Source organism: Burkholderia pseudomultivorans (assembly GCF_902499075.1).
Classification (GTDB): domain Bacteria; phylum Pseudomonadota; class Gammaproteobacteria; order Burkholderiales; family Burkholderiaceae; genus Burkholderia; species Burkholderia pseudomultivorans.
The window spans coordinates 1-97,438 of the sequence record NZ_CABVPP010000020.1; the positions used below are offsets into that span (position 1 = coordinate 1).

Sequence of the window (97,438 nt, forward strand, 5' to 3'; positions counted from 1 at the left end):
CCGCCGATGATCGCGCCGGTGCGCTCGCGACGGTTCGACGTCACGGCGCCGCCTGCGCCGCCGCCGATCGCGCCGCCGATCACCGAGCCGGTGCTGCCGCCGACCGCGCCGCCGACGGCTGCGCCGGCTACCCCGCCGAGCGCGCCGCCAAGCGCGTTGTTCAAATCGCTAGCTGCTGCCGGCAGCGAAGTCGCGCCGACGAAAGCGGCGACGACGAGAGTGGGGGCGATCTTCTTCCACATGCCCGTATTCTTCCTGGTTGGTTATCGAAGGTGCGCTCGGTACGGTGATTTGAACCGATCGACGCCGATTCAGGCATTGTGCCGAACCCCGGACCAATTCATTTCAATGAGCTTGCGGCGAAGAATAGCACCGGTCCCGCGCTCTTGACCCCGGGATTCTGGTAACAAGTTGTTTACGGAAAACGCGGGTATACACGGAGCCGGACACGCCGGCTGAAACCCGCGTCGGCGCGGGCTTCGATACGGGTTCCGTCCCTCCGAAGCAGGATGCCGACCGGGCACGGTGTCGCGCGGTCGCGACACCGGATGCCGCGCATGCCGCACGCGACGACGCCGGCACTCGTCCGTCGCCGGAGGCAGTGAAGAAGTCAGTACAGGCCGGGAATCAGTCGCCAGGTTCGTGCGCAATACGCGTCGTATTCGGCGCCGAACTGCGAGCGCAGCAGCGCCTCCTCGGCACGGATGCGCGCGACGAGCGGCACGAGCATCAGCACGACCAGCAGCACGCCGACGCCCGAGCGGAACGCGAACGCCCAGCCGACCGCATTGACGAGCAGGCCGAGATAGCTCGGATTGCGGATGCGCCGGTAGATGCCGTCCGTCACCAGCGCATGGCCCGGCTGGATCGCGACGAGCCCGCTGAAGCGCTTGCCGAGCACGAACACCGGCCAGATGCGCAGCGCGCCGCCTGCGACATACAGCACGACGCCGATCCATCGCAGCGCATCGCCGCCGAACGTCCAGAAATCGAGCTGGTCCGTCAGCGCGGGCAGATACGCGAGCAGCAATCCGAACAGCGCGAACGCCGCGAGCACCCAGCGGTTGTCGCGGCTTTCGCGCTCGCCGGCGCTCAGGTTGCCTTCGGTGAACATCGCGACGACGGCCATCGCGAGCGTTGCGACGACGATCACGACCAGCGGCGGATGGGAAAAGAATGCGTCGAACCCGCCGATGCCGAGCACGGCGAGCCCGAGGTAGACGAGCGTGGACACGCTCGACAGGATCGCGACCTTGGGCGTGAGTGCCATCGCTGCCTCGCCGGGATGCGTTTTCCTGTGAAGTATAGGATCCCGGGCGAACGATGCGCGTGCGGCGCGTGACGCGCCGCACCGGTCGTCATGCGGGCGACGCCGGACCGGTTCGTCCGGCACACGGGCAAACAGCCGTGCCCGCCGGACGCTCAGCGAATCCGGAAGTTGCCGCCGATGCCGACGCTGATCGGCGGTGCGTAATACGCGGGCGCATAGCCATAGTACGCCGGCGCGGGCGCATATCCGTAAGGCGGCGCGACATAGCAGCCGGACAGGCCGCCGATCAGGGCAAGCGTGAGGAGTAGTCTGGTCATGGCTCGGATCCCGGCGCTAAACAACACGAAAGACGAATGGCATCGTGCGAAGGCCGCGCCGCCGCGGTGCGCGCGGCGGCCGGACGAAGCGGCGATCCGCCCTTCCCGTCGCTCGATGAAGCAATGCGCCGAGTCTAGCGCGCGGCTTTCCGGGCCGCGTTTCGTGCGCGGTTACACGTATTACCTCGCATGACCGCTGAAACAGATGGCAGCGACGCGGCGGCCGGCAAGCGCGCGGCCCCGCCGTCGTGCGCGTTACACGAAGTGCGCGCGGATCCGCTGCGCGATCGATTCGAGCGTCGCCGCATCGGCCATGTCGCGCGCATGCATCCGCAATTCGACGCCTTCCGAGCGCGGAATCACGTGGAAGTGCACGTGCGCGACCGTCTGGCCCGCCGCCGCGCCGTTGAACTGGCCGATGAACAGGCCGTCCGGTTCGAGCGCCGCACGCACCGCCGCCGCGACGCGCTGCGTCATGCGGATGCTCGCCGCGGCCGCGTCGCCGGACAGGTCGAAGATCTGCGCCGCGGGCTCCTTCGGGATCACGAGCACGTGGCCGTCGGCCTGCGGCATCAGGTCCATGATCGCGACGGTCGCGTCGTCTTCGGCGACCTTCACGCACGGCAGTTCGCCGCGCAGGATTTTTGCGAACGGGTTGTTGTTGTCGTAGGACATGGCGTTTTTCCGGTAACGGTTGGCTGGGAGATCGATGTCGGACGATTATCGGCCGATGCGCGGCCCGATTTCAACTCGCGGCGCCGCGCGTCATACAGCCGCGATTGCCACCCGTCGCCCGAACCTGCGACACTGCCGGATCGTTGCCGGCCGGCACGCCATCGAGGACGCTCGCGCATGACGATCCCCGTCAAACCGTTGATTCGACGCGGCCTCGCGGTCGCGCTCGTCGCCGCGCTCGGCTATGCCGGCTACATGCTGTCGCGGCTCGCGCCGATCGCCACCGGCTACGCGGCCAAGGCGCTGTGTTCGGGCGTGTTCGTGTCGGGCCGGCCGGCCGCGTCGGTAATCGACGTCGACATCATGGCCGGCGTGCATCCGCTGCTGAAGCTGGTGCGGCCGTCGATCGATGCCGAGCACCATCGCGCCCGCGCGACCTTCGCCGGCTTCGCCGAACGCGACGCCGAATTCCGCCCCGGGCTCGGCTGCACGCTCGTGCTCGGGCCGTCGCCGGGCGCACTGCCGGCCGCGCTGCCGCCGTTCCCCGATCCGCCGCCCGCCCGACCCGAGCCGCTCGCCGCACTGCCGGCCGGCATCGACGCGCGCAAGCTGCGGACGGCGCTCGACCGCGCATTCGACGAGCCCGACCCGGCGCGGCCGCGCCGCACGCGCGCGGTCGTCGTGATGTGGCGCGGCGAGGTGATCGCCGAGCGCTATGCGCCCGGCTTCACCGCCGACACGCCGCTGCCCGGCTGGTCGATGACGAAGAGCGTGACGGCCGCGCTGGTCGGCACGCTCGTCGCGCAGCACCGGCTGTCGCCGGACGCATCGGCGCTGCTGCCCGAATGGCGCGGCCGCGGCGATCCGCGCGCGGCCATCACGCTCGACGAACTGCTGCGGATGACGAGCGGCCTGCACTTCAACGAGGACTACGACGACCCGCTGTCCGATGTCGCCGTGATGCTGTTCACGCAGCCCGATACCGCGCGGTTCGCATCGACCATGCCGCTCGCCGCGCAGCCCGGCACGCAGTGGTACTACTCGAGCGGCACGACCGAGATCGTCGCGCGCGTGATGCGCGACGCGCTGGGCGGCAGCGGGCAAGACTATTTGTCGTTCCCGCGGCGCGCGCTGTTCGCGCCGCTCGGGATGCGCAGCGCCGTGTTCGAGCCCGATGCGGCCGGCACGCTGGCCGGCGCGTCGTTCATGTATGCGAGCGCGCGCGACTGGGCGCGCTTCGGCCAGCTTCTGCTGCAGGACGGCGTATGGAACGGGCAGCGGCTGCTGCCGGAAGGCTGGGTGCGCTACATGGCGAGCGCGACGCCACTGTCGCCGCGCCAGGAATTCGGCGCGCATCTGTGGGTCAAGGTGCCGGAACCGTTCAACGACCGGGATCCGCATGCGAGCGCGATGCCGGCCGACGCGTTTCATGCGGTCGGCCACGAAGGACAGTTCGTCAGCGTGGTGCCGAGCCGGCAGCTGGTGGTCGTGCGGCTCGGGCTGTCGCGCCCCGAATCCGCGTGGAATCACGAGGCGTTTCTCGCGCGCGTGCTCGACGCGCTGCCGCCGGCCGGCGGATAGCGGGCAACGCGGGTAACGCGTACCCGCGCAGCGTGGGCACGACCGACCGAGGTATCGGCTGGCTCTCGCCCGTGCACCGGCCGCCGATACCGCGGCGCGTCAGGGGTTCGCGCTGCCGCCGTAGGTCTTGAACCCTTCGCGCGTCGCGAGCCGCTCGACATAGCGGCTCACCGCCGGGAAGTCCGGGTGCTCGAACGGCGTGCCGAACCAGCGGTTCACCGACAGCCCGATCGGAATATCGGCCAGCGTGAACCGATCGCCGGCCACGAACGCGCCGGTCGCCTCGAGCTGCGCGTTCAGCACGCGCATGTGCTTCGTCCAGTTCGCGATCGACTGCGCGATCGCGGCCGGATCCTGATGCTCGGGCGCTTTGCGCACGAGGCCGAGAAACGCGGGCGGCCACGCGCGATTCAGGTCCGATCCCTGCCAGTCGATCCATTGGTCGACCCGCGCGCGGGCCTGCGGCTCGACCGGATAAAGCGACGCGTCGCCATGGCGGTTCGCGAGATAGCGGAGGATCGTGTTCGATTCCCACAGCACGAAATCGCCGTCCTTGATGACGGGCACGAGACCGTTCGGATTCAGCGCGAGATAGGCCGGATCGTCGGTCGAGCGAAAGCCCGAGCCCCAGTCTTCGCGTTCGAACGGCAGGTTCAGCTCGGCGCACAGCCACAGCACCTTGCGTACGTTGATGGACGGGATCTTGCCGAGTATCTGCAGCATGCGGGCTCCTTGTGAGGTCGGAATGCGGAGCGCCCGCGACGCGTGAGCACCGCGGACGCCTTACCGTCGAAGTTATACACGACCTCGTCGAAAACCACAGCCCTCGACCGCACACTACCGTCCGGTCAGGTCGCGCAGCGCGTGCTCGGCGGTCGGGAACCGAAACACGAAGCCGTATTGCTGCAGCCGCGCAGGCGTCACGCGCTGCCCGTCCAGCAGCAGTTCGGCCATTTCGCCCATCGCGCAGCGCAGCGGCGCGGCCGGCAGGTGCAGCCATGCGGGACGGCGCAGCACCTTCGCGACGACCTGCACGAATTCGCGCTGGCTCAGCGCCGCGGGCGCGACCGCGTTGTAGACGCCCTGCATGCGCGGATCCGACATCGCGCGCGCGACGATCCGCAGCACATCGTCGCGATGAATCCAGCTCATCACCTGCGCACCGTCGCCGAGACGGCCGCCGAAGCCGACGTAGTGCGGCAGCAGCATCGGCCGCAGCGCGCCGCCGGGACCGAACACGATGCCGAGCCGCAGCACGACAGTACGCACGCCGTGACGCGCCAGCGGCTGCGCAGACGCCTCCCATTGCCGGCACAGCTCGGACATGAACCCGCTGCCGGCACGGCTGTCTTCGTCGACCCGTTCATCGGGCGCGCGCACACCGTAGTAGCCGATCGCGGAAGCCTGTATCCACGTGCGCGGCTTAACTTCGGCGGTCTCGACCCATTGCATCAGCGAGCGCGTGACGCCGGCGCGGCTGGCGAGCAGCAGCGCCTGCCGGCGCTTGCTCCAGCGCGCGCCGAGCACGGGTGCGCCGGCGAGGTTGACGACCGTATCGAACCGCTCGTGCGGACGCAGCTGCGCAGCCGACGTCACGCTGCGCACGCGCCCGTGGAACTGGTACGCGGCGCGCAGCGGATCGCGCGTCAGCAGCGTGATCGTATGACCGGCGTCGAGCAGGCGGTTGACGAGCGCTTCGCCGATGAAACCCGTGCCGCCGGTGACCAGCACGTTGCCGGGCGACAGCCCGTCGAACGGATTGGCGACCGGCGCGCGCCGCGCGATCCGGCACGCGGCGATGCCGTCGCGGATGCCCGACGCGGTCACGCCGATCGCGAACACGGTCAGCAGCGCGCCGCGCCATCCGGCATCGACGACGTGCAGTGCGGTCGGCGCCTGCGCCCAGTCGGCCAGCTGCATCGCATACAGGCCGATCAGCGCGCCGCCGTTGACGGCCAGCAGCGTATGCAGCACGCGCTCGGTCGCCGGCAGCTTGCGGCTGCGGTCCTCGACGACGAAATCCCACAGCGTCAGCAGCACTTCGACGCCGAGCACGGCCGCGATGGCCGCCACCCACGCGCCATGGAACGCGAGCCGCGCGAACGACGCGAACACGAGACCGTAGAGCACGGACCGCACCGCGTGGATCGCGAGTTCCCGCCGCGCATGCGGCCGGTGCGGCAGGTCCTGCGTGAGCTCGTGATGATAGAGCGTGTCGAATGCGCCCATCGCGCCCTGCACGATCAGCAGGTCGATGGCCCAGTCGAAAGCAGGCAAGCCGTTCATGCGGCGTCCCTCCTCCACAGCCAGACGAGCGGCGGCACCAGCGCGGCCAGCGCCGCCACGTCCGCCGCGATATTGATTCCGATACCTGCATGCCACGACATCATCAGGTCCTGCGGCGCCCAGACCAGCAGGCCGGCGAGCAGCCATCCCCATACGGCCCGCCTGCGCAGCCGGTTGCCGAGATGCACGAGCGCCAGCATCCAGATCGACAGGCATTGCAGCGTCGCGCCGAGCAGCGACATCCACCACAGCTGCTGAAGGCGCGCGGGAACCGGCGCCGCGGCCGCCCAGAAGTGGCGTTCGATGCCGATGTGATAGCCGTCGAGCAGCGGCGAACCGGCGATCCACGGCAGCGCCGCACCGACGAGCAGGTGCACGATCGCCGCGCCGACCATCCAGCTCACCGCGACGCGGCGCGCGCGGTCGTGTTCGTGGATCCGGGCACCGGTGCGATCCGCTCCGCACGTGCACCCCGTCGAGTCGCAGGCCTCGGCTGCCCGATACCCGAGCCAGCGCGACAGTACATGTCGATTGCGGGCGACGCACCGATACAGCACCGCCAGCGCGCTTCGCATTCCCGGCACGCGAAGCGGCCACACGAGCCAGCGGCGGCCGGCCAGCGCATAAGCCGTCAGGATGGCGTCCACGCCGGCCACGATGCGTCCATCGGGCAGGCGGCCGTGCAGTTCGCGATTCAGCGCCGCGCGATCGACGCCTGGCGGCGCGGGATCGAAACCGGGCCCGGCGATGTCGACGAACGCCAGCCGGCGCTGCGTGTCCGAGGCGCCGAGACGCCGCACCTGCTCCACGCATAACGGGCACCGGCCATCGAAATACAGCACCAGTTGATCCGCTTTCATGCTTTGCACTCCTTTTTTATTCCGGCAACCGCGACCCGATGCATCGATCGACGGTCACATCGGCTTGAGCACCATCAGGAAATAGACGCCCAGCATCGCGAAGAACGCCGGATAGCCGAGCCGCTCCCAGCGCTTCGCATAGCGCCAGTACCGCTCCGGCAGCGCGGCGTCGCCGTTCGCGTGCGCGAGCTTCGCCATCGCGGCCAGTTCGATCTGCAGCCATACGACCGGCAGCCAGCATGCGCCCGCGATCGTGTACAGCACGAGCGATGCAGCGAGCCACGGCGCATGCCATGGCCAGCCGGCCGTATGCGCGAGCCACAGCCCCGACGCGGGCTGGAAGATCACGGCCGGCGTCGTAAACCACCAGTCGGCGCGCACCACGAGGCGCGACACGGCCGCGATCGCCGGCACCGAGCGCGTGCGGTTCGCGAAGAACAGGTAGAACGCGGTACCGAACCCGGTGCCGACCAGCAGCACCGACGACAGAATGTGCAGCGTCTTGACGACGAGATAGGTATTCACGAGCGTTCTTCTCCGGCAAACAGGATCGACAGGATGGCGAGAATCGGTACGTTCTTGAGCACCGGCCCGAACGGCTCGGCCAGCAGGCCGGGCATCGTGACCGCGATGACGGCCGAATACGCGACGATCAGCGCGCCCTGCGCGAGCCACAGGCGGCGCGACGGCGCGGCGACGGTCGCGACGCCGAACGCGAAATCCAGTGCGCACGCCGCATAAAGCGCGACCTGCGCGGGCAGCCCGGTCAGGTGCGCGAGCGCGAGCCGCGCGAGACTGTCGTTCAACGGATGGACGAACGCGCTAACGACGGCCGTCCAGATCCATACGATCGCGAGCGCGCCCCGCAGCAGCGGGCGCTGCCACATCGCGAACGCGTCGCGCCGCAGCGCGGCCGCGTCCGTGCCGGCGAAGGTGCGCAGCCCGCGCGGCGGCCGCCCGAGCAGCGCGACCGTGGCGGCCGGGTCGCCGGTGTTGCCGGCCCGCAGCATCGTCCACGTGTCGCGCGTCAGCATCGCGCCCGGCATCAGCCCCGACAGCGCGGCCGCCCCACCGACCAGCGCGCCGGGCAGCGTCACGCGCAGCGCGGGCGGCAAGCCCATCGCGGCGCGATAGGCGCTCAGCATCTCGCGATACTCGACTTCGTCGCCGCCGACCACGTCGACGATCGCGTCGCCGCGCGCCGGCGCATCGACGAGCCGCGCGACGCATTCGGCGAGATCGTCGACGTGCACGGGACGCAGCACCTGACGGCCGCCGGCCGGCAGCCCGTGCACGGGCAGGCTCGCCAGCATCCGGAACCACCGCGCCGACGCGCCGTCCGCGCCGTACACGAGTGCGGGACGCACGATCCGGGCATCGAGCGGCAGCGTGCGCAGAAAACGATCGGCGGCCAGCTTGCTCGCGAAATAGCGCGAGTCGCCGCGCTCGACACCGAGCGCCGAGATCTGGATCACGCGCCGCACACCCGCGCGAACGCAGGCCGCGAACAACGCGCAGGGCGCCGCGCGATGCACGGTGTCGAGCGTCGCGTCGCGCCGGTCGCCGAGGATACCCACTGCATTGACCACGACCTCGACGCCGTGCCGCGTCAGCCGGTCGAGCCACGGCTCGACGTCGACGTCCTTCGCGAAATCGATCGCGATGTCGCGCGGGCCGGCCGCTGCGCGCACGCCGCGCAGCACGCGATGACCGCGCGCTTCGAGCTGCGTGCACAGCGCCCGCCCGATAAAGCCGTTCGCGCCGCATACGAGCACGTTCATGCCGCACGCTCCGACGCGGGGAACCGGAACACCAGCGGGACGGACCTGTTCATTTTCATCCTCTATTTACAGTTATTTCTGTACAAACAGAAATATTCATCGCAAAAAAAGCGGGCTGCCGCCCGCGCAGGTTACTTCGACGACTTGCGCCTGACCGTCTGGCTGATCTTCGCGCCGATGCCGAGCGCCTTCATCAGCGTATCGGGCTTGAGCCGCAGCATCTCGTCCGACCAGGTCGTCAGCGTCTCGACGAACTGCAGCGTGTCGCGGATCCGCTGCTCGGTCTCGCGGCTCTCGTCGGCGATCTCCGGGCTCGTCAGGCAATCGCGCAGCACCGTGAGCGTCGGCTCGATCTCGCGCTGGCGCCGCCCTTCGACGATCAGCTTGAACAACTCCCAGATGTCGGTCGACGTCTCGAAATGATCGCGGCGATCGCCCAGCACGTGGACGACCTTCGCGAGCCGCCATGCCTGCAGCTCCTTCAGGCTCGTGCTGACGTTCGAGCGCGCGACGTTCAGCGTCTCCGCGATCTCGTCGGCCGCAATCGGCCGGCCGGCGAGGTAGAGCAGCGCGTGAATCTGCGACACGGTGCGGTTCACGCCCCACCGCGAGCCCATTTCGCCCCAGTGAAGAATGAATCGTTCGGCAATCGGTGTGAGTTCCATGTCGCGAAATTTAGGTTTTTCAGTTATTTCTGTCAAGAGAGAAATAGCCGAAGCCGCCGCCGGATGCGCGCATCCCGTGGTCCGACCCTGGCCGCCGCGACGCGCCGGCACGCGGCGCGGGCGGCCATGCCCGCCCGCGATTCGCCGCTTCCTTTACAATGCGCGGGATTTTTCCGTTTTCAGGCCGTTGCCGCCTTTCAGACAAGAGGTTTCCATGATCATCAAACCGCGCGTGCGTGGCTTTATCTGCGTGACGACTCATCCCGTCGGCTGCGAAGCCAACGTCAAGGAACAGATCGACTACGTGACTTCGCACGGCCCGATCGCCCATGGTCCGAAGAAGGTGCTCGTGATCGGCGCGTCGACCGGCTACGGCCTCGCCGCCCGGATCTCGGCCGCATTCGGTGCGGGCGCGGACACGCTCGGCGTGTTCTTCGAGCGCGCCGGCAGCGACACCAAGCCCGGCACGGCCGGCTGGTACAACAGCGCCGCGTTCGAGAAGTTCGCGGCGGAAAAGGGCCTCTACGCGCGCAGCATCAACGGCGATGCGTTCTCCGACAAGGTCAAGCAGGTCACGATCGACACCATCAAGCAGGATCTCGGCAAGGTCGACCTCGTCGTCTACAGCCTCGCCGCACCGCGCCGCACGCATCCGAAGACCGGCGAAACCATCAGCTCGACGCTGAAGCCGATCGGCAAGTCGGTCAGCTTCCGCGGCATCGACACCGACAAGGAAGTGATCCGCGAAACCGCGCTCGAGGCCGCGACGCAGGAAGAGATCGACGGCACCGTCGCCGTGATGGGCGGCGAGGACTGGCAGATGTGGATCGACGCGCTCGACGAGGCCGGCGTGCTGGCCGACGGCGCGAAGACGACCGCGTTCACGTATCTCGGCGAGCAGATCACGCACGACATCTACTGGAACGGCTCGATCGGCGAAGCGAAGAAGGATCTCGACCGGAAGGTGCTGTCGATCCGCGACAAGCTGGCCGCGCACGGCGGCGACGCCCGCGTGTCGGTGCTGAAAGCCGTCGTCACGCAGGCGAGCTCGGCGATCCCGATGATGCCGCTCTACCTGTCGCTGCTGTTCAAGGTGATGAAGGAGGCCGGCACGCACGAAGGCTGCATCGAGCAGGTCTACGGGCTGCTGAAGGACAGCCTGTACGGCGCGACGCCGCACGTCGACGACGAAGGCCGCCTGCGCGCGGACTACAAGGAACTCGATCTGCAGATTCAGGCGAAGGTCGTCGCGCTGTGGGACCAGGTCACCAACGACAACCTGTACGAGCTGACCGATTTTGCCGGCTACAAGACCGACTTCCTGCGTCTGTTCGGCTTCGAGATCGCCGGCGTCGACTACGACGCGGACGTGAACCCGGACGTGAAGATCCCGGGTCTGATCGACGTCACGGCCTGACCGGCCGGCCTGCCGCGCGCGATCGCGCGGGCGGCAGGCGGGCGGCGAGCGCCGGCGGGCCATCCGCCACGCTCGCCGGTCGCGCCGTCAAAGCGGCGCGCCTTCCTCCAGATAGATCCCCGCCGACAACCCGGCCTTCACCTGCCGCGTAAATTCGTCGGTGGACACTTCCTCCGCGCCCGCCTCGATCGCGTCGTACGCCTGGCGCACGACGTCGGCCGGCGTCGCCTTCGGCACGTCCAGCCCGCGCGTCAGGTCGGTATCGATGAAGCCGGCATGCAGCCCGACGACCTGCGTGTGCTGCTCGCGCAGCGAATAACGCAGGCCGTTGGTCAGCGCCCACGCCGCCGACTTCGACACGCCGTAGCCCGACAGGATCGGCCGGTTCACCCAGCTCGCGACCGACAACACGTTCAGGATCGCGCCGCCGCCGTGGCCGGCCAGCGTGCCCGCGAACGCGCGCACCATCGCGAGCACGCCGAACACGTTGGTTTCGAAGTGATCGCGCAGCGCGACCACCGCACCGTCGTCCGTCAGGCTGCCGAGCCGCGCGATGCCCGCGTTGTTGATCAGCAGCGTGACGTCGCGCGCCGCCTCGGCGGCCTCGGCCACCGACGCCGGATCGGTCACGTCGAGCTTCACCGGCACGACGCCCGGCAGCGTCACGCCGGCCGGATCGCGCGCGCCCGCATACACCTTGCGCGCGCCTCTTTCGAGCGCCTGCTTCGCAAATTCGCGGCCGAGCCCGCGATTCGCGCCCGTCACGAAAACGACTGCCCCTTCGATCTTCATGATCCTTCCTTTCGCGTGATGGATCGCCTGCGCGCCGGCTCGCCGCGCGCGTGGAATCCGGTGGAAACGAGCTTGCCGATGCGTACCGAACCGTTGCGTCGACGCAGGGCCGGCGCTTGCGCCGATCTGCCGCCCCGCCGACGCCCAAGACCGTGCCGATCGCCCTGCGTGCCGCGCAGCCCGCTTCGCGTCGATCGCGAAGTCGGCTACACTCGATATCAATGTCGATCGCCATTGTCTTTGCGGTGCATTGTGCCGATGCGATTCGGGCACGTCAATGGTGACTGCCATTGTGTTTTTCAATCGACGCGATCGGCGAAATCAGGGAGGAATCGATGGGCGTTTCGAGACAGCAGGCCGCCGAAAACCGCAGCGCGATCGTCGCGGCCGCCGAGCGGCTGTTCCGCGCACGCGGCGTCGACGCGGTGGGGCTGACCGAGCTGATGAAGGAAGCCGGCTTCACGCAGGGCGGCTTCTACAACCATTTCAAGTCGAAGGACGCACTGGTCGCGGCGGTGCTGGAAAAGGCGATGGCGGACCGCGCGGATTCGCCGGGTGCCGGCAGCGTCGCGCAGCAGGTCGCGTCGTACCTGTCGGACGCGCATCGCGACAACGTCGAAGCCGGCTGCCCGCTGTCCGGCTTCGCGGGCGACGCGCCGCGCCTGACCGACGCGGCGCGCGCGTGCTATGCGCAGGGCCTCGCCGCGTATCTCGACCGGCTCGCGGCGAAGGTCGCCACCGACGGCGCGACGGCGGAGCAAAGCCGGCGCGACGCGATCGCGATGTTCAGCCAGATGGTCGGCACGCTCGTGCTGTCGCGCGCGGTTGCCGGCGTCGATCCGGCATTCGCCGACGAAATCCTCGACGCGGGACGCCACGCGCTCGTCGATTCGCCCGACGCGCCGTCCGCGCCGGCGTGACGCGCGGCGCGGCAGCCCGCGCACACCCGGCGGCCCGTTATTCGACCGCGCGCGCAGCGTCCCACAGCGGCTGCGCGCCGAGCGTCGCATGCCACGCGTCGAAGCGTGCGCGCCACGCCTCGAACGGTTCCTTCAGCGGACGACGCGGATCGCCGCTGAGCGAATAGGCCATCCCTTCGATCAGCCAGCGCGGTTTGGTCGCGACGGCCACGTTGCCGAGCACCTCGGCCTGGCGGTGGTGAATCAGTTCGTGCGCGACGAAGAAGGTCTGCCAGCCGCGCGGCGCGACGACCACGCCGAAATTCCCGAGCGTCAGCGCCGCCCGCTCGCCGAGGCCGAATTGGTCGGCGCACGCGCGGGTCGAGCAGAACACCACGCGCGGCGCCTGCCGGAACGCGCCGACCGCCGCCGCCGCACGCGCGGAGCCGTCGTCGTACAGGCGCTGCGCGACGTCGAGCTTCGCGGGATCGTCGGTGCAGATGTCCGCACGCGGGCAGGACACGCCGGGAAGCAGCGCGGGCGCGACGACGCGCAACGGCTTGACGAACGCATACGCGGCGATCGGCAGCGCGACGAGCAGGCCGGCGACAGCCAGCGCGACATGGGTACGTTTCATCGAATTCGGCCGGCGACGTGAGGGTTGGCGTGGCATGGGACGACGCACGCCGCCGCTACGCGAGCTGCTTGTGGAAGAAGGTCGTCGCGCACGGCGCGCCATCGGGCATCAACGCGTAGTTCGGCACGACGCCGACGCGCTGCCAGCCGGCCCGCTCGTAGAGCCGCTCGGCGTCGCCGCCCGTCACGGTATCGAGCACCAGCACGGTCTTGCCGGCCTCGCGCGCGGCCGCGTCGGCCGCGGCCATCAGGCGCGCGGCGACACCCTGCCGGCGCGCGTGCCGCGCGACCAGCATCTTCGCGATATCGGCTCGATGCGGCTGGTTCTCCGGCTGCGCGGTCACGACCTGCACGGTGCCGACGATCCGGCCCGCCGCGTCCTCCGCAATCAGCAGGATCCGCTCGCCGTTCGCGACGCCTTCGGCCACGCGCGTCCAGAACGCGACGGCGGTCGGCCGCGCGATCGGCAACATGAAGCTGACCGACGCGCCGCCTTCGACGCAATCGATCAGCACGTCGGCCAGCGCATCGACGCTGGCCATCGCATCGCGCGCCTCGACGCGACGCACGGTAACAGGTTCGGTCATTCGCACTCCGGTAGTCGGGCGGGCGCATGCGCTCGGCAATCGGCACGGCCCGGTTCGGCAAGCAAGCCGGCGACGCGCGACATTGCGCGACAGCGGCAGGCATTCGGCAACGCGCCGCTCGATCCGCGCGTTGCCGCCGCATCATGCTACGCGACGAAAATTCCCGCTGCACCGTCCCGCCGCACCGCCTATACTTAGCCCCATGGCTAACTTTCAACCCGGCATCAGCGACGTATTCCACGCCCTCGCCGATCCGACGCGCTGCGCGATCGTCGGCGCGCTCGGTCACGGCGAGCAGACCGTCTCCGCGCTGGCCGCGCCGTTCGACATGGCGCTGCCGTCGTTCATGAAGCATGTCGCGGTGCTCGAGCGCAGCGGCCTGGTCCGGACCCGCAAAACCGGCCGTTCGCGCACCTGCGAACTGGTCGGCAGCCGGCTGACCGAGGCCGAGCAGTGGCTCGCCGCGCAGCGTGCGCTGTGGGAAGCGCGCTCGGACCGTCTCGTCGAATTCGTCGAACGCCGCCATCAGGAGGAGCAAGCGCATGTCAGCAAGCCACGTCGAACCCGATGAAAGCCGCGACCTCGTGATCACGCGCACGCTGCGCGCGCCGCGCAGCGCGCTGTGGCGCGCATGGACCGATCCTGCACTGCTGAAGGAATGGTGGTGCCCGAAGCCGTGGACGACCGAAGTCCGCGCGTTCGAGCTGTGGCCGGGCGGCGCCTTTTACACCTTCATGCGCGGCCCCGACGGCGGCACGAGCGACAACCCCGGTTGCTTTCTCGAGATCGTGCCCGAATCGCGCATCGCATTCACGTCGATGCTGACCGGCGGCTGGCGGCCGCAGGTGCCGTGGCTCGGCTTCACCGCGATCGTCACGATGGCCGACGACGACGCGGGCTGCCGCTACGAGGCGCGCGTGATGCATCCCGACGCGGCGACGCGCGATCGCCACGAAGCGCTCGGTTTTTTCGAGGGCTGGAACATCTGCATCACGCAACTGGACGACTTCGCCGCCGCGCTGCGCTGAACGTCGGCACGCGCACGGCGCCGCCATTGCATGGCGCCGCGCGCGCGCCTACGATTCGACACAGGACCGCCGCGGACGCGGGCATGCAGCCCGCGCCGCCGCGCGCTCCGGAGGAGGCGGCCATGTTGCATGCGCACTCGACCCGAATCAGCCGGCACGTCAATGCCCCGCGCGAGCGCGTCTACCGCGCGCTGCTCGATCCGCACGCGGTCGAGCAATGGAAGGTGCCCGACGGCATGACCTGCCGCGTGCATGCGTACGACGCGCGCGAAGGCGGCGCGCTGCGGGTCTCGCTGACTTATGAAGCGCCTGCGGCAGGTGATCCTGCGGCAGGCGGTCCTGCGGCAGGCGGCCCTGCGGCGGGCGTCGGCAAGACCACCGCGCACACCGACACCTATCACGGCCGCTTCGTGACGCTCGTGCCGGACGAGCGGATCGTCGAAATCGATGTATTCGAAACCGACGATCCGATGCTGCGCGGCGCAATGACGATCACGATCACGCTGTCGGACGAGGACGGCGGTACACGCGTCGACGCCACGCACGACGGCGTGCCGCCCGGCGTGCCGGCCGCCGACAACGAGACCGGCTGGCGCATGGCGCTCGCGCGGCTCGCGGCGCTGGTGGAAAGCGGCGAGGGGCGGCTGCGGTCTTGACCGGGCCGGCGTGCCGTGCGGGTCGCAGGTGCAGCACGTCGTACGATGCCCGGCGCGCATGCCGCCCCACCGCCACCGCGTCCGGCGTGCCGCGCGACGCGAAGCGCCGGACCATGCGACACTGGCCGTCACCCGCGTGCGTCGACCGCCCCGTCACCCGGCCGGCGCCCCCTGATCCGGACATGCACGAGGAGACCCGCCCGATGAACGCTGCGCGCATCGCAACGTGGTATTTCGATTTCGTTTCGCCGTTCGCCTACCTGCAACAGGAACAGTTCGACCGGCTGCCGCCCGCTGCAACCTTCGAGCCGAAACCGATCGTGCTCGGCGCGCTGCTCGCGCACTGGGGGCAGAAGGCGCCCGCGGAGATCGCGGCGAAGCGCATCTTCACCTACCGCCACGCGCAATATCGCGCGGACAAGCTCGGCATCCCGTTCCGGATGCCGCCCGCCCATCCGTTCAACCCGATCCGGCCGCTGCGCCTCGCGATCGCGATGGGCGGCTCGCGCGACGCAATCCGGCAGATCTTCCGTTATATCTGGCGTGACGGTCACGATGTCGCGTCGCCGGAAGGCTTCGCCGCGCTGTGCGACGCGGTCGGCTTTCCGGAAGGCGTGAGCGCCGTCGACGCGCAGCCGGTGAAGGATGCGCTGCGTGCGAACACCGATCAGGCGATCGCGCACGGCGTGTTCGGCGTGCCGACCTTCGAACTCGACGGCGACCTGTTCTGGGGCGAAGACGCGACCGCGATGTTCGTCGACTGCGCCACGTCGCGCGCGTGGCTCGACTCGCAGGAGGTGCGCCGCATCAGCACGCTGCCCGAAGGCATCCGGCGCGGCTGACCGCACCGGCAACCGCGACCGCAGGCAACGCGGGCAAACCCGACCGGGCTTGCCCGCCTTTTCTTTTTATTTTCGACCGGTGCATTCGCGATCCCGCCCTGCACGACAAGTTCGCGCAGCACGCAAACGCATTCGCTCATCCGATGCAAGATCCGCATCGCGTCGTCGAATCGTCCGGTTCGGTCCGACATTTTTCACGCCGCGTGAAGCGTGCCGGCGCAAACGTCGGACGATTCGCACCCGCCTTGCGGCACGGCCTCGTCCAATCCGGCCCCATCTCGTCGCCGCCGTTTTATCAGGGGATTCCCGGTATTTTTTCGCATTTTCTTCGAAATAACGGGTGACATACTTGCCACCCATTGCGCTCCGCTGCGAGCGCGCTTCCCGATCCTGCCGGCCGCTCGTCATGCGCGGCGCGTCCGTCGGGGTCACAGAACATGAATAATTTCGACACCGCGATCCAGATCTTTCTCACGCACATTACGTTCGGTCCACTGATGAATCACGCGATTCGCGTGATCGCCGGCCTGTACACGTTCAAGGGCTTCGTGCTCGTCCCCGTGTTGTGCTGGCTGTGGTTCCAGCCCGGTCCGCACCGCGAACGGCAACGCGAGCTGGTCGTCGCGACGCTCGCAAGCGGCCTCGTCGCGCTCGCGATCGGCCGGCTGCTCGCCGAGGTGCTGCCGTTCCGCGTGCGGCCGATCTACAACCCCGAGCTGCACCTGCACTTCCCGTCCGCGGGCTTGCGCGCCGCCACGCTGCAGGCCTGGAGTTCGTTCCCGAGCGATCACGCGATGCTGTGGATGGCGATCGCGACGGGCATCTTCATCATCGCGCGCCGCGTCGGCGTGCTCGCACTGCTGTATGCGGTCGTGTTCATCTGCCTGCCGCGCGCGTATCTCGGCTTCCACTACCCGACCGACCTGCTCGCGGGCGCGGCCATCGGCGTCGCGATCACGTGGCTGCTGACGCGCGACGTGATCCGTTCGCGCTTCGCGCCGCAAGTACTGCAGACGATCCGGCGCTTCCCCGCGCCCGCCTATACGCTCGCGTTCCTGCTGTGCTTCGAGCTGATCACGCAGTTCGACGAACTGCTGACGCTCGCACAGTCGGCGACGCATGCGATGTGACGCGCGGGCTTTGCGATGCTGCCGCTGCTGTCGTTCCGCCGACCGGGCCTGCGCTGCCGGCCGCACGCGGCGGCCTCGCGCCGCGCGGCACCCGCGCGCGTCAGTCGCGATCCGGCGCGCCGAGCGGAAAGAACGAACGGAACGGCCGCGCCTCGTCGACGGCCCGCGCGAACGACGGCCGCGCAAGCAAACGCTTGCGATACGCAATCACGTTCGCGAACGACGGATCGATCCGGTGGGTCCAGTCCGCGTAGAACAGGAACGGCGCGGCGCCGCAGTCGGCGAGGCTGAAGCGGTCGCCGGCCGCCCATTCGCGATCGGCCATCTTCGCGTCGAGCCATGCGTACGATTTTTCCAGCATCGCGCGCGCGTCGGCAACGCCCCGCGCATCGCGCTCGGCCTGCGGACGCAGCGCGTCGAATACGACCTTCTGCTGCGGCGTCGCCACGTAGTTGTCGAAGAAACGATCCATCATCCGCACCTCGATCGCGTCGTTCGGATCCTCGGGCAGCAAGCGCACCGGCCCCGGATATTTGAGCCCGAGATACTCGACGATGATGGTCGCCTCGATGATCGTGCGGCCTGCGTCCACCAGCACCGGAAAACGCTTCATCGGCCACAGCGCGGCCAGCTCCTGCATCGGTTTCGGGTCGTCGTGCGGCAGCAGACGGTAATCGAACGGCGTACCGTTCTCGTACAGCGCGGTCAGCACCTTCTGGCAGTAGGACGAAAACGGATGGGCGTAAAGCGTCGGCATCATTGCGCGGCCTCTGTGGAGTTCGGGCGCCGTGTCGTGGCACCGCATGGTCGGATACCGTGACGACGAACGACGGCCGGCCGATTCGACATGCGTGCGGATCTTTCCGCATCATGCAGGCGCTACGACCTGCCGTCCATCGCGACCCGCCCTTCCGCGCGCCAGCGCAGCATCCCGCCACCGAGGTTCGCGACCGCGTCGAAACCGGCCTTGCGCAGCAGCACGGTCGCCTGCGCGGAACGCCCGCCTGCCCGGCATACGGTCACGATCGGCCGGTCGCGGGCGAGCTCGCCGGCGCGCGCGGCCAGTTCGCCGAGCGGAATCGACGTCGCGCCGGGCAGATGGCCGAGCGGGCCCTTGAACTCGTCGGGCTCGCGCACGTCGACGACCTGTACCGCCGGCAGATGATCCTCGAGCCACTGCGGATCGATTTCCCAAAAGCCGGCGAACGTATAGACGAGCGGCGCCCAGTCGGCCTCCGCGTGCGCGTCGGGTGCGCTCGCGGCGACCCCGCACCGCAGGTTCGCGGGCACCGCGACGTCGATCTGCCGCGGATGCGGGAGGCCGAGGTTGTGCATGTAGCCCGCGAAATCGTCTTCGCTGAGATCGCCGCCGAGGCGCGGATTGAAGCGCCGCTCCTCGCCGACGCTCGTCGCCGTCAGCCCGCGATAGTCGTGTGCGGGATACAGCAGGCACGCGGCCGGCAGCGTGAACAGCCGGCCGTGCACCGCGCGATATAACGCGCGCGGATCGCCCTGCTGGAAATCGGTGCGCCCCGTGCCGCGGATCAGCAGGCAGTCGCCGGTGAAGGCCATCGATTCGTCGTCGAGCACGAGGCTGATGCAGCCGTTCGTATGGCCGGGCGTCGCGCGCACGGTCAGGTAGCGCGCGCCGAATGCGCAGCGGTCGCCGTCGCGCAGATAGCGATCCGCGCCCTGCGCGCCGCTCGCGGCCGAGATCGCGATCGCGCTGCCGGTGCGCTGCTTCAGCAGCCACGCGCCTGTCACGTGATCGGCGTGCACGTGCGTGTCGACGGTCGCGACGAGCCGCAAGCCCAGTTCGTCGAGCAGCGCCGAGTCGCGACGCACCTGTTCGAAGACCGGGTCGATCAGCAGCGCCTCGCGCGATGCGTGGTCGGCGAGCAGGTACGTGTAGGTAGACGATTGCGGGTCGAAGAGTTGCCGGAAGATCATCGTGAAGTCGCTCCGTCGCCGGTTCGTGTCGACTTATAGCGTAGGCCAAAATGCACGCTGCCGACGCGCGGTGTACGGTGGATTCCGGTGCGGCGGGACGATTCGCCGCGACCGGCCGACCGTGCGCGCTGCCTTACACTACGGCCTGTTCACGTCTTGCGTTCACAGGAATTCCGTCGCCATGTCGATGACGATCGATCCAAAGCAGGCCGCCGCGCTGCTGGCCGTCGCCGACACCGGCAGCTTCGAGCAGGCGGCCGTGCGGCTGCACGTGACCGCATCCGCGGTCACGCAGCGCGTGCGCGCGCTGGAGGCGAGCCTCGGCACACCGCTCGTGCTGCGCACGCGGCCGTGTCGGCCGACGGTGGCCGGGCAGCGCGTGCTGCAGCATCTGCGCCGCGTCGCGCTGCTGCAGGCCGACCTGCAAAGCATGCTCGCAACCGAGCGCGAATCGCCGATCTCCGTCACGATCGCGCTCAACTCCGACAGCCTCGGCACCTGGTTCCTGCCCGCGCTGACCTCGGTGCTGGCGGGCGAGCGCATCCTGTTCGAGTTGATCGTCGAGGATCAGGACCACACGTTCGCGCTGCTCGAGAGCGGGATGGCGATCGGCTGCGTGACGACCGAGCCGAAGCCGATGCGCGGCTGCGTCGCGACGCCGCTCGGCACGACGCGCTACCGGCTGCTCGCGGCCGCCGCGTTCGCGGTGCGCTGGTTTCCGCGCGGGCTGAACCGCGCGAGCGCGCGGCGCGCGCCGGTGGTCGCGTATTCGCGGCGCGACACGCTGCAGTCGTCGTTCCTGGAAGAAAAATTCGGGCTGCCGGACGGCGCGTATCCGTGCCACTACGTGCCGGGCACACATGCGCACTTCGCGGCGGTGCGGCACGGACTCGGCTACGCGATGGTGCCGGAGCCGCTGATCGGCGGCGCGCCGCTCGACGCGCAGGGGCTCGTCGATCTCGCTCCCGCGCACCCGACCGACGTCGCGCTGTACTGGCACGCGTGGACCGTGCAGTCGCCGACGATGGCGTCTCTGTCCACGCGCGTCGTCGAGGCCGCGCGCCGGCTGCTCGAGCCGCTGCCGAAATGAATCGAGCGGATGATCGGTGCCGCGACGCGGCGGCAGCGCCATCCCGCGTGCCGCGCGGACAGCGGTTGCCGCCGCCCGGCACGCGAGGACTTCAGCCGCGCCGCTGCGCGAAATACGCGCCGACCGCCTCGACGAATGTGTCGATGTCCGCGCGCGACACGTCGCAGTGCGTGACGAAGCGCGACGCGTAGAGCATCTGCGTGAGCATCCCGCGTGCCTTGAGCCACGCTTCGAGCGGCGCGCAATCGGCTTCGGGGAATTGCGCGAACACCATGTTCGTCGCCTGCGACAGCACTTTCACGGGCTCGATGCGCGCAAGGCCCGTCGCGAGATGCGCGGCGTTCGCATGGTCGTCGGCGAGCCGCTCGACGTTGTGGTCGAGCGCATACAGGCACGCCGCCGCGAGAATGCCCGACTGGCGCATCCCGCCGCCGAGCACCTTGCGCCAGCGCTGCGCGCGCTCGATCAGCGGGCGGCTGCCGACCAGCACCGAACCGACCGGCGCGCCGAGCCCCTTCGAGAAGCAGATCGACACGGTGTCGAACGGCGCGCACAGCTCGGCGATCGAGCGGCCCGACGCGACCGCCGCGTTGCACACGCGCGCGCCGTCGAGATGCGCGGCCAGCCCGCGGCTGCGCGCGAACGCGACGGCTTCGTGCACATAGCCTTCCGGCAGCACCTGGCCGCCGATCGTGTTCTCGAGCGCGAGCAGACGCGTGCGCGCGAAATGGTTGTCGATCGGCTTGATCGCGGCGGCGATCTTCGCGATCGGCAGCGTGCCGTCCGGCGCGTTCTCGATCGGTTGCGGCTGGATGCTGCCGAGCACGGCCGCGCCGCCGCCTTCGTACTTGTAGGTGTGGGCAAGCTGGCCGACGATGTATTCGTCGCCGCGCTCGCAGTGCGCCATCAGCGCGGCCAGATTGCTCTGCGTGCCGCTCGGGAAGAACAGGCCGGCTTCCTTGCCCGCGCGCTCGGCCGTGGCGGCCTGCAGGCGCAGCACGGTCGGGTCGTCGCCCCATACGTCGTCGCCGACTTCGGCGGCTGTCATCGCGGCCAGCATCGCCTGGCTCGGACGCGTCACGGTATCGCTGCGTAAATCGATCATTGCTTTGCCCTGAGTGAACGCAGGCCGGAACCGAGGCGCCCGGCCCTGCCGAAACGAGACTCAGAGTGTACGCAATTCGCCGTATGCCTGCCGACGGCGCGGGGCGCGCGCGGCGTGCCCGTACACCGCGTCGCTTCGCGCCGTGCCGCCTGCCGTCAGTAGCGCGGCGGCGGCGGTTGAACGCCGGCCGGCGGCATCGGCGGCGGCGTACGCGGCGCGCCGCCGTATCCGTCGCCGCCATACCCGCCACCGCCGCCGCTCATCCCGCCCGGCACCGGCACACGATTGCCGGACGCATACATGCATTGCAGATAGCCGTAGTCGTAGCGGCGCTGCATGTCGTACGCCGAGCCCTGCGCCGCGCCGGCGCCGACCACGCTGCCCGCGAGCAGGCCCGCTCCCGCACCGACGGCCGCACCGGTGCCGCCGTTGATCGCGGCGCCCGCCGCCGCGCCCAGCGCGGTGCCGACAGCCGCGCTGCCGACCGCGCTCGCGGTCGACGCCTGCCCGGCACTCACGCCGCCGGACTGCTGGAACGCAAACTGGCGGCAGTTCGCGTCGTCTGCGCGGAACTGGTCGAACGACTTGCCGGTGCCCGGCAGCGCCATCACGCTCGGCCCGGTCGGCATGTACACGCACGCGCCGAGCAGCGCGGCCAGCGCCAGCGCGGCCGGCAGGCGCAGATGTCGAATCGCTGGTTTCATCGTCGCGCCTCCGTCATTGCGGTCGCGCCGGCACCGATCGCCAGCCCGACTTGCATTCCTTCACATACGGGTAGTAATGCCGCGACGCGTCGCAGTAGTACCAGACGTTCGCGTCGCCGCTGTCCTGCGGCTGCCCCTTCTCGACGTATTCGGGCGGCGGGCCCGGATCGACGGGCACCGCGACGACGGGCGGCGGGTAGTAGTACGGCGCAGGAACCACGGGGTAGTAGTACGGGTAGCCGGGGCCGACATAGACCCCGACCCGGGCGGCATGCGCGATGCCGCCCGTCGCGATCGCCACCGTCGCGACCGCGCCCAGCGCGAGCTTCAATCCATTCACGTCACGTTCTCCGGCAGGCCGGTTCGTCGATTCGAACCCGGCATATCGAACGCTACGCCGCGCGCGATCCGGCATCCATTACGGGCACCCGCGCCAATGTTGCATGCCGTTACCGTTGTGACAGACCCCATCGGCGGCGGCCCGCTGGCGCGGCCGCGCATATTACGCGCTAACAGGCCGAAACCGGCCGCTCGCGCACGGCGCCGCGCGCGCGGTTCGCCGCGCCCGATAGCGTTCGATGACGCGACGCGCCATATTGACGCACGTGCGGCAGACCGCCACGCCGGGCGGCCGCACGCCGCGAACACCGTTCTTGATACGAATCAACGATTTACCCCGGAATCGTGCGCGACGGGCTGGACATCTGCGACGAGTTGGCACATTTCGCGGCGCAACATCGCGTCCCATACTCCAGCCAACCCCGCCGCCCGCCGGCCGGGGTCCGCCGGCATCCGCCGGCGGGCATCGACAGCTTCGGTCAACTGGTATGGACACCGCTTTCTCGGCCCTCGATCTGGCCCGCCTGCAATTCGCGTTCACCGTCTCCTTTCACATCGTCTTCCCGGCCATGAGCATCGGCCTCGCGAGCTTCATCGCGGTGCTCGAATACCGCTGGCTCAAGACCGGCAAGCCGTACTACAAGACGCTGTGCCTGTTCTGGTCGAAGATCTTCGCCGTCGCGTTCGGGATGGGCGTCGTCTCCGGCGTCGTGATGAGCTATCAGTTCGGCACCAACTGGTCGGGCTTCTCCAGCTTCGCCGGCTCGGTCACGGGCCCGCTGCTGATGTACGAAGTGATGACCGCGTTCTTCCTCGAAGCAGGCTTCCTCGGGATCATGCTGTTCGGCTGGAACCGCGTGAGCCCGCGCGCGCACTTCGGCGCGACGCTGATGGTCGCGATCGGCACGCTGATCTCGACCTTCTGGATCCTCGCATCGAACAGCTGGATGCAGACCCCGCAGGGCTTCGAGATCGTCGACGGCCGCGTCGTGCCGACCGACTGGTTCGCGATCGTCTTCAACCCGTCGTTCCCGTACCGCCTGCTGCACATGGCGATCGCCGCGTTCATCGTCGCCGCGCTGGTCGTGGCCGCGACCGGCGCATACCACCTGCTGAAGGGCCGCCGCGACAAGAGCGTGAAGAAGATGTTCTCGATGGCGCTGTGGCTGCTGCTGGTGCTCGCGCCGGTGCAGGCGGTGATCGGCGACCAGCACGGCCTGAACACGCTGAAGTACCAGCCCGCGAAGATCGCCGCGATCGAGGGGCTGTGGGAAACCGAAAAGGGCGGCACCGCGCTGAACCTGTTCGGCATTCCCGACATGAAGGCCGAGACCACGCACTATGCGCTGAAGGTCCCGCATCTCGGCAGCCTGATCCTCACGCACAGCTGGGACGGCGAGATCCGCGGGCTGAAGGAATTCCCGCCGGAAGACCGGCCGAACTCGACGCTCGTGTTCTGGAGCTTCCGGATCATGGTCGGCCTCGGCTTCGCGATGATCGGCCTCGCCGTGCTCGCGTGGTTCCTGCGCCGCCGCGGCCGCCTGTATGAATCGAAGCTGCTGCAGCGCTTCGCGCTGGCGATGGGCCCGGCCGGCTTCGTGTCGCTGCTCGCCGGCTGGGTGACGACCGAAGCGGGCCGCCAGCCGTGGGTCGTCTATGGCGTGATGCGCACCGCGCACGCGGTGTCGCCGCTGTCGGTGCAGCAGGTCAGCGTGTCGATGATGACGTTCGTGATCGTGTACTTCCTCGTGTTCGGCACCGGCGTGTACTACATGCTGAAGCTGATGAAGGCCGGCCCCGCGCTGCCCGATGCGAAGCACGACGACACGCCCGACACGCGCCGCGACCATACCGCGCGCCGCCCGATGTCGGCCGTCGACGAACCGCTCGAGACCGTCTGAGCCGCCCACCCCATCCGCACACGAGAAAACCTATGGACGTCACCGTAATCTGGGCCGCGATCATCGCATTGGGGCTCTTCATGTACGTCGTGCTCGACGGCTTCGACCTCGGCATCGGCATCGTCTTCCCGTTCTTCCCGGACGAGAACGAACGCGACCTGATGATGAACACCGTCGCGCCCGTGTGGGACGGCAACGAGACCTGGCTCGTGCTCGGCGGCGCGGGCCTGTTCGCGGTGTTCCCGGTCGTCTACTCGACCGTGCTGTCCGCGCTGTACCTGCCGCTGATCTTCATGCTGGTCTGCCTGATCTTCCGCGGCGTATCGTTCGAGATCCGCGCGAAGGCGCGGCGCACCAAGCATCTGTGGGATCTCGCGTTCATCGGCGGCTCGGCCGGCGCGACGTTCTTCCAGGGGATCGCGCTCGGCGCGTTCCTGCAGGGCATCGACGTGAAGAACGGCGTGTTCGCGGGCGACGCGTTCGACTGGCTCACGCCGTTCAGCCTGCTGACCGGCCTCGGCCTGATCGCGACCTATGCGCTGCTCGGCTGCTGCTGGCTGGTCGCGAAGACCGAAGGCGACCTGCAGCGCCGGCTGCATCGCGTGGTGTGGCCGCTGACGGTCGTGCTGCTCGGCTTCATCGCGATCGTCAGCCTGTGGACGCCGCTGCAGGATCCGGCCATTGCGCAGCGCTGGTTCGATACGGGGCTGTTCTGGCGTCTGCTGCCGGTGCCGTTCCTCGTGGCCGGATGCGCGGTGTGGATGCGGCGCGCGGTGCGCGACCGGCACGACATGACGCCGTTCGTGCTCGCGCTGGCGCTGGTGCTGCTCGGCTACGTCGGCCTGCTCGTGTCGCTGTTCCCGTACGCGATTCCGCAGACGCTGACGATCTGGGAAGCCGCCGCACCGCATTCGAGCCAGACCTTCACGCTGGTCGGCGCAGCGGTTATCCTCCCGATCATCATCGCCTACACGACGATGGGTTATTGGGTATTCCGAGGCAAGGTGCGCCATGAAGACCAGCATTACTACCACCACTGAACGGCAACCCGATACGCGCCGGCCGCGCATGCGCGGCTGGATGTGGTTCGTCGTGCTGTGGGCAGGCGGCGTAATCGGCGCCGTCACGCTCGGCTACGCGTTCAAGATCTTCATGAACCTGACGCTGTTTGCCGTGAAATGATTGCGGTGAAGTAAGCTGGGCGCCCGGCGCGAAGTCCGGGCGCAGGATGCCGGTCACGCCCGGCTGCGGCGCATCATCCGCGCCCGCGCAGGGCCGCTTCGATCTTGCGGTCGGTCTTGTACTGGCTCAGTGCATACACCGACCAGATCGCGGCCGGCAGCCAGCCGATGATCGTGAGTTGCAGGATCAGGCAGATGATCCCGGCGATCGGGCGGCCGATCGTGAAGAACTGGAACCACGGCAGCAGCAGGGCAAGCAGAAGGCGCATGAACCGACCTCTCGGTATGTCGTTGAACGGGTGACGCGTCGCGAATATGCCGGCGCATGCGGCGGATTTCAAGCCGCATGCATCGGCCGCATCCGGGGCCGCCCGCATCGCCCGCGTCATGCCGCGGGCGCCTTCCCGTCAGGCGCGGCGATCCGCGCCCGACGCCTCCCTGGATACCCGCCTCAACGGTCGATACCGAGCCCCGGCAGCACGCGCGTGTTCTCGGCCACGACCGCATGCAGCAGTCGCGGGTCCGCACCGAGCAGCCCGAGAATCGTCGGCGCGACCTGCTTCGTGCCGACCAGGTCGGTCACGGTGCGCGCGCGATGCAGGCCCGGATACGACACGAGCAGGCCGAGATGGCTGTCGTCGGGCGCGTTGCCGCCGTGCTCCTCGTCCTTCTTCGTGCTCGACATATAGATCACGCCCGGATTCGGCTGCACGACGATGTCCGGCGTGCGGCCGTTGGCCGGATCGCCGAAGCGGTCGGCCAGCGCCGCGCCGTACAGGATGTAGGCCTGCGAACCGTCCGCGCAGATCCCCGGCGCATTGCAGCCCAGGTTCGCTTTCAGCGTCTGCACGACGGCCGTGCGCTGGTTGCGGTCGCGCAGCCAGATCAGGCCGACGTCGTCGGTCTGCACGAAGCCCGTGCCGACCAGGCCCGAACCGTCGTTCAGGTTGCCCGTCGTCGTGTTGTTCTGGCCGAAGTTGCCGTTCGGGTCGAGATAATTGTTCGCTTCGAGCAGCTTGGTCAGCGTATCGCCGTTCTTCACGAGCTTGGTGTGATCGGTCGGCGACTGGCCGTGCTTCGACGTGACGATCACGGCCGTCGACGAATACAGGTTGGCCTGCTTCAGCGCCGCGACGATATGACCGATCGAGTTGTCGACATACGTGATCGCGTTCGCGACCTGCCCGTTCGGCGTGAAGTTCGCGTCGAGATAGCCGCCGCCCGTCGCGACCGGCGCCTTCTGCGCGACGCTGAGCGTCTGGAAGTCGGCGCCGAACAGCGTCGGCACCGGCGCGCTCTTCGTCCCCGTCGAGTCGCGGCCGCCGATCTGGTTGATCAGCGCCTGCACGTGCAGGTTGTCGAAGCGCGCGGTATGCGAGTAGATGTCGGTGTAGTTCGTGCCCGTCGCCGGATCGATCGAGTTGATCTCGGTGCGCGCGAGATCGTCGACGCCGGTGCCCGACGGCCCGTTCAGCCAGTCGTAGCCCCACGCGTGCTTGTCGGCCCACGCGGTATGCGCGTTCGGGATGCCCGCCTTCACAGCCTCGAACACCGTGTTGGTTTTCACGTAGTTGTGCGGATAAACCGGCACGCACTGGCCGTTGACCTTCGCGTGCGGAATCGCCTGCGGGTTGAATGCGCCGCCGCCGTCGAGGTGGACGAGCGCGCCGCCGTTCTCGGCGTCGATGCCGGTGGTCTCGTCGAACACGACGTTCCAGCCCTGCTTGCCCGAGCAGGTCGTGTCGCTCGGCGCGTACAGGTTGCGGTCGTACGACACGTCGTAGAACAGGCCGGCCGTCTTCGGCGAGCCGCCCGTCACGAGCGCCGCGAGGCCCGGGAACGAGTCCGACAGGCCCGGCGTATACGCGTTCGTGTACGTCACGCCGCTTTGCGCGAGCACCGCGAGATTCGGACACGTGTTCGCGCCGATGCAGCGCGCGAGATCCTGCTCGTGCAGGCCGTCGATGCTGATCAGCAGCACGTGCTTGACGACGCGCCGGCCGTGCGCGGCATCGCTGCCCTGACTGTTGCCGTCCTGCTGCGCGTATGCGCCCATGCTCGCGAGCGCCAGCGCGCCCGCCGCCATCACTGCCGTTTTCCGCTGCTTAACGAAGAAAGACATCATCACCCCACCTCATCGATTGACGTTGAACTGCGTGACCTGCCAACAGCGCGCAAAATATCGCCGCGCCGTGCGGCGGTCGGATGAAGCGGGGCTTTCTGTTTTCTGTCAAACGTAACCAATCGCAAACGACACGCAATCGTCGCAATCGGCGCGGCGCGAATTTTTTTCCGGTTGGCGCGCGACTATTGGCGTGTGATAAAGGGTTTTCCCTGACCCGGAGCACGAGTATGTCGACCCTGGAAGCCCTCCGGTTCGTGCTGGACGATGCACGCACCCCCGAAATCATTCGCCATCATGTCGTCGACGCGCTGCAGTACGCATTGCGCAATTACGGACAGGTCTTTACGGCGAAGGAAGTCGAATGGCTCGCGCAGTGGGACGACGCACGCCTGCCGCTGGCCGCGAGAAAGGAACTGGACAAGCGCGAGCCGGCGATCGCCGCGCGCTGAAGACGCGCGCCGCAGCGCCCCGGTCGAGCGGGCGCCGCGGCGGCAAAGCGCTTACTGCAGGCCGAAATCGACGCGCGTGGTCGCGCCCTTGTCCTCGATGCCCTTCGCATCGAGTTTCGGCGCGACGACGAACACGCGGCTCGCATCGATCTTGCCTTCGAGGTACTGACGCACCGCCTGCGCACGCTGCTGCGCGAGCGCGCGCAACGCGTTGTCGTCGGCCGGCGCGTGCTCGGCCAGCGCCTTCTTCATGTCCGCGTCGGGCAGCGTCTTCTGCAGGCCGATCAGGTTGCGCGGCTTCTTGAAGTCGGCGGCCTTGTATGCACGCGTCAGGTACTTGCCGTACTCGGCCGGCTCGACCTTCACCGACATCGGATCGATGCTCTCGCCCTGGCCGACCACGTCCTTCAGCTTCTGCTGGCGAACCAGGCGTTCGACGTACGCATCGCGCAGCCCCGGCGTGTCCTTGGCCGGGTCGACGCGGCCGATCAGGTCGAGACGGATCGATGGCTTCTCGGTCAGCATCTTCACGATGGTGTCGAGCTTCTTCTGCTGCGCGTCGTCGAGTTCGGACGAACCCGGCGCGAACTCGACATAGCCGAGATCCTCGCCGCCGCCGCCGAACGCGTTCGCGAGCAGCGTGAACGGCGACGTGACGGCCTTCGCGATCAGGTTCAGCACCGCATGCCAGATCAGCCCGCCGATGCTGAACTCCGGATTCGACAGCGAACCCGACACCGGCAGGTTCACGTCGATCTCGCCGCGCGTGTTCTTCAGCAGCGAGATCGCGAGCTTCACCGGCAGCTTCGTCGCCGTGTCGTTCTCGACGTGGTCGCCGAACGTCAGCTGGTCGATGAAGATGTGGTTGTTCGCCTTCAGCTGGTCGTTCGCGAGCTCGTAGTGCAGATCGACGTTGAGCTTGCCCTTCGTGATCGGATAGCCCGCGTACTTCGCCGAGTACGGCGTCAGGTTGGTCAGTTCGATGTCGTGCGCGGTCGCCGTGAGGTCCAGCGCCGGCTTGTCGATCAGCGGGTTCACCGAGCCCTTGATCGAGATCGGCCCGTTGCCCGCGAGGTTCGCAGCGACGTCGACCGGCGCGGAGGTCGTCGAATCGGTGCCGAACGCGCCGACCGTGCCCTTGATCGCGACCAGGTTCGCCGTGTAGTTCGGCTTGATGAAGTTGTCGGTGTAGGTCACGCGGCCGTTCTGCAGCACCAGCTGGCCGAAATGCATCCGCACCGGGTTCTGCGGCGGCGGCGCGGCCTTCACGACCACCGTCGCCGACGCGGCGGCCGGCGCCGACGCCTGCTGCACGGCCGCGGCCGATGCCGCCTGCGCGGCGGCCGGCGGCGTGACGCCCGGCGACAGCGGCACCGGCTCGCCCTTGCTCGCATCGCGCGTGAGCGACTGCGCGGGGCCCGACTCCTTCGCGACGACGTCCTTCAGGTTCAGCCGCCCCTGCGCGTCGAGCAGCACGCGGCCGTAGAAGTCGGAGAACGTCACGCGCGACGCGTCGACATCGGTACCCTTCTCGTCGTAATTCGCCTTCAGGTTCGACAGCGCAAGCGAGCGCCAGCCCGCGAACGGATCGGAGGTCGCCTTGTCGAGCATCCGCACGTCGACGAGCGCGACGTCGCCGCGATACGTCGCGCGCATCGCGTTCTTCACCTGCGCGAACTGCAGGTTGCCCTGCGCGTTGAGCAGCGCGCTCGCGATCGTCGCGTTCAGCGCACTGCCGAAATACGGCTCGAACGCGGCCGCGTCGAGGCGGTTGCCGTTGATCTTCAGGCCGAGCTTCAGCGGCTGCGCGGTCACGTCGCCCGACACGTTCAGCGAACCCTTGCGGTTCAGCGTCGCCTTCAGTTGCACCGGCAGCGGCTTCGTCATGTCGTCGCTGAGCTTCTGCACCGACAGTTCGAGCGGCTTGACCGCCAGTTTCACCGGACGCGGCGTCGACAGGTCCGTGAAGTTCGCGGACGAATCCTTCACGTTCAGCGCATCGATTCGGTAATGCCACGACGGCGCGGCGGCCTCGGCCTTGCGCGCGACCGTGCGCTTCGGCACCGACGCCTGCGCGGGGCCTGCGAGCGCCGCGAGGTCGATCCTGCCGTCCTTCAGCCGCTTCACGTCGAGCGCCAGTCCGCTGGCGTCGACGCTCGCGATCTCCGCGGTGCGCGCGGCGACGTCGACCTTCGCGATCTTCGCGCTCGCATCGGGCAGCACGATCGCGGGCGACTTCGCGTCCGGCGCCGCGATCTTCACCGACTTCAGGCTCACGACGCTGTCGGCAACCTGCGCGTCGAGCGGCGTCTTGCCCCAGTCGGCCTTCGCGTTGAGCGTCGCGCCGAGCGCGCCGTCGAGCACGCGCGCGCGCGTCGCCTCGCCGAGATACGGCTGCAGCGGCGGCAGCGCGAGCGCGTCGACCGTCAGCTTGGTGTCGACCTGCTTCGCCGCCAGGCTGAATGCGCCTTCGGCCTTCAGGTCGCCGCCGCGCGACAGCGACGTCGACAGCGTGTACTTCGCGGGCGTCTTGCCTTGCAGCGAGAAGCCGTCGAGCGTCGCGGCGAGCTTCGTCAGCGACAGCGCGGTCGGCGTGGCCGGCACGCGGTCGTCGACGTTGACCGTGCCGCCGTCGATCGCGAAATGGCGGATCGTCAGGTCGAGCGGCGGCGTCTTCGCGTTCGCTTCGGCCGGCTTCGCGCCGCTCGCGGCGGAGGCGGCAGCAGCGCCCGTGGCACCCGAGGCGGCCGCGGCCGGCTTCGGCGCGGCGGACGGCTGCCCGGCGAGTTTTTCGACGTTCAGCACGCCCTGCTTGTCGCGCGACAGGTCGACCACCGGCTGGTCGATGCGGATCTCGTCGAAATGCAGCACGTTGCGCAGCGGCTCGAGGCTGGCCGCCGCGACGTGCACGCCGCGCGCGGCGAACAGCGGCTCGGACGCGAGGCCCGTCACCTTCGCGTCGGCCAGGTCGACGGTGCCCGACACGCGCAGCGCCGGCGTTTCGCCGTTCATCGCGAAACTGAGCGCGAGGTCGCTGCTCAGCAGGCCGCTCGTGACGGCGACCGGCAGTTTGGTCGGCGCGTACGAGATCAGCTTCGGCACGTCGAGCTTGTCGAACTTCAGCGCGATCTCCGATTCGCGCGACTGCGCAAACGGCTTGGTCTTGCCGTCGATCGCGATCGGGCTGCCGTCGAACCGCATGCGCAGCGTCGGCTGGACGAAGATGTCGGTCTTCGACGGCAGCGTCGCGATGTACGGAATGCCGAGCGTCCACTCGTCGACGACGTGCTTTTCGTTCAGCAGACGGTCGTCGAAATCGATCCGGCCGTTGTTGATCTGGATGTTCGACACGGAGAACAGCGTCGGCTTGCTGTCGGGTTTCGACGGGGTCGAGAATTTCTCGATCAGGTCGGTGAAGTTGAAGCGCTGCGCGTCGTAGCGGACGATGTGAAAGCGCGGCGAGTCGAGGCGCAGCTCGTTGACGATCGGCGCGCCGCGAAACAGCGACGCCCACGACGGCCGCACGACGAGCTTCGCGATGTCGATGAAATCGCCCTGCCCGCCGTGCTCGCCGAGGTGAATGCTGTCGGCTTCGAGATTCAGCGTGTACGGGTTCAGCGCGATGCGCCGGATCGTCGCGGGCCGGTCGAGCTGCTTGCTCAGCTGCTGTTCGGCGATATGGCGGATCAGCGGCGGCGCCGCGAAGAATCCGAGCAGTCCGAATAGAACCAGGAAGATCAGCACGCCGATGCCGATGCGCCGGGTGCGACGCGCGCGTGCGATGCCGCCGAGGGCATGGAGGGTCGAGGGTAGGGTTTCTTTGTCTGCGCTTGCCATGCTGGATTGCCTCGGGAATGGACGCCGGGCCGCACCGGAAAACCGGCTCGCCCGCGCGCGCTATCCCGAAAGTATAGGCTCAGGAGGTGACGGAACGGAGTTCGGGCGCCGCCGCCGCGCCCGCCGGTCGGACCGCGGCGGCGGCCGTCCGTTCATTTCCGGACGACGACGGGCGGCATCCACGAGCCGTCGCTCGCCTGCGGCTTCGGCGCATACAGGCGCAACGCGAGCGCGAAATCGGTGCGCGGCGCCGGCAGCCAGTTCGCGCCGCCGGGCGACGCGGACACGACGATGTCGATCGAGCCGTCGTGATTGCGGCGCAGCCGGTCGCGATCGCCGAGCGAGCGGCGTGCGGACCCGACGTCGGGCAGCGCGCCGTTCGTCGTGTACGGCGTCAGCGTCCAGAACGCGCGCACCGGCGGCAGCGCCCGCGGCGCGAAATGCAGCACGTAGCGGTTCGCGCCGTTCAGCGGATGGCCGTCGCTGTCGACGCGGACGATCGCCAGCGTCTCGTCGTCGCGCGTCGCGGTGCCGAACTGCGTGTAGGCCGCATACGCGCGCAGCGCGTAGTCCTGGCCGTACTTGCCGGCCGTGTCGCCGATCCAGTTCCAGCCGTTCGCGTTCAGCAGGTTCGGCGGCGGCGTCGCGAGCCGCGCGCGCGCCTCCGCGACGCCGGCCGTCGCGGCCGCGAGGCGGTCGCCCGTCCACAGCACCGGGTAGCCGGCCGATACGCCGATGTCGTCGAGCAATTGCTTCGCGTGCGGGTCGTCGTCGGGCGCCGGGTTGTCCTGCAAGGCCTGCGCGAAACGCGTGAAGAACGCCTTCGGATCGAGCGCAGCCACCTGCTCGGCCGGCGTGCCGCCGCTCACCGCCTCGGACGGCGCGCTGCCCGCGTGGACCGCGACCGACGCGCCGCGTGCGGCGCCCGTGTAGACCGACAGCGGCACCACGCGGATCGCGCGCTGCAGTTTCTTCACGTGGGTCAGGTCGCGGCCGCCGCTCGTCTGCAGCCTCACCTCGAGCCAGGCATTGCGCGACGGCACGTCGACGCGCACCGCGCCCTTCGGCAGCGCGCCCTGCCAGCCCTTCGCGGTGAAGGCAATCGTTTGCGATCGTGCACCGCCGCGCGCGCCGTGCGCGGCCACGCTCGACGACGACCACAGCACGTTCGTCCACATGTCGAGCGCGCGGGCGTCCCAGTAGCGGCCGCGGGTGTCGGGCAGCGTGACGATCACGGGTTCGTCCGCCACGTCGAGCCAGCCGGTCGAATCGAGCGTATCGACGCCCGGCAGCGGCGGATTGACCGCGCCGACCGGCGGCAGCGCCTGCGCGTGGCGCAGCGTGTTGAGCGGCGCCTGGCCCGGCTGCGCGCCGTCGCCGCCCGTTGCGACGTCCTTCGCGACGTCCATCAGCACGAGCGGATACGCGTACACATAGGAGTCGGCGACTTCCGTGCGCATCCAGCCGGTTTTCTGCTGGATCGCGTCCGGCTGCGACGCGCATCCCGCCAGCAGCGCCGCCATGGCCAACGGCGCGCACGCGCGCCGCAGAGAAATTGACTCTCGTAGGTTTTCAATCATCGATTACTGGCCGAATATCATTCTTTTCAGTCAACGCCGGGTTCGTCAGCGAACGGCGCATGCCAGACAGCGCAGCAAGCCCCGGATGGCCGCTTCGCGGCGCAGGACGCTGATGTCAGGCCGGTATCATAGCGCCTAAGGGCATCCCCCAATATGCCGAATAACGAACTGGGCGGTAGCGGCGACGGGTGGCGCGTGCGGATGCGTTCGGCCGGGCGGCCAGAAATTGGGGGAAGATCGATGCCCGCGTCCGGAACGTGCTGGATGGCGCTTTTGAAGATCCCTACGCGTGGACGAATGTTGCGCGCGACATCGCCGGAAATGTCGGGAACGTGCCGAACCGGTCTGCGGCAAGACCTACTGCGTCACGTTCGCGGTTCGCCTCCTGCTACAGGCCCACGGCGCTTGCTCGGGACGCGCCTGCGGCACATCGTCGCCGTGCTTGACCTTACCATCATGGGAATGTTGATACTGACACCCATCGCGTCACGAATTGCGCCTGGGGGACATCCGACATGACTGAACCACTTGCTTCCGCCGCCCTGCACACGATCGAGCTGAGCGTCGACGGCATGCATTGCGGCGGCTGCACGGGCCGCGTGCAGCGCGCGCTGGCCGCCGTGCCGGGCGTCGTCGACGCGGCGGTCGATCTCGACCGGCACTCGGCCACCGTGACCGCCCAGGAGACGGTCGAACCGGCGCAGCTGGTCGAAGCGGTCGGCGCGACCGGTTATCGTGCGGCGGTGCGTGAAGCGGGGATCGGAACGGCTGCGGTTGCGGCGACGCATGCGCGCCGCGCCGCTGCGCCGGCAGCATCGGGCGCCGCCGACCGAACGCTTGCAGCCGAGACGACGATCGAACTCGACATCGACGGGATGACTTGCGCGTCCTGCGTGTCGCGCGTCGAAAAGGCGCTCGCGAAGGTGCCCGGCGTCACGCATGCGTCGGTCAATCTCGCGACCGAACGCGCCACCGTCGAGGCGATGGCCGACGTCACCGCTACGCGGCTGGTCGAAGCCGTGAAGCAGGCCGGCTATGGCGCAACGCCGGTCGAGCCGGATACTGGCGGCGCGGCATCCACCGCCGCTTCAACCGCTTCCACCGATATCGAACTCGACATCGGCGGCATGACCTGCGCGTCCTGCGCCGGTCGCGTCGAGAAAGCGCTGGCCGCCGTGCCGGGCGTCGCGCGCGCGTCGGTGAATCTCGCGACCGAGCGCGCGTCGGTGCACGGCGCAGGCCCGCTCGCCGCCGACGCGCTGATCGCGGCCGTCACGACCGCCGGCTATCGCGCCTCGCTGACAGCCGCGCCCGCATCCGCCGCATCCGCCGACGCGCAAACCGCCCGCCCCGCGCCCGACACCGACGCCCGCAAGCGCCGCGAAGCGATCCGCGAGCGCAACCTCGTGATCGGGGCCGCCGTGCTGAGCGCGCCGCTCGTCGCGCCGATGCTGGCCGCGCCGTTCGGCGTCGACGCGATGCTGCCCGGCTGGCTGCAGTTCGTGCTCGCGTCGATCGTCCAGTTCGGCTTCGGTGCGCGCTTCTACCGCGCCGCGTGGCATGCGGTGAAGGCCCGCGCGGGCAACATGGATCTGCTCGTCGCGCTCGGCACGTCGGCGGCATTCGGGCTGAGCCTGTGGATGCTGCTGCGCGATCCCGCGCATCCCGGCCATCTGTACTTCGAGGCGTCGGCCGTCATCGTCACGCTGGTGCGCTTCGGCAAGTGGCTCGAAGCGCGTGCGAAGCGGCAGACGACCGAAGCGATCCGCGCGCTGAACGCGCTGCGCCCCGACCGCGCGCGCGTCGTCGAACACGGCGTCGAGCGCGACGTGCCGCTCGCGCAGGTGCGCGTCGGCACGGCCGTCAGCATCCGGCCGGGCGAACGCGTGCCCGTCGACGGCCGGATCGTATCGGGCCGCTCGCATATCGACGAATCGCTGATCACCGGAGAAAGCCTGCCCGTTCCGAAAGACGCCGGCGACATCGTCACGGCCGGCTCGATCAACGGCGAAGGCGCGCTCGTCGTCGAAACCGCCGCGATCGGCGCGGAAACGACGCTCGCGCGCATCATCCGTCTCGTCGAATCCGCACAAGCGGAGAAAGCGCCGATCCAGCGTCTGGTCGATCGCGTCAGCGCGGTGTTCGTGCCGACGATCCTCGGCATCGCGCTGCTGACGCTGATCGGCTGGCTGCTTGCCGGCGCCGGCGCGGAAACCGCGATCCTCAACGCGGTTGCGGTGCTGGTCATCGCGTGCCCGTGCGCGCTCGGCCTCGCGACGCCCGCCGCGATCATGGCCGGCACCGGTGTCGCGGCCCGGCACGGCGTGCTGATCAAGGACGCGCAGGCGCTCGAACTCGCGCAGCGCACGACCGTGATCGCGTTCGACAAGACCGGCACGCTGACCGAGGGCAAGCCGTCGGTGACGGCCTTCGACGCGGTCGGCATGCCGCGCGGCGAAGCGCTCGCGCTCGCGGCGGCGGTGCAGCGGCACAGCGACCATCCGCTCGCCCGCGCGGTGATCGCCGCGCATGACGCGGCGGCTGCGGCTGACGGCGGTGCGGCATCCGCGCCGGTCGCGACCGACGCGCGCGCGGTGGCCGGGCGCGGCGTCGAAGCGCGCGTCGACGGGCAGTTGCTCGCACTCGGCAGCACGCGCTGGCGCGACGAACTCGGCATCGTCGTGCCGCCCGCGCTCGACGCACATGCCGCCGAACTCGAAAGCGCGGGCAACACGATCTCGTGGCTGATGCGCGCCGACGCGCCGCGTGCGGCGGTCGCGCTGATCGCGTTCGGCGACACCGTGAAACCCGGCGCGCGCGACGCGATCGCGGCGCTCGCCGCACGCGGCGTCGCGAGCGTGCTGGTCACGGGCGACAACCGCGGCAGCGCGGCAGCCGTCGCGGCGTCGCTCGGGATCGACGAGGTCCATGCGCAGGTATTGCCCGACGACAAGGCGCGCGTGGTCGCCGATCTGAAGCGCACGCACGGCGGAATCGTCGCGATGGCCGGCGACGGGATCAACGACGCGCCCGCGCTCGCCGCAGCCGACGTCGGCATCGCGATGGCAACCGGCAGCGACGTCGCGATGCATACGGCCGGCATTACGCTGATGCGCGGCGATCCGGCGCTCGTCGCCGACGCAATCGACATTTCGAAGCGCACCTACCGGAAGATCCAGCAGAACCTGTTCTGGGCGTTCGTCTACAACCTGATCGGCGTGCCGCTCGCGGCGCTCGGCTGGCTGAGCCCCGTGATCGCAGGCGCCGCGATGGCGTTTTCCAGCGTCAGTGTGGTGACGAATGCGCTGCTGCTGCGGCGATGGAAGGGACGCGCGCGCTGAGTGCGCGAGCGACGACCGCGGGCGGTCGATTTCATCGAAAAAGGCGCTATCCGGGAGCGAATTCAGTCGTGAACGACCGGCTTGATCAGCGTCGTCGTGATCGGCACGAAACCGCACGCGCGATACAGCGCGCGCGCCGCCGCGTTGTGGTTGAACACCGAGAGCCCGATCTCGGTCACGCCGTGGCGGCGCGCGTCGTCCTCGAGTGCGTCGAGTGCGCGCGTGGCCCAGCCCTCGCGACGTCGGGACGCGACGATCTCGAGATCGTAGATGAACAAGGTGCGATTCGGCCCCTCGGCGACCAGCGCGTACCAGAGGTCGCCGACGGTGTCGCCGCTGGCGGTGTCGACCAGCGAGACGAGTGTCTGGCCGGGAGTCAGCAGGCCGTCGGGCAGCAGGGTGTCGAAGCAGGCGCGGGCACGGTCGGCCGCGTCTTCGGCGGCGTTTTGCCCGGATGACACGAGATCGCGCGCATAGCCGTCGATGGCGCGCTTGCGGTACGCGTGAAATTCACCGGCCGTCATTGGCCGCATCTGCAGCATGGCCCGGTCGCCGTGGGAGGGATCGAGCTTTCAGTGTAGCGGGACGGTCGCGCCGGCGCACGGGGCGGCGGCGGAAGCGGGCGCTGAACGGCGCGCGCCGGGCTGAATCAGCGACGGTACAGGCAAATCGGCACGAGGTGCGAACGACGCACACGCTCGGCTTCAGCGCGACGGGCAGCGTACGAGTATTCCGCATCGAGCGGCAGGTGCGGCGAAACGAACAAGTCGTCGATCTTTTGCAGCAGCGCGAGGATGAAGCTCATGTGAGACTCCTGACAGATAAGGCTAGGGTTTTCCCTGAGATAAGTGCCATTCTAAGGGTTTTCCCTAGATTCTGCCAGTGCGCTGCATCGGTTTGTCGCACCGCGCTGCCGTGTCGATGCGCCGCGCGACCTTGCGATCCTTGCCGGACGCGGCTTTCCAGACAGGGTCGAAACGATTAGTGCGTGCGACGGGCCCGCTTCGCAGCGGCGGCCTCGCGGGACGCGTTGCGCTGCAGCCGGTCGACCTGGGACAGCAGCACTTCGTGATGCTCCTCGAGCGTCATCAGCGTCGCCTGCTGGGTCGACAGATCGGCCGCCAGACGATCGATCCGCAGTTGCCGGGTGGCAACGTCCTGCTTCAGGTGCGCAATCTGCCGCGTCTGCATCACCAGCGCGACAAGCACGGCCAGCACGACCACGGCCAGTGCGAGCAGCAGCCGGTTGACGCGGCGCATCTCGCGATCGGCCGCGCGCGTCAATCCGGCCACTTCGGTCTGCAGAGCCGTGAGGCGGTCCGACAACGGGCGCAGTTGCGTTTCCGGATCGAAGGCCGGTGCGCCCGCCTGCTCCGCCGAGGGCTTCGTCACGAACGCGGCCGCGGAAGTCACGGGCGGCTGTGCGACCGGCGACGCCGATGCGGCAGCCGGTCGGCCCGCATCGCGCTGGATGGCGCTCGCCGCCGGTGCGACCGGTTGCGGCGCGGCAGGTTGCTCGGCCACCGATGCGGTTTCCGGTGCCGGGCTCGATTCGGTCGATACGGACGCGGCTGCCGGGATCGTCGAAACCGGCCCGGAGCGTGCCGCCGTATCGCGCGGCCGCGTCGTGCGACGCTTTGCGCCCGACGACGATCGGCGCTCCTTCACGTTGTCGGCGGCAGCCCGTGCCGTACCCGACTCGACTGCCGCGGCTTCGTCGATCGGGTCGGCGGCGGCCGCATTATCGGTGTCATCGCCCTTTGTCGCGACATCGGCAGGGTCGAGTGCGCGATCGACGTGCGCCGCCGCGCCGCCATCGACAGCCGGTGCATCACCCGTCGCCGATGCGCTACCGCCCTCGGATGCCGTGCCGTCGGCCGCACGTACTTCAACCGCCGCCACGGACGCCGCATCGCTCACACGCGCATCGGCGGCCTTCGCCGCGATTTCCGCGCCTGCGTGCGCATCGCTCGACGTCGCTGCCATTCCGTCGACTAGCGACGCGCTGCCGACCGTCGCAGCCTCATCGTGCCCGGACGCCGACACATCGCCGGGCGCCGCAGCGTGCTCCGTATCGGCAACATTCGAATCCGCAACACCGCCGACTTCCACGCGCTTCCCCGAAGTTGCCGCTTCAGCCGCCTCAAACCCGTCGAGCGTCGCCTGCCGGCCGGCAGCGGCATCATCGGCAGCACGACTCGCTTCCGCCGAAGCCTGCGCAACCGCATCGTCGCGCACCGCGCCCGACACACGTTCGCCCGGCTCGAGCACCGGATCGCCGAACAGGTCGAGCGTCTGCTCCACAGGCGCCGGATCGCCGCCCGGCGCGCGCGCGGCCTTCACAGCCGTCTTCGCGGCCGCATCCCCTGCGGCGGCGGCCGAGCGCGGCCGGGAGCGGGCCGACGAACGGTTGCTGGAACGGGAACGAGGCGCGGTAACGGATTCGGTCATGAGATCGGATGGCAAGGCCCGCGGGCGCGGAACCGGACGTCGAACGGAATCGGTGGCCGGCCATTGTCGCATGAGCCGCCGCCTATTCGTCGCCCGACAACCCTCTCCCTTCCTCGAAGCGCGTGACGCCGCGCAACGCGCGCAGCTTGTCGCAGATCGCGCGATATTCGAGATCCGACACCCGCGCGAGCGCGATGCGCACCTCGTCGTGCTCGCCCGTGTCGTCGGCGCGCTGCACGACGAATTGCTTTACGCGCGCGCTGTCGGGGCCGAGCGCCGCATGCAGCGAGTCGAACGTCAGCGTGCCGCTCACGACCGTCAGCGCAAGCTGGCGCCGCTGCCGCACCGTGAAGTAGCGCCGTTCGAGCGGCTTGATGCCGGCCAGGATGATCAGGATGATGATCGTCGCCGAAATCGACGCGACATAAAGCCCGCCGCCCACCGCGAGGCCGATCGCGGCCACCGACCACAGGCTCGCGGCCGTCGTCAGCCCGCGCACGATCTCGCCGCGCAGCAGGATCGAGCCCGCGCCGAGGAAGCCGATCCCCGACACGACCTGCGCGGCGATCCGCGACGGATCGAGCACGATGTGGTCGCTGCCGAGCACGTCGGCGAAACCGAACGCCGACACGATCATGATCAGCGCCGAGCCGACGCACACGAGCATGTGCGTGCGCAGCCCGGCCGCCCACGACAGGCGCTCGCGCTCGAAACCGATGACGCTGCCGAGCGCCGCCGCGAGAATGAGCCGCATCACGAGTTCCAGATTGCTGAGCATCCGATTTATCTCCTTTTTTGTGGTGCCGGCCGCGCGGAATGTTTTATCCTTGGGCCCGGCTGCGCCGATCCGGGCCGCGCCGACACGTTCGATCCAAGCGCTCAACCCCGTCATGTCCGTCTCCGACTCCGCTTCCGCCCAGGCCGCCCAATTGCGCCACCATTTCGCGCACGTCGTCTTGCCGATCTGGCGGGGTTCAGGGTTCGACCGCGCATTGCAACTGCCGTTCGAAGCCGTCGATCCGGCCACCCACGCACCGCTGCCGGTAACGCGCTATCGCGCGATGGCGTGCGCGCGGCAGTTGTTCGTATTCGCGCAAGCCGGCGCCGCGGCGCATGCGGCCACGCTGTTCGACTCGCTGCGCGATCGTTTCCGCGATACGCGCCATGGCGGCTGGATCTACAGCGTCGATGCGCAGGGCGCGCCGCTCGACACGACCAAGGATCTCTATACGCACGCGTTCGTCGTGTTCGCCTGCGCCGCGTGGCATGCGGCATCGGGCGAACCGGCCGCGCGCACGATCGCCGAGGAAACCGCCGCGCTGATCCAGGACCGCTTCGCGCCGGCACCGGGCGACGCGCTGCTCGATGCGGCCCGTCACGCCGATTTCTCGTCGTCGGGCAGCGGCGCGCTGCAGAATCCGCTGATGCATCTGACCGAAGCGTGGCTCGCGGCCGCCGACGCGTTCGGCGACCCGGCATTCGACGACGCGCTCGCGCGCACCGCGCAGGCCGTCGAGCGCACCTTCGTCGACACGGCGACCGGCTGCGTCGCCGAGCTGCCGCTCGGCACCGCCGGCAACCGCTTCGAGCCCGGCCACCAGTTCGAATGGTTCTATCTGGTCGACGCGGCCGGCGCGCGGCTCGCGCACACGGCACTCGCCGACGCGCTCGCGCGCGCATTCGAATTCGCGGAACGACACGGCGTCGATGCGCAGACGGGCGGCGTCTGCGCGGCACTCGACGCGCAGGGCGCATGCATCGACGGCACGCAGCGAATCTGGGCCCAGACCGAATATCTGCGCGCGCTCGCGACGCACGGCGGCACGCCGGCCTCCGCGCCGCTCGCGACGCAGATCGAGCGCTTCGCCGCGCGCTTCCTGCATCCGCGCGGCTGGTTCGAATGCAAGACCGCCGACGGGCAGGTGTCGCGCGCCGACATGCCGTCGACGACGCCCTACCACCTCGCGACCGCCTACGCGGCGCTGCCGGCCGGCGCCTGAGCGCCTGCCGGGAAACGACGCCGCCGCCGCGGGGCACGCGCGCCGCACATCGAACAGGCACGCGGTTCGCTCATCCGGCAGCGGCGGCGCCGAAATACACACGATTCCCGCCTTCCGCGCAAAAGTCGCGCCGCATCGCGCGCGCGATGCGGACGAATTTCCTTGCTTATCCGCAGCCCCCTTCCTAGAGTTCAGCGCAAGCGGCCACTCATTGCGAGGGAAGTCGATGACCGACATCGTGGACCACGCGCGCGGCGCATTGCGCGCGCAACCGTTCAGCATGCTGCTGGGCACGGAGCTGATGCATATCGGCGACAACGAAGTGTCGCTGTGTCTGCCCGTGCGCGAAGAACTGCGGCAGCAGCACGGGTTCGTGCACGGCGGCGTCATCAGCTATCTCGCCGACAACGCGCTGACGTTCGCCGGCGCGCTCGCGCTCGGCCCGCGCGTGATCACCGCCGAATACAAGATCAACTATCTGCGGCCGGCCGTGAACGGCACGCTCGTCGCACGCGCGAAGCTCGTCTATGCGGGCCGCAACCACGCGACCTGCCAGTGTCACGTGTTCGTCATCGACGGCGATCACGAGCGGCTCGTCGCGATCGCGCAAGGGACGATCAACCGCGTCGGCGACGGCAAGATGCCGGGCGCGCCGGAGGAAACGGCCTGAGCGCAGCGGCCTGACGCCGCGCCGAGGCCGGAACCGGTGCGTTCGGTCACGCCGTCCCGCCGTCTTCCGTCAGCGGCAGAAAACGCGGCGCCATGCGCGCGCGCACGTTCCCGTTCGCATCGGTTCGATAAATCCCGCGCGCCGCGTTGTGCGGATGCGCTGCCGCTTCGGCCACGCTCAGCACCGGCGCGAAGCACGCATCGCTGCCTTCGAGCAGCGCACGCCAGTGCGCGGCAGGCTGTTGCGCGAACACCTCGGCGAAACGCGCCTTCAGCGCCGGCCAGCGCGCGCGGTCGTACTGCGACGCCGGATCGACGTCGGTCAGCCCGAGCCGTTCGATCAGCAGCGCGTAAAACGGCGGCTCGAGCGCGCCGATCGTCACGCATGCGCCGTCGGCGCAGCGATATACGTCGTAGAACGGCGCGTCGTGAAACAGGCTCGGCTGCGCGCCGTCGAGCTGGCCGTTCGCGCGCGCCCACAGCGCGAGCGTGCCGAGCATCGACACGATGTCGACGATCGCGCCGTCGACCACGCGCCCCGGTCCGCCGCCGCGCACGTCGAACAGCGCGCAGACCATCCCGAACGCGAGCCCGAGCGCGCCGCCCGCGTCGCCGACCACGGTCGGCGGCAGGCCGGGCCGGCCGTCGCGCGGCCCGGACAGCGACAGCAGCCCGGTCAGCGCGACGTAGTTCAGGTCGTGGCCGGCCGCCGCCGCGAGCGGTCCGTGCTGACCCCAGCCCGTCATCCGGCCGTATACGAGCGTCGGGTTGCGGCGTGCACACGCGTCGGGCCCGAGGCCGAGCCGCTCCATCACGCCGGGCCGCAGCCCCTCGATCAGCGCGTCGGCCTGTGCGATCAGCGCAAGCGCCGCGTCGCGGCCGTCCGACGCCTTCAGGTCGAGTTCGACGATGGTCTTGCCGTCGCGCAGCAGGTCGCCGTCGCGCGGCCGCAGCGCATCGGGCGCGCTCGTGCGGCCGGACGGGCGCGCGATCAGCGTGACGCGCGCGCCCATCCCGGCCAGCATCCAGCCCGCGAGCGGGCCGGGGCCGAGACCTTCGAATTCGACGATGTGGACGCCTGCAAGCGGCGCGTTCAGTGACATATCGGCCTCGCGGGAATACCGCCGGACAGGATTGGCGGATGTTTCGATTCTAGGTGAATGCGTGCTGGCTGCTTGCTACCGGCGCTCCGCCCGCCGCCTCAGCCACGACGCACTGCGTCGCTTCCTGCACGGCTGACCGAAGCGACGCGGGCGGCCGAAGCCGCCCGCGTCCTCGCCCATGCAACCGGCAACGATCAGAACGCATCCCCCGGCACGCGCACCCAGCCTTCCATCAGCACACGCGCGCTGCGGCTCATGATCGCCTTCGTGACGGTCCACTCGCCGTTCTCCTGCTTCGCCTCCGCGCCGACGCGCAGCGTGCCCGACGGATGCCCGAAGCGCACCGCGTTGCGTTCGCCGCCGCCCGCCGCGAGATTGACGAGCGTGCCCGGAATCGCCGCGGCCGTGCCGATCGCGACCGCCGCCGTGCCCATCATCGCGTGGTGCAGCTTGCCCATCGACATCGCGCGCACCAGCAGGTCGACGTCGCCCGCGTTCACGCGCTTGCCGCTCGACGCGACATAGTCGGCCGGCTTCGCGACGAACGCGATCTTCGGCGTGTGCTGCCGCGTCGCGATCTCGTCGAGCGTGTCGATCAGGCCCATGCGCAGCGCGCCGTGCGCGCGGATCGTCTCGAACTTCTCGAGCGCCTTCGCGTCGCCGTTGATCGCGTCCTGCAGTTCCGTGCCCGTATAGCCGATCGCTTCCGCATCGACGAAGATCGTCGGAATCCCCGCGTTGATCATCGTCGCCTTCAGCGTGCCGACGCCCGGCACCGCGAGATCGTCGACCAGGTTGCCGGTCGGGAACATCGCGCCGCCCGCGCCCTCTTCCTCGGCGGCCGGGTCCATGAACTCGAGCTGCACTTCGGCAGCCGGGAACGTGACGCCGTCCAGTTCGAAATCGCCGGTCTCCTGCACCGCGCCGTTCGTGATCGGCACGTGCGCCACGATCGTCTTGCCGATGTTCGCCTGCCAGATCCGCACGGTCGCGACGCCGTCGCGCGGCACGCGCGCGGGATCGACGAGGCCGCCGCTGATCGCGAACGGGCCGACCGCCGCCGACAGGTTTCCGCAGTTGCCGCTCCAGTCGACGAACGCCTTGTCGATCGACACCTGCCCGAACAGGTAGTCGACGTCGTGGCCGGCGCGCGTGCTCTTCGACACGATCACCGTCTTGCTGGTCGACGACGTCGCGCCGCCCATCCCGTCGATCTGCTTGCCGTACGGATCGGGGCTGCCGATCACGCGCAGCAGCAGCGCGTCGCGCGCGGCGCCCGGCGCCTGCGCGGCCTCGGGCAGGTCCTGAAGCCGGAAGAACACGCCCTTGCTGGTGCCGCCGCGGATGTAGGTCGCGGGAATCCTGATTTGAGGAATATGAGCCATGTTCGTGTATCCCTTGTTGATCGAAGCCGGCGCGTCAGCGCCTTACGCTGCCGGATGCTTCGCACTCCGATGCCATGCGAAGCAAAATGACGCGGGCCTGTTCACGCGACGCCGCCGGAACAGACCCTTCGCTCCACGCGCCGCCGCGGCGCATGAAGCCGCCGCGCAGGCGATGCCACCGCATCGCCCGCCCGGCGCCCTGCCGCATCACGCGGCCTGCGACGACTCGAGGAAGTCCTGCGCGAAGCGCTGCAGCACGCCGCCCGCGTCGTAGATCGACACTTCCTCGGCCGTATCGAGCCGGCACGTGACGGGCACCTCGACGCGCTCGCCGTTGCGGCGATGAATCACGAGCGTCAGGTCGGCGCGCGGCGTGCGCTCGCCGATCACGTCGAAGGTCTCGGTGCCGTCGATGCCGAGCGTCGTCCGGTTCGTGCCGGGCTTGAACTCGAGCGGCAGCACGCCCATCCCGATCAGGTTCGTGCGGTGGATCCGCTCGAAGCCTTCGGCGACGATCGCCTCGACGCCCGCGAGTCGCACGCCCTTGGCCGCCCAGTCCCGCGACGAGCCCTGGCCGTAGTCGGCCCCGGCGACGACGATCAGCGGCTGCTTGCGATTCATGTACGTCTCGATCGCTTCCCACATCCGCATGACCTTGCCGTCCGGCTCCACGCGCGCGAGCGAGCCCTTCTTCACCGCGCCGTCGACCACCGCCATCTCGTTGACGAGCGTCGGGTTCGCGAAGGTCGCGCGCTGCGCGGTCAGGTGGTCTCCCCGGTGCGTCGCGTACGAGTTGAAGTCTTCTTCCGGCAGGCCCATCTTCGCGAGGTATTCGCCGGCGGCGCTGTTCGCCATGATCGCGTTCGACGGCGACAGATGGTCGGTCGTGATGTTGTCGCCGAGCACCGCGAGCGGACGCATGCCCTTCAGCGTGCGCTCGCCGGCCAGCGCGCCTTCCCAGTACGGCGGACGGCGGATATACGTGCTCTGCGGCCGCCAGTCGTAGAGCGGCGCCGCGCGCTCGCCCGCATCGGCCACGCGCGCGAACATCGGCTCGTAGACGGTGCGGAACTGCTCGGGCTTCACGCTCGACGCGACGATCGCATCGATTTCCTCGTCGGTCGGCCAGATGTCCTTCAGCGTGACGGGCTTGCCGTCCCGGTCGTGGCCGAGCACGTCCTTCTCGATGTCGAAGCGGATCGTGCCGGCAATCGCATAAGCGACGACGAGCGGCGGCGACGCGAGGAACGCCTGCTTCGCATACGGATGGATGCGGCCGTCGAAGTTGCGGTTGCCGGACAGCACGGCCGTCGCATACAGGTCGCGATCGACGATCTCCTGCTGGATCTTCGGATCGAGCGCGCCCGACATCCCGTTGCAGGTCGTGCACGCGAACGCGACGATGCCGAAGCCGAGCTTTTCGAGTTCGGGCAGCAGGTTCGCTTCCTTCAGGTACAGCTCGACCGCCTTCGAGCCCGGCGCGAGCGAGCTCTTCACCCACGGCTTGCGCACGAGGCCGCGCGCGTTCGCGTTGCGCGCGAGCAGGCCGGCCGCGATCACGTTGCGCGGGTTGCTGGTGTTCGTGCAGCTCGTGATCGCCGCGATGATCACCGCGCCGTCGGGCATCTCGCCCGCCTTTTCTTCCCACTGGCCGGCGATCCCGCGCGCGGCGAGATCGGACGTCGGCAACCGCTTGTGCGGATTCGACGGGCCGGCCATGTTGCGCACCACGCTCGACAGGTCGAACGTCAGCGTGCGCTCGTATTGCGCGTCATCCAGCGTGTCGGCCCACAGGCCGGCCGCCTTCGCGTAGGTCTCGACGAGCTTCACCTGTTCGTCGCTGCGGCCCGTCAGGCGCAGGTAGTCGGTGGTCTGGCCGTCGATGAAGAACATCGCGGCGGTCGCGCCGTATTCGGGCGCCATGTTCGAGATCGTCGCGCGATCGCCGAGCGTCAGGCTCGCCGCGCCTTCGCCGCGGAATTCCAGATACGCGCCGACCACCTTTTCCTTGCGCAGGAACTCGGTCAGCGCGAGCACGATGTCGGTCGCGGTGATGCCGGGCTGGCGCTTGCCGGTCAGCTCGACGCCGACGATGTCCGGCAGCCGCATCCACGACGCGCGGCCGAGCATCACGTTCTCCGCCTCCAGCCCGCCGACGCCGATCGCGATCACGCCGAGCGCATCGACGTGCGGCGTGTGGCTGTCGGTGCCGACGCAGGTGTCCGGATACGCGACGCCGTCCTGCACCTGGATCACCGGCGACATCTTCTCCAGGTTGATCTGGTGCATGATGCCGTTGCCCGGCGGGATCACGTCGACGTTCTCGAACGACTGCTTGGTCCACTCGATGAAGTGGAAGCGATCCTCGTTGCGGCGATCCTCGATCGCGCGGTTCTTCGCGAACGCGTCCGGATCGAAGCCGCCGCATTCGACCGCCAGCGAGTGGTCGACGATCAGTTGCACCGGCACGACCGGGTTCACCTTGGCCGGGTCGCCGCCGCGCTCGGCGATCGCATCGCGCAGCCCGGCGAGGTCGACGAGCGCGGTCTGGCCGAGGATGTCGTGACATACCACGCGCGCCGGGAACCACGGAAAGTCGCGCTCGCGCTTGCGCTCGATGATCTGCTTCAGCGAATCGGCAAGGATCGCCGGATCGCAGCGGCGCACGAGGTTCTCGGCGAGCACGCGCGACGTGTACGGCAGCGTGTCGTAGGCGCCGGGCGCGATCGCCTCGACCGCGGCGCGCGTGTCGAAGTAGTCCAGCGACGTGCCGGGCAGGGGTTTGCGGTAGGCGGTATTCATCATGTGGGGGGAAATCGAAGTATGGCGTGCGGCGCACACCGGCCGCCCGCGGAACGGACGCCGGTGCGCGCGGCTGGCGTATCAGCGCTTCTCGATCGGCACGAACTGCAGATCGTCCGGGCCCGTGTAGTTCGCGCTCGGGCGGATGATCTTGTTGTCGACGCGCTGCTCGATGATGTGCGCGGCCCAGCCGGACGTGCGCGAGATCACGAACAGCGGCGTGAACATCGCGGTCGGCACGCCCATCATGTGGTACGACACCGCGCTGAACCAGTCGAGGTTCGGGAACATCTTCTTCGCGTCCCACATCACCGATTCGAGGCGCTCGGCGATGTCGTACAGCTTCAGGTCGCCCGCTTCCTTCGACAGCTTGTGCGCGACGCCCTTGATCACCTTGTTGCGCGGATCGGAGATCGTGTAGACCGGGTGACCGAAGCCGATCACGACTTCCTTGTTCTCGACACGGCGGCGGATGTCGGCTTCCGCTTCGTCCGGCGAGCGGTAGCGGCTCTGGATCTCGTACGCGACCTCGTTCGCGCCGCCGTGCTTCGGCCCGCGCAGCGCGCCGATCGCGCCGGTGATCGCCGAGTAGATGTCCGAGCCCGTGCCTGCGATCACGCGGCCCGTGAACGTCGATGCGTTGAACTCGTGCTCCGCGTACAGGATCAGCGACGTGTGCATCGCGTCGACCCACGACTTCGACGGCGTCTTGCCGTGCAGCAGGTGCAGGAAGTGACCGCCGATCGAGTCGTCGTCGGTTTCCGTTTCGATGCGCTTGCCGTTATGCGAGAAGTGATACCAGTACAGCAGCATCGAGCCGAGCGACGCCATCAGGCGGTCGGCGATGTCGCGCGCGCCCGGCAGGTTGTGGTCGTCCTTCTCCGGCAGCACGGTGCCGAGCACCGACACACCGGTGCGCATCACGTCCATCGGGTGCGCGGACGCCGGGATCTGCTCGAGCGCGGCCTTCAGCGCGCTCGGCAGGCCGCGCAGGCCGCGCAGCTTCGCCTTGTACGCGGCCAGCTCGGTCAGGTTCGGCAGCGTCTCGTGGACGAGCAGGTGCGCGATTTCCTCGAACTCGCACGATTCGGCGACGTCGAGAATGTCGTAGCCGCGATAGTGCAGGTCGTTGCCGGTCTTGCCGACCGTGCAGAGCGCCGTGTTGCCGGCCGTCACGCCCGACAGCGCCACCGACTTCTTCGGCTTGAATGCGCCTGCGGCGGCCGGTGCTGCTGCGTCTTTCGTCTCGCTCATGTTTCGGTTCTCCAGATGCGGGGATGCGGATTCGTATGTCGGGGCGCGCGGCTTACTTCTTGCCCTGCGCGAACAGCTCGTCGAGCTTGCGCTCGTATTCGTGGTAGCCGAGGAAGTCGTACAGCTCGGCGCGGGTCTGCATCGTCGGCACGGCCGCCTTCTGCGTACCGTCGCGGCGCACCGTCTCGTAGAAATTCAGCGCGGCCTTGTTCATCGCGCGATATGCGCCGCAGCAGTACAGCGCGATGTCGACGTTCGCCTCGCGCAGCTCGTCGAGCGTGAACATCGGCGTCGAACCGAACTCGGTCAGGTTCGCGAGAATCGGCACCTTCACGGCCGCCTTGAAGCGGCGGTAGTCGTCGAGCGTCTTCATCGCTTCCGGGAAGATCATGTCCGCGCCCGCCTCGACATAGGCCACCGCGCGCTCGATCGCCGCGTCGATCCCTTCGGCCGCGGCCGCGTCGGTGCGCGCCATGATCACGAACTGGTCGTCGGTGCGCGCGTCGACCGCAGCCTTCACGCGATCGACCATTTCCTCGGTCGGCACGACTTCCTTGCCCGGACGATGGCCGCAGCGCTTCTGGCCGACCTGGTCCTCCATGTGCACGGCGGCGACGCCGGCCTTGATGAACGAGCGGACCGTGCGCGCGATGTTGAACGCGCCGCCCCAGCCGGTATCGATGTCGACCAGCAGCGGCAGGTCGGTCGCGTTGGTGATCCGGTTCGCGTCGATCAGCACGTCTTCCATCGTGCTGATGCCGAGATCGGGGATGCCGAGCGAATTCGCGGCGACGCCGCCGCCCGACAGGTACACGGCCTTGAAGCCGGTGGCCTGCGCCATCTTGGCCGCGTACGCGGTGATCGCGCCGACGACCTGCAGCGGCTGCTCCGCCGCGACTGCCGCGCGGAATTTCGCGCCGGCGCTCTGAAGATGCGTGTTGCTCATGAACGGCCTCCTGAAGGAATGCCTTTTAACAGCAAGGACCGGGCCAGCTTGCATCGCGCGGCTAACCCGCTGATTTTTAAGCAAACGGCCGATGCGCGATCGTGCCCGCTTGTTTCAAATTGGAAATTTCGTGTTCCAAAAATGAAATGCGGCGCGCATAATCGGCTGCATGGACCTCTCCTCGATCAAGCCCGTCGGCGCCGCCGACCGCACGGTGCGTCCGCGCATCTGGGCGATGGGCATCAGCCGCCTGCGCGACCTGTTTCGCGAGATCGCCGGCGAATTCGACGAACGCGCCGACGTGCGCATCGTGTCGCGCGCGTATGAGGATGCGCTGAGCGCGATTGCCGAGGCCGGCGCGACGCGCCCCGACGTGATCGTCGCGGCCGGCTCGAACGGCGGCTTCCTGAAGACGCGCGCGCAGGTGCCGGTCGTGGTCGTGTCGCCGACCGGCTTCGACGTGATGCAGGCGCTCGCGCGCGCGCGGCGCGACGCGACGCGGATCGCGCTCGTCAGCGCCGGCGAAACGCCGCCCGAAGTGCGCCGCTTCGTCGCCGCGTACGGCCTCGACGTGCAGTTTGCGTCATATCAGTCCGCGCAGGAAGCGGAAGCGTGCGTGCACGACCTGCGCGACCGCGGCATCGAGACGATCGTCGGCCCCGGCCTCGTCACCGATCTCGCGGCCAGCGCCGGGATGGGCGCGGTGTTCCTGTATTCGCACACGTCGGTGCGCAAGGCCGTCGATACCGCGCTCGAGGTCGCGTACGCGACGCATGCCGAGGCGTTCCGCCGCCAGCGGCTCGACAACCTGCTCCAGCATCTGCGCGACGGCGTGGTCGCGCTCGACGCGCAGGGCCGCGTCGAGGCGATCAACGAACGCCTCGCGTCGGCGCTCGGCGTCGAGCCCGCGGCGGCCGTCGGCCGCGCGCTGGTCGACCTGCGGCCCGAGCTGCGCACGCTGCGCGGCGAGGACGGCGATGCGCTCGCGACCGTGCGCGGGATCCGCTACGTCGTGCATCGCGGGCCGCTCGTCGATCGCGGCGTCACGTCGGGCAGCGTGCTGACGTTCCAGGAATCGCGCGCGGTCGAACGGCTCGACCGTGCGCTGCGTTCGCAGCCGGGCACGCAGCAGTTCGCCGCGCGCTATGCGCTCGACGACGTGGTCGGCGCGTCCGCGCCGATGACGCGCGTGCGCGACCTCGTGCGCCGCTACGCGAAATCGGATGCGACCGTGCTGGTGCTCGGCGAAAGCGGCACCGGCAAGGAAATGATCGCGCAGAGCCTGCACGGGCTGTCCGCGCGGCGCGGCTATCCGTTCGTCGCGGTCAATTGCGGCGCGTTTCCGGAAGCGCTGCTCGAGAGCGAACTGTTCGGCTACGAAGAAGGCGCGTTCACCGGTGCGCGGCGCGGCGGCAAGACCGGCCTGTTCGAGGCCGCGCACCGCGGCACGCTGTTTCTCGACGAGATCGGCGAGATGCCGCCGTCGCTGCAGAGCCGGCTGCTGCGCGTGCTGCAGGAGCGCGAGGTGATCCGCCTCGGCTCGACCGAGCCGATCCGCATCGACGTGCGCGTGATCGCCGCGACGCACCATCCGCTGCTCGCGGCCGTCGAGGCCGGCACGTTCCGCGCCGATCTCTATTACCGGCTCAACATCCTGAACATCGGCCTGCCGCCGCTGCGCGAACGCGCGGCCGATCTCCCCGCGCTCGCGGCCACGCTGCTCGTGCAGGCCGCGCGGCGCGAGCCGCGTCTGGCGGAGCGTCTGCGCGACACCGACGACGCCGCGCGCGTGCTTGGCGCGACGCAGGCGACGCTCGCGCGCTACCGGTGGCCCGGCAACGTGCGGGAACTGCAGAACGTGATCGAGCGGATTGCGGTGGAACTGGCCGAGGAAGCCGACGAAAGCGATCCGGCCGCCGCGTGCGCCGCGCTCGCGCCCGACGCGCTGCAGACGATCGCGCCCGAGCTGTTCGCGCTGCCGGCCGACGCCGCCGACGCCGCCGACGCCGCCGAAGCCGACGATGCGCAGACGCTGCACGCGCGCCGGCGCCGCGCGGAGGCCGACGAGATCCGCGCGGTGCTCGACGCGTGCGGCGGCGACCGCGACCGCGCGTGCGCGATGCTCGGCATCAGCAAGACGACGCTGTGGCGGAAGCTGTCGGCGAAATAGCGTCGACGCGCGCGGAAGCTTCGCGCAGGCGCGTCAGTCCGCCTTGTGATAGTGGCGATAGGCCTTCGCGCGATTGCCGCACGACGACATCGAGCACCAGCGACGGCTGCCGTTCTTGCTGTCGTCGATGAACAGCCACTGGCACGCGTCGTTCGCGCAGCGCTTGACCTTCGCGAGCCGCGCGCCGCCGAGCAGGTCGGTCGCCGACCACAGCACCGGGCTCAGCAGCCCGGCAAGCGTCGCGTTGCGCGCGTCGATCCGCCACGCATAGCCGCCGTCGACCCGCGCCAGCGCGACGCGCGGCGACGCTTCCCCGAGAAATCCGCCGAGCAGCGCGAGATCGTCGGGATGCGGCTCGCGCTGCTCCGCCTGCGCGTGAAACAGCCGATACAGCGCCTCGCGCAATGCGAGCGCGCGCGCCAGCAGCACCGACCCGAGTTCTTCATCCGCGCTGCGCGCGCGGCACGCTTCGGCCAGCCACGCCGGCACGCCGGCGCGCTCGCGGCACCAGGCCAGCAGGTCGTCGACCGATCCGAACGTTTCCGTCGGCGTGGCGGTGCCTCGCCAGTACAGCGTGTTCGCGAAATCGATGCTCAGGGTTTCGGGCGGCGTCGGAATCAGGCTGTCCGGCGCCGCCCCGGCGCGGGTTTCGTTCATGTCGGGGATCGTACTAACCACCATGCAGGTTGACAAGCGCCGGATCGCTTTCTAGCATAACCAGCATGGTGGTTAAAAACAGTTTGCCGCACCGACGTTCCCCTTCAGTCCAAGGAGCCAGCAGATGATCGATCACCTTTCCTTCGGCGTCGCGCATATCGGGCGCAGCCGCGCGTTCTACGACAGCACGCTCGGCGCGCTCGGCTACAAGCGGCTGTACAGCGACGACAGATCCCTCGGCTACGGCACCGAAGAACCGTCGCTGTGGCTCACGCAGGTGGCGCGGCCGGTCGTCGCCGATGCCGAATCGGGGCTGCACGTCTCGTTCAAGGCCAGTTCGCCGGTCGAAGTCGATGCGTTCTACCGGGCCGCGCTCGAGCACGGCGGGCAGGACAACGGCGGGCCCGGCAAACGCGAGCACTACGGCCCCGGCTATTACGCGGCATTCGTCGTCGATCCCGACGGGTATCGGCTGGAAGCGCACTGCGAACTCGACAACCTCGTGTGACCTGGGCGCGACCGGGCGTCGCGCGGGGTCGCGCCCGGCGGCGGCGAATCATCGGCGCACAAACTGCAAGAGCCCGATTCCACGTGACGCGGAATCGGGCTCTTGTCTTTCGGGTCCGCGCTGCGTGGCGGCGGGAGCACGGCGAGACCGGTTGCGCCCGCAACCGGTTGCGCGTCGCACCGGCGCTTACTGCGCGCCGCGCGTGTGCTGCAGTTGCTCGCCGAGGCCTTCGATGCCGAGGCGCACCGTCTGGCCGGCCTTCAGGAACACCGGCGCCGGCTTGATGCCCATCCCGACGCCCGGCGGCGTGCCGGTCGTGATTACGTCGCCCGGCTGCAGGCTCATGCAGCGCGACAGATACGCGATCAGTTGCGCGACGGTGAACACCATCGTGCGCGTGTTGCCGTTCTGATAGCGATGGCCGTCGACGTCGAGCCACAAATCGAGACGCTGCGGATCGGGCACCTCGTCGCGCGTGACGAGCCACGGGCCGATCGGGCCGAACGTGTCGAAGCCCTTGCCCTTGTCCCACTGGCCGCCGCGCTCGATCTGCCACTCGCGTTCGGACACGTCGTTGACGACGCAGTAGCCGGCGACATAGTCGAGTGCGCGTGCCTCGTCGACGTCCTTGCACGGCGCGCCGATCACGACGCCGAGCTCGACTTCCCAGTCCGTCTTGACCGATCCCTTCGGGATGTCGATGCCGTCGTTCGGGCCGCAGATCGAACTCGTCCATTTGCCGAACACGACCGGCTCCTTCGGCACCGGCATGCCGGCTTCGGCCGCGTGATCGGCATAGTTCAGACCGATGCCGATAAATTTGCCGACGCGCCCGACGCATGCGCCGATACGCGGCTCGCCCGGCACCAGCGGCAGCGTCGCCGGATCGATCGCGCGCAGCCGCGCAAGACCCTCGTCCGACAATACGTCGCCGGCCAGATCCGGCACCTGTGCGGACAAGTCGCGAATCCGTCCGTCCGCGTCGAGAATGCCGGGCTTTTCCTGGCCGGGCGGGCCATAGCGAAGCAGTTTCATCGTGCTCAACCTCTGTAGTCGAATGTGACAGGATACCGGCCGGCGCGGCGGACCGCAGCCGCGCGGCCGGACTGATCGTCGATCGTCGATGGCGCCCGCCGGCACTGCATCCGGCTTGCCGCTCGACGCGCAAGATTCGCGCGGGCGCAGCGATCGCGGCGCCGCACGACAGTGCGGCGCGCGTCGGTCGGGCGGCCGCCGGTCTGCGCATCGGCGACGACGGCGCGCACGCCGCGCCACGCTCCCGCCTGCAACGGCCGGCCTCCGTGCGCGGCCGCGCCGTCGCTGGCCCGCGACTCTTTTTACCATCGGCCGCGCGCCGTGAAATGACGCACGACGCATACCGACTATTGGGGCATCCGGACATAACGGTGAAGCGGCCGGACAGCGCGTCTGCGGCTCACTTTTCACCTTGTCGCATCTTCGACATGCGGAATAACGGATATTCGGGCCGACCCTGTCATCGGGATCGACCCCTGATCCGTTCTTGTCCGGTAACGATCGGTAAAAAGACGCGGCATTGCACACTGCTGGTTTGTTGTTAAGCTCGAACGAATTGCGTTCATTGCCTTCGAGCCGTGGGTGCTGCAGTTCGTCGCGTACGTCGCCACCGATCGATGGTAATTCTCGAACCTCATACCAATATCAATGCAAACGACCAACGACCTGCTTCCCGGTAGCGACGCACGGGAATCGATGGGAACAATCGATCGCTATCGCGCGCCCGCGCTCGACAAGGGGCTCGACATTCTCGAGCTGCTGTCGGAACAGAAGGAAGGACTCACCCGTACCGAAATCACGAAGGAACTCGGCCGCAACGCGAGCGAAATCTACCGGATGCTCGAACGCCTGGTTGCGCGCCGCTACGTGATGCGCTCGCCCGGCGGCGACCGCTATACGCTCAGCCTCAAGCTGTTCACGCTCGCACACCGCCATCCACCGATGAACCGGCTGATCGCCGAAGCGCTGCCGCCGATGCAGCGCTTCGCCGACGCCGCCGAGCAATCGTGCCACCTGACCGTCTACGATCGCGGCAGCCTGCTCGTGATCGCGCAGGTCGACGGGCCCGGCTCGTGGGGCGTGTCGGTCCGGATCGGCGCGCGCGTCGGGCTCGCCGACACGGCGTCGGGGCGCATGATGCTGTCGTTCCAGAGCGCCGAGCAGCGCGCGCACATGCTGGCCGAGCATCGCAAGGTCAAGGGCGAAGCGGCGCTGAACGAGCAGGAACTCGCGCATGCGTGCCAGTCGATCCGGCAGACCGGTTTCCTGCGCCAGGACAGCCGGCAGGCGTACGGCGTCACCGATCTGAGCGTGCCGCTGCTCGGGCCGTCCGGGCATGCGATCGCGGTGCTGACCTGCCCGTACATGCGCCGTATCGACGCGCACGCGGCGCCGTCCATCGATGCGGTCGTCGAGCGCTTGCGCGATACGGCCGGCCATCTGTCGATGTACCGCGCCGAGGCCTGCTGACGCGGCCGTACACGACGCGCCCGCCGGAGCCGGGCGCGACCACGCGAAGCTGCGTCCGGCACCGGCGTATCGCCCGTTCGACGCGCGGCGCCGGATCGTCGCAACCGCGCGCGGCTACGCACGGGCGCGCTACGCTAGAATGACGGCCCTCTCAAAAACTACGGCGGCCCGCGGTTGCGGCCGCCGTATCCGATGGATGTCATGGCCAAACTTCTGAACGATCAAGAATTCCAGCGTTTCTCCGAACTTCAGCAGAAGCAGGCAAGCTTCACGATCACGCCCGAAGAAGCGGACGAACTGCGCGATATCGTCGCGCGCGCGCAGAAAAAGCGTGACGATCGTGCCGCCGCGATGCGGGCGATCGAGGACTACATCGAGCAGTTCGACATCACGCCCGACGAGCTGTTCTCGCCCGAGCAGATCGGCGACGCGGCCCGCACCTACGGGCTCATCACGGCAACCAAGAAGGAACGCACGCTGCCGCCGTCGATCACGTTCAACGGCAAGCCGTACCAGTGGACCAAGACGCTGCCGGACGACGTGCGCGGCGCGCTGTTCGACGCGTTCACGTCCGGCGAGTCGGTCAAACGCTTCATCGCGATGCCGAAGGACACCGCGCGCTGTGCGTTGACGATCGCCCGCCTCGAGCGCGAAACGGGCGCAGTCTATGCCGATGCGCATCTCGACGAACTCGCGATTTCGCGCGACCAGGTGAACGACGCGGCAGCAAAACTCGCTGCCTGAACCCCGCCGCGGGCACGGTTCGTGCCGGGCCCGCGGCGCGCAAAACGCCGGCCACGCCGGCGCCCGCGCTTGCGGGATGCGGACGCCCGCACACTCCCGCAAACACTCACCTTCGCGTTTAGTGAGTGCTCACCTTTGCTCCCGTAAAAGCTCACCGAACGATCCCGGAGACACTCACCGAAGTCTTCCCGGATGTCCTCACCGGCGCCTCCCGCAGACACTCACCGGTGTATCCCGAACAGTCTCACCACGCCCTCCCGCAGGCCCTCACCGACGTGTCCCGGAAAGGCTCACCGGCGGTTCCCGAAGAGGCTCACCGGGCGTTCCCGTATTGGCTCACCTTCGGGCTCCCGTAAGCGCTCACTCGCCGCTCCCGAAAAATCTCACCTTTCCGGTCGCTGCGCGGTATTTCGGTATGGCAGCGGTGGGATGCGATCGCGAACACGCATCGACGGGCTGCGAAACGCGGGCCGAACGTGCACGGCGACCGGCGCAGCCGGAAACCGGTGACTAGCCAATAGCGCCGTATATCCGCGCGACCTGCTCTACGGCTGCAACTTCATCCTGAAGCCGACGACGCCCGGCTCCTCCGTCGCCGACACCTCGAACCCGCACGACTTCGCCAGCGAGATCATCGGCGCGTTCTCGCGCAGCGCCTCGCCGACCATCCATGCGGTGCCGCGCGAGCGCGCGTAGTCGATGATGCGCGTCATCATCAGCCGGCCGAGCCCCTTGCCCTTCTGGTCCGGCCGCACGGCGATCGCGAATTCCGCGGTCTCGTTGTCGGGATCGGAAACCGCACGCGCGACCGCGAGCGTGTGCGACCGGCCCGATGCATCGGTCACCTCGACGATGAAGGCCATTTCGCGGTCGTAGTCGATCTGCGTCATGCGCGCGACCTGCGAATGATCGAAGCTGCGCACCGCGCCGAAGAAGCGCATGCGCAGGTCCTCCGGCGTCATCGCCGCGAGCAGTTCGTTGTGTGCGGCCTCGTCTTCCGGGCGGATCGGACGAATCGTCACCGTCTCGCCGCGCCAGTCGAGCGTCTGTTCGAGATGACGCGGATACGGCATGATCGCGAGCCGGCTGCGCCCCGCGGCGAGCGTGATGCGCGGCGCGATCAGCCGCGCGCGGTCGGGCAACACGCGCAGCGTGACCGACATCGCGACGACCTCGCGCACGTCGCACACGACCTGCGACAACGCGGTCAGCGCATCGAGCGTCGGCTCGACCGGCGCACGGCGCGCATAGGGCGAGCGCGCCATCACCGCACGCGCGAGCACCGTATTCATCGGCGGCAAGCCGTAGACGACGAACGGCGCCGAGACGCCGTCCGCCGACGGCACCGCATAACGAAACACCGGACCGAAATTCGAATCGTCGTACATGTCGACCGTCACGTCGACGATCCTCGCGCCCGCCTGCTCGTCGGCCGTCGCGCCGTGCAGACCGAAATGGGACAGCCATTGCAGCGCGGCGTCGCCGGCGAGTTCGTGCTGCCCGGCTTCGAGCATCCGGCGCGCGTCGGCCTGCGCGGATGCGACGCATGCGGCCGGCTGCGGCGGCGTGCCCTCCGGCGTCTGCATCAGCAGTTGCCGCCCGAGGTTGTAGTCGACCAGACGCGCATAGGCGCGCGCAAGCCGCTGCGGCGTCGTATGCACCGGAATGCCGTTCGCGTGCAGCGCATCGCGCGTCGCCGCATCGACCGCGCCGAAGAAACACGCGAGGATTCCGCGATGCGCATGCTGCCGCGCGTCGATCAGCGTGCGTGCAACCCGTTCGGCCGGCGCGCTGTGCGAAGTCGAATGCACGACGAACAACGTGCCCGTCTGCGGGAACGGCGCCAGCGCCTTGATCGCCGCGGCGAAATGCTCGGGGCGCGCATCGTCGCCGAGCGTCAGCGGATTGCCGGGTGCCTCGAGATGCGGCAACGCGGCCGACACGGCAGCCGTTGCGGCCGGCGGCCACGCGGACAGCACGTCGCGCACTTCGGCGACGGCATCGACAGCGAGTTTCGCAACGCCCGCATCGCTCGTCACGAGCGTCGCCGCGCCGCGCGCCGCGACGCGGCCGACGCCGAGCGTCTCGATCTCGTCGAGCAGATCGTCGAGCGCATCGACGCGCACCATCCCCGCACGCTGGAACGCCGCCGTATAGAGCGCATCGCCGGGATCCGCGCGCCCGGTGCGCAACGCGAGCACCGGCTTGTTACGCGCCGCCGCGCGCGCGGCCGACATGAACTTGCGCGCGGCGCGCACCGAATCGAGTTCGAGCAGGATCGCGCGCGTGCCGGGATCGCTCGCCAGATAGTCGATCACATCGCCCGCATCGACGTCGGCCTCGCTGCCGAGTGCGACGACGTGCGAAAAGCCGAGCCCGCGCGCGCCGGCCCAGCCGAGCACCGCGTTCGTCAGCGCATTCGATTGCGATACCCACGCGACGCCGCCCGAGCGTGCCGTATACGCCGGTGCGCCGAAATGCGCGTGACGCGCAGGCGACAACACGCCGAGGCTGCCCGGCCCGACGATACGGAGCACGAACGGCTTCGCGGCCTTGAGCGTGCGATCGAGCGCGGCGCGATCGGCATCGGTGCGCGCCTCGCCGACGATGATCGCGACACGCGTGCCGAGTTCGCCGAGCTTGCGCACGATGCCGGCCCATGTCGCCGGCCGCGTGCAGATCACGGCAACCGACGGCGGCGCGGGCAGCCGGTCGACGTCGGCCACCACGGTATGTCCGTTCAGCTCGCGGTGCTTCGGATTGACGGGCCAGACGGGCCCCTGGAACGCACCGTCGAGCACGCGCGACCACACCATCGCGCCGATGCTGCCTTCACGCGACGACGCACCGACGACCGCAACGGACCTGGGCTGGAACAACGCATCGAGATGGCGAACGGTCACATCGGCTCCACACGGTTATGAAAGACGATCCGGCCGACACGCGACCATGGGGGCCGCGCGCCGGGCGACGCGAACTCCAAGCATAGGCGAACGGCCTGCGGCTGCCTATATGCCGAACGGCCAGCTATTCGGCGGCCGTCAACACCCGCATCATTCCCGGGCCATCCATGCACGACGCGAGCACGACGATCCGCGCCGTGCAAACCAAAGGTGAGGATTTACAGGAGCAATGGTGAGAATGTTCGGGACCGGCGTGCAACGACACGCCAATCGGCAAGCGGTGATGAAAACTTTCGCCGCGCATGCACCGCGAAATTCGCCGATGCGAATGCGCGGGCCATACGCAATTGCAGGCGTGTTTACCGAAAATCGCCGCGACAAGCAGTCGAATCGCAGCGAATTCGCGAAAGGCGATCCGTTAATTGCGTGCTGTCGCACGACGATTCGCGAAACGGAATCGCATGGCGGCCGCATCAAAACAAAACGGTGCGATGGCCATCTGGCCAATCGCACCGTCTATCCACGCACCAAAGGTGAGGATTTTCGGGAGTCAGTCCTTGATCAGGAAACGCGTTCGGTTCTTGCCGAGCCAGGCCGGCGCGCGCCCGCGGCCGCTCCATGTTTCGCCCGTCTTCGGATTGCGATATTTCGGCGGCAACGGGCGCTTCGGTTTCGCGGCGGCGGCGCCGAGCGGACGGAAACCGAGCTCTTCCGGCGTGATGTCGAATTCCTCGATTTTTGCGCGGATCTCGGCGATTGCGTCGGCAATCGCCTTTTCGCGTTCCTTGTCGATCTTTTGCTGAAGCCTTTCGAGTTGCACGGACAGTTGCCGGTAGGTCGCCATATCGATGGGATTCCGTGAGGGTTATTCAAGAAAAATAGCCAACGCCACGCAAATAGAAAAGCGCTGTCCCTGACGGGCATGTCCCTGACAGGCATGTCCCAAACGGGCACGTCCCCCGTCCGCCACTCACGGATCAATAGCCGCTTTTCTTCCTGCACGCGAACAGCAGACTCCGCACGCCGCCGTCGGTGGACTGCTGAAGCACGTCGTACTCGCCGTTGCAGATCGCGCGGGCGTTGTCCATGCAGTTGCCCCACGAGTCGCCCGTACATTGCACCTGCGTGGTCGGGCGCCCGTCCGAAGTAAACAGCGGCGCACTGCCGCCGCAACCGCCGAGCCCCGCGATCAGGGCCAATAATCCGGCCCGACGCAGCAGCCTTCCGGGCCGCCGACAGACCGACGCAAGCATGTGTTTCATTGTTCTTTCCGTCAACCTTTTTTTAAATGTCGCGAGTATGCCATGCGTCGTCCCCCGATGTTCAGTTCGGCGACCGGTCGGGTTGTCCGCGCGTCTTGTACGGCAAGCTCCGGCGCGGATCGTCGGTGATGCGAATGAACACCTGCTCGACGTCGGGCAGCGCTTCGAATTCCCGTTGCAGGGCCTGTCGGTCGAGCGCCGCATCCGCGCATCCTTCGACATAGATGAAGCGCCGCTGCACGGTGATCCACAGGCTCGTGCCGCGCAGCCGGTCGGAACCGGCGAAATGCGCCTTCGCGGCTTCCGCGATCGGTGCGTCATACATGTAGGAATTCGGCTTCGTGCAGCGGTGCGCGAGCCAGCAGGTGGTCCCGCGTTCGGCGCGGTAATGCGCATCGTCCGACATTTCGGCGCGGGTCATCCACGGGCCGAGCGGCAGCGGGCATTCGGCCACGTCCCGCGACAACGCGACGAACGGATCGTTGTACCAGTTGCGGCGCGCCGTCGGCGCGTCGGCATCGCCCGACTGCGCGAACGCCGAACTCGCCAGCGCGAGCGCCGCGCATGCCGCCATGCCGATTCGCTTCATGTCGTCTCCTGTCGGCCGGCGTTCACGCACGCGCGCTTGCGCCGACCCATGTTGTATGGCCGACCGGACGCCGGACGGCTCGCGTGCCGGCGTCTGGACAGATCCCGTGCAAAACCGGAACGGCTTACCGGTCGATGCCCAGCGCCGCCAGTTTCTTGTAAAGCGTCGCGCGGCCGATACCGATGCGCGCGGCCGCGTCCACCACGCGGCCGTCGCATGCAGCCAGCGCGTCGGTCAGGAACTGGCGCTCCCATGCCGCCAACGCGTCGGCGTACGAGACGCCGCGCGCGCCGCCGTCGGCCGGCGGCGCGGCAGCCGGTCGCACCAGCGACGCACCGTCCTGCTGCATGCGCACCGGACCGAGAAACGGCGCGAGCGCGCGCGCATCGATCACCGAGCGGTCGGACAACATCAGTGCGCGCTCGAGCGTATTGCGCAGCTCGCGCACGTTGCCCGGCCACGGATACGCGCACAGCATGCGCAGTGCATCGTCGGTCAGTTCGCAGTGCGCGGCGCGTCCGTGCTGGGCGGCCAGCTCCTCGAGCGTCGCGTAGACGAGCGCGGCGATGTCGGACGCCCGTTCGCGCAGCGGCGGCGCATGAATCGTCAGCACATTCAGCCGGTAATAGAGATCGGCGCGAAAACGTCCGGCCGCCACGAGCGCCGGCAGATCGGCCGACGTCGCGGCGATGATCCGCACATCCGCGCGCACGATGCGGTTCGAGCCGACCGGCTCGAACTCCTTGTCCTGCAGCACGCGCAGCAGCTTGCCCTGCAGCGGCAGCGGCATGTCGCCGATCTCGTCGAGAAACAGCGTGCCGCGATCGGCCAGTTCGAACTTGCCGACGCGGCCCTTGCGGTCGGCGCCTGTATACGCGCCCGGCGCCGCGCCGAAGAATTCGGTTTCGAGCAGCGTATCGGGAATCGCGGCGACGTTGACGGTCACGAGCGGCTGCAGCGCGCGCGCCGACGCCGCATGGATCGCATGCGCGAGCAGTTCCTTGCCGGTGCCCGTCTCGCCGAGCAGCAGCACCGGCGAATCGACCTGCGCGGCACGGCGCGCCTGACGCTTGGTTTCGAGGCTCGCGGCACTCGTGCCGACGAAACTCGCGAACGTGTATTTCGCGCGGCGCGCCTGCGCGAGCGAACGCTGCGTCGCGATCAGCTGCTGCTGAAGCTGTGCGTAGCGCGAAAAGATCGGCGTGAGCGTCTTCAACTGGTCGAACAGCGCGAAGCCGATCGCGCCGACCGTCTCGCCCGCCTCATTCTTCAGCGGCAGGCGCGTGACGACGAGCGGTTCGCGGCCCGTCTCCATGATGTCGAGCAGGATCGGCTGCCCGGTCGACACGACTTCGCGCATCAGGCTGTTCGGAATCACGGCCTCGCAGTCGAGGCCGACCGCCTGCTGCGGATCGGCGAAGCCGAAGCGCGCCGCATAGCGCTCGTTCATCCACACGACGCGCGCGTCGCGATCGACGACCACGGTGCCCGCGCTCGAATCCTCGAACGTCCGGAACAGCGACTCGGCGGCGCGTCGCAGCACATCGCCGTAGTTGACGGGCAGGCGCACCCAGTCGTTCATCATCGTGTCGTCGTCTCCGCGTATGCTTGGCCGCTTGTCTCCAGAACGGGACGAATTATCTCATTCCGGAGACACGCCGCAACGCCTTGTCCGGGAACACCCTGCCCATTCCGCCGATCGGCCGGACGGTCAGGATCGTCTCCGGATGGAGACATTTTATGTAGAATCCTCAGACATTGGCCGGCGCGGGCCCGCCGGCCGCCGGCGGACCCGCGTCCGGCGGCGCAATGCGGCCGGTGGCACGAAACCTGCAGAACCTGAGCCGGTCCGCGGCGCGCCGCACGACCGAACAACAACCAGAGCCATTAGGAGACTTCCCTTGTCTTTCGTGATCGTCCTCGCCGCGCTGGCGTTCCTGATGTTCGCCGCGTATCGCGGCTACAGCGTGATCCTGTTCGCGCCGATCGCCGCGCTCGGCGCGGTGCTGTTGACCGATCCGGCCGCCGTCGCGCCGGTCTTCTCCGGCATCTTCATGGAGAAGATGGTCGGCTTCGTCAAACTGTATTTCCCGGTGTTCATGCTCGGCGCGGTGTTCGGCAAGGTGATCGAACTGTCCGGCTTCTCCGAGTCGATCGTCCATGCAGCGATCCGCTATATCGGCCGCTCGCGCGCGAATGCGGTGATCGTCGCGGTGTGCGCGCTGCTCACCTATGGCGGCGTGTCGCTGTTCGTCGTCGTGTTCGCGGTCTATCCGTTCGCGGCCGAACTCTATCGCCAGAGCAACATTCCGAAGCGGCTGATGCCCGGCGCGATCGCACTCGGCGCGTTCTCGTTCACGATGGATTCGCTGCCCGGCACGCCGCAGATCCAGAACATCATCCCGACCACGTTCTTCAAGACGACCGCGTGGGCCGCGCCCGCGCTCGGCACGATCGGCTCGCTGTTCATCATCGTTGTCGGTCTGAGCTATCTCGAATGGCGTCGCCGTGCCGCGATGGCGAAGGGCGAAGGCTACGGCTCGTCGCTCGTCAACGAGCCGGAACGCGTCGAAGCGCAATCGCTGCCGAATCCCGCGCTCGCGATCCTGCCGCTGATCCTGGTCGGCGTGTCGAACTTCGCGTTCACGAAGCTGATCCCGCAGTGGTACGGCGCCGCGTCCTATACGGTCGCGCCGGACGTGCTGCCCGGCGTGCACACGCCGGTGACGACGTCGATCAAGACCGTCGTCGCGATCTGGTCGGTCGAGGCCGCGCTGCTGCTCGGCATCGTGCTGGTCGTGCTGACCGCGTTCAGGCGCGTCAGCGAACGCTTCGCGGCCGGCTCGAAGGCGGCCGTCGGCGGCGCGCTGCTCGCCGCGATGAACACCGCGTCGGAATACGGCTTCGGCGGCGTGATCGCTGCACTGCCGGGCTTTCTCGTCGTCGGCGACGCGCTGAAGAGCATCCCGAACCCGCTCGTCAACGCCGCGGTGTCGGTCAGCTCGCTCGCGGGCATCACCGGCTCGGCGTCGGGCGGCATGAGCATCGCGCTCGCCGCGATGTCGGACGTGTTCATCAAGGGCGCGCAGGCGGCCAACATCCCGATGGACGTGCTGCACCGTGTCGTCGCGATGGCGAGCGGCGGCATGGACACGCTGCCGCACAACGGCGCGGTGATCACGCTGCTCGCGGTCACGGGCCTCACGCACCGCGAGTCGTATCGCGACATCTTCGCGGTGACCGTCATCAAGACGCTCGCGGTGTTCTTCGTGATCGCCGTGTATTACATGACGGGGCTCGTGTAAGCGCTCGCGACGGGCGGCGTTTCGCATGCCGCCCGCGCCGCGCCGCCCCGCCCCGCCATTCGACCCCGCTCGCTCCACCGTCATTGTTGTCCGCAGCAAAACACTGCATTGGTCGCCGGCGCATTTTTCAGGCGGCCGGCCCGGCCTACACTGGTTTCAACGTCGCTCGACGCATTCGTCACACGAAGCGCGGCCGATTCACCGGAAACCTGGAGGTCCCGATCATGAAGCGCCTGATACAAGCGGTTGCCCTTGCCCTGGCCGTCACCGGCCCGGTCGTCGCCCATGCGCAGTCGAACCAGCCGCTGACGCGCGCGCAGGTCCGTGCCGAAGTCAAGGCACTGAAGCAAGCCGGCTTCCAGCCGAGCGACTGGTTCTATCCGGCCAGCATCAAGTCGGCCGAAGCGAAGATCGCGCAGCAGAACGGCGCCGGATACGGCAGCGCGCGCGACGCGTCGTCGGAATCGGGCCGCTGATCCTGCGCACGGCCACGCCGGCCGTCACGCCTTCACCGGCTGAATCAGCTTCGCACACGCCGCTGCCTGCGGGTCGCCCGCGGGCAGCTTCCCGCATACCTCGTCGAACTGCCGGACGACCGTCCTGACCGCCGCATCGTGCGCGCCGCCGCTGCGCCAGCGGTTCAGCTGCGCGACGACCTTGGTCAGCGCACGCAGGTTCGCACCGTAGAACGCATCCCGCGTCTTGCCGGCCTGTGCGAGCACGCTCGCGGCAATCCCCTCGATCCGCGCCGAGTCGTCGGGCGCCAGCTGCACCGCGTTCGCGAAATAGGTCGCGCCCCAGCGCAGCTTCGTCGCCGGGCCCGTCGCCGTGTCATACGCCTTCCGGTACCAGTCGAGCGCCGCCGCGTTGTCGCCGCGCGCCTTCGCGTTCGCGGCCAGCCCGGACATGAAGTAGTACGGCGTCGACGAGCGCGGCAGTTCGGCTTTCAGCAGCGCATCCGACTCGTCGAACAGCCCGGCATCGGTCAACGTATCCGCGCCCTCGCTGACGAGCGCCTGCCGCTCGTACGGATTCGCCGCGCCCTGCACCGACGCGGCGATCTGTCGGCGCACGGTATCGACGAGCGCCGGCGCATCGAGCGGCGCGCCGGTGCGCGCCTCGCCGCGCGCGAGCAGCACGCGCCCGTGCAATGCCATCAGACGATCGATCGACGACAGCGTCGCATCGGTCGACAGCCGCGCGAGTGCTGCGTCGTATGCGCCGCGCAGCTTCGCGCGCTGCGCATCGCTGCCGCCGAGATACGCGACGACGCGCGCCGGCGCCACCACCAGCACGTCGGAATCGGCCCGCGACAGCGCACGATCGGCCAACACCGTTCGCCATGCGTCGGCGAGCGCCGACTTGTCGAGCGCGCCGGCCTGAGGCGGATCGTCCGATGCGGCGGCCACGGCCGCCTTCAGCGCGAAGCGCGCCGCCTCGGCCTTCGCGCCGGCTGCCCGCGCACGCTGCGACAGCGTCTGCAAGGTCTGCGCGACGCGATCGGCCGGCACCGGCAGCGCACCGTCGGTATCCCACGAGTAGTCGGCCAGCAGGCGCCATTCGTCTGGCGTCAGCGATGCGCCATCCTTCAGCGCGCTCGCAAGCGTCTGCCGCACCGGATGCGCGGCGGTCATGCCCAGCGACAGCGCCTGCATGTAGCGGTCGAGATCGGCCTCGCCCGGCAGCCGCGTGACCTCGGTGCCGTCGGGACGGAACAGGATCATCGTCGGATAGCCGTGCACCTTGAAGCGCTCGCCGAGCTTCTGCGCGCTCTCGGTGTCGCCGTCGAGATACACGGGCACGAACAACGACGAGCGCGTCTTGAATGCCTGCTGGCTGAAGATCGTCGACTTCACCTGGTTGCACGACGGGCACCACACCGCGCCCCAGTACAGCAGCAACGGCTTGCCGGTGCGCTTCGCGAGCGCGAAGGCGTCGTCGACGTCGCCCTGCTGCCATGCGATGCCGGGCGGCAGATGGGCGCGCTGCGGCGACGGGCTCGCTGCGACGCCTTGCGGCGCGGCGGTGGCAAAAGCCGCACCCGACGCGGCGAACAGGCAGGCGGCGGTCAGATTCCGGAGAACGGTTTTCATCGAAGCGGGTTCCGTTGAAAAGACGATGGCGGGAAGGCGCGCCGCGCGCCTGTCGCGACGGCCGGCAAATCGCTCGACGATACGATGCAGGCGGCCGATTGAAAACGAACGAATTCTCGAATGAATATCAGGCATCGGCCGCGCGTCGTCACGGCCGCGGCCTGAGTCGCGCCATGTGATACACGGACGCATATACGCCGTCGCGCAGCGCATAGTCCGGCGCTTCGCCTTCGATCCGGAAGCCGTGCTTTTCGTAGAGCGCGATCGCCGCGCGGTTGTCGACGAACACGGTCAGCTCGACACGCGTGACGTTCAGCCAGTTCTCGGCAAGGTCGATCGCAGCCGCGAGCAGGCGGCTGCCGATGCCGCGCCCGTGATGCGACGCGTCGACCATCATGCCGAGCCCCGCCGCATGACGGCGGCGCGGATTCGGTTCGGTATGCAGGGCGAGATGGCCGACCACCGCACCGTCGATTTCGGCGACGAGGCTCACGCCCTGTTCGCGAATGCGATCGAGCCGCTGCTGCCATTTCTCGAACGACGGGAACGGATGCTGCAGCGTGTTCATGTAGACCGCGGGCTGCGCGGAGATCTTGCGGATCGCGTCGACGTCGTGCGCGTCGCTGTGTCGGATCGTGATGTCGGTCATGACGGGGTAGCGTCCAGGGTATCGTTTTTTTAAGGGCATGCGGTGCGCGTACCGCATGCCATCGAGCATATCCGGTTTCATGCGAATGCAACACGGTCGTCACGTGTTCGCTCGGCATGTCGATGCCGTCCGGCGTAACAGGACCATCTTCTGCGATTCGGTTGTGCCCGCAACGACGCAATGCAGAATTCCTCTCATGCGGATCGACATTTTTTACCGACCATCTCATGGAGATCGGTAATTCCTCGCCACTTCCACCCGCCATTCACCCGCACGCGATTCGTTGCGCACACAACGTCACGCGAACGACATGCGATGTCATTTCTCCATCACGTCGACGTCACGTCGGCTCCCTAGACTGGGCGCCGCCCTGCCCGGCATGCGCCGGGCCGGCGCGTGCCGACATCCCGTCCCGCGCATCACGAGCGCGCGAGGCACGGACCGGCGACGACGGTCGAAACCGCCACGCGACGCAGCGCGTCGTCCGTGGGGCGCGCACATCCGGCGCGCGGCCGGCGCATCCGCACGCACGCGCATCGCGGACCGTCCCAGGGGGGGACGACGCTTGGGCGCAACCAGACGAAGTCACGAACGCTCCCACCATCACAGGACTCGAACGCCATGACGTCACGCCGCAAATTTCTCCAGAAAACCACCACCGCCGGCCTCTCGGCCGCCGCGCTGTCCGCGTTTCCGCCGAGCATCCGCCGCGCGCTCGCGATCCCCGCGTTTCACGAAACGGGCACCATCAACGACGTGAAGCACGTCGTACTGCTGATGATGGAGAATCGCGCATTCGACAGCTACTTCGGCACGTTCAAGGGCGTGCGCGGCTACGGCGACCGCTTCGCGGTGCCGTCGCCGAACGGCCGCGACGTGTTCTACCAGACCTACACGAAGACGACGCCCGCCACGACCAGCACGCCGTATCACCTCGACGCGAGCCAGGGCAACGCGCAGCGCGCGGGCGGCACGCCGCACACGTGGGCCGACGCGCAGGCCGCCTGGGATCACGGCCGCATGAACCGCTGGCCCGACGCGAAGACGCTGCTGTCGATGGGCTACTACGACGCGGCCGAAGTGCCGTTCCAGCGCGCGCTCGCCGATGCGTTCACGCTGTGCGACCACTACCACTGCGGGATGCACACCGGCACGATCGCGAACCGCCTGTTCTACTGGAGCGGCACCAACGGCCCGAACGGCATCAGCCCGGCCGACGGCAGCCGCGTGAGGGTCGCCGCGCTGAACAACCAGTTCAACGGCGGCAACGACATCGGCCCGTCGAGCCAGGGCTGGACCTGGACGACCTACGCCGACCGGCTGCAGCAGGCCGGCGTGAGCTGGAAGGTCTACCAGAGCCTGATCGACAACTTCGGCTGCAACGAGATGATGAGCTTCCGCCACTGGCGCGCGGCCATCGAGCAGATGCCGGCCGCGCGCCGGCCCGTATATGTCGCGTCGACCGACATCACGCAGCCGGTGACGGCCGCCGGCCCGTTCTACGATCCGGCGATCGACGACCCGCTCAGCCCGCTCGCGAAAGGCTTCGGCAACACGATGCCGTACGGCTTCCTCGAGTCGTTCAGCGACGACATCCGCAACGGCAGGCTGCCGGCCGTGTCGTGGATCGTTCCGCCGTCGGTCTACAGCGAGCACCCGGGACCGTCGAGCCCCGCGCAGGGCGGCTGGTATGTGCAGGCCGTGCTCGATGCGCTGACCGCGAACCCGGAGGTGTGGAGCAAGACAGTGCTGCTGATCAATTACGACGAAAACGACGGTTTCTTCGACCACATGCCGTCGCCGGCCGCGCCGTCGCGCAATGCCGACGGCACGCTCGCGGGCGGCCATACGCTGCGCGACGCCGACGTCGCGGTCGAATACCACGACTTCGCGCCGGCCACGTCGAGCCAGCCCGCAGCCGATGGCCGTCCGTACGGCCCCGGTCCGCGCGTGCCGATGTGGGTCGTGTCGCCGTGGAGCCGCGGCGGCTGGGTCAATTCGCAGGTGTTCGACCATACGTCGACGCTGCGCTTCCTCGAGCAGCGCTTCGGCGTCGCCGAGCCGCAGATCGGTGCGTACCGCCGCGCGGTGTGCGGCGACCTGACGAGCGCATTCAACTTCCGCTCGCCGAACAACGAGCCGCTGCCGACGCTCGCAGGCCGCTCGACGAAGAGCCAGGTCGACGCGCTGAGCGCCGCGCAGCAGGCCGCGCCGAAGATCGCGCCGCCCGCCACGCCGGCCGCGCCCGCGCAGGCCGCCGGCGTGCGCCCGTCGCGCGCGCTGCCGTACGAGCTGCATGCGAGCGCGCGCGCCGATGCCGGCAAGGGCACGATCACGCTGAAGTTCGCGAATACCGGCCGCGCGGCCGCCGTGTTTCACGTCTATGACAAGCTGCATCTCGACCGCCTGCCGCGGCGCTACGCGGTCGAGCCGGGCAAGACGCTGCACGGCAACTGGGCGGCGGGCGCCGACGACAGCGGTAAATATGACCTTTGGGTGCTCGGCCCGAACGGCTATCACCGCCGCTTCACTGGCGACCTGACGCGGCTGGCCGGCGCCCGCGCGCCGAACCCGGAGATCCGCGTCGGCTACGCGGGCGCGAGCGGCAACCTGCATCTGCGGCTGAGCAATCACGGCGCCGGCACGGTGCGCTTCACGGTGAAATCGAACCGGGTCTACGGGCCGCTGACCGCCCGCGGCGCAAACGACGACCATGGCCGCGGCCATGACAACGGCACCGGCACCACGTGGACCGTCACGGTGCGCGCCGGCGAACAGTCCGAGCTGCACTGGAAGCTCGACTCGACCGGCAACTGGTACGACTTCGTCGTGACGGCGGACAGCGACGCGAGCTTCTCGCGCCGCGTGGCAGGCCGCGTCGAAACCGGCCGCCACTCGGTCAGCGACCCGGCGATGGGACTCGCCGACCGCTTCTGACGCGGCCGCGGCGACGCGCGCTGCGCCGCGTGTCGCCGTGCCTGCCGCACCGGCCGCGAACGGCGGCCGGCAGCCCGCGCCATGGCCCGCAACCCGCCCGGAACGCCCGTCCGGCGCGGCACAAACATCTGACGGATCGGTGGTATAACCCTCATTTCCGACCGCACGAAAATGCTCCGTAATGCCGTCCGTTCGCGTTAAACTGCGTCAAGCTGTTTTGCAGTTTTTCTACAACGACATTTCGCCAACACGGCAACCACGACACGAGGATAGGTTCGATGCGCACTACCGGCTCATCCGGGGCAATGACCCTGCTCACCGAACACGACCCGGCCGACGGCCGCGAACTGCGCTCGCTCCGGCTCGAAGCGACCGGCGACGGCAAGAGCGTGCTGCTGATCGAAATCGACGAACGCAAGCCCGGCATTCATCGCGAAGTGCGCTATGAAATCACGCCGGCCGAGCTGATCGCGGCGATTCGCTCGCACGGCGCCGAGCTGCCCGGCGAAAACCACGGCCTCGCGTCGCTCGCCCGCACCCCCTCCTGATCCGCCACGGTGAGCGGCGCGCACGCCGCCCGCTCACCGTCATCACCCTGCTGCCGTCAGGCGCTTTCCGTCATTCCGTCCGCCGACTTGAAAATGGCCGATAATCGGCCCATCTTCAGGTTTTCCGCGCGCGCGTCCATTCCAGTCAGCCGCCATGCTCCGTGACCTCGTCGCCCAGTACGGGCCGCTTCTCGTCTTCGCCAATGTGCTCGCGGCGGCCATCGGGCTGCCGGTGCCGGCGTTGCCGACGCTCGTGCTGTTCGGCGCGATGGCCGCGATGCACCCGGGAATGATCGGCTCGCAACTCGTGACGGTGGTCGCGCTGTCGGTGCTCGGCGCGCTGATCGGCGACACCGTCTGGTATGTCGCCGGCCGGCGCTACGGCGGCACGACGCTGAAGACGATCTGCCGGCTGTCGCTGTCGCGTGACAGCTGCGTGAAAAAGACCGAGCGTTTCTTCGGCCGCTACGGCGTGCGCGTGCTCGCAGTCGCGCGCTTCATCCCGGGGCTGTCGCTCGTGTCGGTGCCGATGGCCGGCGCGCTCGGTACGCGCTACCGCACGTTCGTCGGCTACGACGCGCTCGGCGCCGCGCTGTGGACGATCGTCGGGCTCGTGGCGGGGCTGGTGTTCTACCGGCAGATCGACTGGCTGTTCGCCGGCGCGAGCCGGCTCGGCCGCGCGGTGCTGGTGGTGATCGTCGCGCTGCTGGCCGTTTATGCGGCGATCCGCTGGATGCGGCGCCGCGCGCTGATCCGCCAGCTCGCAAGCGCGCGGATCGGCGTCGACGAACTCGACGCGCTGCTGCGCGACGCGCCCGCGCCGGTGATCCTCGACGTGCGCTCGCCCGAACACCGCAAGCTCGATCCGTTCACGATTCCCGGCGCGCAGTTCGCCGACGAACGCCAGATCGGCGACATCGTCGCGCGTTATCCGCTGACGCAGAAGTTCGTCGTGTACTGCTCGTGCCCGAACGAGGTGACGGCCGCGCTGATGGCGAAGCGCCTGCTCGACGCCGGCTTCACCGATGCGCTCGCGCTGCGCGGCGGCCTCGACGCATGGCGCGACACGGGCCGCCAGCTCGCGTCGCTCGCCGAGGACCTGCCGGCGGCAAACGACGCGATCGCGGGGCTGCACAAGCCGGCCTGAGCGCGGCCGGCCGTGCGACGCGAGGCAGCCCGCGCGTCGATCACGGTCAGAACGCGTGCAGCGGCAGGTTCACCACCAGGCGGTACTCGCGGTTCGTCGCATCCGAGTAGTGAGCCGAACCGTTGTGCCACATCGCGATGAACGTGACCTTCGTGTCCTTCAGCTTGCCGCTCTGGAACGTGTACGACGGGATGAAGCCGAACTCGTGGTGACGGCCCTGCACCGGCGCGCCGTTGCTCCAGTAGATGCTCGACTTGCTCGGGTCGTTCGCCGCGCCCGCGCTCGCATCCGCGCCCCAGCCCGTCACGCCCCACACCATCGCCTTGAAGCCGGGCAGGCCCGCTTCCTTGCCGTAGAACGTGTAGCGCAGCTGCAGCGACTTTTCGTGCGGCGCGTTGTAGTCGACGTCCATCGAGTTGGTCAGGAAGATCCCGTTGGTCTCGGTGATGTAGTCGAAGAACTGGTCGCCGAGGATCTGCTGGTAACCGAGCAGCAGTTCGTGCGGGCCGTGCTGCGCGGCCAGCGACAGGCTGTACGCGTTGTTGTCGATCTTGCCCTGCAGCGCATCGCCCGTGTCGTGCGTCGAGTAGACGTTCGCGAAGCCGGTCCACTTGATCGACTTCGTATCGCCGATGCTGTGCTTCACCGACGCGTAGTACTGGTGCCACACGTCGTCGGCCTGGTCCGCATACAGCGCGAGCTCGCCGTTCGGCGAGTAGTCCCACGTGCCGCCCACGTACGTCAGGCGATTGACGCGCGTGCCGCCGTACTGCGTCGTCAGGTTCGTGAGCGTCGTGTGCCCGCGCGCGTCGGTCTTCGTGAAGCTGCCGGCCTCGAGCATCACGTTCTTGAATTCGTTGCTGACGATCGTCGCGCCGAGGAAGGTCGGCGGCAGCGCGCGGTTGTCGTGCTGCTCCATGAACGGGTTGTCGACGGCCTGCAGACCGTACTTGATCACCGTGTTCGAGATGCGCGCCTTCACGTCGTAGACGCCCGGGTACGCCCACGCGAGCTGGTTCGAGCCGCCGCCGCCCTTCGCGATGTGCACCATGCTGCCCGCGCCCGCGCCGCCGTCGAGCTTCAGCGCCGCATACAGCGATGCGTCGAAGCCGATGCCGATCAGGCCCGTCGTGTAGCCCGATTCGAAGTTCGCCATCACGCCCTGGACCCACGCGTGGCGGTGCGGGCCGCCCTTGTTGTCGAGCATGTCCGAGTAGTTGCGGAACAGGAAGTCGAGATGGCTGTCGGCGATGAAGCCCTTCGACTTCGATTGCGCGGACGGCTCGTCGGGCGGCGTGACGGCCTGGCTGGCCTCGGCGTTGACAATGGCGTTCGGCGTCGTCGCCTGCGCGACGCTCGCACCGGCGGCCGGCGCGGCCGGCGCGGCCTGCGCGACCGTCAGCGGCGCCGGGGCCGCGTCGTCGGCGCGCGCGACGCCCGTCAGCGACACGCCGGCGAGCGCCGGCAGTCCCCATGCAAGCAGCATCTTCGATGCCGTCCCGATCGTCTTCTGCTTTTTCATCGTGGTTCTCTTCTTGTGTTGATGTCGTCCCGCCGGCCGCGATCCGCGCCCGGCCCCCACCCGGCGCGACCGCCTACGGGCGCGCCTGTACCCGCGACGCGAAGATCGTTCGCGCCGCACTTACCCCTGTCGACCTGCCTGTTTATGGTTGTTCGACGCTCATGCCGCGCCCGCGCGGATGCACGCGACGCGCGCCGCCGAGCCGTGCCGCACTTCCGGCAGCGGCACGTCCTGCGCGCATGCGTCGATCGCGACCGGGCAGCGCGTCCGGAATGCGCAGCCCGACGGCGGGTTCAGCGGCGACGGCATTTCGCCCGCCAGCAGCATCGGCCGGCGCGCACGCTCGCGTGCCGGTTCCGGCGTCGGCGCCGCGTCGAGCAGCGCGCGCGTGTACGGGTGCTGCGGCACGCCGTACACGTCGTGCCGCGTGCCGAACTCCATCACGCGGCCGAGATACATCACCAGCACGCGCTGGCTGATCGCCTTCACCACCGCGAGATCGTGCGCGACGAACAGATAGGACAGCGACAGATCGCGCTGCAGGTCGCGCAGCAGGTTCACGATCTGCGCCTGGATCGACACGTCGAGCGCCGACACCGGTTCGTCGCAGATCACGAGCTTCGGCTCGCCGATCAGCGCGCGCGCGATGCCCACACGCTGGCACTGCCCGCCGGAAAATTCATGCGGATAACGGAGCATGTGATGCGCGTTCAGGCCGACCCGCTCGAGCATCGCGACCACGCGGCGCCGCACTTCGGCACGTCCAAGGCCCGGCTGGTGCGTGACGAGCGGCTCGGCGACGACCTGCTCGATCGTCATGCGCGGATCGAGCGACGCGAGCGGATCCTGGAAGATCATCTGCATTTCGCGCCGCATCGCGGTGCCGCGCAGGTGCTCGGGCTCGACCGTCCGGCCGCGCCATTTCACGGTGCCGGCCGTCGCCGGCACGAGGCCGATCAGCGCGCGCGCGAGCGTCGACTTCCCGCAGCCCGATTCGCCGACGAGCCCGACCGTTTCGCCGCGCTTCACGTCGAACGACACGCCGTCGACCGCGCGCAGCGTACCCTTCGGCGACCACGGATAGCCGCCGAGCGGCACGCGGAAATGCACCTTCAGATTCTCGACGGACAGCAGCGTGTCGTCCGTCGCGCCGCTATCGCGGCGTTGATCGACGCTCATCGCAGTCCTCCCGTCAGATCGGCCACCGGCCGGTGGCATGCGCGCACCGCATGCGCGGCGCCATAGGTTTCGAGTGCCGGGCGCGCCGTGTCGCACCGGCCTTCCGCATACGCGCAGCGCTTCGCGAACGCGCAGCCGGCGGCCGCGGTGCCGGGCATCGGCGGATTGCCGGGAATCGCGACGAGCGGCGCGTCGTCGGCGTCGGTCAGGCGCGGCAGCGCGTTCAGCAGCCCGATCGTGTACGGATGCGACGGCGCCGCGAAGATCGACTCGGCCGGCGCGTATTCGACGGTGCGGCCCGCATACATGACCATCACGTCGTCCGCGAGGCCCGCGACCACGCCCATGTCGTGCGTGATCAGCACGATCGCGGTGCCGCGCTCGCGGTTCAGCTCGCGCAGCAGGTCGATGATCTGGGCCTGCACGGTCACGTCGAGCGCGGTGGTCGGCTCGTCGGCGATCAGCACTTCCGGCTCGGACAGCAGCGCCATCGCGATCATCACGCGCTGCCGCATGCCGCCCGAGAACTCGTGCGGATACATGCGGATGCAGCGCGCGGCGTCGGGAATGCGCACCGATTCGAGCGCCTCGATCGCGCGCTGCGTCGCCGCCTTGCGCGACAGCTTGCGGTGCAGCTGCAGCGTCTCGGTCATCTGCCGCTCGATCGTCAGGAACGGATTGAGCGACGTCATCGGATCCTGGAAGATCATCGCGATCCGGTCGCCGCGCACCGCGTTCAGCGCGCGCGTATCCATCTCGAGCAGGTTCTTGCCGCGATAGCGCGCGGCGCCGCTGGTCGTGCCGTTGCCGGCCAGCAGGCCGAGCAGCGCCATCACGGTCTGGCTCTTGCCCGAGCCCGATTCGCCGACGATGCCGAGCGTCTTGCCGGCTTCGAGCGAGAACGACACGCCGCTGACGGCGTCGATCGGCGGTGCATCCTTGCGCGTGAAGCGCACGCCGAGGTTGTCGACTTCAAGTAGTGCGGCCATCTTCAGCGATCCTTCGGGTCGAGCGCATCCCGCAGGCCGTCGCCGACGAAATTCACGCAGTAGAGCGTCACGCACAGCATGACGGCCGGGGCCAGCAGCAGCCACGGCATCGATTCCAGTTTCTGCGCGCCGTCCTGGATCAGCACGCCCCAGCTCGTCATCGGCTCCTGCACGCCGAGACCGAGGAACGACAGCACCGATTCGGTCAGCACGATGTTCGGCACCGACACGGTCGCGTACACGACGACCACGCCGAGCAGGTTCGGCACGACGTGGCGCAGCACGATCGATGCCGGCGACACGCCGATCGCGCGCGCCGCATCGACGAACTCGCGGCTGCGCAGCGACAGCGTCTGGCCGCGCACGACGCGCGCCATGTCGATCCACGAGAACGCGCTGATGGTCAGCACGACGAGCAGGAACGAACGGCCGAACAGCGTCATCATCAGGATCGCGATCAGCAGGTACGGGATCGCGTACATCATGTCGACGATGCGCATCATCACCGCGTCGACGCGGCCGCCCGCGAAGCCCGCGGTCGCGCCCCACGCGACGCCGAACAGGCCCGACACGAGCGTGCCGAGCAGGCCGACCTCGATCGATACGCGCCCGCCGATCAGCGTGCGCACCAGCAGGTCGCGGCCGAGTTCGTCGGTGCCGAACCAGTGCTGGTTCGCGAGCGTCGGCGGCAGGCTGATCGCGCCCCAGTCGCTCGCGGCCGGATCGGCCGCCAGCAGCCACGGGCCGACGAAGCAGGCGAGCGCGATCAGCGCGAGCAGCACGAGGCTGAACACGGCTGCACGGTTGTGCAGGAAACGCGCGAATGCCAGCGCGAGCGGCGAGCGCGAACGCGGCGGCGTGTCGGTCTGCACGGGCAGGCCGACGGCAGGTGTGGTGGGAGTCATCGCTGCGCCTCGCTCAGTAACGGATACGCGGATCGAGCCACGCGTACGCGAGGTCGACCAGCAGGTTGAACAGCACCGCGCAGACGGTCGTCAGCACGACGAGGCCGAGCACCAGCGTGTAGTCGCGGTTGATCGCGCCGTTCACGACGAGCTGCCCGAGCCCCGGCAGCGCGAACACCGATTCGGTGACGACGGCCGCCGTGATCGACGTGATGCAGACCGTGCCGAACAGCGACACGACCGGCATCAGCGCCGGCTTCAGCGCATGGCGCAGCACGATCGTCGAGCCGGGCAGGCCCTTCGCGCGCGCGGTGCGGATGTAGTTGCTCGACAGCGTCTCGATCATCGAGCCGCGCATCACGCGCGCGAGCAGCGACACGTTGATGAAGGTCAGCAGCACGATCGGCAGCAGCCGGTACTGCCAGCCGCCGTCGCCCCAGCCGCCGGCCGGCAGCCAGCCGTTGCCGGCCGACGTCTTCAGCAGGATCGCGAAGATCCATACGAGCACCGGGCCGAGCACGAACGGCGGCACGACGTTGCCGAAGTTGCCGATCAGCATCACGAAGCGGTCGATCAGGCTGTCGCGGCGCACGGCCGCGACGGTGCCGAGCAGCACGCCGAGCACGATCGAGATCGGGATCGACACGCCGCCCACGCCGAGACTCACGGGCAGCGCCTTCTTCACGAGGTCGTTCACGGACCAGTCGACGTACCGGAACGACGGACCGAGATCGCCGTGCAGCAGCGAGCCGAGATACAGCAGGTACTGCTTCCACAGCGGCTCGTCGAGGTGGTACTTCGCGTTCAGGTTCGCGAGCGTCGCCGCGGACAGCTGCTTCTCCGTATCGAACGGGCCGCCGGGCGTGAAATGCAGCAGCAGGTAGCAGACGGTGATGACCGCGAGGATCGTCGGCACCGCCCACAACGTGCGTCTCAAAGCGTAGGCCAGCATGATCGCTCCGCTCAGTGCTTGATCAGGTACATGTCCTGCGAAGCACGCATGTCGATCACGTTCTTCAGCGAGTAGCCGCCCACGTACGGCTTCACGAGGCGGTCGGCCGAGTACTGGAACAGCGGCACCATCGGCGTGTCGTTCAGTGCGGTGTCGTGCGCCTGCGTGAGCAGCGCGGCGCGCGCCTTGTCGTCGAGCTTCTGGTTGCCTTCGTCGACGAGCGCATCGACCTGCTTGTTGCAGTAGCCGACGGTGTTCTGCGAGCTGCCGCAGCGGATCAGGTCGAAGAAGGTCATCGCGTCGTTGTAGTCGGCGAACCAGCCGTCGCGCGCGATCTGCACCTTGCCGTCATGCCGCTCCTTCATCAGCACCTTGAACTCGACGTTCTCCAGCTTGGTGTTGATGCCGAGCTTCGTGCGCCATTCGGACGCGGTGAACAGCGCGACCTTCTTGTGCAGATCGTTGGTGTTGTACGTCAGCGTGAACGACAGCGGCTTCGCGTCCGAGTAGCCGGCCTGCTTCAGCAGGTTCTTCGCGGTCTCGACGCGCTTGGCCATCGGCCAGGACGCCCATTCCGGCGTGAACGGCTGCACGCCCTTCGTGCCGTTCGGCATCAGCCCGTACATCGGCTTCTCGCCGGCCTGCGTGAGCCGCTGCGTGAGCACGTCGCGATCGATCACCATCGACAGCGCCTGGCGCACGCGCTTGTCCTTCAGCACCGGATCGCTGTTGTTCAGGTAGTAGTAGTACGTCGCCAGTTGCAGGCCCGGACGCAGCTCGCTGCCGAACTGCTTGCTGACCTGCTGGAAGATCCCCGACGGAATCGAGTAGCTGTAGTCGATCTGACCGGCCTGGTACATGCGCATCGCCGTTTCATCGCTTTCGATCGGCAGGTACGTGACCTTGTTGATCACGACCTTCGGCGCATTCCAGTACTTCGCGTCCTTCGTCATCACGATGCGGTTGTTCGGCTGCCAGTCGACCAGCTGGTATGCGCCGTTGCTGACGAGGTTGCCCGGGCGCGTCCACGCATCGCCGAACTTCGCGACCACGTCCTTGTTCACCGGCGCGAGCGGCGCCATCGCGGTCAGCTCGGGGAAGAACGCGACCGGCACGTCGGTCGTCACCTCCAGCGTGTACGGGTCGACCGCGCGCACGCCGAGCGTCGACGGTGCGGCCTTGCCCGCGATGATCTCCTTCGAGTTCTTCACGAACTCGACGAGGATCGTGTATTTCGAGCCCGTCTTCGGATCGACGAGGCGCTGCCACGAATAGACGAAATCGGCGGCCGTCACCGGCTGGCCGTTGCTCCACTTCGCGTCGTGGCGAAGCTTGAAGATCCACGTCGTCGGTGTCTTGCGCTCCCACGACAGCGCGACGCCCGGCACGACCTGGCCGGTCGCGTCGATGCGGGCGAGCCCTTCGAACAGGTCGAGGCCGATGGTGTTGCCGGTCCACGATTCGATGTGCGCGGGATCGAGCGACTCGACTTCGGCGGGCACCTGTCGCGTCAGGTCCTGCTGCGCAGCGAGCGTGACGTTCGACGGGACGGTAACGGCGCGAGCGGCGGGCGTCGTCAGGGCGAGCGCGGCCAGCACGGCCGACATGGCATGCAAGGATTTCATCGTGGCAGTCTTGAGAAGGTTGTTCGGTGAGCGTCGCGCGGCGGGTGCCGCGGGTTACGCGTGAGACGCTGTCGGGAGCAGCGATTGAGGAGGCCCGTGATTCTCGTATTGCATATTAGTATTCCTTACGTTTCTTTCGACAGGCACTCCGTCTTGGAAACGAAGGAATACCTGTGCGTTAGAACAGCCTCGGCGTCCCGACCCAGACCACCACCGACTCGATCTTCGCGGTGTTGACCCAGCTGTGCGGAACCGTCGACTGATAGTGCGAGCTGTCGCCGGCCTGCAGAACGAACGTCTTGCCTTCCAGCGTCAGCGACACTTCCCCTTCAATCACATACAGGAACTCCTCTCCTGCGTGTGTCGTCACCTCCGATCGCTTCTGTCCCGGCGGCATCCGCACGAGAATCGCCTCGAGCTGACGCCCTTCGGTCACGTTGGTCAGCCTCGCGAACAGGTTCGCCGAATCGGCGAATCCGAAGAAGCGCAACTGCTCGCCTCGACAGACCGAGCGTTCTTCGCTCGGCGTATCCACGAAGTACTGCACCGTTACGCCGAGCGCCTGCGCGATGCCGGCCAGCGAAGTCAGCGACGGCGATGCGAGCCCGCGCTCGACCTGGGACAGAAACGGCTTCGAAATGCCCGCGACCGTCGCCGTTTCGTCGAGCGTGCGCTTCAGTCGTTGGCGCAACGCGCGAATCTTGCTGCCCAGTGCGGCGGCAGCGTCGGCGGACCGCGAGTTTTCAGTGGGGGGAACCATAGCAGGCCGAAAAGTGGTCGTCAAAAAATGTTTGATGGAAAGTAACTAAGTTAGGTCGATATGGCTTAGTCTTCGGGTTCGCACACGCCTTCGGCGTTGAGCCCGGTGCACTAAACAGGGGCCGAAGCGAGCGAAAAGAAGCGCTATCTTGCCAGACTCGCCGCCTTCACAGGCAAGCTGCAAGCGGCTCTCCGGGATTTTTCGGAGGGCCGGGCGCAAAGTTTACAACGACATGACGAGACAAATGTTCCTGAAAGCTGCTGCCATGTCGGGGATTTCCCTATGTGGTGCGGACCTGACGCACCGGACCGGCAAACGTTACCATTCGCGCGCCGGTCGGGGGCTCGCCCCGCCAGATTCCGGCGGAGTCTGACCCCGGCCCGGGCCAACCGCCCGACTGATGCCACCGCCTGCGCGCAAGCCTACCCGGCCGCCACGCACGGGCGCCAGTTCGACCCTTGGCGACACGCGATCCGCGTCGCCCGTTTCAACGAGATTTGATGATGCACGCACCTGTTTCACAAACCCGATCGTTTACGACGGTCTTCCTCATCGAAATGTGGGAGCGCTTCGGCTACTACGGCATGGCCGCGCTCCTGGTCCTGTTCATGGTCGACCGGCTCGGCTTCACCGACAGCCATGCGAACCTGACGTGGGGCGCGTTCACCGCACTCGTCTACGCGTCGCCGTCGATCGGCGGCTGGATCGGCGACAAGGTGCTCGGCGCCCGTCGCACGATGATCATCGGCGCGGCCGTGCTGTGCGCCGGCTACCTGATGCTGGCGGTGCCGAACGACCAGCTCGTCTACATGTACACGTCGCTCGGCGTGATCGTCGTCGGCAACGGCCTGTTCAAGGCCAACGCGGCGAACCTCGTGCGCCGCATCTACGAAGGCGACGACGCGCGCATCGACAGCGCGTTCACGATCTACTACATGGCGGTCAACATCGGCTCGACCGTGTCGATGCTCGCGACGCCGTGGATCAAGGATCACTGGGGCTGGCACACCGCGTTCGCGGTCTGCTGCGGCGGCATGCTGCTCGCAATCCTGAATTTCATGCTGATGCACCGCACGCTCGCGCACATCGGCTCGCAGCCCGACGACGAGCCGATCCGCTGGAAGCGCCTCGGCGCGGTCGCGGCAGGCGGCGTCGCGCTCGCGCTCGTCACGCTGTACGTGCTGCAGCACAAGCAGCTGGCGGTGGCGAGCGTATGGACGGCCGCGGTCGCGATCCTCGCGATCTTCGCGTACATGATCGCGAAGTCGGAACGCTCGGAGCGCGCCGGCCTGATTGCCGCGCTCGTGCTGATCGCGCAGGTGATCCTGTTCTTCATCTTCTACGTGCAGATGTCGACGTCGCTGACGCTGTTCGCACTGCGCAACGTCGATCCGCGCTTCATCCTGTTCGGCACGACGCTGTTCACGTGGAGCGCCGCGCAGTTCCAGGCGCTGAACCCGATCTGGATCATGCTGCTGAGCCCGGTGCTCGTGTGGGTCTACAACGCGTTCTCGAAGCGCGGCCGCGACCTGCCGGTCGCCGCGAAGTACGCGCTCGGCTTCGGCGCGGTCGCGGCGGGCTACCTGGTGTTCACGATCAGCGGCCGCTACGCGATCGACGGCCGCGTGTCGTCGTGGTTCATGGTGTGGGGCTACGGCCTCTACTCGCTCGGCGAACTGCTGGTGAGCGGCCTCGGCCTCGCGATGATCGCGCGCTACGTGCCGGCGCGGATGAGCGGCTTCATGATGGGTGCGTACTTCGTCGCGACCGGCGTGTCGCAGTATCTGGGCAGCGTCGTCGCGAACTTCGCGCAGATGCCGTCGCACGATCTGCCGGCCGTCGATTCGCTGCCGCTCTATCTGTCGCTGTTCGAGAAGCTCGGCTGGCTCGCCGCGATCGGCATGCTGCTCGCGCTGCTGCTGCTGCCGATGATGAACCGCCTGTCGCGCCAGCATCAGCGCTGCGCGGAAGAGCGTCGCGACGAAGCGCTGCAGGCGCAGGCCGTCGCCGCGCAGTAAGGACTATCCCTCGGCGTGCTGCGTGCACGCCACATTCTCCTGCCGGTTGCGCAATCGCGTCCTACACTGGTTGCAGGGAGCGCTTCCGACGAGACGCGCGACAGGCAGGAGAACACGATGAAAAGCAAGACGACGCGGCTCTTGAGGATACTGTCCGACATTCGGCGCGCGCAGCGATGCACCGCATTGCGCGCCGCCCGGGCAGCCGCCGAAGCCGATGCGGTACTCGCGCAGCAGGACGACGCGGCAGCGTCCGACGAACGCGACGACGCCGAATCCGACGACACGTCCCCCGCTTCCCGCTCCGATATCGGCTCGCGCCACTGACGGCACGCCGGCGTGCCGCCTGCGCGCTTCGCGCGCCTCGAGCCCTTCCCGCGCCTCCCGCGTGCTCACGCAGCCGCGCTGCGCCATCGCGAGAACCACGCCCCCGAACCGGCCACCGCCATCATCAGCCCGAGCGCGCAGGCGTCGGCCGCGAAGCCCACGCCGAGATGGCGCAGCGCCGCGCCGTTCGCGACCGGATGCAGCAGCGAATCGATGACCAGCGAGATCACCGCGCCCGCGACGAAGCAGATCAGCCCGCGCTGGCCGACCGCGACGACGGGCCGCACGGCCTGCGCGACCCGCGCGATCCAGCCATAGCGCACCCAGTCGGCCATCAGCCACGCGACGGCTGCGAAGCTCACGACGCGCGGCAGCGCGAGATCGCGCTTGAGCACGCCTTCGGGCACCGGCAGGCCCGAGAACAGCTTGTAGCTCGCGCAGCCGAGCACGACCGCGCACGCGACGCCGGTTGCCGCCGCGCTCCAGCGCCCGAGCGCGACGCGCCGATAGAACGGCTGGCAGCGCGCGAGCACGCCGGCGACGAACATCAGCTGCCACGCAAACGGATTGAAGCTCCAGCGGAACGTATCGGTATCGAGCAGTTCCGGGCCGAGCCAGCCGGCCGCGAGCCACGACGCGACGCTGAGCGCGACGAGCAGCCACGGATGACGGCGCGCGAACGGCACCAGCACCGGCGACGCGAGCGCGAACAGCACGTACATCGGCAGCACCGACGCGAGATACGGCTGGCGCTGGAACGTCAGCAGTTCGGCGAGGCCCGTGAGCGGCGACGCGAGCATCACGCTGACGTCGTCGAGCGCGAGGTTCGGCGCGTCGATCCCGTAGTGGTCGAGCACCGCGGATACGACGAGCATCAGCGTCGACGTCGCGAGGAATGCGCGATAGATCTGCATCGCGCGACGCACGAAGCGCCGCTGCGCGGCGCGCGCGCCGTGCCGTTCGGCGATCGCGCCGTACGCGCTCGCGGTCGCGAAGCCGCCGAGAAACACGAACACCTCGGCCGCGTCGCACAGCGCGAACGCATGCAGCGTCACGCGCGACAGCACGCTCGCGCCGATATGATCGACGACGATCATCAGCAGCACGATCCCGCGGAAGAAATCGACTTCGATCAGGCGGCCGCTGCGCGGCGGCACACTGGCGGCGGAAAGCGGCGCGTTCAACGACATGACCGCCCCCACGCGATGGCGGCGCGGCACGCACCGGAAGACTCGGGAGAAGAAACGGGAAGGCAAGCGCGACCGGCGGCGACACGCGTATGCTCGCATCGCGCCAATCCGGCTGGCCAGGCACGGAGATGACCGTTCATTGGAACACTGCATACGAAGTAAAGACGGTCAGGTCAGTCTAACGGCCGATCCGGAGATACCCTAAGTAACAAAGTGCAACCGAATCTTCGGTTCGGTTACAGGGGCAAGATCGCCGAGGCCCACCGGGCAAGGCTGCCAGCCGGCCGTCAGCGCGCCGACAGCTTGCGGTCGGCGGGCGGTCATCGACACGATACGCGGCACGTTGCGCGCTGCGCGTCGCAATGCGGGCGAGTTGCGCGCGACGACTATTTGCGCACGGGCAGGCGCCGCATCAGCATCGCGCTGTGCCACGCGGTCAGCGCGACGGCGACCCAGATCGGCCCGTAGGTCGCGAGCTTCGCGACCGTGAGCGTCTCGCCGAGCAGCAGCAGCGACACCGCGACGAGCAGCACGGGCTCGACGTAGCCGAGGATCCCGAACAGCGCCATCGGCAGCATCCGGCTCGCCTTCAGGTAGCACGCGAGCGCCAGCGTGCTGAGCACGCCGAGGCCCGGCAGCAGCACGATCCACAGCAGCGGACGGCTGGCGACCGGCGTCGCGCTGGTCGCCACCATCGCGAGCGCGATCGGGCACAGCAGCGCAACCTCGATCGCGAACGCGGCCAGCGAATCGGCGTTGATCCGGCGGCGCAGCACGAAATACGGCGGATAGCCGAGCGCGACGACGAGCGTCGGCCACGCGAACGCGCGCGTCGCCCAGACTTCATGCGCGACGCCGAGCGCCGCGCACGCGACGGCCGCCCACTGCAGCGGATCGAGCCGTTCGTGATAGTAGTAGCGGCCGACCAGCACCATCGTCAGCGGCAGCAGGAAATAGCCGAGCGACACTTCGAGCATGCGCCCGTGCAGCGGCGCCCACAGGAACAGCCACAGCTGCAGGCCGAGCAGCGCGGCGCTCGCCGGCACCGCGATCAGCAACCGCCAGTCGCGCACGCTGCGTGCGGCGAGCGCGACCAGCGCCGGCCAGCGGCCGCGCAGCGCCACCAGCGCGAGCGCGCCGGGCGCGGTCCACAACACGCGCCACGCGAAGATGTCGAGGCCGGTCAGCGGCGCCAGCAGTTTTGCGTACGCCGACATCAGCGCGAACAGCGTCGACGCCGCCACCGACAACATGACGCCGCGCCCGGCCTCCGGATACCCCGTCATATGCGCCTATTGCTGCTGGAAGCGCTCGAAGCGCTTTTCGGTCCGGCGCTCCTCGAACGTCACCTCGGTCACGCGCGCGGCCGGCGGCCCGTGACGCAGCCACGCGAGCATCCGGTCGATCTGCGCACCCGGGCCCTGGATCATCGCCTCGACGCTGCCGTCGTCGAGATTCGACACCCAGCCGCGCAGCTTCAGCGCGTGCGCCTCGCGCACCGTCGCGTGACGGAAGCCGACGCCCTGCACGACGCCGCGCACCCGCACGTAGTAGGTCTCGATCCGTTCGTCCAGTTCATTGCGGGTCATCGCGTCACCCCTCTCCCGTTGCATTTCAAGCCCGGCATTGTAGTCGCGTCGGCCGGTTCGCACACGTGCGCGGCGGCCGGGCGGCCACGCACGGGCGCAACGGCCATGCCCGCCGCGTGCACCGGGCCGGCGTCGCCGCACGCGCCGACCACGTACAATCTCGCCGACGCATAACCGCCGCGCCGCTCGCGCGCGGCCATGAAGGAATGGCATGACTGATACCTCCCGCGATCTCGTCCTGGTCACCGGCGCGTCCGGTTTCGTCGGCTCGGCCGTCGCACGCATCGCGCAGCAGAAGGGCTATGCGGTGCGCGTGCTGGTGCGCCCGACCAGCCCGCGCACGAACCTCGCGGATCTCGACGCCGAGATCGTCACCGGCGACATGCGCGACGAGACGTCGATGCGCGCCGCGCTGCGCGGCGTGCGCTACCTGCTGCACGTGGCGGCCGATTACCGGCTGTGGGCGCCCGATCCCGACGAAATCGAGCGCGCGAACCTCGAAGGCGCGGTTGCGACGATGCGCGCGGCGCGCGCCGAGGGCGTCGAGCGGATCGTCTATACGAGCAGCGTCGCGACGCTGAAAGTCACGAGCGCCGGCGATCCGGCCGACGAGAACCGGCCGCTGACGCCCGAGCAGGCAATCGGCGTATACAAGCGCAGCAAGGTGCTCGCCGAGCGCGCGGTCGAGCGGATGATCGCCGACGAAGGGCTGCCGGCCGTGATCGTCAATCCGTCGACGCCGATCGGCCCGCGCGACGTGAAACCGACGCCGACCGGCCGCATCATCGTCGAGGCCGCGCTCGGCAAGATCCCCGCGTTCGTCGACACCGGGCTGAACCTCGTGCACGTCGACGACGTCGCGCACGGCCACTTCCTCGCGCTCGAGCGCGGCAGGATCGGCGAGCGCTACATCCTCGGCGGCGAGAACCTGCCGCTGCAGCAGATGCTCGCCGACATCGCGCAGATGACCGGCCGCAAGGCGCCGACGATCGCGCTGCCGCGCTGGCCGCTGTATCCGCTCGCGGTCGGCGCCGAGGCCGTCGCGAAGTTCACGAAGAAGGAGCCGTTCGTCACCGTGGACGGGCTGCGGATGTCGAAGAACAAGATGTATTTCACGTCCGCGAAGGCCGAGCGCGAACTCGGCTACCGCGCGCGGCCGTATCGCGACGGGCTGCGCGACGCGCTCGACTGGTTCCGCTCGGCGGGCTACCTGAAGTAGCACAAAGCGGCGTACGTCGCGCCGCTTTGCGCACTTTGTTACACGTCGCGCGCGGACCGTCACCGGCGCAGCGGGTAAAATCGCGGGTCCTACGCAGAGAAAGCACGCATGAACCTGAACGATCAGATCGATGCGCTCAAGACGGGCGTCGATCAGCTCCTCCACGATCACCACGCCGCGCAACAGGCGGCACGCAGCGCGGAAGCCTTCGCGCGCGCCGCCGCGGCGGAAGCCGAAGCCGCCGCCGCGCGCCACGCCGCGGCGGAAACCGAAGCCCGCGCTGCCGCGCAGCGCCACCAGGAAGCGGCCGCCGAGGCCGAAGCGGCGCAGCAGCGCCACGCCGAAGCGACCGCGCAGGCCGAGGCCGCCGCGCAGCGTCACACGGATGCCGCCACGCAAGCCGAAGCCGCCGTGCAGCGCCATGCGGAAGCGACCGCGCTGACCGAAGCGCTCGCGCAGCGCCACGCGGACGCCGAGGCCGCATCGCAACGCCACGCGGCGGCGATCGCCGAAGCCGAGGCCGCCGCGCAGCGTCATCACGCTGCCGCGACCGAAGCGGAAGCCGCCGCGCAACGTCACGCGCAGGCGATTGCCGAAGCCGAAGCCGCCGCGCAGCGTCATGCGGAAGCCACCGCCGAGGCCGAAGCCGCGACGCAGCGCCATGCGGCGATGATCGCCGAAGCCGAAGCGCTCGCGCAGCGCCATGCGCAGGCGATCGCCGAAACCGAAGCCGCGGCGCAGCGCCACGCGGAAGCCACCGCCGAGGCGCAGGCCGTCGCGCAGCGTCACGCGCAGGCGATCGCCGAAGCCGAAGCCGCCGCGAAGCGTCATGCGGAAGCCACCGCCGAGGCCGAAGCCGTCACGCAGCGCCACACCGAAGCGATCGCGGAGGCCGAGGCGGCCGCCGAACGCCACGCGAAGGCCGTCGCCGACGCGGAAGCGCTGGTCGAAGCCGTCGTCAAGGATGCGATGACGACGCAGACCGCCGCAGCGGCCGACGTCGAGGATGTGGAAGTAGCGGAGCCGACGGAAACGCCGGCCGCCATCGCGGCGGAGCCCGCCGGTGCAGCCGGGTCGTCGGCCGCCGAAGCGGTAACCGGCGTGGCGACCGAAGCCGCCGACACTGCCGACACCGGGACCGCGGTCGTCGCCGTGGCCGGGAGCGACGTGGCGGCCGCAGCACCCGCAGCATCCGCGGAATCGACCGAACCGGCGCCGGCCGACAAGTCGACGCTGCACGTGTCGCGCCCGTCGCAGAACGAGCTCACGCTGACCGTCAACGGCGAATCGATCACGCTGCATCCGGAACAGCTCGGCCAGCTGATCGAGGAACTCGCGCACGCGCGCGCGTCGATGCAGCCGGAACCGCCGCAGGGTATCCCGCCCGGCTGGCGTTTCGTGTCGACGAAGAACCCGATGATGGCCGTGCAGAAGCAGTCGAACGGCGACCGCCTGCTGGTCGCGCGTCACACCGGCTACGGCTGGGTGCCGTTCACGTTCTCGCCGGACGTCGTGATCCAGATGTACATGATGCTGACCCAGCGGTAAGCGCGCCGAAACGCGCCGCCAACGAACAACAGCCCGACCGGTTGCGCACCGATCGGGCTGTTTGTTTTCCGGGGATCGGCATCGCCGCTTCCGCGGTGACGCCAACGGGATCGGGCAAGCCGCCGCGAGGCCGCGCACGATGCGGCGGCGGCCGCGCCGCTCAGCGATCGACCGGCGCCTGCACGCGCGCCTTCCACTGACCGCCCTTGCCGCGCCAGTAGCGCCACGCGGACGCGAACGTCGCGCCGACATAGAACGCCGCGACGAGCGGCAGCGCGGGCGCCCACAGCGGCGAGCGCCGGTAGTAGCGCAGCATCGGCGCATACGCGGCGCACATCGACGCCCACGCGAGCCACGCCGGCCACGCGCGCGCGCCATACACGAGCGCGGCGACGGGCGGCACCAGGTAGATGATCGTCATCCCGAGCAGCGTGCCGGCGAGCAGCCACGGCGAATAGTGAAGCTGCGTGAACGCGGTGCGCGCGATCATGTTCCAGATGTCGCGCCAGCTGTCGTACGGGCGCAGCGACACGCTGCGGTCGGCGAGATCGAGACGGATCGGATGGCGGCCGCTGCCGCGATGCTTGATCTGCGCGGCGAGGCTGCAGTCGTCGATCAGCGCGCCGCGAATCGATTCGATGCCGCCCGCTTCCTCGAGCGCCGTGCGCTTGACGAGCATGCAGCCGCCCGCGGCGCCCGCGGTCTTGTTGCGCGGGTTGTTGATCCACGAGAACGGGTAGAGCTTCGCGAAGAAGAACACGAACGCCGGGATCAGCGCCTTTTCCCAGAACGAGTCGCAGCGCAGCCGCACCATCAGCGACACGAGATCGCGCTGCTCGGCCTGTGCGCGCGTGACGAGCTGCGCGACCGCGTCCGGCGGATGGCCGATGTCGGCATCCGTCAGCAGCAGATAGTCGGCCGGCAGGCCGAGCGTGTGCACCGCGGCAATCCCCTGCGACTGCGCCCACACCTTGCCCGACCAGCCGGCCGGCAGCGGCTTCGCGCCCAGCACCGTCAGGCGCTCGGCGCGGTTGGCCGCGAGCGCGGCTGCGCGGGCCGCGTCGGCCGTGCCGTCGTCGCTGTGGTCGTCGACGATGATCAGATGAAAATCGCCCGGATAGTCCTGCTCGAGCAGCGACGTCGCCGCGCGCGCGATCACGTCGGCTTCGTTGCGCGCCGGCACGACCGCGACGACGGCCGGCCAGCCGGCTTCCGCCGCCGCGCCGCGCGCGTCGGGCGGCAGCGGCCGCGCGGGCTGCGCGCGCCAGAAGCCGCCGCGCGCGACCAGCAGCACGATCCAGATCACCAGCGACAGGCCGGACAGCAGGAATGCGATCGCCAGCATCATCGGCGCGCCTCCCGCCGGACGGCGCCGGACTGCTCGATCGGGGTCGGAATAAAAACACCCGGCACCGCAAGGGCGGACGGGCAATACGCGAAAAAATCGACGGTCATCGAAAGGCCTTGAAATGAGCGCGACGCCGGGCAGCCGGAGCGGCTGTCCGCGAAACCGCGTAGTTTACTGGGTTCCGCGCGCGCGAGCGCCGACGCGCCCGTGCCGCGATTGCAACACGGCGGTTGCAGCGCCAAAGCAAGGACGGCCCGATAGAGTTAAAATGCGCGATTAATTCGGGGTTCCGGGGCCTGGCCTGGCCGGTTCGTTTCCTGCCTTCATTACATCAAGCCGGGGCGATCGAGCAGTGCCAGCTCATCGAACCCCGTTTCTGTCGTCGGAGTTCGCTCACTTATGCGAGTCATCCTTGCCCAGCCCCGCGGTTTTTGTGCGGGGGTTGTCCGTGCGATCGAGATCGTCGATCGCGCGCTGCAACAGCACGGCGCGCCGGTCTATGTGCGTCACGAGATCGTTCATAACCGGCATGTCGTCGAAAATCTGCGTAATAAAGGGGCCCGATTCGTTGAGGAGCTCGACGAGGTGCCGCATGGTGCCGTCGCGATCTTCAGCGCGCACGGTGTCGCCCAGACGGTCGAGCGCGATGCGCAGGCGCGCGGGCTCGACGTGCTCGACGCGACCTGTCCGCTCGTCACGAAGGTGCACGTGCAGGGCCGGCAATATGTGGCCGCCGGCCGCCGGCTGATCCTGATCGGCCATGCGGGCCATCCGGAAGTCGAAGGGACGATCGGCCAGATTCCGGCCGAGGTGGTGCTGGTGCAGAGCGAGGCCGAGGTCGACACGCTGACGCTGCCGGTCGATACGCCGGTGGCGTACGTCACGCAGACGACGCTGTCGGTCGACGATACGCGCGGCATCATCGAAGCGCTGCAGCGCCGGTTCACCGACATCGTCGGCCCGGACACGCGCGACATCTGCTACGCGACGCAAAACCGCCAGGCCGCCGTGCGCGAGTTGAGCGAGCAGGTCGACGTGCTGCTCGTGGTCGGCGCGACCAACAGTTCGAATTCGAACCGCCTGCGCGAGATCGGCACCGAAAGCGGCGTGCCGAGCTATCTCGTCGCGGACGGCTCGGAAGTGAAGGCCGAATGGTTCGCGGGCGTGCAGACGGTCGGCCTGACCGCCGGCGCGTCGGCGCCCGAAGAGATGGTCGAGGATGTAATCGGCGCGCTGCGCGCGCTGGGGCCCGTCGAAGTCGCGACGATGGCGGGCCGTGAGGAAAAAGTCGAATTCAAGTTGCCGGCGAAGCTCATGCAAGCTGTCGCCCGCGAAGTTTAAGGAGGACATCTCTTGTCTATTCCGCTGCTCCAGCAAGTCCGCGTCGGCGCGTACATCATGCGCCAACACCTGTCCGGCAACAAACGCTATCCGCTCGCGCTGATGCTCGAGCCGCTGTTCCGCTGCAACCTCGCGTGTAACGGCTGCGGCAAGATCGATTACCCGGACCCGATCCTGAACCAGCGCCTGTCCGTCGAGGAATGCCTGGAGGCCGTCGACGAATGCGGCGCACCGATCGTCTCGATCGCCGGCGGCGAGCCGCTGCTGCACAAGGAAATGCCGGAAATCGTCAAGGGCATCATGAAGCGCAAGAAGTTCGTGTACCTGTGCACGAACGCGCTGCTGATGGAAAAGAAGATGGACGACTACCAGCCGAATCCGTATTTCGTCTGGTCGGTCCACCTCGACGGCGACAAGGAGATGCACGATCACTCCGTGTCGCAGGACGGCGTGTACGACAAGGCCGTCGCGGCGATCAAGGAAGCGAAGCGCCGCGGCTTCCGCGTGAACATCAACTGCACGCTGTTCAACGATGCGATCCCCGAGCGCGTCGCGAAGTTCTTCGACACGCTCAAGCCGATCGGCGTCGACGGCATCACCGTGTCGCCGGGCTACGCGTACGAACGCGCGCCGGATCAGCAGCACTTCCTGAACCGCGACAAGACGAAGAACCTGTTCCGCGAAATTTTCAAGCGCGGCGAAGGCGGCAAGCGCTGGTCGTTCAGCCAGTCGTCGCTGTTCCTCGACTTCCTGGCCGGCAACCAGACGTACAAGTGCACGCCGTGGGGCAACCCGGCGCGTACCGTGTTCGGCTGGCAGAAGCCGTGCTATCTGGTCGGCGAAGGTTACGTGAAGACCTTCAAGGAACTGATGGAAGACACGAACTGGGACAACTACGGCGTCGGCAACTACGAGAAGTGCGCGGACTGCATGGTCCACTGCGGCTTCGAGGCCACCGCCGTGATGGACACGATCGCGCATCCGCTGAAGGCGTTCGCCGTGAGCCGCAAGGGCATCAGGACCGAAGGCGCGTTCGCGCCGGACATCTCGATCGACAAGCAGCGTCCGGCCGAGTACGTGTTCTCGCGTCACGTCGAGATCAAGCTCGAGGAAATCCAGCGCGCCGGCAAGGGCAAGCTGCAGAAGCCGACGAAGCCGGCTGCGGCGGCCTGAGCGCGTGTAACGCGAAGCGGAGGCTCAGCCTCCGCGCAGGCATGCACGAATAGAAGCGCCACGGAGTGAATGCACTCCGTGGCGCTTTCGTTTTGGGCCGCGTTTTGTGCCGGTATCCGCTTGCGTCGGCAGCCGCGCGAAGGCGGCCGGCCCTGTCTCCTCCAACCTGCTTCGGTGCGCAGCCGCTAGGCGGCCAGCGCTTCGGTCCGGTGCGCCCGCATTCGCGCGGCCGCATTCGCGACCAGCTTCGGCTGGCCGCTGGCCGCGAACGCGCAGACATGCCGCCACAGTTCCGTCAGCCGATATCGCGTCAGCGTGTCGACACAGGCGTCGTTCGCCGCGAGCACGCGCTCGAGCAACACCCCTTCGTCGTCGGTCAGCGTCCATGCGCCGCTTTGCTCCGCGCGCGCCGTGCTCGCGTCGAGCGCGCGCTCCGCGTCGACGCACAGCTCGACGCTCGCGTCCGCGCCCGTCAAGTCGTCGAGCGCCAGGAACACCAGGTAGAGACTCGTGCGCAAGCGCAGCAGCAGCGCTTCGCTGCCGTGCTCGCCGCGCAGCGCGACGAGCGCCATGTGGCATTTGAGGGAAATGTCGCGCGCGTACGCAGGCGGCAGCGGCAACAGCCACTCGCGCGTCAGCGGCGCGTGGCGACGGGTTTTCTTCGTGGCCTTCATGATTCGCGCTCGCTTCGCGGATCGTCGTCCGCGCCGGCATCCGGCCATCCGGTCCGGCACACGGACGCGCCGCGGCTCGCATCGCGAGTGCCGGGCGCACGACGCCACGCGCCGTGCAGCTCGATCCTTCGCGATGCCGGGCGCACTTCCGGCAGCCGACGCGGTACCGACGCGCGCACGACGTCGGGGAATCGGGTCATGCATCCCATGCTCGCCTCCCGCATCAGAACGTGTTCTCGCCCTTCAGGTAATACGCGGTCTTCACGAAGAACGCCCTGACCGGATGGCCTGCCTGCGCGTCGCGCGCCGCACGCGCCTGCATCGCGGCCTTCTCCTCGGCCGAGCGGTCCGGCACCGGATTGCGCACGCGTTCGAGCGCACGCTGCATCGCAAGCGGATAATTCTGGTTGCCGGCCGCCGTCGCGCGGTAGCCGACACGCGTCATCTGCATCAACTGCACGTCGGTTTCCGCGCGCGCCGCGGACCACGTCAGATGCGTGGCGTTCGGCGACCAGCCGGTGCCGGCGGACTGCGCAAAGCTGACGGCGGGCAGCGCAACGAGTGCGCTGGACAGAACAGCAACGGATACGAGGGATCGCATGGTGGTGGCCTCAAGATGGTTGTTTCCGCATCGATCGTGGCGATGCGTTGAAACCATCGTATGCCGCGCACCGCGCCGCTTGAATAGCCGAATCCGCAATTGATATTTTCGGGTCGGATATTCGGCCTGAAATCGGCGGCGTTCGCGAATCCCGCCGAAATGGAATTTCTTTATTTCATTCAATTACCTGACCGCGCTTTTCGCGGCGGTTTCGCGCGGTGCGCGCGGTGCTTTTTCAATTTGCGAAATGAAATGTTGCCGGTGGGGGAAGGTGGTCCGCGCCGGCTCGCATGAAAAATTTTGCGCACGCGGCACGTCTTTTCCGACATGCGACAAACCTCGTGCACCCGAACGGCTCGCCGCGGCCCGACATCCGCGACGAGCACGCGCGATAATGACGTATCGCGCCGCTTCGTACCGCGCATCACGCAGGTTCTACTTTTCTTCGGGTCTCTCCATGGATTTCATCGACGTCAACGCCATCAAGAACTGGCACGCGCACGTCTACTTCGATGCCGCCAGCCGCGACGCGGCGTGGGCGTTTCGTCAGACCATCGACGCACGCTTCGGCGCGGTCATCGATCTCGGCCGCTTCCACGAACGCCCGGTCGGGCCGCATCCGGCGTGGTCGTACCAGATCGCGTTCGGCGCCGCGCAGTTCGACGACATCGTGCCGTGGCTCGTGCTGAACCACGGTGCGCTGGATATCTTCCTGCACCCGAATACCGGCGACGACCTGCGCGACCATCGCGATTCGGCCGCGTGGATCGGCAAGTCGTATACGCTGAATCTCGACGCGCTGGCGGGATAGGCATCGCGCGTCACCCGACGCCGATGCCGCTCGCATGTCGACATCGACATTTCGGTTTGCGGTGAAACGTCCGCCGGCACGGCGTCGATACAGTGGGTTCCGTAATCGTACCTTCGGGGAACCCGCAATGACCTCTTCCGATGCCGACGCCCGGCGCATTCACGACGACTGGCACGCCGCCGTCGTCGCCCGCGACCTCGATGCGCTGATGGCGCTGTATGCGGACGACGCGGTGCTCGAAACACCGTTGATCGTCGTCACGCTGCCCGCGCAGGGTTCGGGCGTGCTGCACGGCAAAGCGGCGATCGGCGCGTTCTTCGCGGCGGGCCTGCGCAATCCGCGCAACCGGCTCGGACGCTGGTATCGAACCGGCCTGTTCTTCTCGAACGGCCGGCAACTCACATGGGAATATCCTCGCGCCACGCCGGACGGCGACCAGGTCGATCTCGTCGAGGTGATGGATCTGCGCGACGGGCTGATCGCGCATCACCGCGTGTACTGGGGATGGGTCGGGTTTCAGACGTTGACGGCGGCGGCTGCTGCGCGCGATCGACGATGAAGCTCATGCCGGCGCGCGGCGTCACGCGCCCCGCTCACGCGACATACATCGCGACACTGACGAACTGGCACAGGCTCCCCGCCAGCACGAACAGATGCCAGATCCCGTGGCCGTGACGAATCCGTTCGTCGTTGATGAAGAAGTAGATCCCGACGCTGTAGATCACGCCACCGGCCACGAGCCACGCGGTGCCCACCGGCGGCAGCGCATGAATCAGCGGACGGATCGCGACGAGCGCGAGCCATCCCATCAGCACGTACAGCACCATCGACAGGATTCGCGTGCGCCGCCCGAGCGTGAGCTCCTGCGCGATGCCGAACACGGCCAGCCCCCAGCTCACGCCGAACAGCGACCAGCCCCACGGGCCGCGCAGCGTCACCAGCGTAAACGGCGTATAGCTGCCGGCAATCAGCAGATAGATCGCCGAGTGGTCGCATTTCTGCAGAATCGCCTTCAGGCGCGGGTTGCGCACGCTGTGATAGAGCGTCGAGATCGCGTAGAGCACGCACAGCATCGCGCCGTACACGCTGAAGCTGACCACCTTGTAGGGATCGCCTTCGAGCGCGCCCATCGTCACCAGCGCCGCCAGTCCCGCCACCGACAGCACCGCGCCGACAAGATGCGTAATGCTGTTGAAACGCTCACCGACATGCACGACCTGACCTCCTGCGCAACTCATCGGCGCAAATCAAATGGGTTCCATGATACCGGCGGCCTGGAAACGACGGCTCGAGGCTCCGCAAACGTCACGTCGCCGCGCCGCCGCCGCACAAAGAAAAAGCGCCGTGACACAAGTCACGACGCTTTCGTGTTCGCTACCGAACCGGCGACCGATTCAGTTCAGCAGCACTTCCCCGCGCCCGATCCGTACCGCGCATTCTGGCGCTCGCGGAAGAATGCCTCATACGTCATCGGCTCGCGGTCCGGATGCGTGGCGCGCATGTGCGCGACGTAGGTATCGTAGTCGGGCAGGCCGACCATCAGCCGCAACGCCTGCCCGAGGTAACGCCCTGCGCTGCGCAGGTCGCTGCCAAGATCGCTGAACATCGCGGCCTCCCCTTAACGTCCGCTGCCGAGTTGCGCGGCCGGCATCGCCTCGTACGGCGTCTCGCGCACGGTCGGCTTCGACTCGCGGCGCGCGCGCAGCACGGCCAGCAGCCCGTACACCGCGATGCTTACCACGACGAGGATGAACAGCCCAGCGAGCGCGGCGTCGATATAGTCGTTGAAGATGATCCGCTTCATCTGCGCGATCGACTTCGCCGGCGCGAGCACCTTGCCCTCGTCCACCGCGGCCTGCAGCTTCGCCGCGTGCGCGAGGAAGCTGACCTTCGGGTTCGAGTCGAACACCTTCTGCCAGCCGGCCGTCAGCGTACAGATCAGCAGCCACACGGTCGGCACGATCGTCACCCACGCATAGCGCTCGCGCTTCATCTTGAACAGCACGACGGTGCCGAGCACCAGCGCGATCGCGGCAAGCATCTGGTTCGAGATGCCGAACAGCGGCCACAGCGTGTTGATGCCGCCGAGCGGATCGACCACGCCCTGATACAGGAAGTAACCCCACGCGGCCACGCACAGGCCGGTCGCGACCAGGTTTGCGGGCAGCGATTCGGTGCGCTTGAGCGCCGGGTGGAACGTGCCGAGCAGATCCTGCAGCATGAAGCGGCCCGCGCGCGTGCCGGCATCGACGGCCGTCAGGATGAACAGCGCCTCGAACAGGATCGCGAAGTGATACCAGAACGCCATCATCGCCTCGCCGCCGATCACCTGGTGCAGGATGTGCGCCATGCCGACCGCCAGCGTCGGCGCGCCGCCCGCACGCGCGATGATGGTCGTCTCGCCGACCGCCTTCGCAGTCTGCGTGAGCATGTCGGGCGTCAGCACGAAGCCCCATTGCGTGACGGTGTTCGCGACCGCTTCCGGCGTCGAGCCGAGCACGGCGGCCGGCGCGTTCATCGCGAAGTAGACGCCCGGCTCGATCACGCACGCGGCGACCAGCGCCATGATCGCGACGAACGATTCCATCAGCATCGCGCCGTAACCGATGAAGCGCGCGTTGGTTTCGTTGTCGATCAGCTTCGGCGTCGTGCCCGACGAAATCAGCGCGTGGAAGCCCGACACCGCGCCGCACGCGATCGTGATGAACAGGAACGGGAACAGGTTGCCCGACCACACCGGGCCCGTGCCGTCGACGAACTTCGTCAGCGCGGGCATCTTCAGTTCCGGCGCGACGACCAGGATGCCGATCGCGAGACCGACGATCGTGCCGATCTTCAGGAACGTCGACAGGTAGTCGCGCGGCGCGAGCAGCAGCCACACCGGCAGCACCGACGCGACAAAGCCGTAACCGATCAGGATCCAGGTGAGCTGCGTGCCGCTGAACGTGAACCAGGCGGCGAGCGTCGGCGAATCGTGCACGTTCTGGCCGAACGCGATCGACGCCATCAGCAGCACGAAGCCGATGATCGACACTTCGCCGATACGGCCCGGACGGATGTAGCGCGTGTAGACGCCCATGAACAGCGCGATCGGAATCGTCGCGGCGACGGTGAACGTGCCCCATGGCGAATTGGTCAACGCCTTCACGACGATCAGCGCGAGCACCGCGAGGATGATCACCATGATCAGGAACGCGCCGAACAGCGCGATCACGCCGGGTACCGTGCCGAGCTCCATCTTGACGAGATCGCCGAGCGAGCGGCCGTCGCGACGCGTCGAGATGAACAGCACGATGAAGTCCTGCACCGCGCCGGCGAACACGACGCCCGCCAGGATCCACAGCATGCCGGGCGTGTAGCCCATCTGCGCGGCGAGCACGGGCCCGACGAGCGGGCCGGCGCCGGCGATCGCGGCGAAGTGATGGCCGAACAGCACGTACTTGTTGGTCGGCACGTAGTCGAGGCCGTCGTTGTACTTGACGGCCGGCGTCATCCGCAACCCGTCGAGCTGCATGACCTTGCTGGCGATGAAGCGGCTGTAGAAACGATAGGCGATCAGATACACGCAGACCGCGGCAATCACGATCCACAGGGCACTGACGCGCTCGCCGTGCGCGAGGGCGATGGTTCCGAACGCGAACGCGCCGAGCAGCGCGACCGCGATCCAGAGCAGGGTGCTGGATGCCCGATTCATGGCGTCTCCTAGTCTCCTATTTGGTTTTCGACTGCGCGCGGCTGGTGGGTGGATGGCCGCGCGCGCGTGACGTCAATGCGTCGCGCCCCGGTCCTGTCGAAGGCCGGGGCGGTGGGTCGTAGTATTCCGCGCGGCGCGGGGGCTTACAAGCGGATAACTACGTATGCGGGGGTACGTAGAATTACGTAGGTTTGGGTGGGGTTTGCACGTTGCTCGTTGGTTTGCATAAATTTGTTCCCAAATTTGGACCTATCCGTGATTTCGTGGGCGGGGCATATCATGAGGTGTAAAAGCCATGGATATGCCAATGAAGAAGAAACGA

General features: G+C 68.4%; 89 protein-coding genes. 33 read left to right on the forward strand and 56 right to left on the reverse strand.

From position 1 onward, the window contains the following. From BST28156_RS15455 to BST28156_RS15470, 4 genes are all read right to left on the reverse strand, one after another. Positions 1-242: YMGG-like glycine zipper-containing protein (locus BST28156_RS15455; protein ID WP_496350115.1), on the reverse strand; the 242-nt coding region annotated here is incomplete at its 3' end. 368 nt (positions 243-610) lie between these two features. Then, positions 611-1,270: a methyltransferase family protein gene (locus BST28156_RS15460; protein ID WP_174902633.1), complete on the reverse strand. Its 660-nt coding sequence runs from the start codon at positions 1,268-1,270 to the stop codon at positions 611-613. A gap of 152 nt (positions 1,271-1,422) precedes the next feature. After that, positions 1,423-1,587 carry a hypothetical protein gene (locus BST28156_RS15465; protein ID WP_009688803.1) on the reverse strand — a complete coding sequence of 55 codons (165 nt, stop codon included), beginning with the start codon at positions 1,585-1,587 and terminating at the stop codon, positions 1,423-1,425. 255 nt (positions 1,588-1,842) lie between these two features. Continuing rightward, positions 1,843-2,262 (reverse strand): HIT family protein, encoded by a 420-nt coding sequence (locus BST28156_RS15470; protein WP_060240601.1) that lies wholly within the window; start codon positions 2,260-2,262, stop codon positions 1,843-1,845. 177 nt (positions 2,263-2,439) lie between these two features. Here BST28156_RS15470 and BST28156_RS15475 point away from each other — a divergent pair, with 177 nt between their 5' ends. After that, a complete protein-coding gene (locus BST28156_RS15475; protein WP_174902634.1) occupies positions 2,440-3,843 on the forward strand; it encodes a serine hydrolase domain-containing protein in 1,404 nt (467 codons plus the stop codon). Positions 3,844-3,942: 99 nt separating this feature from the next. Here BST28156_RS15475 and BST28156_RS15480 read toward each other — a convergent pair whose 3' ends face one another. From BST28156_RS15480 to BST28156_RS15505, 6 genes are all read right to left on the reverse strand, one after another. Next, positions 3,943-4,566, reverse strand: a complete 624-nt coding sequence (locus BST28156_RS15480; protein ID WP_174902635.1) for a glutathione S-transferase family protein — start codon at positions 4,564-4,566, stop codon at positions 3,943-3,945. Between the two features lie 114 nt (positions 4,567-4,680). Next, positions 4,681-6,129, reverse strand: a complete 1,449-nt coding sequence (locus BST28156_RS15485; RefSeq protein WP_174902636.1) for a TIGR01777 family oxidoreductase — start codon at positions 6,127-6,129, stop codon at positions 4,681-4,683. Further along, positions 6,126-6,989 (reverse strand): thiol-disulfide oxidoreductase DCC family protein, encoded by an 864-nt coding sequence (locus BST28156_RS15490; RefSeq protein ID WP_174902637.1) that lies wholly within the window; start codon positions 6,987-6,989, stop codon positions 6,126-6,128. The genes BST28156_RS15485 and BST28156_RS15490 overlap by 4 nt, the downstream gene beginning before the upstream one ends. Before the next feature lie 54 nt (positions 6,990-7,043). Then, positions 7,044-7,514 (reverse strand): DUF2269 family protein, encoded by a 471-nt coding sequence (locus tag BST28156_RS15495; protein ID WP_009687287.1) that lies wholly within the window; start codon positions 7,512-7,514, stop codon positions 7,044-7,046. Then, a complete protein-coding gene (locus tag BST28156_RS15500; RefSeq protein ID WP_174902638.1) occupies positions 7,511-8,770 on the reverse strand; it encodes an SDR family oxidoreductase in 1,260 nt (419 codons plus the stop codon). The genes BST28156_RS15495 and BST28156_RS15500 overlap by 4 nt, the downstream gene beginning before the upstream one ends. Before the next feature lie 131 nt (positions 8,771-8,901). Continuing rightward, positions 8,902-9,435, reverse strand: coding sequence for a GbsR/MarR family transcriptional regulator (locus BST28156_RS15505; protein ID WP_151065233.1), 534 nt, complete (start codon positions 9,433-9,435; stop codon positions 8,902-8,904). A gap of 214 nt (positions 9,436-9,649) precedes the next feature. On the opposite strand from BST28156_RS15505, the gene fabV reads away from it, so the two are divergent. Further along, positions 9,650-10,852, forward strand: coding sequence for an enoyl-ACP reductase FabV (gene fabV / locus BST28156_RS15510; protein WP_174902639.1), 1,203 nt, complete (start codon positions 9,650-9,652; stop codon positions 10,850-10,852). 87 nt (positions 10,853-10,939) lie between these two features. Here the strand turns inward: fabV and BST28156_RS15515 are convergent, their stop codons facing one another. Beyond that, positions 10,940-11,644: an SDR family oxidoreductase gene (locus tag BST28156_RS15515; RefSeq protein ID WP_174902640.1), complete on the reverse strand. Its 705-nt coding sequence runs from the start codon at positions 11,642-11,644 to the stop codon at positions 10,940-10,942. Between the two features lie 335 nt (positions 11,645-11,979). On the opposite strand from BST28156_RS15515, the gene BST28156_RS15520 reads away from it, so the two are divergent. After that, positions 11,980-12,564, forward strand: coding sequence for a TetR/AcrR family transcriptional regulator (locus BST28156_RS15520; protein WP_174902641.1), 585 nt, complete (start codon positions 11,980-11,982; stop codon positions 12,562-12,564). A gap of 37 nt (positions 12,565-12,601) precedes the next feature. On the opposite strand, the gene BST28156_RS15525 is transcribed toward BST28156_RS15520, so the two are convergent. Together BST28156_RS15525 and BST28156_RS15530 are read right to left on the reverse strand one after the other, a co-directional pair. Continuing rightward, on the reverse strand, positions 12,602-13,180 hold the full coding sequence (locus BST28156_RS15525) for a hypothetical protein (RefSeq protein ID WP_174902642.1): 579 nt from the start codon (positions 13,178-13,180) through the stop codon (positions 12,602-12,604). Positions 13,181-13,235: 55 nt separating this feature from the next. Beyond that, positions 13,236-13,766 (reverse strand): GNAT family N-acetyltransferase, encoded by a 531-nt coding sequence (locus tag BST28156_RS15530; RefSeq protein WP_174902643.1) that lies wholly within the window; start codon positions 13,764-13,766, stop codon positions 13,236-13,238. 202 nt (positions 13,767-13,968) lie between these two features. Between BST28156_RS15530 and BST28156_RS15535 the strand changes: the two genes are divergently transcribed. From BST28156_RS15535 to BST28156_RS15555, 5 genes are all read left to right on the forward strand, one after another. Next, a complete protein-coding gene (locus BST28156_RS15535) occupies positions 13,969-14,337 on the forward strand; it encodes an ArsR/SmtB family transcription factor (protein ID WP_174902644.1) in 369 nt (122 codons plus the stop codon). Then, entirely contained in the window at positions 14,309-14,794 is a 486-nt protein-coding gene (locus BST28156_RS15540) for an SRPBCC family protein (RefSeq protein WP_060240592.1), read from the forward strand. The genes BST28156_RS15535 and BST28156_RS15540 overlap by 29 nt, the downstream gene beginning before the upstream one ends. A 122-nt stretch (positions 14,795-14,916) precedes the next feature. Next, positions 14,917-15,450, forward strand: a complete 534-nt coding sequence (locus BST28156_RS15545; protein WP_174902645.1) for an SRPBCC family protein — start codon at positions 14,917-14,919, stop codon at positions 15,448-15,450. A 203-nt stretch (positions 15,451-15,653) separates the two neighbouring features. After that, on the forward strand, positions 15,654-16,292 hold the full coding sequence (locus BST28156_RS15550; RefSeq protein WP_174902646.1) for a 2-hydroxychromene-2-carboxylate isomerase: 639 nt from the start codon (positions 15,654-15,656) through the stop codon (positions 16,290-16,292). Between the two features lie 437 nt (positions 16,293-16,729). Beyond that, positions 16,730-17,422: a phosphatase PAP2 family protein gene (locus tag BST28156_RS15555; RefSeq protein ID WP_174902647.1), complete on the forward strand. Its 693-nt coding sequence runs from the start codon at positions 16,730-16,732 to the stop codon at positions 17,420-17,422. 100 nt (positions 17,423-17,522) lie between these two features. Here the strand turns inward: BST28156_RS15555 and BST28156_RS15560 are convergent, their stop codons facing one another. Both BST28156_RS15560 and BST28156_RS15565 read right to left on the reverse strand, forming a co-directional pair. Next, positions 17,523-18,182 carry a glutathione S-transferase family protein gene (locus tag BST28156_RS15560; protein WP_060240589.1) on the reverse strand — a complete coding sequence of 220 codons (660 nt, stop codon included), beginning with the start codon at positions 18,180-18,182 and terminating at the stop codon, positions 17,523-17,525. Between the two features lie 119 nt (positions 18,183-18,301). Continuing rightward, positions 18,302-19,372, reverse strand: a complete 1,071-nt coding sequence (locus BST28156_RS15565) for a rhodanese-like domain-containing protein (protein WP_060240588.1) — start codon at positions 19,370-19,372, stop codon at positions 18,302-18,304. Between the two features lie 187 nt (positions 19,373-19,559). Between BST28156_RS15565 and BST28156_RS15570 the strand changes: the two genes are divergently transcribed. Beyond that, on the forward strand, positions 19,560-20,462 hold the full coding sequence (locus BST28156_RS15570; RefSeq protein WP_437341292.1) for an HTH-type transcriptional regulator ArgP: 903 nt from the start codon (positions 19,560-19,562) through the stop codon (positions 20,460-20,462). Positions 20,463-20,553: 91 nt separating this feature from the next. Here the strand turns inward: BST28156_RS15570 and ltaE are convergent, their stop codons facing one another. From ltaE to BST28156_RS15585, 3 genes are all read right to left on the reverse strand, one after another. Beyond that, on the reverse strand, positions 20,554-21,567 hold the full coding sequence (ltaE, locus tag BST28156_RS15575) for a low-specificity L-threonine aldolase (RefSeq protein ID WP_174902649.1): 1,014 nt from the start codon (positions 21,565-21,567) through the stop codon (positions 20,554-20,556). A 155-nt stretch (positions 21,568-21,722) separates the two neighbouring features. Next, positions 21,723-22,271, reverse strand: coding sequence for a YMGG-like glycine zipper-containing protein (locus BST28156_RS15580; protein ID WP_174902650.1), 549 nt, complete (start codon positions 22,269-22,271; stop codon positions 21,723-21,725). A 13-nt stretch (positions 22,272-22,284) separates the two neighbouring features. Further along, positions 22,285-22,611 carry a hypothetical protein gene (locus tag BST28156_RS15585; RefSeq protein WP_060240584.1) on the reverse strand — a complete coding sequence of 109 codons (327 nt, stop codon included), beginning with the start codon at positions 22,609-22,611 and terminating at the stop codon, positions 22,285-22,287. 487 nt (positions 22,612-23,098) lie between these two features. Here BST28156_RS15585 and BST28156_RS15590 point away from each other — a divergent pair, with 487 nt between their 5' ends. From BST28156_RS15590 to BST28156_RS15600, 3 genes are read left to right on the forward strand one after another with little or no spacing between them, the layout of a single operon-like run. Then, a complete protein-coding gene (locus tag BST28156_RS15590; RefSeq protein ID WP_174902651.1) occupies positions 23,099-24,511 on the forward strand; it encodes a cytochrome ubiquinol oxidase subunit I in 1,413 nt (470 codons plus the stop codon). 32 nt (positions 24,512-24,543) lie between these two features. After that, positions 24,544-25,551, forward strand: coding sequence for a cytochrome d ubiquinol oxidase subunit II (cydB, locus tag BST28156_RS15595; protein ID WP_174902652.1), 1,008 nt, complete (start codon positions 24,544-24,546; stop codon positions 25,549-25,551). After that, positions 25,523-25,693 carry a hypothetical protein gene (locus tag BST28156_RS15600; RefSeq protein WP_174902653.1) on the forward strand — a complete coding sequence of 57 codons (171 nt, stop codon included), beginning with the start codon at positions 25,523-25,525 and terminating at the stop codon, positions 25,691-25,693. Before cydB ends, BST28156_RS15600 begins: the two co-directional genes overlap by 29 nt. Before the next feature lie 73 nt (positions 25,694-25,766). Here the strand turns inward: BST28156_RS15600 and BST28156_RS15605 are convergent, their stop codons facing one another. Next, positions 25,767-25,961 (reverse strand): YqaE/Pmp3 family membrane protein, encoded by a 195-nt coding sequence (locus tag BST28156_RS15605; RefSeq protein ID WP_040130871.1) that lies wholly within the window; start codon positions 25,959-25,961, stop codon positions 25,767-25,769. Between the two features lie 182 nt (positions 25,962-26,143). Then, on the reverse strand, positions 26,144-27,817 hold the full coding sequence (locus BST28156_RS15610; protein ID WP_174902654.1) for an alkaline phosphatase family protein: 1,674 nt from the start codon (positions 27,815-27,817) through the stop codon (positions 26,144-26,146). A 227-nt stretch (positions 27,818-28,044) separates the two neighbouring features. On the opposite strand from BST28156_RS15610, the gene BST28156_RS15615 reads away from it, so the two are divergent. Beyond that, entirely contained in the window at positions 28,045-28,266 is a 222-nt protein-coding gene (locus tag BST28156_RS15615; RefSeq protein WP_040130869.1) for a hypothetical protein, read from the forward strand. Between the two features lie 51 nt (positions 28,267-28,317). On the opposite strand, the gene BST28156_RS15620 is transcribed toward BST28156_RS15615, so the two are convergent. Together BST28156_RS15620 and BST28156_RS15625 are read right to left on the reverse strand one after the other, a co-directional pair. Then, on the reverse strand, positions 28,318-32,103 hold the full coding sequence (locus tag BST28156_RS15620) for a DUF748 domain-containing protein (protein WP_174902655.1): 3,786 nt from the start codon (positions 32,101-32,103) through the stop codon (positions 28,318-28,320). A 152-nt stretch (positions 32,104-32,255) separates the two neighbouring features. Continuing rightward, on the reverse strand, positions 32,256-33,683 hold the full coding sequence (locus BST28156_RS15625) for a DUF1254 domain-containing protein (protein ID WP_174902656.1): 1,428 nt from the start codon (positions 33,681-33,683) through the stop codon (positions 32,256-32,258). 515 nt (positions 33,684-34,198) lie between these two features. Between BST28156_RS15625 and BST28156_RS15630 the strand changes: the two genes are divergently transcribed. Continuing rightward, a complete protein-coding gene (locus BST28156_RS15630; RefSeq protein ID WP_174902657.1) occupies positions 34,199-37,024 on the forward strand; it encodes a heavy metal translocating P-type ATPase in 2,826 nt (941 codons plus the stop codon). Positions 37,025-37,086: 62 nt separating this feature from the next. On the opposite strand, the gene BST28156_RS15635 is transcribed toward BST28156_RS15630, so the two are convergent. The 4 genes from BST28156_RS15635 to BST28156_RS15650 all read right to left on the reverse strand — a co-directional run bounded on the left by BST28156_RS15635 (position 37,087) and on the right by BST28156_RS15650 (position 40,253). Further along, on the reverse strand, positions 37,087-37,566 hold the full coding sequence (locus BST28156_RS15635) for a GNAT family N-acetyltransferase (protein WP_174902658.1): 480 nt from the start codon (positions 37,564-37,566) through the stop codon (positions 37,087-37,089). A gap of 107 nt (positions 37,567-37,673) precedes the next feature. Continuing rightward, positions 37,674-37,829 carry a hypothetical protein gene (locus BST28156_RS15640; protein WP_174902659.1) on the reverse strand — a complete coding sequence of 52 codons (156 nt, stop codon included), beginning with the start codon at positions 37,827-37,829 and terminating at the stop codon, positions 37,674-37,676. Between the two features lie 176 nt (positions 37,830-38,005). Continuing rightward, entirely contained in the window at positions 38,006-39,367 is a 1,362-nt protein-coding gene (locus BST28156_RS15645) for a flagellar hook-length control protein FliK (RefSeq protein WP_367651230.1), read from the reverse strand. 190 nt (positions 39,368-39,557) lie between these two features. Continuing rightward, a complete protein-coding gene (locus BST28156_RS15650; RefSeq protein WP_174902661.1) occupies positions 39,558-40,253 on the reverse strand; it encodes an MgtC/SapB family protein in 696 nt (231 codons plus the stop codon). Between the two features lie 112 nt (positions 40,254-40,365). Here BST28156_RS15650 and BST28156_RS15655 point away from each other — a divergent pair, with 112 nt between their 5' ends. After that, positions 40,366-41,475, forward strand: coding sequence for an AGE family epimerase/isomerase (locus BST28156_RS15655; RefSeq protein WP_174902662.1), 1,110 nt, complete (start codon positions 40,366-40,368; stop codon positions 41,473-41,475). Positions 41,476-41,701: 226 nt separating this feature from the next. Then, a complete protein-coding gene (locus tag BST28156_RS15660; protein ID WP_009688685.1) occupies positions 41,702-42,145 on the forward strand; it encodes a PaaI family thioesterase in 444 nt (147 codons plus the stop codon). Positions 42,146-42,191: 46 nt separating this feature from the next. On the opposite strand, the gene BST28156_RS15665 is transcribed toward BST28156_RS15660, so the two are convergent. The 5 genes from BST28156_RS15665 to prpB all read right to left on the reverse strand — a co-directional run bounded on the left by BST28156_RS15665 (position 42,192) and on the right by prpB (position 49,634). Next, a complete protein-coding gene (locus BST28156_RS15665; protein WP_174902663.1) occupies positions 42,192-43,247 on the reverse strand; it encodes a CaiB/BaiF CoA transferase family protein in 1,056 nt (351 codons plus the stop codon). Between the two features lie 194 nt (positions 43,248-43,441). After that, on the reverse strand, positions 43,442-44,632 hold the full coding sequence (gene prpF, locus BST28156_RS15670) for a 2-methylaconitate cis-trans isomerase PrpF (RefSeq protein WP_174902664.1): 1,191 nt from the start codon (positions 44,630-44,632) through the stop codon (positions 43,442-43,444). A gap of 207 nt (positions 44,633-44,839) precedes the next feature. Further along, a complete protein-coding gene (gene acnD, locus BST28156_RS15675; protein WP_437341290.1) occupies positions 44,840-47,437 on the reverse strand; it encodes a Fe/S-dependent 2-methylisocitrate dehydratase AcnD in 2,598 nt (865 codons plus the stop codon). Between the two features lie 78 nt (positions 47,438-47,515). Next, the gene (gene prpC, locus BST28156_RS15680; RefSeq protein ID WP_009688027.1) at positions 47,516-48,688 is read right to left on the reverse strand and encodes a bifunctional 2-methylcitrate synthase/citrate synthase; all 1,173 of its coding nucleotides are present in this window, start codon (positions 48,686-48,688) and stop codon (positions 47,516-47,518) included. 52 nt (positions 48,689-48,740) lie between these two features. Then, the gene (gene prpB, locus BST28156_RS15685) at positions 48,741-49,634 is read right to left on the reverse strand and encodes a methylisocitrate lyase (RefSeq protein WP_009688026.1); all 894 of its coding nucleotides are present in this window, start codon (positions 49,632-49,634) and stop codon (positions 48,741-48,743) included. Positions 49,635-49,803: 169 nt separating this feature from the next. On the opposite strand from prpB, the gene prpR reads away from it, so the two are divergent. Then, positions 49,804-51,804: a propionate catabolism operon regulatory protein PrpR gene (gene prpR, locus BST28156_RS15690; protein WP_174902665.1), complete on the forward strand. Its 2,001-nt coding sequence runs from the start codon at positions 49,804-49,806 to the stop codon at positions 51,802-51,804. A gap of 33 nt (positions 51,805-51,837) precedes the next feature. On the opposite strand, the gene BST28156_RS15695 is transcribed toward prpR, so the two are convergent. Then, a complete protein-coding gene (locus BST28156_RS15695) occupies positions 51,838-52,485 on the reverse strand; it encodes a CGNR zinc finger domain-containing protein (RefSeq protein ID WP_437341291.1) in 648 nt (215 codons plus the stop codon). Between the two features lie 100 nt (positions 52,486-52,585). On the opposite strand from BST28156_RS15695, the gene BST28156_RS15700 reads away from it, so the two are divergent. Further along, positions 52,586-52,969, forward strand: coding sequence for a VOC family protein (locus BST28156_RS15700; RefSeq protein WP_174902667.1), 384 nt, complete (start codon positions 52,586-52,588; stop codon positions 52,967-52,969). A 186-nt stretch (positions 52,970-53,155) separates the two neighbouring features. Here the strand turns inward: BST28156_RS15700 and BST28156_RS15705 are convergent, their stop codons facing one another. Then, positions 53,156-54,004 carry an ureidoglycolate lyase gene (locus BST28156_RS15705; RefSeq protein WP_060240569.1) on the reverse strand — a complete coding sequence of 283 codons (849 nt, stop codon included), beginning with the start codon at positions 54,002-54,004 and terminating at the stop codon, positions 53,156-53,158. A 648-nt stretch (positions 54,005-54,652) separates the two neighbouring features. Here BST28156_RS15705 and BST28156_RS15710 point away from each other — a divergent pair. Next, positions 54,653-55,474, forward strand: coding sequence for an IclR family transcriptional regulator (locus tag BST28156_RS15710; RefSeq protein ID WP_174902668.1), 822 nt, complete (start codon positions 54,653-54,655; stop codon positions 55,472-55,474). 192 nt (positions 55,475-55,666) lie between these two features. After that, positions 55,667-56,218, forward strand: a complete 552-nt coding sequence (locus BST28156_RS15715; protein WP_060240567.1) for a hypothetical protein — start codon at positions 55,667-55,669, stop codon at positions 56,216-56,218. A gap of 545 nt (positions 56,219-56,763) precedes the next feature. Here BST28156_RS15715 and BST28156_RS15720 read toward each other — a convergent pair. From BST28156_RS15720 to BST28156_RS15740, 5 genes are all read right to left on the reverse strand, one after another. After that, positions 56,764-59,121 (reverse strand): bifunctional acetate--CoA ligase family protein/GNAT family N-acetyltransferase, encoded by a 2,358-nt coding sequence (locus BST28156_RS15720; protein WP_174902669.1) that lies wholly within the window; start codon positions 59,119-59,121, stop codon positions 56,764-56,766. A 550-nt stretch (positions 59,122-59,671) separates the two neighbouring features. Further along, positions 59,672-59,965 carry an H-NS histone family protein gene (locus tag BST28156_RS15725; RefSeq protein ID WP_060240565.1) on the reverse strand — a complete coding sequence of 98 codons (294 nt, stop codon included), beginning with the start codon at positions 59,963-59,965 and terminating at the stop codon, positions 59,672-59,674. A 133-nt stretch (positions 59,966-60,098) separates the two neighbouring features. Continuing rightward, positions 60,099-60,383: a hypothetical protein gene (locus BST28156_RS15730; RefSeq protein WP_174902670.1), complete on the reverse strand. Its 285-nt coding sequence runs from the start codon at positions 60,381-60,383 to the stop codon at positions 60,099-60,101. Between the two features lie 61 nt (positions 60,384-60,444). Beyond that, positions 60,445-60,972, reverse strand: coding sequence for a BON domain-containing protein (locus tag BST28156_RS15735; protein ID WP_174902671.1), 528 nt, complete (start codon positions 60,970-60,972; stop codon positions 60,445-60,447). Positions 60,973-61,096: 124 nt separating this feature from the next. Further along, complete coding sequence (locus tag BST28156_RS15740) at positions 61,097-62,557, reverse strand: sigma-54 interaction domain-containing protein (RefSeq protein WP_174902672.1); 1,461 nt, start codon at positions 62,555-62,557, stop codon at positions 61,097-61,099. A gap of 316 nt (positions 62,558-62,873) precedes the next feature. Here BST28156_RS15740 and BST28156_RS15745 point away from each other — a divergent pair, with 316 nt between their 5' ends. Continuing rightward, a complete protein-coding gene (locus tag BST28156_RS15745; RefSeq protein WP_060240561.1) occupies positions 62,874-64,277 on the forward strand; it encodes a GntP family permease in 1,404 nt (467 codons plus the stop codon). A 224-nt stretch (positions 64,278-64,501) separates the two neighbouring features. Further along, positions 64,502-64,753 (forward strand): DUF4148 domain-containing protein, encoded by a 252-nt coding sequence (locus tag BST28156_RS15750; RefSeq protein ID WP_174902673.1) that lies wholly within the window; start codon positions 64,502-64,504, stop codon positions 64,751-64,753. A gap of 24 nt (positions 64,754-64,777) precedes the next feature. Here the strand turns inward: BST28156_RS15750 and BST28156_RS15755 are convergent, their stop codons facing one another. Continuing rightward, positions 64,778-66,370, reverse strand: a complete 1,593-nt coding sequence (locus tag BST28156_RS15755) for a thioredoxin family protein (RefSeq protein ID WP_174902674.1) — start codon at positions 66,368-66,370, stop codon at positions 64,778-64,780. Positions 66,371-66,518: 148 nt separating this feature from the next. Then, the gene (locus BST28156_RS15760; RefSeq protein ID WP_174902675.1) at positions 66,519-67,019 is read right to left on the reverse strand and encodes a GNAT family N-acetyltransferase; all 501 of its coding nucleotides are present in this window, start codon (positions 67,017-67,019) and stop codon (positions 66,519-66,521) included. 621 nt (positions 67,020-67,640) lie between these two features. Between BST28156_RS15760 and BST28156_RS15765 the strand changes: the two genes are divergently transcribed. The 3 genes from BST28156_RS15765 to BST28156_RS15775 all read left to right on the forward strand — a co-directional run bounded on the left by BST28156_RS15765 (position 67,641) and on the right by BST28156_RS15775 (position 71,651). Then, positions 67,641-69,956 carry a phosphocholine-specific phospholipase C gene (locus BST28156_RS15765; protein ID WP_174902676.1) on the forward strand — a complete coding sequence of 772 codons (2,316 nt, stop codon included), beginning with the start codon at positions 67,641-67,643 and terminating at the stop codon, positions 69,954-69,956. A gap of 278 nt (positions 69,957-70,234) precedes the next feature. Continuing rightward, a complete protein-coding gene (locus tag BST28156_RS15770; RefSeq protein WP_060240554.1) occupies positions 70,235-70,504 on the forward strand; it encodes a hypothetical protein in 270 nt (89 codons plus the stop codon). Between the two features lie 154 nt (positions 70,505-70,658). Further along, positions 70,659-71,651, forward strand: coding sequence for a DedA family protein/thiosulfate sulfurtransferase GlpE (locus BST28156_RS15775; protein WP_174902677.1), 993 nt, complete (start codon positions 70,659-70,661; stop codon positions 71,649-71,651). Positions 71,652-71,697: 46 nt separating this feature from the next. Here BST28156_RS15775 and BST28156_RS15780 read toward each other — a convergent pair whose 3' ends face one another. The 7 genes from BST28156_RS15780 to BST28156_RS15810 all read right to left on the reverse strand — a co-directional run bounded on the left by BST28156_RS15780 (position 71,698) and on the right by BST28156_RS15810 (position 79,583). Further along, entirely contained in the window at positions 71,698-73,173 is a 1,476-nt protein-coding gene (locus tag BST28156_RS15780; protein ID WP_174902678.1) for an OprD family porin, read from the reverse strand. A gap of 159 nt (positions 73,174-73,332) precedes the next feature. Next, positions 73,333-74,352, reverse strand: a complete 1,020-nt coding sequence (locus BST28156_RS15785) for an ABC transporter ATP-binding protein (protein WP_174902679.1) — start codon at positions 74,350-74,352, stop codon at positions 73,333-73,335. Then, entirely contained in the window at positions 74,349-75,341 is a 993-nt protein-coding gene (locus BST28156_RS15790; RefSeq protein WP_174902680.1) for an ABC transporter ATP-binding protein, read from the reverse strand. Before BST28156_RS15790 ends, BST28156_RS15785 begins: the two co-directional genes overlap by 4 nt. Before the next feature lie 2 nt (positions 75,342-75,343). Continuing rightward, positions 75,344-76,246 (reverse strand): ABC transporter permease, encoded by a 903-nt coding sequence (locus tag BST28156_RS15795; RefSeq protein WP_060240549.1) that lies wholly within the window; start codon positions 76,244-76,246, stop codon positions 75,344-75,346. A gap of 13 nt (positions 76,247-76,259) precedes the next feature. After that, entirely contained in the window at positions 76,260-77,198 is a 939-nt protein-coding gene (locus tag BST28156_RS15800) for an ABC transporter permease subunit (protein ID WP_009692483.1), read from the reverse strand. An 11-nt stretch (positions 77,199-77,209) separates the two neighbouring features. Continuing rightward, positions 77,210-78,823 carry a peptide ABC transporter substrate-binding protein gene (locus BST28156_RS15805; protein WP_060240548.1) on the reverse strand — a complete coding sequence of 538 codons (1,614 nt, stop codon included), beginning with the start codon at positions 78,821-78,823 and terminating at the stop codon, positions 77,210-77,212. 178 nt (positions 78,824-79,001) lie between these two features. Further along, entirely contained in the window at positions 79,002-79,583 is a 582-nt protein-coding gene (locus BST28156_RS15810) for a cupin domain-containing protein (protein WP_060240547.1), read from the reverse strand. Between the two features lie 500 nt (positions 79,584-80,083). Between BST28156_RS15810 and BST28156_RS15815 the strand changes: the two genes are divergently transcribed. Together BST28156_RS15815 and BST28156_RS15820 are read left to right on the forward strand one after the other, a co-directional pair. Continuing rightward, the gene (locus BST28156_RS15815; RefSeq protein ID WP_060240546.1) at positions 80,084-81,601 is read left to right on the forward strand and encodes a peptide MFS transporter; all 1,518 of its coding nucleotides are present in this window, start codon (positions 80,084-80,086) and stop codon (positions 81,599-81,601) included. 117 nt (positions 81,602-81,718) lie between these two features. Continuing rightward, complete coding sequence (locus tag BST28156_RS15820) at positions 81,719-81,928, forward strand: hypothetical protein (protein ID WP_009692479.1); 210 nt, start codon at positions 81,719-81,721, stop codon at positions 81,926-81,928. Between the two features lie 65 nt (positions 81,929-81,993). Here BST28156_RS15820 and BST28156_RS15825 read toward each other — a convergent pair whose 3' ends face one another. The 3 genes from BST28156_RS15825 to BST28156_RS15835 form a co-directional block, all read right to left on the reverse strand. Then, a complete protein-coding gene (locus BST28156_RS15825; RefSeq protein WP_174902681.1) occupies positions 81,994-83,118 on the reverse strand; it encodes an OpgC domain-containing protein in 1,125 nt (374 codons plus the stop codon). A 386-nt stretch (positions 83,119-83,504) separates the two neighbouring features. After that, the gene (gene rarD / locus BST28156_RS15830) at positions 83,505-84,404 is read right to left on the reverse strand and encodes an EamA family transporter RarD (RefSeq protein ID WP_174902682.1); all 900 of its coding nucleotides are present in this window, start codon (positions 84,402-84,404) and stop codon (positions 83,505-83,507) included. A gap of 6 nt (positions 84,405-84,410) precedes the next feature. Beyond that, positions 84,411-84,707 carry an acylphosphatase gene (locus BST28156_RS15835; protein WP_060240542.1) on the reverse strand — a complete coding sequence of 99 codons (297 nt, stop codon included), beginning with the start codon at positions 84,705-84,707 and terminating at the stop codon, positions 84,411-84,413. Positions 84,708-84,918: 211 nt separating this feature from the next. Here BST28156_RS15835 and hpnA point away from each other — a divergent pair, with 211 nt between their 5' ends. After that, the gene (gene hpnA / locus BST28156_RS15840; protein WP_059516958.1) at positions 84,919-85,926 is read left to right on the forward strand and encodes a hopanoid-associated sugar epimerase; all 1,008 of its coding nucleotides are present in this window, start codon (positions 84,919-84,921) and stop codon (positions 85,924-85,926) included. A gap of 108 nt (positions 85,927-86,034) precedes the next feature. After that, positions 86,035-87,474 (forward strand): phage tail protein, encoded by a 1,440-nt coding sequence (locus BST28156_RS15845; RefSeq protein ID WP_174902683.1) that lies wholly within the window; start codon positions 86,035-86,037, stop codon positions 87,472-87,474. 160 nt (positions 87,475-87,634) lie between these two features. Here BST28156_RS15845 and BST28156_RS15850 read toward each other — a convergent pair whose 3' ends face one another. Continuing rightward, the gene (locus BST28156_RS15850; RefSeq protein WP_060240540.1) at positions 87,635-88,822 is read right to left on the reverse strand and encodes a glycosyltransferase; all 1,188 of its coding nucleotides are present in this window, start codon (positions 88,820-88,822) and stop codon (positions 87,635-87,637) included. 399 nt (positions 88,823-89,221) lie between these two features. Here BST28156_RS15850 and ispH point away from each other — a divergent pair, with 399 nt between their 5' ends. Beyond that, complete coding sequence (gene ispH, locus BST28156_RS15855) at positions 89,222-90,163, forward strand: 4-hydroxy-3-methylbut-2-enyl diphosphate reductase (RefSeq protein WP_060240539.1); 942 nt, start codon at positions 89,222-89,224, stop codon at positions 90,161-90,163. Between the two features lie 12 nt (positions 90,164-90,175). Beyond that, entirely contained in the window at positions 90,176-91,336 is a 1,161-nt protein-coding gene (gene hpnH, locus BST28156_RS15860; protein ID WP_060240538.1) for an adenosyl-hopene transferase HpnH, read from the forward strand. A gap of 185 nt (positions 91,337-91,521) precedes the next feature. On the opposite strand, the gene BST28156_RS15865 is transcribed toward hpnH, so the two are convergent. Both BST28156_RS15865 and BST28156_RS15870 read right to left on the reverse strand, forming a co-directional pair. Then, entirely contained in the window at positions 91,522-92,010 is a 489-nt protein-coding gene (locus BST28156_RS15865) for a hypothetical protein (protein ID WP_174902684.1), read from the reverse strand. A gap of 223 nt (positions 92,011-92,233) precedes the next feature. After that, positions 92,234-92,611 carry a hypothetical protein gene (locus BST28156_RS15870; protein WP_174902685.1) on the reverse strand — a complete coding sequence of 126 codons (378 nt, stop codon included), beginning with the start codon at positions 92,609-92,611 and terminating at the stop codon, positions 92,234-92,236. 457 nt (positions 92,612-93,068) lie between these two features. On the opposite strand from BST28156_RS15870, the gene BST28156_RS15875 reads away from it, so the two are divergent. Next, complete coding sequence (locus tag BST28156_RS15875) at positions 93,069-93,422, forward strand: DOPA 4,5-dioxygenase family protein (RefSeq protein WP_174902686.1); 354 nt, start codon at positions 93,069-93,071, stop codon at positions 93,420-93,422. A 127-nt stretch (positions 93,423-93,549) separates the two neighbouring features. Further along, positions 93,550-93,981 (forward strand): nuclear transport factor 2 family protein, encoded by a 432-nt coding sequence (locus BST28156_RS15880; RefSeq protein WP_174902687.1) that lies wholly within the window; start codon positions 93,550-93,552, stop codon positions 93,979-93,981. A gap of 34 nt (positions 93,982-94,015) precedes the next feature. Here the strand turns inward: BST28156_RS15880 and trhA are convergent, their stop codons facing one another. The 3 genes from trhA to BST28156_RS15895 form a co-directional block, all read right to left on the reverse strand. After that, a complete protein-coding gene (trhA, locus tag BST28156_RS15885) occupies positions 94,016-94,636 on the reverse strand; it encodes a PAQR family membrane homeostasis protein TrhA (protein WP_009689043.1) in 621 nt (206 codons plus the stop codon). Between the two features lie 185 nt (positions 94,637-94,821). Continuing rightward, positions 94,822-95,028 (reverse strand): YbdD/YjiX family protein, encoded by a 207-nt coding sequence (locus tag BST28156_RS15890; protein WP_009689042.1) that lies wholly within the window; start codon positions 95,026-95,028, stop codon positions 94,822-94,824. 12 nt (positions 95,029-95,040) lie between these two features. Further along, positions 95,041-97,116 (reverse strand): carbon starvation CstA family protein, encoded by a 2,076-nt coding sequence (locus BST28156_RS15895; RefSeq protein ID WP_060240533.1) that lies wholly within the window; start codon positions 97,114-97,116, stop codon positions 95,041-95,043. Positions 97,117-97,438: the final 322 nt, after the last annotated feature.

Excerpts from the sequence above, each read along its gene's own strand:
- BST28156_RS15460 (WP_174902633.1), bottom strand. The coding sequence starts at position 1,270 with ATGGCACTCACGCCCAAGGTCGCGATCCTGTCGAGCGTGTCCACGCTC.
- BST28156_RS15465 (WP_009688803.1), bottom strand. The coding sequence starts at position 1,587 with ATGACCAGACTACTCCTCACGCTTGCCCTGATCGGCGGCCTGTCCGGC.
- BST28156_RS15470 (WP_060240601.1), bottom strand. The coding sequence starts at position 2,262 with ATGTCCTACGACAACAACAACCCGTTCGCAAAAATCCTGCGCGGCGAA.
- BST28156_RS15475 (WP_174902634.1), top strand. The coding sequence starts at position 2,440 with ATGACGATCCCCGTCAAACCGTTGATTCGACGCGGCCTCGCGGTCGCG.
- BST28156_RS15480 (WP_174902635.1), bottom strand. The coding sequence starts at position 4,566 with ATGCTGCAGATACTCGGCAAGATCCCGTCCATCAACGTACGCAAGGTG.
- BST28156_RS15485 (WP_174902636.1), bottom strand. The coding sequence starts at position 6,129 with ATGAACGGCTTGCCTGCTTTCGACTGGGCCATCGACCTGCTGATCGTG.
- BST28156_RS15490 (WP_174902637.1), bottom strand. The coding sequence starts at position 6,989 with ATGAAAGCGGATCAACTGGTGCTGTATTTCGATGGCCGGTGCCCGTTA.
- BST28156_RS15500 (WP_174902638.1), bottom strand. The coding sequence starts at position 8,770 with ATGAACGTGCTCGTATGCGGCGCGAACGGCTTTATCGGGCGGGCGCTG.
- BST28156_RS15505 (WP_151065233.1), bottom strand. The coding sequence starts at position 9,435 with ATGGAACTCACACCGATTGCCGAACGATTCATTCTTCACTGGGGCGAA.
- fabV (WP_174902639.1), top strand. The coding sequence starts at position 9,650 with ATGATCATCAAACCGCGCGTGCGTGGCTTTATCTGCGTGACGACTCAT.
- BST28156_RS15515 (WP_174902640.1), bottom strand. The coding sequence starts at position 11,644 with ATGAAGATCGAAGGGGCAGTCGTTTTCGTGACGGGCGCGAATCGCGGG.
- BST28156_RS15520 (WP_174902641.1), top strand. The coding sequence starts at position 11,980 with ATGGGCGTTTCGAGACAGCAGGCCGCCGAAAACCGCAGCGCGATCGTC.
- BST28156_RS15525 (WP_174902642.1), bottom strand. The coding sequence starts at position 13,180 with ATGAAACGTACCCATGTCGCGCTGGCTGTCGCCGGCCTGCTCGTCGCG.
- BST28156_RS15530 (WP_174902643.1), bottom strand. The coding sequence starts at position 13,766 with ATGACCGAACCTGTTACCGTGCGTCGCGTCGAGGCGCGCGATGCGATG.
- BST28156_RS15535 (WP_174902644.1), top strand. The coding sequence starts at position 13,969 with ATGGCTAACTTTCAACCCGGCATCAGCGACGTATTCCACGCCCTCGCC.
- BST28156_RS15540 (WP_060240592.1), top strand. The coding sequence starts at position 14,309 with ATGTCAGCAAGCCACGTCGAACCCGATGAAAGCCGCGACCTCGTGATC.
- BST28156_RS15545 (WP_174902645.1), top strand. The coding sequence starts at position 14,917 with ATGTTGCATGCGCACTCGACCCGAATCAGCCGGCACGTCAATGCCCCG.
- BST28156_RS15550 (WP_174902646.1), top strand. The coding sequence starts at position 15,654 with ATGAACGCTGCGCGCATCGCAACGTGGTATTTCGATTTCGTTTCGCCG.
- BST28156_RS15555 (WP_174902647.1), top strand. The coding sequence starts at position 16,730 with ATGAATAATTTCGACACCGCGATCCAGATCTTTCTCACGCACATTACG.
- BST28156_RS15560 (WP_060240589.1), bottom strand. The coding sequence starts at position 18,182 with ATGATGCCGACGCTTTACGCCCATCCGTTTTCGTCCTACTGCCAGAAG.
- BST28156_RS15565 (WP_060240588.1), bottom strand. The coding sequence starts at position 19,372 with ATGATCTTCCGGCAACTCTTCGACCCGCAATCGTCTACCTACACGTAC.
- BST28156_RS15570 (WP_437341292.1), top strand. The coding sequence starts at position 19,560 with ATGACGATCGATCCAAAGCAGGCCGCCGCGCTGCTGGCCGTCGCCGAC.
- ltaE (WP_174902649.1), bottom strand. The coding sequence starts at position 21,567 with ATGATCGATTTACGCAGCGATACCGTGACGCGTCCGAGCCAGGCGATG.
- BST28156_RS15580 (WP_174902650.1), bottom strand. The coding sequence starts at position 22,271 with ATGAAACCAGCGATTCGACATCTGCGCCTGCCGGCCGCGCTGGCGCTG.
- BST28156_RS15590 (WP_174902651.1), top strand. The coding sequence starts at position 23,099 with ATGGACACCGCTTTCTCGGCCCTCGATCTGGCCCGCCTGCAATTCGCG.
- cydB (WP_174902652.1), top strand. The coding sequence starts at position 24,544 with ATGGACGTCACCGTAATCTGGGCCGCGATCATCGCATTGGGGCTCTTC.
- BST28156_RS15600 (WP_174902653.1), top strand. The coding sequence starts at position 25,523 with ATGAAGACCAGCATTACTACCACCACTGAACGGCAACCCGATACGCGC.
- BST28156_RS15605 (WP_040130871.1), bottom strand. The coding sequence starts at position 25,961 with ATGCGCCTTCTGCTTGCCCTGCTGCTGCCGTGGTTCCAGTTCTTCACG.
- BST28156_RS15610 (WP_174902654.1), bottom strand. The coding sequence starts at position 27,817 with ATGATGTCTTTCTTCGTTAAGCAGCGGAAAACGGCAGTGATGGCGGCG.
- BST28156_RS15615 (WP_040130869.1), top strand. The coding sequence starts at position 28,045 with ATGTCGACCCTGGAAGCCCTCCGGTTCGTGCTGGACGATGCACGCACC.
- BST28156_RS15620 (WP_174902655.1), bottom strand. The coding sequence starts at position 32,103 with ATGGCAAGCGCAGACAAAGAAACCCTACCCTCGACCCTCCATGCCCTC.
- BST28156_RS15625 (WP_174902656.1), bottom strand. The coding sequence starts at position 33,683 with ATGATTGAAAACCTACGAGAGTCAATTTCTCTGCGGCGCGCGTGCGCG.
- BST28156_RS15630 (WP_174902657.1), top strand. The coding sequence starts at position 34,199 with ATGACTGAACCACTTGCTTCCGCCGCCCTGCACACGATCGAGCTGAGC.
- BST28156_RS15635 (WP_174902658.1), bottom strand. The coding sequence starts at position 37,566 with ATGCTGCAGATGCGGCCAATGACGGCCGGTGAATTTCACGCGTACCGC.
- BST28156_RS15640 (WP_174902659.1), bottom strand. The coding sequence starts at position 37,829 with ATGAGCTTCATCCTCGCGCTGCTGCAAAAGATCGACGACTTGTTCGTT.
- BST28156_RS15650 (WP_174902661.1), bottom strand. The coding sequence starts at position 40,253 with ATGCTCAGCAATCTGGAACTCGTGATGCGGCTCATTCTCGCGGCGGCG.
- BST28156_RS15655 (WP_174902662.1), top strand. The coding sequence starts at position 40,366 with ATGTCCGTCTCCGACTCCGCTTCCGCCCAGGCCGCCCAATTGCGCCAC.
- BST28156_RS15660 (WP_009688685.1), top strand. The coding sequence starts at position 41,702 with ATGACCGACATCGTGGACCACGCGCGCGGCGCATTGCGCGCGCAACCG.
- BST28156_RS15665 (WP_174902663.1), bottom strand. The coding sequence starts at position 43,247 with ATGTCACTGAACGCGCCGCTTGCAGGCGTCCACATCGTCGAATTCGAA.
- prpF (WP_174902664.1), bottom strand. The coding sequence starts at position 44,632 with ATGGCTCATATTCCTCAAATCAGGATTCCCGCGACCTACATCCGCGGC.
- acnD (WP_437341290.1), bottom strand. The coding sequence starts at position 47,437 with ATGATGAATACCGCCTACCGCAAACCCCTGCCCGGCACGTCGCTGGAC.
- prpC (WP_009688027.1), bottom strand. The coding sequence starts at position 48,688 with ATGAGCGAGACGAAAGACGCAGCAGCACCGGCCGCCGCAGGCGCATTC.
- prpB (WP_009688026.1), bottom strand. The coding sequence starts at position 49,634 with ATGAGCAACACGCATCTTCAGAGCGCCGGCGCGAAATTCCGCGCGGCA.
- prpR (WP_174902665.1), top strand. The coding sequence starts at position 49,804 with ATGGACCTCTCCTCGATCAAGCCCGTCGGCGCCGCCGACCGCACGGTG.
- BST28156_RS15695 (WP_437341291.1), bottom strand. The coding sequence starts at position 52,485 with ATGGTGGTTAGTACGATCCCCGACATGAACGAAACCCGCGCCGGGGCG.
- BST28156_RS15700 (WP_174902667.1), top strand. The coding sequence starts at position 52,586 with ATGATCGATCACCTTTCCTTCGGCGTCGCGCATATCGGGCGCAGCCGC.
- BST28156_RS15705 (WP_060240569.1), bottom strand. The coding sequence starts at position 54,004 with ATGAAACTGCTTCGCTATGGCCCGCCCGGCCAGGAAAAGCCCGGCATT.
- BST28156_RS15710 (WP_174902668.1), top strand. The coding sequence starts at position 54,653 with ATGCAAACGACCAACGACCTGCTTCCCGGTAGCGACGCACGGGAATCG.
- BST28156_RS15715 (WP_060240567.1), top strand. The coding sequence starts at position 55,667 with ATGGATGTCATGGCCAAACTTCTGAACGATCAAGAATTCCAGCGTTTC.
- BST28156_RS15725 (WP_060240565.1), bottom strand. The coding sequence starts at position 59,965 with ATGGCGACCTACCGGCAACTGTCCGTGCAACTCGAAAGGCTTCAGCAA.
- BST28156_RS15730 (WP_174902670.1), bottom strand. The coding sequence starts at position 60,383 with ATGAAACACATGCTTGCGTCGGTCTGTCGGCGGCCCGGAAGGCTGCTG.
- BST28156_RS15735 (WP_174902671.1), bottom strand. The coding sequence starts at position 60,972 with ATGAAGCGAATCGGCATGGCGGCATGCGCGGCGCTCGCGCTGGCGAGT.
- BST28156_RS15740 (WP_174902672.1), bottom strand. The coding sequence starts at position 62,557 with ATGATGAACGACTGGGTGCGCCTGCCCGTCAACTACGGCGATGTGCTG.
- BST28156_RS15750 (WP_174902673.1), top strand. The coding sequence starts at position 64,502 with ATGAAGCGCCTGATACAAGCGGTTGCCCTTGCCCTGGCCGTCACCGGC.
- BST28156_RS15755 (WP_174902674.1), bottom strand. The coding sequence starts at position 66,370 with ATGAAAACCGTTCTCCGGAATCTGACCGCCGCCTGCCTGTTCGCCGCG.
- BST28156_RS15760 (WP_174902675.1), bottom strand. The coding sequence starts at position 67,019 with ATGACCGACATCACGATCCGACACAGCGACGCGCACGACGTCGACGCG.
- BST28156_RS15765 (WP_174902676.1), top strand. The coding sequence starts at position 67,641 with ATGACGTCACGCCGCAAATTTCTCCAGAAAACCACCACCGCCGGCCTC.
- BST28156_RS15770 (WP_060240554.1), top strand. The coding sequence starts at position 70,235 with ATGCGCACTACCGGCTCATCCGGGGCAATGACCCTGCTCACCGAACAC.
- BST28156_RS15775 (WP_174902677.1), top strand. The coding sequence starts at position 70,659 with ATGCTCCGTGACCTCGTCGCCCAGTACGGGCCGCTTCTCGTCTTCGCC.
- BST28156_RS15780 (WP_174902678.1), bottom strand. The coding sequence starts at position 73,173 with ATGAAAAAGCAGAAGACGATCGGGACGGCATCGAAGATGCTGCTTGCA.
- BST28156_RS15785 (WP_174902679.1), bottom strand. The coding sequence starts at position 74,352 with ATGAGCGTCGATCAACGCCGCGATAGCGGCGCGACGGACGACACGCTG.
- BST28156_RS15790 (WP_174902680.1), bottom strand. The coding sequence starts at position 75,341 with ATGGCCGCACTACTTGAAGTCGACAACCTCGGCGTGCGCTTCACGCGC.
- BST28156_RS15795 (WP_060240549.1), bottom strand. The coding sequence starts at position 76,246 with ATGACTCCCACCACACCTGCCGTCGGCCTGCCCGTGCAGACCGACACG.
- BST28156_RS15800 (WP_009692483.1), bottom strand. The coding sequence starts at position 77,198 with ATGCTGGCCTACGCTTTGAGACGCACGTTGTGGGCGGTGCCGACGATC.
- BST28156_RS15805 (WP_060240548.1), bottom strand. The coding sequence starts at position 78,823 with ATGAAATCCTTGCATGCCATGTCGGCCGTGCTGGCCGCGCTCGCCCTG.
- BST28156_RS15810 (WP_060240547.1), bottom strand. The coding sequence starts at position 79,583 with ATGGTTCCCCCCACTGAAAACTCGCGGTCCGCCGACGCTGCCGCCGCA.
- BST28156_RS15815 (WP_060240546.1), top strand. The coding sequence starts at position 80,084 with ATGATGCACGCACCTGTTTCACAAACCCGATCGTTTACGACGGTCTTC.
- BST28156_RS15820 (WP_009692479.1), top strand. The coding sequence starts at position 81,719 with ATGAAAAGCAAGACGACGCGGCTCTTGAGGATACTGTCCGACATTCGG.
- BST28156_RS15825 (WP_174902681.1), bottom strand. The coding sequence starts at position 83,118 with ATGTCGTTGAACGCGCCGCTTTCCGCCGCCAGTGTGCCGCCGCGCAGC.
- rarD (WP_174902682.1), bottom strand. The coding sequence starts at position 84,404 with ATGACGGGGTATCCGGAGGCCGGGCGCGGCGTCATGTTGTCGGTGGCG.
- BST28156_RS15835 (WP_060240542.1), bottom strand. The coding sequence starts at position 84,707 with ATGACCCGCAATGAACTGGACGAACGGATCGAGACCTACTACGTGCGG.
- hpnA (WP_059516958.1), top strand. The coding sequence starts at position 84,919 with ATGACTGATACCTCCCGCGATCTCGTCCTGGTCACCGGCGCGTCCGGT.
- BST28156_RS15845 (WP_174902683.1), top strand. The coding sequence starts at position 86,035 with ATGAACCTGAACGATCAGATCGATGCGCTCAAGACGGGCGTCGATCAG.
- BST28156_RS15850 (WP_060240540.1), bottom strand. The coding sequence starts at position 88,822 with ATGATGCTGGCGATCGCATTCCTGCTGTCCGGCCTGTCGCTGGTGATC.
- ispH (WP_060240539.1), top strand. The coding sequence starts at position 89,222 with ATGCGAGTCATCCTTGCCCAGCCCCGCGGTTTTTGTGCGGGGGTTGTC.
- BST28156_RS15865 (WP_174902684.1), bottom strand. The coding sequence starts at position 92,010 with ATGAAGGCCACGAAGAAAACCCGTCGCCACGCGCCGCTGACGCGCGAG.
- BST28156_RS15870 (WP_174902685.1), bottom strand. The coding sequence starts at position 92,611 with ATGCGATCCCTCGTATCCGTTGCTGTTCTGTCCAGCGCACTCGTTGCG.
- BST28156_RS15875 (WP_174902686.1), top strand. The coding sequence starts at position 93,069 with ATGGATTTCATCGACGTCAACGCCATCAAGAACTGGCACGCGCACGTC.
- BST28156_RS15880 (WP_174902687.1), top strand. The coding sequence starts at position 93,550 with ATGACCTCTTCCGATGCCGACGCCCGGCGCATTCACGACGACTGGCAC.
- BST28156_RS15890 (WP_009689042.1), bottom strand. The coding sequence starts at position 95,028 with ATGTTCAGCGATCTTGGCAGCGACCTGCGCAGCGCAGGGCGTTACCTC.
- BST28156_RS15895 (WP_060240533.1), bottom strand. The coding sequence starts at position 97,116 with ATGAATCGGGCATCCAGCACCCTGCTCTGGATCGCGGTCGCGCTGCTC.